Origin of the sequence: Isoptericola jiangsuensis (assembly GCF_048320105.1) — a bacterium.
Classification (GTDB): Bacteria; Actinomycetota; Actinomycetes; order Actinomycetales; family Cellulomonadaceae; genus Isoptericola; species Isoptericola jiangsuensis_A.
Genome location: NZ_CP182942.1, coordinates 512,529 through 624,215, shown reverse-complemented (window position 1 = coordinate 624,215; position 111,687 = coordinate 512,529). Strand labels below are relative to the sequence as shown.

112 protein-coding genes, 1 pseudogene and 1 riboswitch (2 of these 114 running past the window's edge) are annotated in these 111,687 nt (G+C 73.6%); of the genes and pseudogenes, 40 read left to right on the top strand and 73 right to left on the bottom strand.

What is annotated here, in order from left to right:
* Both ACNHYB_RS02955 and ACNHYB_RS02950 read right to left on the bottom strand, forming a co-directional pair.
* Positions 1–327, bottom strand: partial view of a helix-turn-helix transcriptional regulator gene (locus ACNHYB_RS02955; RefSeq protein ID WP_418276886.1) — the beginning only. It extends 1,104 nt beyond the left edge of the window; the window shows 327 of its 1,431 coding nt (coding positions 1–327); the start codon lies at positions 325–327; its stop codon lies off the left edge, out of view.
* A gap of 126 nt (positions 328–453) precedes the next feature.
* Positions 454–1,347, bottom strand: a complete 894-nt coding sequence (locus ACNHYB_RS02950; protein WP_418276885.1) for an alpha/beta hydrolase family protein — start codon at positions 1,345–1,347, stop codon at positions 454–456.
* Positions 1,348–1,495: 148 nt separating this feature from the next.
* Positions 1,496–1,590: riboswitch (TPP riboswitch) on the top strand.
* Here ACNHYB_RS02950 and thiD point away from each other — a divergent pair.
* Positions 1,583–2,509 (top strand): bifunctional hydroxymethylpyrimidine kinase/phosphomethylpyrimidine kinase, encoded by a 927-nt coding sequence (gene thiD / locus ACNHYB_RS02945; RefSeq protein ID WP_418276884.1) that lies wholly within the window; start codon positions 1,583–1,585, stop codon positions 2,507–2,509. Its footprint overlaps the riboswitch before it by 8 nt.
* Before the next feature lie 71 nt (positions 2,510–2,580).
* Here the strand turns inward: thiD and ACNHYB_RS02940 are convergent, their stop codons facing one another.
* Positions 2,581–3,975 carry a hypothetical protein gene (locus ACNHYB_RS02940; RefSeq protein ID WP_418276883.1) on the bottom strand — a complete coding sequence of 465 codons (1,395 nt, stop codon included), beginning with the start codon at positions 3,973–3,975 and terminating at the stop codon, positions 2,581–2,583.
* Positions 3,976–4,090: 115 nt separating this feature from the next.
* Here ACNHYB_RS02940 and ACNHYB_RS02935 point away from each other — a divergent pair, with 115 nt between their 5' ends.
* The 3 genes from ACNHYB_RS02935 (at position 4,091) to ACNHYB_RS02925 (ending at position 8,440) form a co-directional block, all read left to right on the top strand.
* A complete protein-coding gene (locus tag ACNHYB_RS02935; RefSeq protein ID WP_418276882.1) occupies positions 4,091–5,959 on the top strand; it encodes an ABC transporter ATP-binding protein in 1,869 nt (622 codons plus the stop codon).
* Positions 5,956–7,782, top strand: coding sequence for an ABC transporter ATP-binding protein (locus ACNHYB_RS02930; protein ID WP_418276881.1), 1,827 nt, complete (start codon positions 5,956–5,958; stop codon positions 7,780–7,782). The genes ACNHYB_RS02935 and ACNHYB_RS02930 overlap by 4 nt, the downstream gene beginning before the upstream one ends.
* Before the next feature lie 61 nt (positions 7,783–7,843).
* On the top strand, positions 7,844–8,440 hold the full coding sequence (locus ACNHYB_RS02925) for a QsdR family transcriptional regulator (protein WP_418276880.1): 597 nt from the start codon (positions 7,844–7,846) through the stop codon (positions 8,438–8,440).
* Positions 8,441–8,491: 51 nt separating this feature from the next.
* On the opposite strand, the gene ACNHYB_RS02920 is transcribed toward ACNHYB_RS02925, so the two are convergent.
* A complete protein-coding gene (locus tag ACNHYB_RS02920; protein WP_418276879.1) occupies positions 8,492–9,415 on the bottom strand; it encodes a LysR family transcriptional regulator in 924 nt (307 codons plus the stop codon).
* Between the two features lie 91 nt (positions 9,416–9,506).
* Between ACNHYB_RS02920 and ACNHYB_RS02915 the strand changes: the two genes are divergently transcribed.
* From ACNHYB_RS02915 to ACNHYB_RS02905, 3 genes are read left to right on the top strand one after another with little or no spacing between them, the layout of a single operon-like run.
* Positions 9,507–10,490, top strand: a complete 984-nt coding sequence (locus ACNHYB_RS02915) for a threonine ammonia-lyase (RefSeq protein WP_418276877.1) — start codon at positions 9,507–9,509, stop codon at positions 10,488–10,490.
* Positions 10,491–10,494: 4 nt separating this feature from the next.
* On the top strand, positions 10,495–11,115 hold the full coding sequence (locus tag ACNHYB_RS02910) for an L-threonylcarbamoyladenylate synthase (protein WP_418276876.1): 621 nt from the start codon (positions 10,495–10,497) through the stop codon (positions 11,113–11,115).
* Positions 11,116–11,168: 53 nt separating this feature from the next.
* Positions 11,169–12,575, top strand: coding sequence for a UTP--glucose-1-phosphate uridylyltransferase (locus ACNHYB_RS02905; RefSeq protein ID WP_418276875.1), 1,407 nt, complete (start codon positions 11,169–11,171; stop codon positions 12,573–12,575).
* Between the two features lie 16 nt (positions 12,576–12,591).
* Here the strand turns inward: ACNHYB_RS02905 and ACNHYB_RS02900 are convergent, their stop codons facing one another.
* The gene (locus tag ACNHYB_RS02900; RefSeq protein WP_418276874.1) at positions 12,592–13,272 is read right to left on the bottom strand and encodes an IMPACT family protein; all 681 of its coding nucleotides are present in this window, start codon (positions 13,270–13,272) and stop codon (positions 12,592–12,594) included.
* Positions 13,273–13,321: 49 nt separating this feature from the next.
* Here ACNHYB_RS02900 and ACNHYB_RS02895 point away from each other — a divergent pair, with 49 nt between their 5' ends.
* Genes ACNHYB_RS02895 through ACNHYB_RS02885 form a run of 3 tightly spaced genes read left to right on the top strand, consistent with a single transcriptional unit; the run spans position 13,322 to position 15,973 of the window.
* Positions 13,322–13,936, top strand: a complete 615-nt coding sequence (locus ACNHYB_RS02895) for an ArsR/SmtB family transcription factor (RefSeq protein ID WP_418276873.1) — start codon at positions 13,322–13,324, stop codon at positions 13,934–13,936.
* On the top strand, positions 13,933–15,210 hold the full coding sequence (locus ACNHYB_RS02890; RefSeq protein WP_418276872.1) for an MFS transporter: 1,278 nt from the start codon (positions 13,933–13,935) through the stop codon (positions 15,208–15,210). Before ACNHYB_RS02895 ends, ACNHYB_RS02890 begins: the two co-directional genes overlap by 4 nt.
* A 28-nt stretch (positions 15,211–15,238) precedes the next feature.
* The gene (locus ACNHYB_RS02885) at positions 15,239–15,973 is read left to right on the top strand and encodes a hypothetical protein (protein WP_418276871.1); all 735 of its coding nucleotides are present in this window, start codon (positions 15,239–15,241) and stop codon (positions 15,971–15,973) included.
* 59 nt (positions 15,974–16,032) lie between these two features.
* Here ACNHYB_RS02885 and ACNHYB_RS02880 read toward each other — a convergent pair whose 3' ends face one another.
* From ACNHYB_RS02880 to ACNHYB_RS02845, 8 genes are read right to left on the bottom strand one after another with little or no spacing between them, the layout of a single operon-like run.
* A complete protein-coding gene (locus ACNHYB_RS02880) occupies positions 16,033–16,716 on the bottom strand; it encodes a GNAT family N-acetyltransferase (RefSeq protein WP_418276870.1) in 684 nt (227 codons plus the stop codon).
* Positions 16,713–17,090, bottom strand: a complete 378-nt coding sequence (locus ACNHYB_RS02875; RefSeq protein WP_418276868.1) for a hypothetical protein — start codon at positions 17,088–17,090, stop codon at positions 16,713–16,715. The genes ACNHYB_RS02880 and ACNHYB_RS02875 overlap by 4 nt, the downstream gene beginning before the upstream one ends.
* On the bottom strand, positions 17,021–17,278 hold the full coding sequence (locus ACNHYB_RS02870) for a hypothetical protein (RefSeq protein WP_418276867.1): 258 nt from the start codon (positions 17,276–17,278) through the stop codon (positions 17,021–17,023). The genes ACNHYB_RS02875 and ACNHYB_RS02870 overlap by 70 nt, the downstream gene beginning before the upstream one ends.
* The gene (locus tag ACNHYB_RS02865) at positions 17,275–18,672 is read right to left on the bottom strand and encodes a DUF58 domain-containing protein (RefSeq protein WP_418276866.1); all 1,398 of its coding nucleotides are present in this window, start codon (positions 18,670–18,672) and stop codon (positions 17,275–17,277) included. The genes ACNHYB_RS02870 and ACNHYB_RS02865 overlap by 4 nt, the downstream gene beginning before the upstream one ends.
* Positions 18,669–19,655: an AAA family ATPase gene (locus tag ACNHYB_RS02860; RefSeq protein ID WP_418276865.1), complete on the bottom strand. Its 987-nt coding sequence runs from the start codon at positions 19,653–19,655 to the stop codon at positions 18,669–18,671. Before ACNHYB_RS02860 ends, ACNHYB_RS02865 begins: the two co-directional genes overlap by 4 nt.
* Positions 19,652–20,134, bottom strand: a complete 483-nt coding sequence (locus ACNHYB_RS02855) for a hypothetical protein (protein WP_418276864.1) — start codon at positions 20,132–20,134, stop codon at positions 19,652–19,654. Before ACNHYB_RS02855 ends, ACNHYB_RS02860 begins: the two co-directional genes overlap by 4 nt.
* Positions 20,131–20,850 carry a DUF4129 domain-containing protein gene (locus ACNHYB_RS02850; protein ID WP_418276863.1) on the bottom strand — a complete coding sequence of 240 codons (720 nt, stop codon included), beginning with the start codon at positions 20,848–20,850 and terminating at the stop codon, positions 20,131–20,133. Before ACNHYB_RS02850 ends, ACNHYB_RS02855 begins: the two co-directional genes overlap by 4 nt.
* On the bottom strand, positions 20,847–21,989 hold the full coding sequence (locus ACNHYB_RS02845; protein WP_418276862.1) for a DUF3866 family protein: 1,143 nt from the start codon (positions 21,987–21,989) through the stop codon (positions 20,847–20,849). Before ACNHYB_RS02845 ends, ACNHYB_RS02850 begins: the two co-directional genes overlap by 4 nt.
* A gap of 74 nt (positions 21,990–22,063) precedes the next feature.
* Here ACNHYB_RS02845 and ACNHYB_RS02840 point away from each other — a divergent pair, with 74 nt between their 5' ends.
* From ACNHYB_RS02840 to ACNHYB_RS02795, 10 genes are all read left to right on the top strand, one after another.
* A complete protein-coding gene (locus tag ACNHYB_RS02840; protein ID WP_418276861.1) occupies positions 22,064–23,086 on the top strand; it encodes a helix-turn-helix transcriptional regulator in 1,023 nt (340 codons plus the stop codon).
* On the top strand, positions 23,079–24,053 hold the full coding sequence (locus ACNHYB_RS02835) for a helix-turn-helix transcriptional regulator (RefSeq protein ID WP_418276860.1): 975 nt from the start codon (positions 23,079–23,081) through the stop codon (positions 24,051–24,053). The genes ACNHYB_RS02840 and ACNHYB_RS02835 overlap by 8 nt, the downstream gene beginning before the upstream one ends.
* Before the next feature lie 10 nt (positions 24,054–24,063).
* The gene (locus ACNHYB_RS02830) at positions 24,064–24,426 is read left to right on the top strand and encodes a hypothetical protein (protein ID WP_418276859.1); all 363 of its coding nucleotides are present in this window, start codon (positions 24,064–24,066) and stop codon (positions 24,424–24,426) included.
* Between the two features lie 177 nt (positions 24,427–24,603).
* Positions 24,604–24,927 carry a Sec-independent protein translocase subunit TatA gene (gene tatA / locus ACNHYB_RS02825; protein WP_418276858.1) on the top strand — a complete coding sequence of 108 codons (324 nt, stop codon included), beginning with the start codon at positions 24,604–24,606 and terminating at the stop codon, positions 24,925–24,927.
* Between the two features lie 10 nt (positions 24,928–24,937).
* On the top strand, positions 24,938–25,711 hold the full coding sequence (gene tatC / locus ACNHYB_RS02820; protein WP_418276857.1) for a twin-arginine translocase subunit TatC: 774 nt from the start codon (positions 24,938–24,940) through the stop codon (positions 25,709–25,711).
* Between the two features lie 38 nt (positions 25,712–25,749).
* Complete coding sequence (locus ACNHYB_RS02815; RefSeq protein ID WP_418276856.1) at positions 25,750–26,742, top strand: diacylglycerol/lipid kinase family protein; 993 nt, start codon at positions 25,750–25,752, stop codon at positions 26,740–26,742.
* Positions 26,743–26,751: 9 nt separating this feature from the next.
* Positions 26,752–29,607: a DEAD/DEAH box helicase gene (locus ACNHYB_RS02810; protein ID WP_418276855.1), complete on the top strand. Its 2,856-nt coding sequence runs from the start codon at positions 26,752–26,754 to the stop codon at positions 29,605–29,607.
* A gap of 52 nt (positions 29,608–29,659) precedes the next feature.
* Complete coding sequence (locus tag ACNHYB_RS02805) at positions 29,660–31,318, top strand: amidohydrolase (RefSeq protein WP_418276854.1); 1,659 nt, start codon at positions 29,660–29,662, stop codon at positions 31,316–31,318.
* 5 nt (positions 31,319–31,323) lie between these two features.
* Complete coding sequence (gene lnt / locus ACNHYB_RS02800; RefSeq protein WP_418276853.1) at positions 31,324–33,087, top strand: apolipoprotein N-acyltransferase; 1,764 nt, start codon at positions 31,324–31,326, stop codon at positions 33,085–33,087.
* Positions 33,084–33,842, top strand: coding sequence for a polyprenol monophosphomannose synthase (locus tag ACNHYB_RS02795; protein WP_418276852.1), 759 nt, complete (start codon positions 33,084–33,086; stop codon positions 33,840–33,842). The genes lnt and ACNHYB_RS02795 overlap by 4 nt, the downstream gene beginning before the upstream one ends.
* 96 nt (positions 33,843–33,938) lie before the next feature.
* On the opposite strand, the gene ACNHYB_RS02790 is transcribed toward ACNHYB_RS02795, so the two are convergent.
* The gene (locus tag ACNHYB_RS02790) at positions 33,939–34,283 is read right to left on the bottom strand and encodes an RNA polymerase-binding protein RbpA (protein ID WP_418276851.1); all 345 of its coding nucleotides are present in this window, start codon (positions 34,281–34,283) and stop codon (positions 33,939–33,941) included.
* A 349-nt stretch (positions 34,284–34,632) separates the two neighbouring features.
* Here ACNHYB_RS02790 and ACNHYB_RS02785 point away from each other — a divergent pair, with 349 nt between their 5' ends.
* The 3 genes from ACNHYB_RS02785 (at position 34,633) to galE (ending at position 37,528) form a co-directional block, all read left to right on the top strand.
* A complete protein-coding gene (locus ACNHYB_RS02785; RefSeq protein ID WP_418276850.1) occupies positions 34,633–35,790 on the top strand; it encodes an LLM class flavin-dependent oxidoreductase in 1,158 nt (385 codons plus the stop codon).
* Complete coding sequence (locus ACNHYB_RS02780; RefSeq protein ID WP_418276849.1) at positions 35,787–36,404, top strand: FMN reductase; 618 nt, start codon at positions 35,787–35,789, stop codon at positions 36,402–36,404. The genes ACNHYB_RS02785 and ACNHYB_RS02780 overlap by 4 nt, the downstream gene beginning before the upstream one ends.
* A gap of 101 nt (positions 36,405–36,505) precedes the next feature.
* Positions 36,506–37,528 carry a UDP-glucose 4-epimerase GalE gene (galE, locus tag ACNHYB_RS02775; protein WP_418276848.1) on the top strand — a complete coding sequence of 341 codons (1,023 nt, stop codon included), beginning with the start codon at positions 36,506–36,508 and terminating at the stop codon, positions 37,526–37,528.
* A 28-nt stretch (positions 37,529–37,556) separates the two neighbouring features.
* On the opposite strand, the gene ACNHYB_RS02770 is transcribed toward galE, so the two are convergent.
* On the bottom strand, positions 37,557–37,985 hold the full coding sequence (locus tag ACNHYB_RS02770) for a hypothetical protein (RefSeq protein ID WP_418276847.1): 429 nt from the start codon (positions 37,983–37,985) through the stop codon (positions 37,557–37,559).
* Positions 37,986–38,074: 89 nt separating this feature from the next.
* Entirely contained in the window at positions 38,075–39,187 is a 1,113-nt protein-coding gene (ald, locus tag ACNHYB_RS02765) for an alanine dehydrogenase (RefSeq protein WP_418276846.1), read from the bottom strand.
* An 88-nt stretch (positions 39,188–39,275) separates the two neighbouring features.
* Here ald and ACNHYB_RS02760 point away from each other — a divergent pair, with 88 nt between their 5' ends.
* Positions 39,276–39,560 carry an Lrp/AsnC family transcriptional regulator gene (locus ACNHYB_RS02760; protein ID WP_418276845.1) on the top strand — a complete coding sequence of 95 codons (285 nt, stop codon included), beginning with the start codon at positions 39,276–39,278 and terminating at the stop codon, positions 39,558–39,560.
* Between the two features lie 44 nt (positions 39,561–39,604).
* On the opposite strand, the gene ACNHYB_RS02755 is transcribed toward ACNHYB_RS02760, so the two are convergent.
* From ACNHYB_RS02755 to ACNHYB_RS02745, 3 genes are all read right to left on the bottom strand, one after another.
* Complete coding sequence (locus tag ACNHYB_RS02755; RefSeq protein WP_418276844.1) at positions 39,605–40,813, bottom strand: DNA-binding protein; 1,209 nt, start codon at positions 40,811–40,813, stop codon at positions 39,605–39,607.
* A 275-nt stretch (positions 40,814–41,088) separates the two neighbouring features.
* The gene (locus tag ACNHYB_RS02750) at positions 41,089–42,531 is read right to left on the bottom strand and encodes a tyrosine-type recombinase/integrase (RefSeq protein WP_418276843.1); all 1,443 of its coding nucleotides are present in this window, start codon (positions 42,529–42,531) and stop codon (positions 41,089–41,091) included.
* Between the two features lie 20 nt (positions 42,532–42,551).
* Positions 42,552–43,007 (bottom strand): GNAT family N-acetyltransferase, encoded by a 456-nt coding sequence (locus ACNHYB_RS02745; protein ID WP_418277978.1) that lies wholly within the window; start codon positions 43,005–43,007, stop codon positions 42,552–42,554.
* A gap of 194 nt (positions 43,008–43,201) precedes the next feature.
* Between ACNHYB_RS02745 and ACNHYB_RS02740 the strand changes: the two genes are divergently transcribed.
* A complete protein-coding gene (locus ACNHYB_RS02740; RefSeq protein WP_418276842.1) occupies positions 43,202–44,023 on the top strand; it encodes an alpha/beta fold hydrolase in 822 nt (273 codons plus the stop codon).
* A complete protein-coding gene (locus ACNHYB_RS02735) occupies positions 44,005–45,480 on the top strand; it encodes a PP2C family protein-serine/threonine phosphatase (RefSeq protein WP_418276841.1) in 1,476 nt (491 codons plus the stop codon). Before ACNHYB_RS02740 ends, ACNHYB_RS02735 begins: the two co-directional genes overlap by 19 nt.
* Before the next feature lie 68 nt (positions 45,481–45,548).
* Here ACNHYB_RS02735 and ACNHYB_RS02730 read toward each other — a convergent pair whose 3' ends face one another.
* Positions 45,549–46,415, bottom strand: coding sequence for a phosphotransferase (locus ACNHYB_RS02730; RefSeq protein ID WP_418276840.1), 867 nt, complete (start codon positions 46,413–46,415; stop codon positions 45,549–45,551).
* Positions 46,416–46,575: 160 nt separating this feature from the next.
* On the opposite strand from ACNHYB_RS02730, the pseudogene ACNHYB_RS02725 reads away from it, so the two are divergent.
* From ACNHYB_RS02725 to ACNHYB_RS02695, 7 genes and pseudogenes are all read left to right on the top strand, one after another.
* A pseudogene (locus ACNHYB_RS02725) lies at positions 46,576–48,026 on the top strand (NAD-dependent malic enzyme).
* Positions 48,023–48,433, top strand: a complete 411-nt coding sequence (locus tag ACNHYB_RS02720; protein WP_418276839.1) for an META domain-containing protein — start codon at positions 48,023–48,025, stop codon at positions 48,431–48,433. The pseudogene ACNHYB_RS02725 and the gene ACNHYB_RS02720 overlap by 4 nt, the downstream one beginning before the upstream one ends.
* 30 nt (positions 48,434–48,463) lie before the next feature.
* Positions 48,464–49,390: a methylenetetrahydrofolate reductase gene (locus ACNHYB_RS02715; RefSeq protein WP_418276838.1), complete on the top strand. Its 927-nt coding sequence runs from the start codon at positions 48,464–48,466 to the stop codon at positions 49,388–49,390.
* A 138-nt stretch (positions 49,391–49,528) separates the two neighbouring features.
* Positions 49,529–50,557: an alcohol dehydrogenase AdhP gene (adhP, locus tag ACNHYB_RS02710; RefSeq protein ID WP_418276837.1), complete on the top strand. Its 1,029-nt coding sequence runs from the start codon at positions 49,529–49,531 to the stop codon at positions 50,555–50,557.
* A 112-nt stretch (positions 50,558–50,669) separates the two neighbouring features.
* Positions 50,670–51,113 (top strand): helix-turn-helix transcriptional regulator, encoded by a 444-nt coding sequence (locus ACNHYB_RS02705; RefSeq protein ID WP_418276836.1) that lies wholly within the window; start codon positions 50,670–50,672, stop codon positions 51,111–51,113.
* A 10-nt stretch (positions 51,114–51,123) separates the two neighbouring features.
* Positions 51,124–51,534: a VOC family protein gene (locus tag ACNHYB_RS02700; protein WP_418276835.1), complete on the top strand. Its 411-nt coding sequence runs from the start codon at positions 51,124–51,126 to the stop codon at positions 51,532–51,534.
* A 74-nt stretch (positions 51,535–51,608) separates the two neighbouring features.
* Complete coding sequence (locus ACNHYB_RS02695) at positions 51,609–53,981, top strand: ATP-binding cassette domain-containing protein (protein ID WP_418276834.1); 2,373 nt, start codon at positions 51,609–51,611, stop codon at positions 53,979–53,981.
* Here ACNHYB_RS02695 and ACNHYB_RS02690 read toward each other — a convergent pair.
* Both ACNHYB_RS02690 and ACNHYB_RS02685 read right to left on the bottom strand, forming a co-directional pair.
* The gene (locus tag ACNHYB_RS02690; RefSeq protein WP_418276833.1) at positions 53,966–54,679 is read right to left on the bottom strand and encodes an HAD-IA family hydrolase; all 714 of its coding nucleotides are present in this window, start codon (positions 54,677–54,679) and stop codon (positions 53,966–53,968) included. The two genes, ACNHYB_RS02695 and ACNHYB_RS02690, sit on opposite strands and share 16 nt — an antisense overlap.
* Positions 54,680–54,832: 153 nt before the next feature.
* Complete coding sequence (locus tag ACNHYB_RS02685; protein WP_418276832.1) at positions 54,833–55,327, bottom strand: GNAT family N-acetyltransferase; 495 nt, start codon at positions 55,325–55,327, stop codon at positions 54,833–54,835.
* Positions 55,328–55,653: 326 nt separating this feature from the next.
* Here ACNHYB_RS02685 and ACNHYB_RS02680 point away from each other — a divergent pair, with 326 nt between their 5' ends.
* On the top strand, positions 55,654–56,727 hold the full coding sequence (locus ACNHYB_RS02680) for a tyrosine-type recombinase/integrase (RefSeq protein ID WP_418276831.1): 1,074 nt from the start codon (positions 55,654–55,656) through the stop codon (positions 56,725–56,727).
* A gap of 47 nt (positions 56,728–56,774) precedes the next feature.
* On the top strand, positions 56,775–58,058 hold the full coding sequence (locus ACNHYB_RS02675; RefSeq protein WP_418276830.1) for a phospholipase D-like domain-containing protein: 1,284 nt from the start codon (positions 56,775–56,777) through the stop codon (positions 58,056–58,058).
* Between the two features lie 48 nt (positions 58,059–58,106).
* Here the strand turns inward: ACNHYB_RS02675 and ACNHYB_RS02670 are convergent, their stop codons facing one another.
* The 8 genes from ACNHYB_RS02670 to ACNHYB_RS02635 all read right to left on the bottom strand — a co-directional run bounded on the left by ACNHYB_RS02670 (position 58,107) and on the right by ACNHYB_RS02635 (position 64,199).
* Positions 58,107–58,694 (bottom strand): MerR family transcriptional regulator, encoded by a 588-nt coding sequence (locus ACNHYB_RS02670; RefSeq protein ID WP_418276829.1) that lies wholly within the window; start codon positions 58,692–58,694, stop codon positions 58,107–58,109.
* 225 nt (positions 58,695–58,919) lie between these two features.
* Positions 58,920–59,429 carry a bifunctional nuclease family protein gene (locus tag ACNHYB_RS02665; RefSeq protein ID WP_418277977.1) on the bottom strand — a complete coding sequence of 170 codons (510 nt, stop codon included), beginning with the start codon at positions 59,427–59,429 and terminating at the stop codon, positions 58,920–58,922.
* A gap of 88 nt (positions 59,430–59,517) precedes the next feature.
* A complete protein-coding gene (locus tag ACNHYB_RS02660; protein ID WP_418276828.1) occupies positions 59,518–60,258 on the bottom strand; it encodes a MerR family transcriptional regulator in 741 nt (246 codons plus the stop codon).
* A complete protein-coding gene (locus ACNHYB_RS02655; RefSeq protein WP_418276827.1) occupies positions 60,255–60,713 on the bottom strand; it encodes an FHA domain-containing protein in 459 nt (152 codons plus the stop codon). The genes ACNHYB_RS02660 and ACNHYB_RS02655 overlap by 4 nt, the downstream gene beginning before the upstream one ends.
* Before the next feature lie 123 nt (positions 60,714–60,836).
* Entirely contained in the window at positions 60,837–62,408 is a 1,572-nt protein-coding gene (locus tag ACNHYB_RS02650) for a DUF881 domain-containing protein (RefSeq protein ID WP_418276826.1), read from the bottom strand.
* A gap of 2 nt (positions 62,409–62,410) precedes the next feature.
* A complete protein-coding gene (locus tag ACNHYB_RS02645) occupies positions 62,411–62,743 on the bottom strand; it encodes a small basic family protein (RefSeq protein WP_418276825.1) in 333 nt (110 codons plus the stop codon).
* A complete protein-coding gene (locus tag ACNHYB_RS02640) occupies positions 62,740–63,606 on the bottom strand; it encodes a DUF881 domain-containing protein (RefSeq protein WP_418276824.1) in 867 nt (288 codons plus the stop codon). Before ACNHYB_RS02640 ends, ACNHYB_RS02645 begins: the two co-directional genes overlap by 4 nt.
* Positions 63,603–64,199 (bottom strand): CDP-alcohol phosphatidyltransferase family protein, encoded by a 597-nt coding sequence (locus ACNHYB_RS02635; RefSeq protein WP_418277976.1) that lies wholly within the window; start codon positions 64,197–64,199, stop codon positions 63,603–63,605. Before ACNHYB_RS02635 ends, ACNHYB_RS02640 begins: the two co-directional genes overlap by 4 nt.
* 275 nt (positions 64,200–64,474) lie before the next feature.
* Between ACNHYB_RS02635 and ACNHYB_RS02630 the strand changes: the two genes are divergently transcribed.
* Entirely contained in the window at positions 64,475–66,298 is a 1,824-nt protein-coding gene (locus ACNHYB_RS02630) for a DEAD/DEAH box helicase (RefSeq protein WP_418276823.1), read from the top strand.
* 66 nt (positions 66,299–66,364) lie between these two features.
* On the opposite strand, the gene ACNHYB_RS02625 is transcribed toward ACNHYB_RS02630, so the two are convergent.
* From ACNHYB_RS02625 to rpe, 4 genes are all read right to left on the bottom strand, one after another.
* Positions 66,365–66,826: a PH domain-containing protein gene (locus tag ACNHYB_RS02625; protein WP_418276822.1), complete on the bottom strand. Its 462-nt coding sequence runs from the start codon at positions 66,824–66,826 to the stop codon at positions 66,365–66,367.
* A 4-nt stretch (positions 66,827–66,830) separates the two neighbouring features.
* Positions 66,831–67,679 carry an ATP phosphoribosyltransferase gene (gene hisG, locus ACNHYB_RS02620; protein WP_418276821.1) on the bottom strand — a complete coding sequence of 283 codons (849 nt, stop codon included), beginning with the start codon at positions 67,677–67,679 and terminating at the stop codon, positions 66,831–66,833.
* An 87-nt stretch (positions 67,680–67,766) separates the two neighbouring features.
* Entirely contained in the window at positions 67,767–68,030 is a 264-nt protein-coding gene (locus tag ACNHYB_RS02615; RefSeq protein ID WP_418276820.1) for a phosphoribosyl-ATP diphosphatase, read from the bottom strand.
* A gap of 160 nt (positions 68,031–68,190) precedes the next feature.
* Complete coding sequence (gene rpe / locus ACNHYB_RS02610; RefSeq protein WP_418276819.1) at positions 68,191–68,853, bottom strand: ribulose-phosphate 3-epimerase; 663 nt, start codon at positions 68,851–68,853, stop codon at positions 68,191–68,193.
* A 38-nt stretch (positions 68,854–68,891) separates the two neighbouring features.
* On the opposite strand from rpe, the gene ACNHYB_RS02605 reads away from it, so the two are divergent.
* A complete protein-coding gene (locus ACNHYB_RS02605) occupies positions 68,892–69,452 on the top strand; it encodes an N-acetyltransferase family protein (protein ID WP_418276818.1) in 561 nt (186 codons plus the stop codon).
* A gap of 112 nt (positions 69,453–69,564) precedes the next feature.
* On the opposite strand, the gene ACNHYB_RS02600 is transcribed toward ACNHYB_RS02605, so the two are convergent.
* The 28 genes from ACNHYB_RS02600 to ACNHYB_RS02465 all read right to left on the bottom strand — a co-directional run bounded on the left by ACNHYB_RS02600 (position 69,565) and on the right by ACNHYB_RS02465 (position 96,979).
* Positions 69,565–70,707 (bottom strand): HipA domain-containing protein, encoded by a 1,143-nt coding sequence (locus tag ACNHYB_RS02600; RefSeq protein ID WP_418277975.1) that lies wholly within the window; start codon positions 70,705–70,707, stop codon positions 69,565–69,567.
* A gap of 108 nt (positions 70,708–70,815) precedes the next feature.
* Positions 70,816–71,061: a helix-turn-helix domain-containing protein gene (locus ACNHYB_RS02595; protein ID WP_418276817.1), complete on the bottom strand. Its 246-nt coding sequence runs from the start codon at positions 71,059–71,061 to the stop codon at positions 70,816–70,818.
* Positions 71,062–71,201: 140 nt separating this feature from the next.
* Positions 71,202–72,713, bottom strand: coding sequence for an RsmB/NOP family class I SAM-dependent RNA methyltransferase (locus tag ACNHYB_RS02590; protein ID WP_418276816.1), 1,512 nt, complete (start codon positions 72,711–72,713; stop codon positions 71,202–71,204).
* Positions 72,710–73,675 carry a methionyl-tRNA formyltransferase gene (gene fmt / locus ACNHYB_RS02585; RefSeq protein WP_418276815.1) on the bottom strand — a complete coding sequence of 322 codons (966 nt, stop codon included), beginning with the start codon at positions 73,673–73,675 and terminating at the stop codon, positions 72,710–72,712. Before fmt ends, ACNHYB_RS02590 begins: the two co-directional genes overlap by 4 nt.
* A 9-nt stretch (positions 73,676–73,684) precedes the next feature.
* The gene (locus ACNHYB_RS02580) at positions 73,685–74,371 is read right to left on the bottom strand and encodes an HAD family hydrolase (RefSeq protein WP_418276814.1); all 687 of its coding nucleotides are present in this window, start codon (positions 74,369–74,371) and stop codon (positions 73,685–73,687) included.
* The gene (locus tag ACNHYB_RS02575) at positions 74,368–76,479 is read right to left on the bottom strand and encodes a primosomal protein N' (RefSeq protein WP_418276813.1); all 2,112 of its coding nucleotides are present in this window, start codon (positions 76,477–76,479) and stop codon (positions 74,368–74,370) included. Before ACNHYB_RS02575 ends, ACNHYB_RS02580 begins: the two co-directional genes overlap by 4 nt.
* Positions 76,480–76,527: 48 nt before the next feature.
* Positions 76,528–77,733, bottom strand: a complete 1,206-nt coding sequence (gene metK, locus ACNHYB_RS02570; protein ID WP_418276812.1) for a methionine adenosyltransferase — start codon at positions 77,731–77,733, stop codon at positions 76,528–76,530.
* Between the two features lie 75 nt (positions 77,734–77,808).
* Positions 77,809–79,086 carry a bifunctional phosphopantothenoylcysteine decarboxylase/phosphopantothenate synthase gene (locus ACNHYB_RS02565; protein WP_418276811.1) on the bottom strand — a complete coding sequence of 426 codons (1,278 nt, stop codon included), beginning with the start codon at positions 79,084–79,086 and terminating at the stop codon, positions 77,809–77,811.
* 16 nt (positions 79,087–79,102) lie between these two features.
* A complete protein-coding gene (gene rpoZ, locus ACNHYB_RS02560; protein WP_418276810.1) occupies positions 79,103–79,456 on the bottom strand; it encodes a DNA-directed RNA polymerase subunit omega in 354 nt (117 codons plus the stop codon).
* 88 nt (positions 79,457–79,544) lie between these two features.
* A complete protein-coding gene (gmk, locus tag ACNHYB_RS02555; protein ID WP_418276809.1) occupies positions 79,545–80,126 on the bottom strand; it encodes a guanylate kinase in 582 nt (193 codons plus the stop codon).
* Positions 80,127–80,202: 76 nt separating this feature from the next.
* Positions 80,203–80,514: an integration host factor, actinobacterial type gene (gene mihF, locus ACNHYB_RS02550; RefSeq protein WP_418276808.1), complete on the bottom strand. Its 312-nt coding sequence runs from the start codon at positions 80,512–80,514 to the stop codon at positions 80,203–80,205.
* 169 nt (positions 80,515–80,683) lie between these two features.
* Positions 80,684–81,568 (bottom strand): orotidine-5'-phosphate decarboxylase, encoded by an 885-nt coding sequence (gene pyrF / locus ACNHYB_RS02545; protein WP_418276807.1) that lies wholly within the window; start codon positions 81,566–81,568, stop codon positions 80,684–80,686.
* Complete coding sequence (gene carB / locus ACNHYB_RS02540; RefSeq protein WP_418276806.1) at positions 81,565–84,933, bottom strand: carbamoyl-phosphate synthase large subunit; 3,369 nt, start codon at positions 84,931–84,933, stop codon at positions 81,565–81,567. The genes pyrF and carB overlap by 4 nt, the downstream gene beginning before the upstream one ends.
* The gene (gene carA, locus ACNHYB_RS02535) at positions 84,933–86,210 is read right to left on the bottom strand and encodes a glutamine-hydrolyzing carbamoyl-phosphate synthase small subunit (protein WP_418276805.1); all 1,278 of its coding nucleotides are present in this window, start codon (positions 86,208–86,210) and stop codon (positions 84,933–84,935) included. The genes carB and carA overlap by 1 nt, the downstream gene beginning before the upstream one ends.
* Positions 86,207–86,761: a hypothetical protein gene (locus tag ACNHYB_RS02530; RefSeq protein ID WP_418276804.1), complete on the bottom strand. Its 555-nt coding sequence runs from the start codon at positions 86,759–86,761 to the stop codon at positions 86,207–86,209. Before ACNHYB_RS02530 ends, carA begins: the two co-directional genes overlap by 4 nt.
* Positions 86,758–88,083, bottom strand: coding sequence for a dihydroorotase (locus tag ACNHYB_RS02525; RefSeq protein WP_418276802.1), 1,326 nt, complete (start codon positions 88,081–88,083; stop codon positions 86,758–86,760). The genes ACNHYB_RS02530 and ACNHYB_RS02525 overlap by 4 nt, the downstream gene beginning before the upstream one ends.
* Positions 88,080–89,069: an aspartate carbamoyltransferase catalytic subunit gene (locus ACNHYB_RS02520; protein WP_418276801.1), complete on the bottom strand. Its 990-nt coding sequence runs from the start codon at positions 89,067–89,069 to the stop codon at positions 88,080–88,082. Before ACNHYB_RS02520 ends, ACNHYB_RS02525 begins: the two co-directional genes overlap by 4 nt.
* Positions 89,066–89,653: a bifunctional pyr operon transcriptional regulator/uracil phosphoribosyltransferase PyrR gene (gene pyrR, locus ACNHYB_RS02515; protein ID WP_418277974.1), complete on the bottom strand. Its 588-nt coding sequence runs from the start codon at positions 89,651–89,653 to the stop codon at positions 89,066–89,068. Before pyrR ends, ACNHYB_RS02520 begins: the two co-directional genes overlap by 4 nt.
* A gap of 192 nt (positions 89,654–89,845) precedes the next feature.
* Entirely contained in the window at positions 89,846–90,262 is a 417-nt protein-coding gene (nusB, locus tag ACNHYB_RS02510) for a transcription antitermination factor NusB (protein WP_418276800.1), read from the bottom strand.
* Position 90,263: 1 nt separating this feature from the next.
* Entirely contained in the window at positions 90,264–90,827 is a 564-nt protein-coding gene (gene efp, locus ACNHYB_RS02505; RefSeq protein WP_418276799.1) for an elongation factor P, read from the bottom strand.
* A 154-nt stretch (positions 90,828–90,981) separates the two neighbouring features.
* Positions 90,982–91,356, bottom strand: a complete 375-nt coding sequence (locus ACNHYB_RS02500) for a hypothetical protein (RefSeq protein WP_418276797.1) — start codon at positions 91,354–91,356, stop codon at positions 90,982–90,984.
* On the bottom strand, positions 91,353–92,090 hold the full coding sequence (locus tag ACNHYB_RS02495) for a hypothetical protein (protein ID WP_418276796.1): 738 nt from the start codon (positions 92,088–92,090) through the stop codon (positions 91,353–91,355). Before ACNHYB_RS02495 ends, ACNHYB_RS02500 begins: the two co-directional genes overlap by 4 nt.
* Positions 92,091–92,150: 60 nt before the next feature.
* Positions 92,151–92,606 carry a type II 3-dehydroquinate dehydratase gene (locus ACNHYB_RS02490; protein ID WP_418276795.1) on the bottom strand — a complete coding sequence of 152 codons (456 nt, stop codon included), beginning with the start codon at positions 92,604–92,606 and terminating at the stop codon, positions 92,151–92,153.
* Between the two features lie 50 nt (positions 92,607–92,656).
* Positions 92,657–93,013 (bottom strand): iron chaperone, encoded by a 357-nt coding sequence (locus tag ACNHYB_RS02485; protein WP_418276794.1) that lies wholly within the window; start codon positions 93,011–93,013, stop codon positions 92,657–92,659.
* 130 nt (positions 93,014–93,143) lie between these two features.
* Complete coding sequence (locus ACNHYB_RS02480; RefSeq protein WP_418276793.1) at positions 93,144–93,395, bottom strand: hypothetical protein; 252 nt, start codon at positions 93,393–93,395, stop codon at positions 93,144–93,146.
* Positions 93,392–94,582: an inorganic phosphate transporter gene (locus ACNHYB_RS02475; RefSeq protein WP_418276792.1), complete on the bottom strand. Its 1,191-nt coding sequence runs from the start codon at positions 94,580–94,582 to the stop codon at positions 93,392–93,394. Before ACNHYB_RS02475 ends, ACNHYB_RS02480 begins: the two co-directional genes overlap by 4 nt.
* A 59-nt stretch (positions 94,583–94,641) precedes the next feature.
* On the bottom strand, positions 94,642–96,021 hold the full coding sequence (locus ACNHYB_RS02470) for an MFS transporter (protein WP_418276791.1): 1,380 nt from the start codon (positions 96,019–96,021) through the stop codon (positions 94,642–94,644).
* A gap of 58 nt (positions 96,022–96,079) precedes the next feature.
* The gene (locus ACNHYB_RS02465) at positions 96,080–96,979 is read right to left on the bottom strand and encodes an oxygenase MpaB family protein (protein ID WP_418276790.1); all 900 of its coding nucleotides are present in this window, start codon (positions 96,977–96,979) and stop codon (positions 96,080–96,082) included.
* Between the two features lie 107 nt (positions 96,980–97,086).
* Here ACNHYB_RS02465 and ACNHYB_RS02460 point away from each other — a divergent pair, with 107 nt between their 5' ends.
* Both ACNHYB_RS02460 and ACNHYB_RS02455 read left to right on the top strand, forming a co-directional pair.
* Positions 97,087–98,094, top strand: coding sequence for a serine aminopeptidase domain-containing protein (locus tag ACNHYB_RS02460; protein ID WP_418276789.1), 1,008 nt, complete (start codon positions 97,087–97,089; stop codon positions 98,092–98,094).
* Positions 98,091–98,888: a glycerophosphodiester phosphodiesterase family protein gene (locus tag ACNHYB_RS02455; protein ID WP_418276788.1), complete on the top strand. Its 798-nt coding sequence runs from the start codon at positions 98,091–98,093 to the stop codon at positions 98,886–98,888. Before ACNHYB_RS02460 ends, ACNHYB_RS02455 begins: the two co-directional genes overlap by 4 nt.
* 18 nt (positions 98,889–98,906) lie before the next feature.
* On the opposite strand, the gene aroB is transcribed toward ACNHYB_RS02455, so the two are convergent.
* The 11 genes from aroB to ACNHYB_RS02400 all read right to left on the bottom strand — a co-directional run bounded on the left by aroB (position 98,907) and on the right by ACNHYB_RS02400 (position 110,316).
* A complete protein-coding gene (gene aroB, locus ACNHYB_RS02450) occupies positions 98,907–100,049 on the bottom strand; it encodes a 3-dehydroquinate synthase (RefSeq protein WP_418276787.1) in 1,143 nt (380 codons plus the stop codon).
* The gene (locus ACNHYB_RS02445) at positions 100,046–100,573 is read right to left on the bottom strand and encodes a shikimate kinase (protein ID WP_418276785.1); all 528 of its coding nucleotides are present in this window, start codon (positions 100,571–100,573) and stop codon (positions 100,046–100,048) included. The genes aroB and ACNHYB_RS02445 overlap by 4 nt, the downstream gene beginning before the upstream one ends.
* On the bottom strand, positions 100,570–101,787 hold the full coding sequence (gene aroC / locus ACNHYB_RS02440; RefSeq protein ID WP_418276784.1) for a chorismate synthase: 1,218 nt from the start codon (positions 101,785–101,787) through the stop codon (positions 100,570–100,572). The genes ACNHYB_RS02445 and aroC overlap by 4 nt, the downstream gene beginning before the upstream one ends.
* Before the next feature lie 65 nt (positions 101,788–101,852).
* Entirely contained in the window at positions 101,853–102,734 is an 882-nt protein-coding gene (locus ACNHYB_RS02435; protein WP_418276783.1) for a shikimate dehydrogenase, read from the bottom strand.
* The gene (gene mltG / locus ACNHYB_RS02430; protein WP_418276782.1) at positions 102,734–103,891 is read right to left on the bottom strand and encodes an endolytic transglycosylase MltG; all 1,158 of its coding nucleotides are present in this window, start codon (positions 103,889–103,891) and stop codon (positions 102,734–102,736) included. Before mltG ends, ACNHYB_RS02435 begins: the two co-directional genes overlap by 1 nt.
* A gap of 37 nt (positions 103,892–103,928) precedes the next feature.
* Complete coding sequence (ruvX, locus tag ACNHYB_RS02425) at positions 103,929–104,432, bottom strand: Holliday junction resolvase RuvX (protein ID WP_418276781.1); 504 nt, start codon at positions 104,430–104,432, stop codon at positions 103,929–103,931.
* Positions 104,425–107,124, bottom strand: coding sequence for an alanine--tRNA ligase (alaS, locus tag ACNHYB_RS02420; protein ID WP_418276780.1), 2,700 nt, complete (start codon positions 107,122–107,124; stop codon positions 104,425–104,427). Before alaS ends, ruvX begins: the two co-directional genes overlap by 8 nt.
* 115 nt (positions 107,125–107,239) lie before the next feature.
* Entirely contained in the window at positions 107,240–107,602 is a 363-nt protein-coding gene (locus ACNHYB_RS02415; protein ID WP_418276779.1) for a hypothetical protein, read from the bottom strand.
* Positions 107,599–107,979 (bottom strand): DUF948 domain-containing protein, encoded by a 381-nt coding sequence (locus ACNHYB_RS02410; protein WP_418276778.1) that lies wholly within the window; start codon positions 107,977–107,979, stop codon positions 107,599–107,601. Before ACNHYB_RS02410 ends, ACNHYB_RS02415 begins: the two co-directional genes overlap by 4 nt.
* Before the next feature lie 103 nt (positions 107,980–108,082).
* Positions 108,083–108,709, bottom strand: a complete 627-nt coding sequence (rpsD, locus tag ACNHYB_RS02405) for a 30S ribosomal protein S4 (protein WP_418276777.1) — start codon at positions 108,707–108,709, stop codon at positions 108,083–108,085.
* A gap of 215 nt (positions 108,710–108,924) precedes the next feature.
* Positions 108,925–110,316: a replication-associated recombination protein A gene (locus ACNHYB_RS02400; protein ID WP_418276776.1), complete on the bottom strand. Its 1,392-nt coding sequence runs from the start codon at positions 110,314–110,316 to the stop codon at positions 108,925–108,927.
* 164 nt (positions 110,317–110,480) lie between these two features.
* Here ACNHYB_RS02400 and ACNHYB_RS02395 point away from each other — a divergent pair, with 164 nt between their 5' ends.
* A protein-coding gene (locus ACNHYB_RS02395) for an SLC13 family permease (protein ID WP_418276775.1) crosses the window boundary here: on the top strand, positions 110,481–111,687 show its 5' portion. Its footprint extends 569 nt past the window's final position; the window shows 1,207 of its 1,776 coding nt (coding positions 1–1,207); its start codon is at positions 110,481–110,483; its stop codon lies off the right edge, out of view.

The window sequence follows — 111,687 nt, the reverse complement described above, 5'->3', positions numbered from 1 at the left end:
CTCCGCGGCGGCACGCAGGGGGCCGGCGGCGTCGAGGGGGCGTTCGGTGAGCAGCGCGTGCATGCCCTCGAGGTGGTCGCGCACCAGCCCGGTCGGTCCGGCGTCGAGCGCGGCCGACAACGACGTCAGGCACGCGGTCAGGTCGCCGGCGGACCAGGCGACCTCCAGCGAGGCGAGCGCCACCGCGAGGGACTCCTGCGGTCGTCCGGCCAGGGCGTGACCCGCGAGGCCCAGGCTCGCCAGCGCGTCCGAGGTGGGTCCGTGGGCGTGCAGCCGCAGGCCACGTTCGAGGTCGTCGTGCCCCCGCTGGATCGTCGTCGGCTCCATGAGGTGATGCTAGGGACCGCCGCGCGGGGCGCCACCGGCCGGTGTGTCCGGGCACTCGGGGGTCTGTGCGCGGGCACAGGCCGGCGGTGGCCGCCCAGGGCGACCACCGCCGGCCGTCGACCGTGCTCAGAACGGGCAGGTCGCCTCGTACTTCTGCACGTCCAGGTCCCAGGACGAGGGTCCGGGGCAGACGAACTGCGAGTAGCGGGTGTCGTCGTCGACGAACCGCTTGAGCCACGAGATCGAGTACTTCGCGATCGTGGTGTCGGAGGTGTTCGGCGCGAAGTGCGACGCCCCGTTGAGCTCGAGGTACGCCTTGGGCAGGTTCCGCGGCAGCGAGGAGTAGAAAGGCTCCGCGTGCGAGTAGTGCGGCGCGACCGTGTCGTACTCGGCGCCGAAGATCAGCGTCGGTGTCCGCACCTCGCCCCAGGTCTTGTCCGTGTGCCAGGGCGTCAGGGGGATGGCTGCCTTGATGTCCGGGTTGTCGGCCACCGCGCGCAGCGTGCCGCCGCCGCCCATCGAGTGCCCCATCAGGGCGAGACGGTCGGGGTCGATCCGGTCGGCCACGCCGCTCGAGGAGCTCGTGAGGTGGTCGAGGGCCGCCTGGAGCTGGCGTGCCCGCTGGTCCGGCTGGTCGTAGATGGTGTTCGTCGCCATCGTGAGCACGACGAAGCCCTGGGACGCGATCCGCGGGCCGAGCCAGGAGATGCTCGACTCCGTGCCCGTGTACCCCGGCGAGACGACGACGGCGCCGAAGGTGCCGTCGGAGCGGGTCGTCGGATAGTAGATCGTCCCCCCGCCGAAGCCGCTGACGAGGCTCGACACCCGGGACGACGACACCGAGTAGGAGCCGCGCGACGCCTCGATGCTGTTCTCGGTCGGGTTCGGGCCGCGCTCGTACGGGTTGTCGGCCGCCGACGCCGGACCGGCGGCGAGCGCGCCGCCGACGGCGACGGCCAGTCCGGCCAGGATCCCGGTGACGCGGTGGTGCACCCGGCGGGTGCTGGTGGAGTGCTGCACGTGTCGTCCTCTCTGACAGGGCACGCGTCGCCCGGTCGTCGTCGGTGACGCCGGGCCAGCGGCGCGTGCCGTGGCTGCAGGACCACGGTGCACCGCGGTCCGCACCACGGTCATCGGCAGGATCGCCGGTCTCCGCGCGCTACGGTGTGCGCACGGCACGGGGTGCGCCCGTCGGGCGCTGAGATCACACCCGTCGAACCTGATGCAGCTGACACTGACGAAGGGATGTCGCCCCGTGGCACAGGACCACCCGCACCGCACCACCCCTGACCGCGCCGCCCCTGACAGCACCCCGTCCGGCCGCCGGGACCCGTCTCCCCGGGTGCCGCGCGTCCTCGCCGTCGCCGGGTCCGACCCGTCGGGCGGCGCCGGCATCCAGGCCGACCTGAAGGCCGTCGCGGCCTGCGGCGGCTACGGCATGGCGGTCGTGACCGCGCTGACCGCCCAGAACACCCGAGGCGTCACGGGGGTGCACACCCCGCCCGCGGACTTCGTCACGCTCCAGCTCGACACCCTCCAGCGCGACGTCGTGATCGACGCCGTGAAGATCGGCATGCTCGCCACCGCCGACGTCGCCGACCGCGTGGACCGGTGGCTGGGCCAGGTCGATTCCGATCCCCACCGACCCGCCGTGGTGCTCGACCCCGTGATGGTCGCGACCTCGGGCGACCGACTCCTGGATCCGCCCGCCGAGCGGGCCGTGCGCGCCCTGCTGCACCGCGCCGACGTCGTCACCCCGAACCTGCCCGAGCTCGCCGCCCTGCTGGACGAGGACGTCGCCCACGACTGGGAGACCGCGCTGCACCAGGCCTCGGCGCTCGCGGAGCGCTACGACGTCCTGGTCGTCGCCAAGGGCGGGCACCTCGTCGACGACGACGTCCCGGACGCCCTGGTCGGACCGCGTGGTGTGCTCGCCCAGGTCGTCGCGCCCCGTGTGCGGACGACGGCGACCCACGGCACGGGCTGCTCGTTGTCGAGCGCGATCGCGACCCGTCACGCCGTCGTCGACGACTGGGCGCTGGCGCTGGCACAGGCCAAGGAGTGGCTGACGGAGGCGATCCGGCACGGTGCGGCGCTGGGGGTCGGCGGCGGGCACGGACCCGTCGACCACTTCGCCGCGCTGCGTGGGGCGCTGGTCGCACCGTTCCACGCGTCCCGCTGAGAGGTCGGACACCGACCAGGTCGATGCGTCGGACACCGACCCGCCGGGAGCAGTCGGGTACCCGGGGGGCGTCAGTCGAACATGTCCCCGATGTCGTCGAGGATCCCGCCCAGGACCATCCCGCCGAGGACCGCCCCGAAGGCCCCGGACCCGCCGACCCCGCCGCGCGGACGCCCACCGGCGTGCTGGGCGCCCCAGTGCTGGCCGTGGGAGGCGCGGGCGATGTCGCGGTGTGCGAGCGTGGCGGCCTCCGCCGCCAACGAGGCGGCCCGGCGTGCGGTGTCGACCGCCTGCTCCGGCTCGCTCAGCGTGCGGGCCGCGGCGAGCTCGCGCTCCGCCTCGGCCAGCCGGGTCCGCGCGTCCGGCCCCACCGGCGCACGGTAGTCCTCCACCACGGCGCGGGCGGTGGCGATCTGGCGGGCCGCGTCGTCGAGCGCCGGGGTCAGCTGGGCGGCCGCACGGCGGGTGCGGCCGTCGTGCTCGAGCCGACGACGCACGGCGTCGTCGAGCGCGGTGCTGGCCTGACGGACCCGGGTCAGGCTGCCCACGGGGTCGGCCGGTGCGCCCGGCGCCGGCAGGGCGTCCAACGCCTCCTGCAGGGAGTCGACCGCCGCGTCGACGGCGCCCGAGCGCTGGGGCGCCGGCAGCGCCCGCGCCTGGGCGAGCTCGTCGCGGGACTCCGCGACCATCGCACCGAGCGCCGCCTCCGCCGTCAGGGCGTCCGCCTCGAAGTCCCGCACCGCCTTGAGCAGCCCTTCGGCACGCCCGACCGACTCCTCGGCGGCGCGGGCCGTCGCCGAGGCGCGCCCCGGGTCGCCGTCGTCCAGGGTGCGCCGCGCCGACGCCAGCCCACGACCGGCGAAGTCCAGGAGGCGGGCCGCCTGGTCCGGGTTGTCGGCGACGGGACGCAACGCGGCGGGCGTGTACCTGTCGGCGAGCTCGGCCAGGTCGCGACGCGCCGAGGCGACCGCGTCACGCACCCGGTCCGTCTGCGCGGCGATCCGGTCCAGCGCGTCCGGGGTCGCACGTGCCGCCCGGCGGCGCTCCGCGAGCCCCTGCTCCAGGGTGTCCAGCACCGACTCCGCGTCGCGGCACAGGCCGACGATCCTGGCCGACCAGTCCCGTCGCTCGGTGTCCGTGTCCGGCACGTGGTCGTGCAGGAGCTGGTTGAGGTGGAACGCCTCGCGCACCTGCTCCCGCGCGCGCCGCTGGTGGCCGACGAGGTCGGCGACCCCGTCCGTGCCCAGCTCGGCCTCCGCGAACGCCAGCTCGTCCTCCGCCAGGCGGGTGCGCTCGTCGGCCCGCACCAGCGCCGACCCGGCCTGCGTGGCCAACCGGGTCAGCTCCGACTCCGTGTCCGCGGCCAGGCCGCGTCGACGACGCCCCGTCCACGCCACCACGGCCACCAGTGCCGTCACCACCAGCACCGCTCCCGTCACGACCCCCACGACCTGACCTGCGTCCATGGCCCGCATGCTACGGGTTCACCGCCGCAGGACCGAGCAGAGGTCCGGGACCCGGCAGCCCCCGCGACGATGTGCCCGGCAAACCATGTGGGGGAGTGGTGAGAGAATGGCGACGATGCCCACCCAGAAGGACCCCGACAGTCCCACCCGCACCCCGTCCGAACGCCCCACGCCCGCCGGCTCACAGCTGAGCACCCTGGCCTCCGTGCGGCGACTGCTGCCCCACGTCCGCCCGGCGATGTGGCCACTCATCGGCGGGCTCTTCGCCGCCCTGGGCGCCAGCCTCGCCGCCCTGGCCATACCTCGCGTCCTGCAGACCCTCGTCGAAGGACCGCTCGCCGCCGGGATCGCCGACCACGACCGCACGGCGCTCGTGTGGCCCGTCCTGGCCGTCCTCGCCCTCGGGCTCGCCGAGGCCGGACTCATCCTGCTGCGCCGCAACCTCGTCATGTACCCCGGCACCCGCGTCGAGGCCGCCCTGCGCACCACCCTCTTCCGCCACCTCCAGGAGCTCCCGGCCGCGTTCCACGACCGCTGGCCCGGCGGGCAGCTCCTCAGCCGCTCCATGGGCGACCTCGGGCTCCTGCGCCGCTGGATGGTGTTCGGGCTGCTCCAGCTCGTCGTGTCCACCATCACCATCGTCGTCGGCGTCGGCATCCTGCTCGCCACCGCCGGATGGCTCGGCCTCGTCTACCTCGCCGGCGCCATCCCCGTCACCGTCATCGCCTTCCGGTTCTCGCGGCGCTACCGCGTCATCGCGCGCCTGTCCCAGGACCAGTCCGGCGACCTCGCCACCACCGTCGAGGAGTCGGTGCACGGCATCCGCGTCCTGAAGGCCTTCGGCCGCGGCGGCGACGCCCTGCGCAGCTTCACCGGCCAGGCCGAACAGCTGCAGCGCACCGAGATCCGCAAGGCCTCCAACCAGGCGACCGTCACCACCTCCCTGCAGCTCATCCCCGAGCTCACGCTCGGCGTCTGCCTCGTGCTGGGCGTCTGGCTCGCCTCCGAGGAGCAGATCACCGTCGGCGGGCTCGCCGCGTTCTTCCTCACCGCCGCGGTCATCAACGGCCCCGTCGTCGACCTCGGCACGACGCTCTCCATGACGCTCAACGCCCGCACCGCCATCGACCGCTTCTTCGAGGTCATGGAGACCCCCAACACCCTCGCCGACCCCACCGACCCCGTGGACCTGCACCACGTGCGCGGCGAGATCCGCCTGGAGGACGTCACCTTCCGCTACGAGGACGACGACCGACCCGTGCTCGACCACGTCGACCTCACCCTGCCCGCCGGCACCACCACCGCCCTCGTCGGGCTCACCGGCTCGGGCAAGTCCACCCTCGCGATGCTCCTGCCCCGCGTCCACGACGTCACCTCCGGCGCGGTCCTGCTCGACGGCACCGACCTGCGTCACGCCCGACGCAGCGACGTCCGCCGCGCCGTCGCCGTCGCCTTCGAGGACCCCACCCTGTTCTCCGCCTCCGTCCGCGACAACGTCCTGCTCGGCGTCGACGACGACCTGCCCGACCACGTCCGCGAGGAGCGCCTCCTCGAAGCGCTCGACGTCGCCCAGGCCGGCTTCGTCCACGACCTGCCCCACGGTCTCGACACCCGCATCGGCGAGGAAGGCCTCTCCCTGTCCGGCGGACAGCGCCAACGCCTCGCCCTCGCCCGCGCCATCGCCGCCCGGCCACGCGTCCTCGTCCTCGACGACCCGCTCTCCGCCCTGGACGTCAGCACCGAGGAAGCCGTGACCGCCCGCCTGCGCGACGTCCTCGCCGGCACCACCAGCCTCGTCATCGCGCACCGCCCCTCCACCGTGGCGCTCGCGGACCGGGTGGCCGTGCTGGTCGACGGGCGCGTCTCCGTGGTCGGGACGCACCGCGAGCTGCTCGCCACCGACGCCCACTACCGGTACGTGATCGCCTCCCTCGAGGACGACTGGGACCACCACGAGCACGAGACCACGGAGGTGTCCCGATGACGGGCCGCGACCACGGTCGGCGCCCCACCGGTGCCGACGCCGACGACGCGACGAGCCTGGACGCCGCGACCTCCACGGCGGTGCGCCGCCGGTCGCTGGGCCTGCTGGGTCAGCTGCTGCGCCCGCGCTGGAAGGCCCTGGCCTGGGCGGGTCTGCTGGTCGTGGTGAGCACGGCCGGGCAGGTGGCGGGTCCGCTGCTGGTCCAGGCCGCGATCGACACGGCCCTGCCGGCCCTGCGCGACGGGGACCCGGGCCGCCTGGTCGCCGTCGGGGTCGCCTACGTGCTCGCCGCCGTCCTCGGCGGGGTGTGCGCCGGTGCGTACGTGCGCGCCGCGGCACGGGTGGCGCAGAGCGTCCTGCTGGAGCTGCGGCGGCGCGTCTTCCGGCAGACGCAGCGCCTGTCGCTGGAGTTCCACGAGTCCTACACCTCGGGCCGCGTGATCAGCCGGCAGACGTCGGACCTGGAGGCGCTGCGCGAGCTGTTCGACGGCGGCCTGACGGGCGTCGTCTCCTCGATCATGCTCATGCTCTTCACCGGTGCGGCCCTGTTCTGGGTCGACTGGCAGTCCGGCCTGATCCTCGTCGCGGCGCTCGTGCCCGCCTGGTTCCTGACGCGCTGGTTCCAGCGCCGGTCCCAGCTGTACTACCGCGAGCAGCGCACGGCGTCCGCCCGCCTCATCGTGAAGTTCGTCGAGACGATGACGGGGATGCGGGCGGTGCAGGCGTTCCGTCGTGAGCCGACCACCTTGGCCGAGTACTCGCGGCTGGGGGAGGAGTACCGCGACGCGAACCTGCGCATCTTCGGCGTCAACGGCCGCTACCAGCCGGGGCTGATCCTCATCGGGAACGTGACGGTGGCCGTCGCGCTGGCCTGGGGCGGGTGGCGTGTGGTGGGCGGCACGATGGAGGTCGGTTCGCTCATCGCGGTGCTGCTGTACGTCAAGCGGTTCTTCCAGCCGATCCAGCAGCTCGGCATGTTCTACAACGCGCTGCAGTCGGCGGTCGCCGCCCTGGAGAAGGTCTCGGGGCTGCTGGCGGAGGAGCCGACCGTGGTGGAGCCCAAGCACCCGACCCCGCTGCCCCACGCGCGCGGTGAGGTGGTGCTGGACCACGTCAGGTTCGCGTACGGCGACGGTCCGGTGGTCCTGCCCGACCTCCATCTGACGATCCCCGCGGGCCAGACGGTGGCGCTCCTCGGCACGACGGGCGCCGGGAAGTCGACGGTCGCCAAGCTGGTCACGCGCTTCTACGACGCGAGCGACGGCGTGGTCGCGCTGGACGGTGTGGACGTCCGTGACGTCTCGACGAAGGACCTGCGCCGCGCCGTGGTGATGGTGACCCAGGAGGCGTACCTGTTCAGCGGGTCGGTGCGGGAGAACATCGCTCTCGGTCGGCCGGACGCCTCGGACGCCGAGGTCGAGGCCGCGGCGCGCGCGGTGGGCGTGCACGACTTCGTGTCGAGCCTGCCGGACGGCTACGCCACGGACGTGAACAAGCGTGGCGGGCGGATGTCGTCCGGGCAGCGGCAGCTGGTGAGCTTCGCCCGGGCGTTCCTCGCGGATCCGGCGGTGCTGGTCCTGGACGAGGCGACGAGCTCGTTGGACGTGCCGGGGGAGCGGCTGGTGCAGCGCGGTCTGCAGACGCTGCTCGCGGGGCGCACGGCGATCATCATCGCGCACCGCCTCTCGACCGTGGAGATCGCCGACCGGGTGCTCGTGATGGAGCACGGACGGGTCGTCGAGGACGGAGCACCGGGCGACCTGGCTGCCGGGGGCGGACACTACGCGAGGCTCAACGACGCGTGGCAGGCGTCCCTGATCTGAGGAACTAGATTCCAGACCGACCGGCCGGTATGCTGAGGCGGCCGGCGAGAGGAGCGACATCGTGGTCGACGTCCAGCAAGCACCCACGACCCGCGGACGGGTCATCACCTACCCCGTCGCGCTGCGCGCCGCCCGACGACGCTTCATGGGCTCCGGCGCGCTCGCGATGGACCGACTGACCGAGGACCTCTGGGTCAGCCGGGCCACGCTCTACCGTGTGGTGGGCAGCCGGGACCGGCTGCTCGGCGACGTGCTGTGGCAGCTCGCCGGGCGCACCCTGGAGATCGCCCGGCTCGACGCCGACGCGGACGGGCTGCGCGGGGTGGACCGCGTGCTCCGGGTCGCTCGGCGATTCGACGACGAGGTCGGCTCGTTCGAGCCCCTGCAGGCGTACCTGGACGCCGAGCCGGAGGACGCCACGCGGGTCCTGTTCGGGGTGACAGCACGGGTCCATCGGCGCACGGTCGCCGCCTGGACCGACATCCTGACCTCCGAGCTCGACGACGGCACGCTCGATCCCCTGCCCTGCGGGACGCGCCAGGCGGCCTTCGCGCTCGTCCGCATCGGGGAGTCGGTCCTCTTCGGGTCGATGCTCGCCGGGGTGGAGCCCGACCGCGAGCTCGCGGATCGCCTGCGGCGTTCGGTGCTGCAGGCCTGAGCAGCATCCGACGGGCGGGGCTCCCGCGTGGCGGGCCCGGCCGCGGCAGGGTCAGGCGGTGCCCGCCGCCACCAGGTGGTCCACGAGCGCCCGGGCGGGCAGCGACGGCTCGCCGACGGTGAGTGCCAGCACCTGCCGTGACGCGCCCGGCAGCGGGGTGGTGACGACGTCGGGGTGCTGGTGGGCGCGCAGCGCGAGGCCGGGCAGCAGGCTGACCCCGGCCCCGGCGGCGACGAGTGCCTGGACCGCCACGTAGTCGTCCGTCTCGAACGCGATGCGGGGCGCGAACCCGGCGGCGGCGCAGCGGGCGACGAGGTCGGCGCGGCAGCGCTCGCACCCGGCGATCCAGGCGTCGTCCTGGTGGCGGGTCAGGGACGCTGCCGGCGGCTCGGGGGCCGGGGCCGACCGCGCGGTGATGAGGTGGACCGTGTCGTCGAGAACGGGCGTCACCCGGAACGGCGTCAGGTCGTCGACGCTGCGCGAGTGCCGGACGTCGGCGTGCTCGAAGATGAGGGCGACGTCCACCTCGCCGGACCGCAGGGCCGCCACGGCCTCGGGGGGCTCGGCCTCCACGAGGCCGACGCCGACGCCGGGGTGCGCCTCGCGCAGCAGAGTCACCGCGGTCGGGACGATGGTGGCGAGGGCGGACGGGAACGCGGCCAGCCTCGCGCGGCCGGCCCGCAGCCCGGCGAGGGCGTCCAGCTCCCGCTGCGCACCCTCCACACGGGCGATGATCTCCTCGGCGCGGTCGGCGAGGAGGCGTCCGGCCTCCGTCAGTCGCACGCCGCGTCCGGCCCGCTGCAGGAGCGGCAGGCCCGCCTCCGCCTCGAGCCGCGCCAGGTGGTGGCTGACCGAGGGCTGGGCGTAGTGCAGCTCGCGTGCCGCCGCCGTCACGGAGCCGGTCCGGGCCACCGCGGCGAGGACCCGCAGGCGGGTGAGGTCGAGCTGGGCCGGTGGTGGCGGTGCCTCGGTCATGGGACCAGCCTACGACGTATCGACGACAGCGATGGAAGAGTGCGGAACCTGGCATTAGACCTATGCCAGGCGCCGTACCACGCTGGAACCCATGACTGCGCAGCACCCCACGTTCGACGACGTCCTCGCCGCCGAGGCCCGGTTGGAGCACCTGGTGGTGCGGACTCCCGCGACCGTCCACCCCGGGCTCGACCGCCTGGTGGGAGCCGCCACCAGGATCGTCGTCAAGCACGAGAACCTTCAGCACACCGGCGCGTTCAAGGTGCGCGGCGCCCTCAACCTCATGCTGCAGGAGCCGGCCGGCGCCGTCGTCGGCTACTCGACCGGCAACCACGCCCAGGCACTCGCCCACGCCGCACGCCACGTGGGCGCGCACTGCACGATCGTGATGCCGCGCGATCCCAACGAGCTCAAGGAGCGTGCGGTCCGTGCCCTCGACGCCCGGGTGGTGCTGCACGGAGCGGACCTGACGCAGGCAGCGGCGCACGCCGCCGAGATCGCCCGCGACCAGGGCGCCCGGCTGGTCAGCGCCGCGGACGAGCCGGCGCTGGTCGCCGGCGCCGCCACGGCCACCCTCGAGCTCCTGCGGGACGCGCCGGACGTCGAGGTCCTCGTGGTCCCGGTCGGTGGCGGCTCCGGCGCCGCGGCGGCCTCGCTCGTGGTGCAGGCGCTGGCGCCGCACGTCGAGCTGATCGGGGTCCAGACCTCCGGGGCGCGAGCGGCGCACGACTCCTGGCGCAGCGGGGACCTGCTCGCCCGGCCCGTCACCACGCGGGTCGAAGGACTCGCCGTCGGGCGGGGCTTCCGGCTGACGCAGGGGATCCTGCGCCACGGGCTCGACGACTTCCTGCTGGTGGACGACGACGCCGTCGTCCGTGCGCAGCACGCGTACCTCACGGCCGCCGGCACCCTCGCCGAGGGCGCGGGGGCGGCAGCCCTGGCCGCCGTGCTGGAGCACCCGACCCGCTTCGCCGGTCGTCGCGTGGCGGTGATGTGCAGCGGGGGCAACGCCTCCGACGTCGAGCACAGGCGGGCCCTGACCTGCGGCGGCCTGGTCGCGCCGGGCATAGTGTGACCACATGGCACGCCTCGTGGAGATCCATCCCGTCGACCCGCAGCCGCGCGCGGTCGGGCAGGTCGTCGAGCAGCTGACCGCCGGCGCGCTGGTCGCCTACCCGACGGACTCCGGGTACGCGCTCGGGTGTCGCGTCGGCCAGCACGACGGCACCGAACGGATCCGGCAGATCCGCCGTCTCGACGCGCGGCACCACTTCACGCTGATGTGCGCGAGCTTCGCCCACCTGGGCCAGCTCGTGCGGCTCGACAACTCGGCGTTCCGCGCCATCAAGGCGGCGACGCCCGGCCCCTACACGTTCATCCTGCCGGCGACGGCGGAGGTCCCGCGCCGCCTCGCGCACCCGAAGAAGAAGACGGTCGGGGTGCGCATCCCCGACTCGCGCGTCGTGCAGGCGCTGCTGCGCGAGCTCGGCGAGCCGCTGCTCAGCTCGACGCTGATCCTGCCCGACCGGAGCGAACCGATGACGCAGGGCTGGGAGGTCGCCGACACCCTGGAGCACGTCGTCGACGTCGTCGTCGAGTCCGGGGACGTGGTCGCCGAGCCGACCACGGTCGTGGACTTCTCGGCCGGGTACCCGCAGGTCGTCCGCGTCGGAGCGGGTGATCCTGCACCGTTCTCCTGAGCGGACCGGGTCGGTTCACCTGCGCGTCACGGTGCCCGGCTAGGGTGCTGGTCATGAGCGAACGTGGACTTGAGCTGGCCCAGGAGAAGATGCGCTCGGCAGGGGTCGCCCCCGCCGCCGTCGACGTGTTCACCCGGTTCTACGGGTTGTTGGAGGAGGGCGCCTCGGGGTACGTCCGCGAGGACGACGTCGAGCCCCTGACCGACCTCCCGCGAGCTGCCGACCTCGACGTCGACGACGCCGCGGCGGCCGACGCGCTCGGCCGCACGGCGCTGATCAAGCTCAACGGTGGCCTCGGCACCTCGATGGGGATGGATCAGGCGAAGTCGTTGCTGGAGGTGCGCCGCAGCGCCGCCGGCGAGCCGTTGTCCTTCCTGGACGTCATCGTGGGGCAGGTCCGCGCGGCGCGACGGGCGACCGGTGCTCGGCTGCCGCTGGTCCTGATGAACTCGTTCCGCACCCAGGACGACACGCTGGCGGCGCTGTCGGGCTACGACGACCTCGTCGTCGAGGGGCTGCCCCTGGACTTCCTGCAGAACCGCGAGCCGAAGCTGCTCGCCGAGTCCCTCGAACCCGTCGAGTGGCCCGCGGACCCGTCGCTGGAGTGGTGCCCGCCCGGGCACGGGGACCTGTATCCGGCGCTGCACGCCGGGGGCGTGGTGCGTGCCCTGCTCGACGCCGGGTTCCGGTACGCGTGCGTGTCCAACTCGGACAACCTCGGTGCGACGCCCGACGCGCGGATCGCCGCCTGGTTCGCCGGCACGGGCGCCCCGTACGCGGCCGAGATGTGCCTCAAGACCCCGGCGGACGTCAAGGGCGGCCAGCTCGTGGTGCGTCGTTCCGACGGACGCATCATCCAGCGCGAGACCGCCCAGACGCACCCGGACGACGTCGACGTCTCGCTCGACCCTCAGCGCCACCGCTACTTCCACACCAACAACCTCTGGTTCGACCTGGAGGCCTTGGCCGCCGAGCTCGACCGGACCGGCGGGGTGCTCGAGCTGCCCCTGATCCGCAACTCCAAGACGGTCGACCCCACGAACGCCGACTCGCCCGAGGTCGTGCAGATCGAGTCGGCCATGGGTGCCGCCGTGGCGGTCTTCGAGGGGGCGACGGCGATCGAGGTGGACCGAGAGCGGTTCCTGCCGGTCAAGACGACGAACGACCTGCTCCTGCTGCGCTCGGACGTGTACGAGCTCACGGACGACTACCGGCTGGTGGCCCGGGTCGACGCTCCCCTCGTGCAGCTCTCGAAGACCTACAAGACGATCTCCGGCTTCGACGCGCGCTTCCCGGCAGGACCGCCCTCGCTGCGGGGCGCCGCCGGCCTGACGGTCGAGGGGGACTGGACGTTCGGTGCCGACGTCGTCGTGGAGGGCGACGCCGCGCTGTCGGCCCCGGAGCAGGGGACCGGCACGGTGCCCGACGGTGCCAAGGTCACGGCGGACGGGATCGGCTGACCGACCTCGGGGACCGTCACGGGGTGCGGGGCGTCGTCGTGACGACGCGCACCGCGCCGACGTCGACCCTCAGCGTGCCCGCCGACGCGGCGGCCACCTCGGTGCGGAGCTCCTCGAGGTCGCCGGCGTCCACGAGGAGCTCCAGCCGGGCGAGCTCGGCGTAGGTGGTCGGACTTAGCACGGCGTCGTGGCGCGACGCCCACTCGCGCAGGAGGTGCTCCACGCGTCCGGCGTCGGCGTGGGACACGGTCACGCCCACCTCGGTCAGGTGGCGGCGCACACGGAGCAGACCGCGTCCGTCCGCCTCGTCCAACGCCCCCGCGACGGCTCCCGCGTAGGCACGCACGAGCCCTCCCGTCCCCAGCAGGACGCCCCCGAAGTAGCGGGTGACGACGGCGACGACGTCGGTGACGTCACGATGGCGCAGCACGTCCAGCATCGGCGTGCCTGCGGTCCCGGACGGCTCGCCGTCGTCCGAGGACCGCCGGGCCTCACCGTGCGGACCGAGCACCACGGCGACGCAGTGGTGACGGGCGCCCCAGTGCTCGCGGCGCCGCGCGGCGACGACGGCCTCGGCCTCGGCGGACGACCGGGCGGGGACGACCGAGGCGAGGAACCGGGAACGCTTGACGACGATCTCGTGGTCGACCGTGGCGGCGAGAGCGCGGGGCAGGGGGCGTGGGTGGTCGGACGGCACCCGATCATCCTATGTTGAAAGAATTCTTTCGAAAGAGTACTTTCGACGGGTGGAACCTCAGGACGAACCCCGCCTGCCGTGGCCCGTGCGGGAGATCACCGACCCGCGCGAGCTGCGCGCGCTGGCCCACCCCGTGCGCTTCGCGCTGCTGGACCTGCTCGCCGAGGGGCCGCTGACGGCCTCCCAGTGCGCGGCCCGCCTGGGGGAGAGCCCCGCGAACTGCTCCTACCACCTGCGTCAGCTCGCCCGGTACGGGCACGTGCGCCCCGCGCCGGGCGGTCACGGGCGCGAACGCCCGTGGAGGTCGCGCGAGGAGGGCATCTCCTGGGACGAGGAGAGCCCGGCGGCGGCCACGGCCGCGGCCGCCCTCGACGAGGCCGTCGACCGCTACCGCTTCGACGCGTGGCGACGCTTCCGTACCCGCCGCCCGCACGAGAGCCCCGACTGGCGCCGGGCCGCCCTGTCCACCGACGTCGTCGCCTGGCTGACTCCCGCCGAGCTCGAACACGTCACGCAGGGGATCTACGACCTCTTCGCGCCGTTCGAGCCCCGCGGCCGCGACGACGCCGACCGGCCCGAGGCCGCCCGCGCGGTGCGGTTCTTCGCCTACGCCTACCCGGGCCCGCCGGCCCCGCAGCACACCACGTCCGAGGTGGACCGGTGAGCGCTGACGCCGTGCGGTACCGCCGCCGGTTCGTCGCGCTGAGCGCGCTGCGCTGGTTCCCCACGGGTCTTGCGGTGCCGGTCCTGGTCCTCCTGATGCGCGAGCGAGGGCTGGACCTGGCGACGATCGGGGTGGTCGGAGCGGTGTACAGCGTCACGATCCTGGTTCTCGAGCTGCCCAGCGGCGGCCTCGCGGACGTCGTCGGGCGGCGACCCGTGCTGCTGGTGTCGTCCGCGCTGTCGCTGGTGGCGGCTCTCGGGTTCGCCGTCGGGGCGTCCGTGCCCGCGTTGCTGGTGGCCTACGCGGTGTTCGGGGTCGCCCGTGCGCTCGACACCGGCCCGCTGCAGTCCTGGTACGTCGACGCCGTGCTGGCCATCGACCCGCGGACCGACCTGCGCCCGGCGTTGTCGCGGGCCGCGGCCGCCGAGGCGGCCGGCCTGGGCGCGGGGGCGGTCACGGCCGGCCTGCTGGTCGCGGTGTCGCCGTTCCCCGAGCACGACGCGGTCGTGGTGGCGCTGTCGACGCCGTTCCTCGTCGCGGCGGCGGTCGGGGCGGTGCACCTGGCCGCCGTGTGGTGGTGGGTCGACGAGCGGCTCCCGGTCGTCGAGGGGTCCGGCGAGGCTCCCACCAGGCTGCGCGCCGCGGTGGCGGGCGTCCCGGCGACGATCGCCCGGGGACTCGCGCTGGCACTGCGGGGCGGACCGGTGCGACGCGTCGTGCTGTTCACCCTCACCCTCGGGTTCGCGCTGGCGGGGATCGAGCTGCTCGCGCCGATCAGCTTCGCGGAGATGCTCGGTGGCGAGGCTCGCGCGGCGACGGCGTACTCGGTGCTCGTCACCGCCGGGTTCGCCGGGTCGGCAGCCGGGTCGGCGCTGGCTCCTGCCTGCGCACGGCTGCTGCGCAGCTCGCCGCGCGCCGTGCTGTTCGCCTCCCTCGCCGCCGCGCTGGCGCTGGGGGCGGTGGCCGTCCCCGTGCTCGGTGTCGCGGCGGCGGCGTTCGTCGCGTTCTACCTGCTGCTCGGCGTCGCGGGACCGCTGGTCGACGACCTCACGCACCGTGCGGTGACGGCGACCGAGCGGACGACCGTCCTGTCGGTGTCCTCCACGGCGCTGCAGCTCGGGGGAGCCGTCGTGGGCGTCGGCGTGGGTGCGCTGGCGCAGTCGACGTCGGTCGCGACGGGACTGCTCGTGGTGGCGGCGGTCCTGGCGGCCGGCGCGACGGCGATGGTGAGATGGCCCGGCAGGTTGAGACACGCCGACGACGTCGGAGGCTAAATAGTGTGCCAAGCGCCAGAATGAGCCCATGACCGGCCACGACTCCGACCCCAGCCCTGAACCCAGCCGTCGACCCGGCACCGGGCCCACGACCGGACCCGAAGATGTCGCCGAAGATGCACCCGTGGGCCCTGAGGGCCCCGCGGCCCGCTATCCACGCCCCACGGTCACCCTCGACGAGGCCGAGTGGGTGTGGCGCCAGCTCTCGGTGGAGGCGCTGCGCCCGGGTGGCAAGCCGGAGATCGTGCGCCTCGCCGTGATCGCCGGCCTCACGCGGTCCACGGGCGCCCGCTACGGGGACCTCCTGCGGGTCCGTGCGGAGGACCTGGACCTTCCCGCGGACGCGACCAGAGGCCGTGTGGGTGGCGTGCGACCGACGGGGGAGGGGAGCGTCGTGGTGCGGCACGGCAAGCACCGCCAGGTGCGCCGGCATCGCCTCCCCGGGGACGTCGTGGTCGTGCTGCGGCACTGGATGGTGGTGCGCACGGAGCTGGCAGCCGACCTCGAGGGGTCCGTGCCGCGAGCGCTGCTCCTGACGGTGCACCACACCCACGACAACGGCACGACGGTGTCGAGCGGCCTGCCGATCACCCGGCAGGGGCTCGTGCTGTCCTGGCGCCGTTTCACCCTGCGCACGAACGCGAGGTACGGGGCGACGAGGCCGCCACTGCCCACACGGTTCGAGCAGGTGCGCCGAGCCTGGACCGACGCAGGAGTGCCGGATCGCGGCGTCGCCCTCCAGCCGCCGTCAGACAATAAATAGTGTGCCAAGCGCGCACGACACCAAGTTCAACCCCCCAACACGAGCAGAGACCGGAGAGGTCAGCCCGACGTCGGGAGGCCGAGCAGAGGGGCGTCCGGCCGGTGGAACGGCAGCTCGACGAAGCCGAGCCGGTCGTAGAACGCACGCGCACCGGTGTTCGCGGGGTCGTGGCCCAGGTGGACACCGGCGACGCCGCGGTCGGCGAGCGCGGCGCACAGCACGGCCACGAGCCGTCGACCGAGCCCACGTCCCTGGGCGCGGGGGATCAGGTCGATGTGCAGGTGCGCCGGGTACGCCGTGAGCTCCGCCGTCGAGATGCCCCGGAGCATGCGCGTGGGGTCCGCACCGTCGCGCAGGAGGTCGGCCTCCGAGTACGACGGGGCGGCCGGCGTCGGCCCCGGCCGCGGGTGCCGTTCCACGAACCCGGGTGTCCACTCCTGCTGCCACCACCGCACGAACTCGACCGTGTCGGGTGCTGCGAGCACGTACCCGACGGCGAGCCCGTCGTCGACGGCGAGCACCGCGTCCCCGCCGTCGACCGGTGGCGTCGTCGACGGGTCCACGACGACGAACGCGACCTCGGGAGCGTGGTCGACGTAGGGCAGGGCGTAGACGTCCGGCATCAGCGAGTCGTCGGAGTACACGCCGCGGGCGTCACCGCCCGCTGCCGCGGTGCGCACGCACACCTCGCCGACGGCGGCCCGGTCGGAGGGTCGATAGGGGCGGACGACGAGATCGGTCATGAGGGAGATCCTCGCAGCAGGAGTGTCGCGAGCGTCAGCAGGGCCGCGGCCCCGAGGACCACCAGGCCTCCCACGGCGAACCCGCTGGCGAGCCACCCGGCACCGCCGACGGCCAGCGTCACCGCCGTGATGGTCAGGTCCCGGCGGGCGACGTGCCACAGGGCGGCCGTCTCCACCCTGGTGCGTCGACCGACGTGCTCGGCCCACCAGGTGAGGCGCACCGCCATGAGGCCGAGCGGCGCCAGGCCCAGCACGGCGGCGTCGAAGGGCGCGGACGGCGCGCCGATCATCGTCAGGGCCGCGATCAGCACGGCGAGGTGCGGGGCCGCCGGGCCTCGCCGGAGCGCGACCCACAGGGCGAAGGCTGCCGCCACCGCTCCGACCCCCCCGGCATCAGGCCGACGCGCAGCCCTGTCAGCAGGAGCAGGGCTGCGACGGCCGCCGGCGCGAGGAGGCGCAGCACCCATCCGCCCACGACCGGTCCGGCGTCGACCTCGACGACGGGCAGCGGCCGTTCCAGCCGCCGGCGCCGGAGGTCCACGATCTCGGCGACCAGCCTCATCGGTGGGCTCCCGTCGTCCCGGACAACCTGACCGGTGCCGCGTGGTGGCGTTCGTCCGCGCGGACCTTCGCCTCGAACCGGGCGCGGGCCCGGGACCTCTCGGTACCGGTCCACGGCACCACGAGGACTCCCTCCGCCGCCATCTGGGCGATCCTGTCGTCGCGTTCCATCGAGGTGACCCGCCAGGCGATGCGCAGGTGCTCCTCGGCCACGGGACGGACCGCCGGCAGGGTGTCGACCACGACGACCCGGTGCCCCTCCTCGCGCCAGGTCCGCACCAGGTGCAGGGACTCGTCGTCGAGCAGGGTGCTGAACAGGTACACGATCGCGTCGGCCGGCAGCTGGGGTGGTCGCAGCCGGCGTTGCGGGGACCCCAACGGGCTGGTCATCGCGAGGCCGTGCTGCAGCCGCCGCAGCTGCCGGCGCCCGCCCGCCGCCGGCAGCGGACGGCGACGACGGCCGAGGTCCTCCAGGCCGACACGGTCCCCGGCGTCGACGACCGCCTTCGCCACGGAGGCGGCGGCGTGCCGTGCCAGGTCGAGCGAGGTCGGCTCGTCGATCCGCCGGGCGCCGTGGCCCCGCCAGGTCCGCAGGTCCGGGCCGACGTCGTCCCGGGAGTCGAGGACGAGGATCGTCGTCGCCTCGGCCGTGGAGTAGGTGCGTCGGACGTACAGCTCGTCGAGGTCGGGGGAACGGCGTGCGGTGGTCCGCCAGTCGATGCGGCGCAGCCGGTCTCCCGGGGTGAACGGGTGCACGTCCCGCAGGTCTCCGCCGTCGCCGAGGCGGCGTGAGACGTGGGGGCCCGTCAGGCCGCGCAGCCGGGACGGCAGGGGCACACGCCCGAGCGGCATCGTCGCGGGGAGCACGAGGCTCTCCGGCGCACCGACCCGGATCGGGTCCTCGGCGGTGGCGCCTCCCGGACCGTATCCGCGGGCGTCCGCCACGAACGTCGGCTGGGGACCGGTGCGGACCGTCGCCAGCCGCAGGTCCAGCCGGCGGGGTGCGGCCGCCACCACGAGGTCGACCGTCCGGTGCCCCGGAGCCGCCACCCGGACCTGCAGCGTCTCCGCCTCCCCGGGCGGGTCCACCTCCAGGACCGCGGCAAGGGTGCCCGGCACCACCGGCCCGTCGGCGGTGGTGAGCCGCACGGTCGTCTCGCGGGTCGCCACCCGGGCACCGGGTGCACCAGGGCGACCGGTCCACGCCGCGCCCAGCACCAGCGGCACCCCCAGCAGCGCGACGTCCGCCCGCCCGACCAGCAGCCCGACCGCCAGCACGACGACGCCCGTCCCGAGGCCGATCGCGCCCGTGGGGGTGCGCCGCCACACCGGGTCCGTGTCCTGGCGGACCTGGCGGACCTGGGCAGCATCCCTCGGTGTCGTGCCGAACGTCACCGCGCGGTCCCGACGGTCGCCGGGCCCGGGACGGTCGACAGCAGCTCGGTGACGACGTCCTCCGGGCGCACGGCGGACGCCCACGCCGTGGGGGTGAGGGTGAGCCGGTGGGCGAGCACCGCCACGCCCACCCGCTTGACGTCCTCCGGCAGCACGAAACCACGCCCGTCCAGGACGGCGACGGCGCGCGCGAGCAGCAGGAGGTTCTGGGAGCCGCGGGGCGACGCGCCGACCTCGATCGAGGCGTGCTCGCGGGTGGCCGCAGCGAGGTCGACGCAGTAGCGGGCGACGTCGGGGTCCACCTCGACGGCCTCGACCCCCGCCTGCATCGCGAGCACCGTCGGTGCGTCGACGACGGTGCGCACCGGCGCGGCCTCGGCACGCCGGGCCACGCGACGCATCAGCACGTCACGCTCCTGCTCGGCGTCCGGGTAGCCGACGGCGAGCCGCACCATGAACCGGTCCAGCTGCGCCTCGGGCAGCGGGTACGTGCCCTCGTACTCCACCGGGTTCGACGTGGCCACGACGTGGAACGGGCGGGGGAGCGGGCGGGTGACACCCTCCGCGCTGACCTGCCGCTCGGCCATCGCCTCCAGCAGCGCCGACTGCGTCTTGGGTGCGGTGCGGTTGATCTCGTCCGCGAGGAACAGCCCGGTGAACACCGGACCTGGCCGGAACACGAACTCGCGCGTCGTCGGGTCGAACACGCTGGATCCCGTGACATCGCTGGGCAGCAGGTCCGGGGTGCACTGCAGGCGCGCGAAGTCCAGTCCCAGCGCCGTCGCCAGCGACCGGGCCGCCAGGGTCTTGCCCAGCCCGGGCACGTCCTCGAAGAGCACGTGCCCGCCGGCGAGGACCGCCGCGAGCGCCAGCTCGAGGCTCTCGCGCATGCCGACGACGGCGGTGGCGATCTCGTCGAGGACGGTGGTGGCGTGGTGGGCGACGGCGGTGGGGTTCAGCGGTTCGGTGGGGGTGGCGGTCATCGGCGGGGCCTTCCGGTGCGCTGGGTGTCGGGGGTGAGGTGGTCGATGGCGTCGAGCCAGTGGTGCAGGGTGCGCGCGGTGGGTGGTCGGCGGGAGCGGATGCCGTCGAGGACGTCGGCGCCGAGGAGCTGGGCGGCGGCGTGGTGGTGGGTGGGGTCGTCGAGGTGGACGCCGTGCGCGGCGAGGCGGTGGGTGGCGAGGGCGTGGACGCGGCGGGTGACGCGGGTGGAGACGCGGCCGTCGCGGGTGAAGGCGGCCCAGCCGAGGTCGGTGACGTCCTCGCGGGCGCCGTGGCGTTGTTCGGCGGGTGGGGCGGGCCAGCGTGCTTGTCGGCCGTCGTCGAGGGCTTTCCAGGCGTGCCGGCAGGCGAGGAGGGCTGCGGCGAGCGTCAGGGCGTGGACGGGGTCGACGGCGTCGGTGGCGGCGAGGGCGAGGGCGACGAGGAGGGTGAGGGCGGCGGGGAGGTGGCGGCGGGTCATGGGGCTCGGTCCGGTGGGGGTGCGTCGTCGAGGCTGCGGGCGATGGCGACGAGTGCGGTGCGGGCGTGGTCGACGTCGTCGTCGTCGACCCGCTGGTGGGCGAACCGGGCCTGCTGGTAGAGGCGGCGCAGGGTGTCGAGGTGGGTGGGTGGTGCGGGGGTGGTGGTGAGGATGTCGTGGGTGAACTCGGTGGTGGTCTGGGCGGGGTCGCGGTGGGTGCCGTGCTCGGCGGCGGCGTCCTCGAGGGCGATCCAGGCGGCGACGACGCCGTCGGTGGGGGTGCGTGCGTGGTCGAGGTGGGCGAGGGCGCGGGTGACGGCGTCGGCGAGCTCGGGCACGGGGAGGGTGGCGCGGTGCTCGGTGGTGAGTCCTTCGCCGGTGTCGAGCTCGTCGGGGGCGACGGTCTGGTCGGGCACGGCGCGCACGGCGGTGACGATCTTGCGGGCGACGTACCAGAGCAGGGCGGCGACGGCGAGGGCGGCGAGGACGAGCAGGACGGTGGCGAGGGTGGTGCTGTCGGGGGGTTCGGCGGGTTCGGGTGGTGGGGGTGGTGGGGCGGGTTCGGTGGTGGCGAGCTCGTTCTCGGGGGGTGTGCCGCCGAAGGTCCAGGCGGGGAGCTCGACGTGCCAGGTGGTGGCGGTGGCTGCTCCGAGGACGACGAGCAGGAGGGTGGTGGTGAGGACGGCGGGGTGCAGGGTGCGGTCCCGGGTGCTCATGGGTTCCTCTGGGCGTGGATGCCGGCGACGGCGGCGGTGACGAAGGCGGCGGGGTCGTCGTCGAGGCCGCGCCCCATGGTGGACAGGGGTGCGGGGCTGGCGCGCAGGGCGGTGAGGAGGTCGTGGTCGGCGGGGATCTCGACGAGCTGGTGGCGTGCGGGAAGTGTGCGGGCCTGCCGGCGGATGCGGTGGGTGAGGTCGGGGCCCCAGCCGGGCAGGTTCTCGACGTCGGGGGTGGGGACGGCCAGGGGGACGTCGGCGCCGGCGAGCGCCACGCGTCCGTAGGCGGTCAGGGAGTGGTGGGAGATGCCGAGGTGGCGGTCGCGGGCGTCGGCGCCGGAGACGCGCAGGGAGGCGACGGGTCGGCCGTGGAGGGTGGCGGTGGCGTTGAGGGCTTCGCCGGCGGCGACGCCGGAGAAGCCCCAGCGGGTGCCGGTGCCGAGGTTGCCGGGGCCTTGGGCGACGATGACGAGGTCGGCGGCGACGACGTGTCGTGCGGCGAGGAGTCCGGTGTGGACGGTGACGGCTTCGTGGTCGCCGCCGAAGGCTTGTCCGACGGTGATGGTGGCGGTGAGCCAGTCGTGCTCGCGAAGGGTGGCGATGGTGCGGGAGAACGCGGCGGGCAGGGCGCCGCCGTCGGTCATGACGTAGGCGATGCGGGGTGCGGGGCGTCCGGTGAGGGTGGCGGCGTGCCGGGCGCCGGCGACGATGGCGGGCAGGGCGGAGTGGAGGTCGGCGACGACGACGGGGAGCTGGGCGAGGTCGTCGGCGTCCTGGAGCGCGGGGTGGTGGGGGGACTCTTGTTCGTCGACGCCGAGGACGAGGGCTTGCAGGGGTGTGTAGCGGGCCTTGACGAGGTGGCCGGGTCCGGGTGGGGGGTCGGCGGGCAGGGTGGTGGTGTCGAGGGGGGCGACGGCGAGGGCGTAGCCGCCGGTGCCGAGGCCGCGTGCGAGGGCGGAGACGTTGAGGGCGAGGCGGTGGCCGACGTCGGGGTCGGCGAGGAGGCTGGTGTAGGCCAGGGCGCGGACCTCTGTGCGGGCTTCGGGGCCGGGCAGCGGCTGGTCGAGGTGGACGGTGAGCTCGCGGGCACCGTGCCAGGTGCGTCCGCGGGCGGTGACGGTCCCGGTCCGCCAGGTCACGTCGGTGCGGTGTGATGGTGTGCTCGGCCCTGTCGTCACCCGTCAGAGGTTACCGGGCACTACGGTGGGTTCCGATGGCTGGTGGCTTGGAGTCGGGCGGGATCCCGACGCGTCCTGACGAGCGGCTGCTGAATCTTGTCATCGCCCTGGTGAACACGTCGGTGGCGATGACGAAGCAGCAGGTGCGCTCGAGCGTGCACGGGTATGACGCGGCGCCGTCCACCGAGGCGTTCGAGCGGATGTTCGAGCGGGACAAGGACTCGTTGCGGGCGTTGGGCGTGCCGATCGTGACGGTGGAGGGTTCGGGGCACAGCGACGAGGTCGGGTACCGGATCGACAACGACGCGTACGCGTTGGGGCCGGTGGACCTGACGCCGGCGGAGCTGGGTGTGGTGGCGTTGGCGGCGCAGCTGTGGTCGGACAAGACGTTGCGCACGGACATGTCGCGGGCGTTGACGAAGCTGGCGGCGGCGGGTGCCGGGGATGCTGCGGACGACGCTGTCGCGGGGTTGGCGCCGCGGGTGCGCGCGGCGGGCGACGCGTACGGTCCGCTGCTGGAGGCCGTCTCGGAGCGGCGTCGGGTGTCGTTCCGGTACCGGGCGGCGAACTCGGGGCAGGTGCGTGCGCGCACGGTGGAGCCGTGGCGCATCGCGGCGCGCGGGGGCGGCTGGTACGTCGTCGGGCACGACCTGGACCGTGGTGCGGTGCGCATCTTCCGGCTGTCGCGCATCGAGGGACGGGTGCGGCTGGAGGGACCAGGGGGTGCGTACGACATCCCGGACCGGGTGGACGTGGACGCGGCGCTGGGCGCCGGGGTGGGGCGGGAGCGTTCGGCGCACCTCGCCGTCGTCCCGGAGCGGGCGACGGCGCTGCGGGCCCGCGCCCTGGACGTGCGCGAGCCCGGCGCGGACCTGCCGGCCACGCTGGCGGACCGGGACCGTGTCGTGGTGCCGTTCCGGTCGTTGACGTCGATGGCGGACGAGGTCGCCGGCTACGCGGACGCGGTCGTGGTCCTGGCCCCGGCGGAGCTGCGCGCGGAGGTGCTGCGCAGGCTGCGCGCGGCCGCGGCGCTGGACGTCAGGAGCAGCCGTGGCTGAGCGTGCCGACGACCGGCTGGTCCGGCTGCTGGGGATCGTCGCCTACCTCGACGGTGCGGGGCCGGTGGGCGTGGAGGACCTGGCGCGCCGGTTCGCCGTGTCCCCGGCGCGCATCCGCGAGGACATCGACGCCCTGTGGGTGACCGGCACCCCCGGCTACATGCCCGACGACCTCATCGACTTCGACGCCTTCTCCCTGGACGAGGGGCTGGTCAACCTCACCCAGGGTCGCGGCCTGACCCGTCCGCTGCGCCTGGGCACCCGGGAGGCGGTCGCCCTGGTGGCGGCGCTGCGCGCGATGAGCACGACCCCGGCCGTGCAGGCCGACGACGCCCGCGCCGGCGTCGTCGCGTCCGCCCTGAGCAAGCTGAGCGCCGCCACCGGCGAGGCCGCGAGCGCCGTGGACGTGCGTCTCGGTGGCGACGAGGACGCGCGGGTGGTGGGTGAGCTGACGCGGGCGCTGGCCGGGGGGCGGCGCGTGCGGTTGCGGTACGTGGACGCGGCGGACGCCACGAGCGAGCGTGACGTGGACCCGTGGCGGCTGGTCACGCAGTCGGACGCCACCTACCTGGTGGGCTGGTGCCATCGGGCGGGTGGGCGGCGCACGTTCCGCCTGGACCGGGTGCTGCAGGTGACGGTGAGCGACGTGGCGGTGGTGGAGCATCCGGACGGCGACGAGTCGGACGTGTTCGCGCAGGTGGCCTCCCAGGCGTCCCGTTCCCCGCGGGTGGTGACGCTGCGGTTGGCCTCCACGGCGCGCTGGATCGCCGAGGAGGTGCCGGTGGAGCAGGTCGCGGACCTGCCGGACGGGTCCTTCGAGGTGCGGTTGCGGGTGACGAACCCGGCGTGGCTGGCGCGGCTGCTGCTGACGAACGCCCCGGACGTCCTGGCGGTGGACCCCGTGGACGTCGCCGTGGACGTCGCGCAGGCGGCGCGCAGCGCGCTCGACGTCTACGACGCGTCGTAGGCTGGCCGTCGTGTGGGGATGGGTGTGGACGTTGCTGGCGCTGGGTGCGCTGGTGTTCCTGGCGTGGGTCGCCTGGCGGGTGGTGCGCGCCGGCCTGGAGCTGCTGCGCGAGGCGGGCCGTGCCGGGCAGGTGTGGGCGGACGCCTCGCAGCGGTTGAGCGAGGTGCTGGCACGTGCGGAGCAGGAGCGCCGCCCGGTGACCGCGACGATGTTCGACGACCGTGCCGAGCTGCACGCCCGTGTGGCGGGCCTGCGGCACGAACGCTGGCAGCGTCGTGGCCGGCGTCGGGCCGTGCAGGCGGTGCGGTGGCGCGAGTGGGCTGCGACGACCTGGTTGGAGCGCCGGCGCGCCGATCGCTCCCGCACCCCGTGACTTCGGTGGACCATGCGAGCGGACGACCGACGTCCGACGACCTCGCCGACGTCCGACGTCCTGCGTCGTCCTGTCCTGCACGGAATCGTCCGAACTGTTCCGGTCGGCGCCTGCGGCGCCCTACACTGACTGCGAGCGTCCGCACGGGCGTAGCGAACCAGCGTGGAGTTGAAGGCCGTGAGAATCCTCGAGAACCCCGTCGTCCTCGTCGCCCTGATCGTCCTGGTCATCGTCCTGTTCGGGGCGAAGCGCCTGCCGGACGTCGCCCGCAGCGTCGGGTCCTCCTTGAAGATCTTCAAGAAGGAGGTCAAGGACCTCCGCGACGACTCCGACGACACCCCGGCGGCCACGCCGCAGGCTCCCGCCGCACCCACGGCGCAGCAGGCGCCCCCGGCCGCACAGCCCACGACGCAGCAGCCCACCGCACGGCCCGTCCAGGACCCGGGCGCCCCGGCCGGCGACAGCAGCGCCCAGTCGGGCTCGCCCACCTCGACCAGCTGAGGTAGCCGCCATGTCCCGCACCCCCCGGGATCCCGAGGGGCGCATGCCGCTGCGCGAGCACCTGGTCGAGATCCGCAAGCGGGTCGTGCGCATCGCGATCGGCCTGCTGCTCGGGGCGATCCTCGGCTGGATCCTCTACGACCCGCTGCTCGAGGCGCTCGTCGACCCGCTGCAGGCCGCCTCCGAGGAGCGCGGCGCCCTCATCGGGCTGAACTTCGACGGCGTGGCCACCGCCATCGACATCCACTTCAAGGTGGCGCTGTTCCTCAGCGTCATCGTGTCCAGCCCGTGGTGGCTCTACCAGGTCTTCGCGTTCGTCAACCCGGGCCTGACCCGCGACGAACGCAAGTACGTGTACGGGTTCCTCGCCGCAGCGGTGCCGATGTTCCTCTCCGGTGCCGCCCTGGCCTGGTACGTGCTGCCCTACGTGGTGGAGGTCCTCAACTCGTTCGTCCCCGAGGGCAGCTCCAACCTCGTCGGCGCTCAGATGTACCTGAGCTTCGTCATGCGACTCATCCTGGCGTGCGGCATCGCGTTCCTCGTGCCGGTGTTCATGGTGGTCCTCAACCTCATGGGCGTGGTGTCGGCCCGCACCTGGCTGGCGGGCTGGCGCTGGGCCGTGCTCATCTCCTTCGTGTTCGCCGCGATGGTCACCCCGACCCTCGACGTCATGAGCATGTTCGGGCTGGCCGCACCGCTGTGCGTGCTGTACTTCGTCGCCACCGCCCTGTGCTTCTGGCACGACCGGCGAGCGGCCCGGCGTCGCGTCGCCGCCACCGAGTGACCCGCCCGGAGCCAGCAGACCCCGGTGAGGGACATGCGGTGAACGCCACCGGCCGCCTGCACCGCGTCGGGCTGGCCGTCAACCCGACCGCCGGCGGCGGACGCGGCCGGGCTGCCGGAGCCCGGGTCGCGGTCGCGCTGCGCACGGCCGGGCACGACGTCGTCGACCTGTCCGGCGTCGACGCCCCCGACGCGGCCCGGCACCTGGCCGCCGCGACAGGCCTGGACGCGCTCGTCGTCGTCGGCGGCGACGGCATGGTCCACCTGGGCGTCCAGGCCGTCGCCGGCACACCCGTGGCCCTCGGCGTCGTCGCGGTCGGCACCGGCAACGACTTCGCCGCCGCCACCCACCTGCCCCCGAGCGACCGGGACGCCGCCCTGAGAGGCCTGACCAGCGCGCTGCACCGGGCCAGCACCCGCCCCGTGGACGCCATCCGCGTCACCTCGACCAGCGGCGAGGCCCGCTGGGTCGCCGGGGCGGTGTCCGCCGGGCTCGACGCCGCCGTCAACGCCCGCGCCAACACCCTGCGCTGGCGCGGACCCAGCCGCTACACCCTGGCCGCGCTCGCCGAGATCGCCGCGTTCCGCGCCTGGGAGTACACGCTGCGGTTCACCGGCCTGACCGACGACGGCGGCCTGCACCTGACCCGCACCGGCGAGGAGTTCACCTGGACCGGGCGCGCCGCCATGGTCACCGCCGCCAACATCTCCCGCATCGGCGGCGGCATCCGCGTGGCACCCGACGCCGTCGCCGACGACGGCCTCCTCGACGTGCTGGTCGCCCCCGTGCTCACCCGCACCGCAGCGGCCACCATCTTCCCGGCCATGTTCACCGGACGGCACACCCGCCGCCGCGACGTGCACGTGCTGCGCGCCCGCGAGGTCACCGTCGACGGCACCGCCCTGCCCGTCGCGCACGGCGACGGCGAACCCCTGCCCGGCGCACCCCTGACCGCCACCGCCGTGCCCGGCGCCCTGCAGCTGCTGCACCCGCCGGGCCCGGCGGCGTCGAACCCCGCGGGTGCGCCGTAGGCTGACGCCATGACGGCTGAACCCAGCCCGGCCGAGCGCTACGCCGCCGCACGGGCACGAACCACCCGGGCCAAGGCCGACGCCGGAGAGCTCGGCCGGTTCCGCACCCTCCTCGACTTCGAGCTCGACGACTTCCAGGCCGACGCCTGCGCCGCCCTCGCCGACGGCCACGGCGTCCTCGTCGCCGCCCCCACCGGCGCCGGCAAGACCGTCGTGGGGGAGTTCGCCGTCCACCTCGCCCTCGCGCAGGGCGGCAAGGCGTTCTACACCACCCCCATCAAGGCGCTCAGCAACCAGAAGTACCACGACCTGGTGCGCCGCCACGGCGCCGAGAACGTCGGCCTCCTCACCGGCGACACCTCCGTCAACTCCGACGCACCCGTGGTCGTCATGACCACCGAGGTGCTGCGCAACATGCTCTACTCCGGCTCCGGCGCGCTGGACGGACTGGCCTACGTCGTCATGGACGAGGTGCACTACCTCGCCGACCGGTTCCGCGGCCCCGTCTGGGAAGAGGTGATCATCCACCTGCCCGACCACGTCCAGCTCGTCTCGCTGTCCGCGACCGTGTCCAACGCCGAGGAGTTCGGCGACTGGCTGGCCACCGTGCGCGGCGACACCACCGTCGTCGTCAGCGAGCGCCGCCCCGTGCCGCTGTGGCAGCACGTGGTGACCGCGCCGCCGGAGGCGCACGCCGGGCCCCGGCTGTTCGACCTGTACGCCGGGCACGTCGACCCCACCGACCCGGGCCCGAACCCGCCGATCGACCCCGACCTGGCGCGACTGTTCCGCACCCACGGGCGCTCCGGGCAGGGTCGTGGCCCGGACCGGCGGGGGCGGGGTGACCGCGGCCACCGGGGCCGGGGGGCGCGGTCGGGTCCGGGGTCGTCGGCGGTGCCGCAGCGGCGCACGCCGCGCCGGTTCTCCGTGGTGGCGGCCCTCGAGGAGGACGCCCTGCTGCCGGCGATCTACTTCATCTTCTCGCGGGCGGGCTGCGAGGGTGCCGTCGAGCAGTGCGTGCGCTCGGGCCTGCGGTTGACGAACGCCGAGGAGGAGGCTCAGATCCGGCGCGTCATCGAGGAGCGGACCGTCACGGTGCCGCCCGAGGACCTCGACGTGCTCGGCTTCTGGCAGTGGCAGCACGCCCTGTCGCGCGGCATCGCCGCCCACCACGCGGGGCTGCTGCCCGTGTTCAAGGAGACGGTGGAGGAGCTGTTCGCCCGCGGCCTGGTCAAGGTGGTGTTCGCCACCGAGACGCTCGCACTGGGCATCAACATGCCGGCCCGGTCGGTGGTGCTGGAGAAGCTCGTCAAGTGGGACGGCAGCGCCCACCAGCCCGTCACACCGGGGGAGTACACCCAGCTCACCGGACGTGCGGGACGCCGCGGCATCGACGTGGAGGGCCACGCCGTCGTCGTGGACCACGAGGGACTCGACCCGGTCGCCCTCGCCGGTCTGGCGTCGCGGCGCCTGTACCCGCTGCGGTCCAGCTTCCGCCCCACGTACAACATGGCCGTCAACCTCGTCGGTCAGGTGGGGGCGGCGCGCGCCCGGGAGGTGCTGGAGACGTCGTTCGCGCAGTTCCAGGCCGACCGCGGCGTGGTGGGCCTGGCCAAGCAGGCGCAGGCGCACGCCGAGGCGCTCGAGGGATACCAGGAGGCGATGACGTGCGACCGGGGTGACTTCGCCGCGTACGCGGCGATCCGGCGCGCCATCTCCGAACGGGAGAAGGAGCTGTCCAGCTCCGAGCGGGGCGCCCGCCGTGCCGATGCCGTCGCCTCCATGGAGAAGCTGCGCCGTGGGGACGTGGTGGAGGTGCCGTCGGGTCGACGCCGCGGGTACGTCGTCGTGCTGGACCCCGGCACGCACGAGGGCGGGTTCGACGGTCCTCGACCCACCGTGCTCACCCAGGAGAAGCAGGTCAAGAAGCTCACCCTGGCCGACGTGCCGGACGGGGTGCGCACGGTGACGCGGGTCCGCATCCCCAAGTCGTTCAACCCGCGCCGGCCGGACGCGCGCCGGGACCTGGCGTCCTCGATGCGCAACGCGCTGGGTGCCTTCTCCGCCGACGGCGGGTCGGGGCGGGCACCGGGTCGGGGGCGGCGCGGCTCGGACGCGGCGTCCGACCCGCGGCTGGCCGAGCTGCGCGCCGAGCTGCGCGCCCACCCCTGCCACGCCTGCCCCGAACGGGAGGACCACGCCCGCTGGGCGCAGCGCGCCGACACCCTGCGGCGGGAGCACGCCTCGCTGGTGCGCCGTATCGAGGGGCGCACCGGGTCGATCGCGCGCGTCTTCGACCGCACCTGCGAGGTGCTGCTCGAGCTCGGCTACCTGTCCGGACGCGGCGCGAAGGTCACGGTGACCGACTCCGGTCGCCGCCTGGGCCGGCTGTACGCCGAGGACGACCTGCTGCTGGCGGAGTGCCTGCGCCAGGGCGTGTGGGACGACCTGTCGCCTGCCGAGCTCGCCGCCGCGGTGTCCACGGTGGTGTATGCGGCACGCCGGGAGGAGTCGGAGTCGTTCGTTCCCGGCGGGCCCGACGGACGCCTCGCCCGTGCCCTGGACGCCACACAACGGGTGTGGTCCCGGCTGGGCGCCCTGGAGGAGGCGCACGAGCTGCAGGTGACGCGCCCGCTGGACGCCGGCCTGGTGGCACCGGTGCACCGGTGGGCCTCCGGGCGGGGACTGGAGGCCGTGCTGCGCGGCACCGACGTCGCCGCCGGCGACTTCGTGCGCTGGTGCAAGCAGGTCGTGGACGTCCTGGACCAGCTCGCCTCCGCGGCACCACGACCCGCGGTGCGGGCCGCCGCCCGCGCCGCCCAGGACGCCGTGCTGCGCGGCGTCGTGGCGCACTCCAGCCTGTGAGGGCGTCGGCCCGGTTCCGATGCCGCCGCGGTGGTGCTCTAGGCTTTCGGCCGTGACCTCCACGCTCTACCACAACGGCGTCGTCCACACCTCCGCGGACCCGTTCGCCGAGGCGATCCTCGTCGACGACGGCGTGGTGACCTGGGTCGGCGCGCAGGACACCGCCACCGGGCTCGCCGCCCGCGCCGACGACGTCGTCGACCTCGACGGCGCGCTGGTGACCCCCGGGTTCGTCGACGCGCACACCCGCCTGCTGGACACGGGCCTGGCCGAGGAGTCGGTCGACCTCGGTGCGGCCACCGGGCCGGGCGACGCCCTGGACGCCCTCGCGGCCGGCGCCCGCGCCCTGCAGCAGGCCGCAGCGGACCGCCACGACGTGCTCCTCGCGGCCGGCTGGGACGAGTCCCGATGGACCGAACGGCGCCCGCCGCGCCGCGACGAGCTCGACGCCGCCTGCGACGGCAGGCCCGTGTACGCGGTACGCGCCGACGACTCCGGCGCGGTGGTGTCCACGTCCCTGGCCCGCCTCGCCCACCTGGAGCACCTGCCCGGCTGGGACCCGGCCACCGGGCTCGTCACCGGCGAGGCGCACCGCGCGGCCCGCGCCGCCGCCCACGACGTGTCGGCCGAGCGCCGCACCCGCGCCTACCGGACCGCGCTGGACCGGGCTGCGGCTCACGGCGTGGTGTCCGTGCACGAGATGAGCACCCCCGCCTCCGACACCCGCGACGGCCTGCGCGAGCTGTGGTCCCTCACCCAGGACCCCGCCGCGGGCATGCCGCACCTCGTGGCCTACCGCGGCGAGCTCTGCCGCACCGACGACGACGCCCGCGACGTCCTGGCCGACCTGCCCTTCCTGACCGGCATCGGCGGCGCCCTGCCCGTCGACGGCACCCTCGGGGCCCGCACCGCCGCGCTGCGCTCGCCGTACACCGACCTGCCCCCGACGTCCGACCCGCACCCGCCCACCGGCGAGCTCCACCTGAGCGCCGAGGACGTCGCCGCCCACCTGGCCGCCTGCTCGGTCGCCGGCACCCAGGGCAGCTTCGGCGTCACCGGCGACCGCGCCATGGACGAGGCTGTGCGCGCGCTCGGGCTCGTCGCAGAGGCGCACGGGCCCTCCCTGCTGCGCTCGGGCCACCACCGCATCGAGCACGCCCTGTTCGTCGACGCCCCCGCCCTGGCCGCCCTGCTGCTCTACGGCGTGGCCCTGTCCGTGCAGCCCGCGTTCGACTCCACGTTCGGTGGCCGCGGCGGACAGTACGAGACACGGCTCGGCGCGGGACGCGCCTCCGCGCTGTCCCCGTTCGCCGACCTCGCCGGCGCCGGGGTGCCCCTCGCGTTCGGTTCCGCCACGCCCGTCACCCCCGTCGACCCCTGGGCGGCCGTGCGCGCCACCCTCACCCACGACGACACCACCCAGCGCATCTCGGCGCGCGCCGCCTTCCGGGCCCACACCCGCGGCGGATGGCGCCTCGCCGGCCTCGACCACACCGGCGCCGGCGAGCTGCGCGTCGGCGCACCCGCCCACCTGGCCGTCTGGCAGGCCGAGCACCTGGCCGTGCAGTCCGCCGAGGGCCGGCTCTCGCAGTGGAACCCCGAGGCCCGCGCCGGCCAGCCGCTGCTGCCCGACCTCTCACCCGACGCGCCCCGCCCGACGTGCCTGCGCACCGTGCGCGACGGCGTCGTGCTGTTCGACACGATGGCCTGAGCCCGATGGTCACCGAGACCAGCGGAGACCACGAGGTCGCCGGCACCACCGCCCGAGCCGGCACCGACCTGCTGCGCGCCCGACCCGTCACCCTCCTGCTCGCCGTCGCCGCCGGAGCGGCCCTGTGGGCCGCCTTCCCCGACGTCGGGGCCTGGCCGCTCGCCTTCGTCTTCGCGGCGCTGCTGCACACCGCGCTGCGCCGTGAGGGCCGCCGCGCCGCCGGCTGGAACGCCCTCGTCGGCCTCGTCGCCGCGCTGACGTTCTGGCTCCCGCACATCTGGTGGGCGAACTTCGCCACCGACACCGTTCCCTGGGTGGCGCTGGCCGCCGTGGAGTCCGCGTTCCTCGCCGGGTTCGGCGCCCTGTGGACCTGGGCACGGCGCGCCAGGTTCCTGCGCCTCGACACCGCCCGCGGGCCGTGGGGCCGCGCCCGACGCACGATCGCGCACGCCGCCGCCTTCGCGCTGCTCTTCGTCGCCGTGGAGCAGTGGCGCTCCGAGGTGCCGTTCGGCGGGTTCCCGTGGGGCCGCCTCGCCTGGACCATGGTCGACGCCCCCACCGGCCGCGCCGCCTGGCTCGGCGGCACCACCCTGGTCACCTTCCTCGTGGCGTGGGTGGGCGTCCTCGGCGCCCTGCTGGTCACCCACCTGATCACCCGGCTGGTCACCCTGCGACGAGCCGGGCACACCCCCGCACGGCACGCGGCCGGACCCCTGGCCGTCGTCACCGCCACCGCCCTGCTCGCGCTGCTCGGGCCCGCGCTGCTGCCCCTGCCGTCCGGCACCACGCCACCGACGCCCGTGGCCACCGCCGACCTGGACACCACCGTCGTCGACGCCGGCACCAGCACCCACGAGACCGCAGGTGCGCCCCTGCTCGCCGGCGCCGTGCAGGGCAACGTCACCGAACCCGGGCTCGGCTCGTTCGCCAACCGTGCCGAGGTGCTCAACAACCACCTGCGCGGCACCTACGAGCTCGCCGCACGCGACGCGGACCTCGACGTCGTGCTGTGGCCCGAGAACGGCTCCGACCTCGACCCCCAGGAGGCCGACGACGTCGCCGCGGCCCTCGACGACGCCGCGAGCGCCGTGGACGCGCCCATCCTGGTGGGCGCCCAGGAGTACCCGGAGACCGGCGGGCGGTACAACGTGTCGCTGCTGTGGCAGGACGGGCAGGGCGTGATCGACCGGTACGCCAAGCAGCACCCGGCACCCTTCGGGGAGTACATCCCGATCCGGGGGTTCGTGCGGCTGTTCTCCGACCAGGTCGACCGGGTCACCAACGACATGCTCCCCGGCACGGAGCCCGCCGTGGTCGAGCTGCCGCGCACGGACGGTGCGTCGGTGCCGATGGCGACGGTGATCTGCTTCGAGGTGGCGTACGACGAGATCGTGCGCGACGCCGTGCTGCGAGGTGCGCAGGTGCTGGTGGTGCCGACGAACAACGCGTCCTTCGGGAACACGGCGGAGTCGACCCAGCAGCTCGCGATGACCCGCATGCAGGCGATGACCACGGGGCGCGCGGCGGTGCAGATCTCCACGGTGGGCGTCTCGGGCGTCGTGGCCCCCGACGGCTCGCTGGTGGCGCGCACGGACCTGTTCACCGCGGACCAGATCGTCGCGGAGCTGCCGCTGCGCACCAGCCTCACCCCGGCGGTGCGGGCCGGCTACTGGCCCGGCTGGGTGGCGGGAGGTGCGGCGGTGGCGCTGGTCGTGGCAGGGTGCTGGGCAGCCCTGCGCGAGCGTCGCGTCGTCGAGGAGGACGAATGAGCACCCTGGTCGTGATCCCCACCTATGACGAGCGTGAGTCGCTGCCCGTCACCCTGGAGCGGTTGCGTGCCGCCGAGCCCGACGTGGACGTGCTGGTCGTCGACGACGGTTCCCCGGACGGCACGGGCAGGTGGGCCGAGGAGGCGGCGGCGCTCGACGACGCGGTGCACGTGCTGCACCGGGCCGGCAAGGGGGGTCTCGGCGCGGCGTACGTGGCGGGGTTCGCCTGGGGGCTGGAGGCCGGCTACGACGTGCTGTGCGAGATGGACGCCGACGGGTCGCACCGGCCCGAGGAGCTGGGTCGGCTGCTGGAGCGGCTGGCGGGCGGCGACCGGCCGAGCCTGGTGGTCGGGTCGCGCTGGGTGCCGGGCGGCAGGGTCGTGAACTGGCCGTGGCACCGGATGGTGCTGTCCCGGGGTGGCAACACCTACGTGCGGCTCGCGCTGGGGATCGCGGTGCGCGACGCGACCGCCGGGTACCGGGCGTTCCGGGCCTCGACGCTGCGGGCGATCGACCTGGCGGCGGTGGAGTCGCACGGGTACTGCTTCCAGGTCGACATGACGTGGCGGGTGCTGCGCGGTGGCGGGACGGTGGCGGAGGTGCCGATCACGTTCGTGGAGCGGGCTGCGGGCGTGTCGAAGATGTCGCGCTCGATCGTGGTCGAGGCGTTGACGAAGGTGACCCGGTGGGGGGTCGCGCACCGTTGGGGGCAGCTGCGCACGCGCGCCACGGGCGTGCGGGTCGCGCCCCGCTGACCCTGGACGAACGGATGCGGCCCTCCCCGCCAGGGGGAGGGCCGCATCCGTTCGTGCTCGTGCTCGTGCTCGGGCGCCGGGCCCGGGCGTCGCGCGTCAGGCGGAGCGGCGCAGCTTGCCGGCGCGCAGCAGCTCGAGGCGCTCGTCCAGGAGCTCTTCGAGCTCGGAGACGGTCCGACGCTCGAGCAGCATGTCCCAGTGGGTGCGCTGCGGCTTGGACGGCTTGACCTCGGGACGCTCGGCGTCGCGCAGGAGCGCCTCACCACCGCACTGGCACTCCCACAGCGGCGGCACCTCCGCCTCGGTGGAGAACGGCAGGATGATGGTGTGCCCGTTGGGGCAGTCGTAGTGCGCCTGGAAGCGAGGGGCGAAGTCGACGCCCTCGTCGGACTCCATGCTCTTGCTGCCGATGCTCATGCCGCGCAAGGAACGGTCGGGCATGTCGTCCTCCAGGGTTCGTAGGTTTTCGGGGCCAAGGGATCCAACGCGACCCTGACGACGGTTGTTCCGTGCGGGCGTGAAGTTCCGGTGAAGTGTGGACGGGCCCGATCGGGGGCACGCAGGACAAGGCTGGCGACGACGGCGCCGCGACGCAAGTCGAAGGGGCTCGGGGCCGCCGTCGTGTGGGTGACATCACCCGCTCGGCGCCGCGCGGGCGCCGTCGGTCGGGAACAATCGACCGGAGGCCCCGGTTGGGGCGGATACATGCAGATGCATGAACTGCTGGGATCTCGGCGCCGCACCCCGCCGCCGGATCCCGGCCTCGACCGCTCGACCCAGGGAGCCCGCCATGCAGTTCGGCATCTTCTCCGTCTCCGACGTCACCACCGACCCGGTGTCCGGGCACACGCCCGACGACACCGAGCGGGTGCGCGCGATCCTCACCATCGCCCGGCACGCCGACGAGGCGGGCCTGGACGTCTTCGCCACCGGCGAGCACCACAACCCGCCGTTCGTGGCCTCCAGCCCCACCACGCTGCTCGGCTACCTGGCCGGCGTCACCCGGGACATCACCCTGTCGACGGCGACCACGCTCATCACGACCAACGACCCGGTGCGTCTCGCCGAGGAGTACGCGATGCTCCAGGTCGTCGCGGACGGGCGCATGGACCTGATGATGGGGCGCGGCAACACCGGGCCGGTCTACCCCTGGTTCGGGCAGGACATCCGCAACGGCATCCCCCTGGCGATCGAGAACTACGCCCTGCTGCGCCGGCTGTGGACCGAGGACGTCGTGGACTGGGAGGGCAAGTTCCGCACGCCGCTGCAGGGCTTCACCTCCACCCCCCGCCCGCTCGACGGCGTGCCCCCGTTCGTGTGGCACGGTTCGATCCGCTCCCCGGAGATCGCCGAGCAGGCCGCCTACTACGGCGACGGGTTCCTGCACAACAACATCTTCTGGCCCATGCACCACACCCGCCAGATGGTGCGCTACTACCGCCAGCGCTTCGAGCACCACGGTCACGGGCGCGCCGACCAGGCGATCGTCGGCCTCGGCGGCCAGGTGTTCGTGCGCAAGAACTCCCAGGACGCCGTCGACGAGTTCCGGCCCTACTTCGACGTCGCCCCCGTCTACGGCCACGGCCCGTCCCTGGAGGACTTCTCCGCCCAGACGCCCCTGACCGTCGGGTCCCCGCAGCAGGTCGTCGACCGCTACGGCGCCTTCGTGGACGACGTCGGCTACTACCAGCGCCAGCTGTTCCTCGTCGACCACGCCGGCCTGCCGCTCAAGACCGTCCTGGAGCAGATCGACCTCCTCGCGGGCGAGATCGTGCCCGAGCTGCGCAAGATCGTCGAGGCCAAGCGCCCCGCCGACGTCCCCGCGAACCCACCCACCCACGCCGAGCGCGTCGCCGCGGCCACCCGCACCGGCACGCCCGGCAGCACCCACGTGGGTGACGGCACCGACACCGTCACCGGCCGCCGCGCGGAGGAGGCCCGCGCATGAGCACCCGCACCCTGGCGGTGGTGTCCGCCGGACTCTCGCAGCCCTCCTCGACCCGGCTCCTGGCGGACCGGCTCACCGCCGCGACCCGCGACGCCCTCGAGCTCGCCGGGCACGACGTGCACCTCGAGGTCGTCGAGCTGCGCGAGCACGCCCACGCGATCGTCGACGCCATGCTCACCGGGTTCGCGTCCGGGGAGCTGGCGACCGCGCTGGAGAAGATCACCCGCGCCGACGCCCTGCTGCTCGTCACGCCCGTGTTCACCACGACCTACTCGGGGCTGTTCAAGTCGTTCCTGGACATCCTCGACACCGCGGCGCTCACCGGCATGCCCGTGCTGCTCGGCGCCACCGGCGGCACCCCGCGCCACTCCCTGGCGCTGGAGTACTCCGTACGGCCGCTGCTGACCTACCTGCACGCCGACGTCGTGACCACCAGCGTCTTCGCCGCCACCGACGACTGGGCGGGCGACCCCGAGACGACGAGCGCGCTGACCCGGCGGATCCACCGCGCCGGGAGCGAGCTCGCCGACGCCGTCGAACGCTCCCGACGCACCGGACCGGCCGACCCGTTCGCCGCCGCACCCAGCTTCACCGACCTGCTCGGGGAGAGCTGACCACCGACGCCCGCGCCCCGGCCTGCAGCATCCCGGCCGGCCGGCCGAGCGCCGCCGGAGGACCGTGGCCGGCGGGGTCGCGACGTCGATAGGCTGAGCCCATGCGCGTACTGGTCTCCGGCGGTGCCGGTTACATCGGGTCCCACACCGTCGTCTCGCTCGTCGCGGCGGGACACGACGTCGTCGTCGTCGACGACTACTCCAACTCCCGGCCCACCGTGGTAGGTCGCCTCGAGGCGCTCTGCGGCGCGCACGTGCCCGTGCACGCCATCGACCTCACCGACGCCGCCAAGACCGAACGGCTCTTCGACGCCGAGCAGATCGACGCCGTCGTGCACTTCGCCGGCTACAAGGCGGTGGGGGAGTCGGTCGCCAAGCCGCTGGAGTACTACCGCAACAACCTCGACTCCACCCTGTCCCTGCTGGAGGCCATGCGCCGCCACGACGTGCACCGCCTGGTGTTCTCCTCCTCGGCGACCGTCTACGGCGAGCACGCCCCCGTGCCGTACACCGAGGACTACGAGCACCTGTCCTCCTCCTCGCCGTACGGGCAGACGAAGGTGATGATCGAACGCATCATGACCGACGTGGCCGCCGCCGACCCCGCCCTGCGCGTCGCGCTGCTGCGCTACTTCAACCCCGTGGGCGCGCACCCGTCCGGCCAGATCGGCGAGGACCCCCAGGGCATCCCCAACAACCTCATGCCGTTCATCGCCCAGGTCGCCGTCGGACGCCGCGACAAGCTCACCGTGTTCGGCGACGACTACCCGACCGCCGACGGCACCTGCGAACGCGACTACCTGCACGTGGAGGACCTCGCCGCCGGGCACGTCGCCGCCCTGGAGCACCTCGACGACATGGTCACCCCCGTGCGCGCCTTCAACCTCGGCACCGGCACCGGCACCTCCGTGCTGGCGATGCTGCACGCCTTCGAGCAGGCCGTCGGCCACGAGCTGGCCTACGAGGTCGGACCCCGCCGCCCCGGCGACCTGCCCGCGTTCTGGGCCGACCCCACCCGCGCCAACACCGAGCTCGGGTGGCGGGCCGAGAAGTCGATCGAGGACATGTGCGCCGACACCTGGCGCTGGCAGCAGGCCAACCCGCAGGGTTTCCCCGCCGCCTGAGCGCCCGCGCCGGCGCGGGGCCGCCGCATCACCGGTCGGGAACCGGCACCGTCACCGTCCGCCCGCCGAACCCGAACTCCTGGTCGCGGCCCTGGACGACGATGGACCCGACGTCGTCCGGGATCTCGAGCCCGCGCTGGGTGCGGGTGAAGGGCTGCTCGGACGCATGGTCGTGCGTCAGGGTGTGCTCGCCCAGCACCTCACCGTCCGGCGTCGACACCCGCCACCCGTCGGCGTACCGCTGCGCCGTGTCGTACGGCGAGCTGATCGTCACCTCCACGTCGCACGTCTCGCCCTCGCAGGTGACCACGGCGTCCAGCACGTCGGGGTAGCGCTGGTCGGCCGCCGTCGCGCCCGTCGACGGGTCCGCCGCAGGGTCCTGCGGACCGGCGGACTGCTGGCACGCGGCCAGCCCCACCACCGCCAGTCCCACCGCCGCCACGACGACCGTCAGCACGCGCCGCGGTCTCCCCACTTCCCGGCTCCCTGCCCCGTTCGCAGTGCGGCTCCTCGTCCGGACGCGGTCGCCCACGACCTCGTGCCCCGTCACAGCAGCTCGGCGACGGGCACCCGGCCCATCCCGTGGGCGTCGGCGACCGCCGCGTGCACGACCGCGCCGTCGTGGGTGTTCAAGCCCGCCGCGAGCGCCGGGTCGGCACGCAGCGCATCACACCATCCGGCGTCCGCGAGCGCCACCGCGTAGGGCAGGGTCACGTTCGTCAGCGCGTAGGTGGAGGTCCGTGCCACGGCGCCGGGCATGTTCGCCACGCAGTAGAAGACGGTGTCGTGGACGCGGTAGGTGGGTCGGTCGTGCGTGGTGGCGCGGGAGTCCTCGAAGCAGCCGCCCTGGTCGATCGCGATGTCGACGAGCACCGAGCCGGGGCGCATGGTGGCCACGAGGTCGTTGCTCACCAGCACGGGCGCCTTGGCGCCGGGCACGAGGACGGCGCCGACGACGAGGTCGGCGTCGCGCACGGCCTCGGTGACGGTGAGCCGGTTCGAGGTGAGGGTCTGCACCCGGCCGCCGAGCTCGCGGTCGGCGGCGCGCAGCACGTCGACGTCCTTGTCGAGCAGGGTGACGCGGGCTCCCATGCCGGTGGCGATGCGTGCGGCGTTCATCCCGGAGGTGCCGGCGCCGATGACCACGACGTGCGCGGCCCCGACCCCGGGGACGCCGCCGAGCAGCACGCCCCGACCTCCGGCCGCGTTCTGCAGGGTGGCCGCCCCGACCTGCGTGGCCAGTCGACCGGCGACCTCCGACATGGGGGCGAGCAGCGGCAGCGCGCCCGAGGCGGTCTGCACGGTCTCGTAGGCGATCGTGGTGACCCGGCGGGCCAGCAGCTCCTCGGTGAGCGCCTTGTCGGCGGCCAGGTGCAGGTAGGTGAACACCGTCTGCCCGGGGCGCAGGTACCCGTACTCGGAGGCGACCGGCTCCTTGACCTTGAGCACCAGCTCCCCGGCGTCCCAGGTGGCGTCCGCGTCCGGGGTGAGGTGCGCGCCCGCGGCGACGAGGTCGTCGTCGCTGATCCCGGCGCCGAGCCCGGCACCGGCCTGGACGTGCACGCGGTGGCCGTGCACGGTGAGCTCGTGCACGCCGGCCGGGGTGATCGCCACCCGGCCCTCGTGGTTCTTGACTTCGGTGGGGACGCAGACGTCCATCGGTCCGCCTTCGGGTCGGGCTCGGTGCACGAGCAGGTTCGCGCGGCCGGGGTGTGACCGCGATCACGACCAGTGTGAAGCACTCGACGTGGACCCGGCCAGGGCGGGTCGTCCCCTCCAGGCGATCGTCGCGGTGCGGATGCACGGGGCGGCGCGCGCGCACCTGCAGCAGTTCGCGAGCGAGCTGGTGGCGCTGCCCGGCGTGCTGGACGTGTTCCTGCTCGGCGGTGCGCACGACTTCTTCGTGCACGTCGCCGCGCCGGACACCGACGGGCTCGACGAGTTCGTCATCGCGAACCTGTCGGCGAACCCGGGGGTCGCGCTCACGGAGACGAACCTGGTCTTCCAGCACTCGCGGGGCGCCTGGGCCTGAGCGCCCGGGTCCGAGCGCCTCGCCCCGTGCGGGCCGAGGGTCGGTCAGGCGTCGCGCTGCTCGCGCGTGGACAGCACCGCGCGCAGCCCGGCGGCCTCGCCCTCGGCCTGGGCGCGGGCGGCGGCCTGCACGGCCCGGTCCCGTTCTGCCTCGACGGCCTGCTCGCGGGCCTCGCGCAGCCCGTCGCGTAGGGCCTGCACCTCGCCGGCGAGCCGGGCGGCGTCCACGCGGGCGGACTGCGCGTCCCCCTCGGCGAGGGCGCGTTCCTGGCGGGCGCGGGCTGTCTCGTCGCGGGCGTCGTCGAGGCGGGAGCGCAGCTCGTCGGCCGTGCGACGTTCCGCACCGACCTGCTCGTCGGCGCGGGCGTGGTCGCGTTCGGTGGCCGCGCGGGCCTCGTCGGCGACGGCGAGGCGGCGGCGCAGGTCGTCGATCTCGTCGGTGCGCGCGGCGAGGGCGGCGCGCAGCTCGTCGACGGTGGCGGCGGTGCGTGCCGCGGTGGCCTCGGCCGTGCGGCGCTCGGTGGTCTCGTGCGCCAGACGTTCGGCGAGGTCGGCCGCTCGGGTGCGGGCGTCGTGCGTCTCGGTGCGTGCCGCGGCCAGCTCCTCGCGAGTGTCGTCGAGGTCCGCCGCGAGGAGGCGGGTGTCCGCGCGGGCCTGGTCCACCTCGGCCCGCGCCCGGGCCAGGTCCTGCTGGTGCGCGTCCTGTGCCCGGGCGACGGCCTCGCGCCACAGCACCGCGACGCCCCGGTCGACCGCCTGCGCGAGCGCGGCCGGCACCTCGGGGGTGCGGGTCGCGTCGGCCTCGGCGGCCGCCCGGTCGGCGCGCCAGGCCCGCAGGTGCTCGGTGGCCAGCGCGTTGGAGCAGCCCGCCCGGTCGCGCACCGTGGCGACGGTGACCTGGCCGCCCTCGGCGGCCAGGGCGTCGGCCGCGGCGAACACCCGCTCACGCGGTCCGCCACCTCCCCCTCCACCGTGCGTCGTGCGGGCGGCGTCCGACGACGTTCCTGCGGTCGGGGCGGGGCCTTCGAGGTCGCTCGACCCGGCAGGGCCGTCACCGACCTGCGCGCGGGGGAGCGTGGCGAGGGAAGGGGTCGCCGTTCCGGGGTCGGGTTCCAGCGCCGCGTCGTCCATGCCTCCAACGCCTCCAACGCCTCCAGTGCCGGTGGCGTGGTCGGAGGTGTCGGTGGTGCGGACGGGGACGTTCGTCCCGGTCGGCAGGGTGGTCGGCAGGACGGCGGAAGGTTCGACGGGCATCGGTCACCTCGGGGCGTGGTCAGGGGAGCGGGCGGGTGGGTGCAGTGGAACGGGCCCCGGGTGGCGTCCGTGGCCGGGGCGCAGGACGCGTCTGGGACAACGTGTCGATGCCTTCCCGGCCCGTCGCGGCGCCTTCAGTGCGGAAGAGGAGGAGTAGTAGGGCGATCCTACGCATACTTCTCATCCCCATCTGCCGACACCCGCTTTTCCAAAGCGGGTGTCGTGAGTGACGCTCAACATGGCTGGTGTGGGTGTTACTGCAGGTCAGACGGCTGTTATGCGCCGGCGCCCAGGCGCACGGGGAGCCTGGTGACTCCCGCGGTGAGCACATCGTGAGCACCGTCGACCGCGCCGTGCGCCTCGAACTGCGCGGACATGGATTCGCCGAGCCGGTCGAGGTCGTCCTCGAAGAGTCCGGCGTAGGTGCGCAGCGTCAGGACGGGGGACTCGTGACCGAGGAGCCGCTGGACGGCCTTGACGTTCGCGCCGCCCCCGATGGCCAGGGACGCGGCCGTGTGGCGCAGGTCGTGCAGGGTCAGGGGGGCGAAGTCCTGCACGCCGGGACGCAGCGTCACCCGCGACGTCGCCTCGAGGTGGCGGGTGCGGGCGATCCGGGCGCCCCGGTCCGCCCCGGTCCTGCTCGCCCGGTCCGCGGCGACCAGGACCTGCCACGTCTCGGGACCGACCACGCCGGAGGCGTCCAGCCCCGCGTCGTGCTGCAACCGGCGCACCGCGGCCACGGTCGCGGAGTCCACCAGAGCCGTGGGGGCCAGGCCGAGCAGGCCCTGCAGCGTGACCACCGCCGTCCCGGCGACCCGCACGGCCGGGGCGAACGCGTACCGGTCGAAGCTCTCGCGGCGCAGGGGTGCACCGCTGCGCCCCGTGAACAGCAGGTCCCCGGCGCCGCGCGAGGCGACCAGGCCCGCCAGCGCCTCGCCCAGCACCGCCGGCACCGGAACCTCGCGGCGGGCGTGCGTCTTCGTGCCGCCCAGCAGCAGGGTGCCGTCGTCGAGGCGGGTGAAGGCCCGCTCCACGGTGATGCGTCGGCGCAGCAGGTCGACGTCGTCGCCGCGCAGCGCCGACACCTCACCCCACCGCAGACCGGTCAGACCGGCCAGCAGCACCAGGGTGCGCGCGTCGGCGCGGGTGGCGTCCGCGACACGGCGCAGCTGTTCGTGGTTGAGGTAGCGGTGCGCCTTGGTGCGGGGCGCACGCGGCAGGGCGGGCACCCGCCCCGAGGGCGTGCGCGCCGGGTTCGAGGTCAGTCGTCGCGCGTCGACGGCGGCGTCGAGCAGCGCCACCAGCAGCCGCACCGCGTCACGCCGGCGGGCGGCGGAGGCGACCTCCCCCGAGCGTGGCGCCCGCATCGTGGCCGCCCAGCGGGCGACGGCGTCGTGGCTCACCTGACGCAGCGGCACGGAGGCGAACGTCGGCGCCACCAGGGAACGGAACCGCTCCTGCTCCGCCTCGAGCGTGCGTGGCGCGCGGTCCAGGCGTCCCTGCTGCCAGGTAGTGAACCAGTCGGCCACCGTGAGGGTCCCGGCGCGCGGGTCGATCCACTCGCCCCGCTTGCCCGCCTCCTCCGCCCGGCGCGCCTCGGCCAGCGCGTCGCGGCGCGCCCGGAACGCCCGGGTGCTGTGCAGCCTGCCATCGACACGGAACCTGCCCACCCAGGAGGTCGCACCACCCGCCGTCGTACGCTTCTCGGTGTACGCCATGGGCGGACCCTACCTGCGCGCTAGGACACCGTGACCAGCGGCAACGTCATGAACACGCTGTTCGGGTCCGGACCGTAGCCGCCGAACGGCCCGCACTCCTCGAACCCGTGCTGGGCGTACAACCGTCGGGCCGCCTCGAAGTAGGGTTCCGCACCCGTCTCCAGACTCACCCGCACGTACCCGCGCTGCAGCGCGAGCTGCAGCAGCCGACGCAGCACCGCGGTCGCCACACCCCGCCCCCGTGCCGCGAGCGCCGTGCGCATCGCCTTCAGCTCGCCGTGACCGCCCGGCCCGGCCTCCAGCTCACGCAACGCACCGCACCCCAGCAGCGTGCCGTCGTCGTCGCGCGCCGTGACGAACCGGATCGCCGGTACCGCGAGCGCCGACGGCGCCATCGCGTGCACCGACTCCGGGGGAGAGGTGGCGCGCATCTCGTCCAGGTGCTCCTCCAGCAGCGCCCGGACGTCGTCGCGCATCGGCGAGTCCAGAGTGACGTTCACCCCGCCATGATGCGTCGAGAACGTTTCCTGCACGTTGCGAGGGTGTCGGGTTCGCCTGGGCGCACATCGACGCCGCAGCTCGGTCACGTCGCCGTCGCCCGTCACCTCACCGGGGTGTCCCGGCAGGTTCAACCGTGCAGGAGCGGGCCGCAGAAGTCTAGGGTGGGCGCGTGAGTCCACGTGAGCGGCACAACGTGCGCGTCCTCGGCCGACCCGACGGCCCCACGCTCGTGCTGGCGCACGGGCTGGGCTGCGACCAGTCGATGTGGGACCGGGTCGTCCCGGCGCTCGCGGCCGGCCACCGCGTGGTCCTGTTCGACCACGCCGGGTCCGGTTCGGCGCACCCCGAGGCGTTCGACGCCGCACGGCACGCCTCCCTGCAGGGGTACGCCGACGACGTGGTGGACCTGCTGGAGGACCTCGCGCTCGGGCCGGTGGTGCTGGTGGGTCACTCGGTGAGCGCCACGATCGTGCTGCTGGTGGCCGCCGACCGCGGCGACCTGGTGGACCGTCTGGTCCTCGTCGGGCCCAGCCCGCGCTACATCGACACCCCCGACTACCGTGGCGGGTTCAGCGCCGCGGAGATCGACGAGCTGCTCGCCACGATGGAGGCGAACTACCTCGGCTGGTCGACGCTGATGGCACCGGTGATCGTCGGCAACGCGGACCGTCCCGAGCTCGGCCAGGAGCTGACCGCCTCGTTCGTGCGCACCGACCCGCAGGCGGTACGCACCTTCGCGCGCGCCACCTTCCTGTCGGACAACCGCGCGGACCTGGCCCGCGTGCGCACACCCAGCCTGGTGGTCCAGTGCCGTGACGACGCCATCGCGCCGATCGACGTCGGCCGCTACGTCCACGAGCACCTGGAGCGCTCCACCTACGTGCTCATCGACGCCGTCGGCCACTGCCCCCAGCTCAGCGCCCCCGAGGCGCTCGTGACCGCCGTGGTGGACTACCTGCACGCCGAGCACTCGTGCCGCACCCCGACGTGACCCCCGACCCGCGCGACGCGGCTCCCGACCCGTCCCGGGCGCCGGTCGGGCTGCTGTGCCTGGACGGCGACGGCTACGTCACCGCGGTCAACACCACCGTGCAGGCCTGGTCGCTGCGCACCGCCGACGACCCGCACGGCTCCTCACCGGTGGGCCACCGCATCGGCGAGCTGTTCACCGTGGGGGGCCGCATCTACTGGGACACCCACGTCGCCCCCGCCCTGGTGCTCGCCGGACGCGTCGACGCCATCGCCCTGGACCTGCGCACCACCCACGGGCCCCTGCCGGTCCTCATGACCGCCACCACCGACCCCGCCGGCGGCACCGACGTCGCCATGCTCGAGGTGTGTGAGCGCGCCCAGTTCCAGCAGGAGCTGGTCCGCGCCCGCGCCACCGCCGAACGCTGGGCAGACCGCCTGCGCTGGGTGCAGGACGCCACGGCCGCCCTGTCCCGCGCCGTCGGCGTCGCGCAGGTCCGCGACGCCCTCGTCGCCGAGGTGGCACGCCACCCCGCCGTCGCCCACGCCACCCTCACCCGTGCCCGCCCCGAGCTCGGCCCCGCGCACGCCGCCCACCGCGCACCCGACGGTCGGCTCGTCGCCACCGTCGTCGGCACCGCCGGATCCCACGGCGACCTCGTCGTCACCCTGCACGAGCGTGCCGGGGACACCCCCGTCGACCTGGACGCCCTCGACACCATCGCCCAGCAGGGCGCCGTCGCCCTCGACCGCGCCCACCTGCACGAGCACAGCGCGTCCGTGGCCCACGAGCTCCAGCACGCCATGCTCACCGACGACCTGCCACGCCACCGGGGACTGCACGTGCGGGCCCACTACCGCCCCGCCGTGCGCGGCCTCGAGGTCGGGGGCGACTGGTACGACGCCTTCTGGCTCGACCCCACCCACCTGGCCCTCGTCGTCGGTGACGTCGTCGGCCACGGACTGCCCGCCGCGACCGCCATGGGTCAGCTGCGCACCGCCACCCGCGCCCTGGCCGCCCCCGGGCGCACCCCCGCCCACGTCGTGGAGCTCGTCGACCGGTTCGTCACCGACCGGCACGTCGGGTTCGGCTCCACCCTGGTGTACGGCGAGCTCGACCTGACCACCTCCCGCTTCACCTACGCCACCGCCGGACACCTGCCCCCCTTGCACGTGGACGCCCGCGGCGCCTGCACCTACCTGTGGCAGGGACGGGCTACACCCCTCGGCGTGCGCGACGCCGCACCCCGCCCCGGCGGGGAGATCACCCTCGCAGCGGGCGACACCGTCCTGCTCTACACCGACGGCGTCGTCGAACGCCGCGACCGGTCCCTGCCGGACGGCCTGGGCGAGCTGGCGCTCGCGGCCGCGGCACGGCTGACCTCGGGGGAGCCGGTGGCGGCCCTGGTGGAGGACGGCGCCGAGGGTCGTGACGACGCGTGCGTGCTGAGCGTCACCTGGGACGCCGGGGCTCGCTGAACGCCCGAGGCCGGTTCCTGCGCCCGAGTCTCTGCCGGCACCGCGTGCTGCGTGGATGGGTCAGGGGCTCAGGGGGCGTCGTGGGCGTCGTGTGCGGCGAGGACCTCGGCGATCATGCGGTGCCCCTGGGTCTCGAACGCGGCGTCGCCGACGCGGTAGGCCCACACGGCGGTGCCGATCGCCTCGTGCACCGGGGTGCGTTCCCAGCCCTCGTCGTCGCGCAGGTCGTGGCCGTACCCGGCCACGAAGGCCTCGGCGAGGTCGGGGCGTCCGGCGAACGGTCCGGCGGCGAGCCGGGCCAGGTCGGTGCGGGCCGGACGCCAGGCGGCGCGGCCGAGGTCGATGAGCCGCACCACGCCGTCCTCGACGACCCAGTTGCGCGGGTGGAAGTCGCCGTGGGTGGGCACCACGCGCACCGGCGGGGTGGGGTGGGTGGCGAGCAGGGCGCGCAACCGTGCCTCGGTGTCGGCGTCGATGCGGTGCGGGCCGGCGAGGTGGGCCAACGCCTTGGCGCGTTCGGCGGACTCCCAGTCGCCGTCGATGCGGGCGGCCACCGCGTGCAGGCGGGCGAGCAGTACCCCCGCCTGCCGGTAGGTGTCCGCGGCGCCCGCCGCCCGGTGGGTGGCCACGAGTTCTCCCGGCACCCACGAGGTGGCCAGCACCCGTGCCTGGCGGTCGTGGTGCAGCAGCACCGGCGCGTGGCCCGTGGAGGCCAGCCCGGCCAGGAAGTCCTGGTGGCCGCTGATCTCCCGGCCGATGTGGTGGTTGTCCGGGCCGCCGGCCTTGACCACGACGTCCTGGCCTGCGGTGCGCAGCCGCAGCACCACGGTGTCGGTCACGCCCCAGGACAGGTCGTGCACCTGCTCCACGGCACCGAACCAGCGGGTCACCAGTCGGCGTTGGGCGTCGTCCAGGCGGGACAGGTCACAGCTCACCCGTGCACGGTACCGGTCCGCTGAGACGGCGTCGCTCGTCCGGTGAGGAGGCGGTCAGGAGGGGGCGGATCGGTCCGGTCCCCGCCCGGGGCGCGCCATACTGGGTCTCCCGCACCGTCGTCGAGGGGTGGCACCGACGCCACCGAAGGAGGGACCGCCCGTGGCGCTGCCCAGTCCCGGCTACACCATCACCCTGCGCGTCCAGGTGCCCGCCTCCCAGCGGGCCACCAGCACCGTGGTCGCCGCCGTCGCCGACGCGGGGGCAGCCGTCACCGGGGTGGACGTCGCGCACTCCACTCCGGACGGCCTGGTCGTGGACGTCACGTGCGACACGGTGGACACCCAGCACGGCGAGCAGGTCGTGGCGACCCTGGAGGCCCTCGAGGGCGTGCACGTGCTCAAGTGGTCCGACTCGACGTTCCTGCTGCACCTGGGCGGCAAGATCGAGGTGGCGGTCAAGTCCCCGATCCGCAACCGCCGCGACCTGTCGCGCGCCTACACCCCGGGGTGGCGCGCGTGTGCACCGCCATCGCCGACAACCCGGCCGACGCCCGCCGCCTGACCATCAAGCGCAACACCGTCGCGGTGGTCACCGACGGCACGGCCGTGCTCGGCCTGGGCGACATCGGACCCGCCGCGGCGCTGCCCGTCATGGAGGGCAAGGCGGCGCTGTTCAAGCAGTTCGCCGACGTCGACGCCTGGCCGGTGTGCCTGGACACCACCGACACCGAGGAGATCATCGCGGTCGTCAAGGCCATCGCGCCGGTGTACGGGGGAGTGAACCTCGAGGACATCTCCGCGCCGCGCTGCTTCGAGATCGAGGCGCGCCTGCGCGCCGAGCTCGACATCCCCGTGTTCCACGACGACCAGCACGGCACCGCGATCGTCGTGCTCGCCGCCCTCGTCAACGCCCTGAAGGTCGTCGACAAGAAGCTCGCGGACGTGCGCATCGTCGTCTCCGGCGTCGGCGCCGCCGGCACCGCCATCATCCGCCTCCTCATGGCCCAGGGCGCCCGCCACGTCGTCGCCTTCGGGCGCGGCGGAGCCCTGCACCCCGGCACCACGGGCGGCCACGACCCGCACCGTGACTGGATCTGCGCCCACACCAACGCCGACTGCTTCGAGGGGACCCTCGCCGACGGCCTGGTCGGCGCCGACGTCTTTATCGGCGTCTCGGCGGGCAACATCCTCACCGGCGCCGACATCGCCCGCATGGCCGACGACGCCGTCGTGTTCGCCCTGGCCAACCCCACCCCCGAGGTCGACCCGGTGGCCGCCGCCCAGCACGCCGCCGTCGTGGCCACCGGACGCAGCGACCACCCCAACCAGATCAACAACGTCCTGGCCTTCCCCGGCCTGTTCCGCGGCCTGCTCGACGTGGGCGCCACCGAGATCACCGACGAGCTCATGCGCGTCGCGGCCCTCGCCATCGCCGACGTCGTCGCCGACGACGAGCTCAACAGCGCGTTCGTGGTCCCCGGCGTGTTCGACCACCGTGTGGCCGAGAACGTCGCCGCCGCCGTCCGCGCCGTGGCGGGCACGCACCCGACCCCCGACACCACCGGCCGGCACACCGGCCGACCGGCCACGACGCCTAGCATGGCCGGGTGAGACACCAGCGCACCGCCCTCGCCACCGCACTCCTGGCCGCCTGCGCCACCACCACGACCGCCTGCGCCGACACCCCCGACCTCGCCGGGCACACCTACGTCGCCGAGGACGTCACCAACCACGACCTCGTCGACGGCTCACGCCTGGTGCTGGCCTTCACCGAGGACTCCGTCGGCGCCCAGCCCGGCTGCAACAGCATGTCCGCCCCCGCCACCTGGGACGACGACGTCCTGCACCTGACCGGCGAGCTCACCTCCACCCGCATGGCCTGCCCCGAGGACCTCATGGCGCAGGACGACTGGTTCGCCGACCTCCTGTCCAGCGAACCCACCCTCCACCTCGCCGCCGACGACACCCTCCTGCTCGGCTCCGGCGACGTCACCGTCCTCTTCACCCCCGAAGCCTGACCCCGAGCCCCCACCCCCGGAACCGCGACCATGAACCCGGCCGACGCACCCCGCCCCACCCGCCGCCCCTGGCTGCTCTTCTCCGTCACACCCCCACGGGCCACCAGCACCCCCGCCGACGTCGAACGCATCGCCGCACGCACCCGCGAACGCCTCGCCGACCTCCATCTCGACGCCGTCGTCCTCTACGACGTCCACGACGAGGCCGACCGCACCGACACCGAACGCCCCTTCCCCTACCTGCCCACCCTCGACCCCGGCGACTACCACCACCGCCTCACCACCGGGTGGGACGTGCCCGTGGTGGTGTACCGCAGCGTCGGCGAGCACCCCCCGGAGGCGCTCGCGGCCTGGTTCGCCGCGCAGGACGCGACCCGGGTGCGCACCGTGCTGGTCGGGGCGTCCTCGGCCGGGTCCGCGGTGCGCACGAGCCTGCCCGAGGCGCAGCGCCTGTGCCGCGAGCACGCCCCGGGCCTCGAGCTCGGCGCGGTCGCGATCCCGGAACGCCACCTGGGGCGCTCCGACGAGCACGAACGGATGCGCCGCAAGCAGCAGGCCGGCGTGAGCTTCTTCGTCACCCAGGTCGTGTACGACGTCGGCGCGGCCAAGTCGATGGTGTCCGACTACCACTACGCGTGCCGGGACGCGGGGGAGGGCTCGGCACCGGTCGTGTTCACCCTCTCGGTGTGCGGCTCCGCGCGCACCCTGGAATTCCTGCAGTGGCTGGGCGTGCGCGTGCCGGCCTGGGTGCGCAACGACCTGGCGCACACCGACGACCCGCTCGCGGTGAGCCTCGGGCACTGCCTGGCCGTCGCCGAGGACCTGGCCGACTACTGCACGCGGCACGGCATCGACTTCGGCTTCAACGTCGAGTCCGTCTCCAACCGGCGCGCGGAGATCGAGGCGTCGGTGCGCCTGGCACGCACCCTGCAGGACCGGTTCACCGGCGCCGGCTGAGCATCTGGGGCAGAGATCACACCCCTCCCACCTCGTGTGGTCAGACCACACACGCTAGACTGAGGGCATCGCACAGCAGGGGACCGACTCCCGACGGCCGGACCCCACCAGAGACCAGGTCCGACCCAGGAGGTCAGCATGACCATGAAAGCCGCCGTCGTCACCGAGTTCCGCGCCCCTCTCGACGTCACCGACGTCGAGCTCCCCACCCCCGGGCCTGGCCAGGCACTCGTCAAGGTCCTCTACTCCGGCGTCTGCCACACCGACCTGCACGCCGCCCACGGCGACTGGCCCGTCAAGCCCACCCCACCCTTCATCCCCGGCCACGAAGGCGTCGGCGAAGTCGTCGCCATCGGCGACGACGTCACCCGCCTCAGAATCGGCGACACCGTCGGCAACGCCTGGCTCTGGAGCGCCTGCGGCGAGTGCGAGTACTGCCAGACCGGCCGCGAGACCCTCTGCCCGAACCAGGCCAACGGCGGCTACAGCGTCGACGGCTCCTTCGGCCAGTACATGCTCGTCGACGCCCGCTACGCCCCCCTCATCCCCGACGGCGTCGACCTCGCCGCCGCCGCCCCCATCCTCTGCGCCGGCGTCACCGTCTACAAAGGCCTCAAGGAGTCCGAGGTCAAGCCCGGCCAGTGGATCCTCATCTCCGGCATCGGCGGCCTCGGCCACATCGCCGTCCAGTACGCCCGCGCCATGGGCATGCGCGTCCTCGCCGTCGACGTCTCCGAGGACAAGCTCGCCCTCGCCCGCAAGCACGGCGCCGAAGCAACCGTCAACGCCGCCACCGAGAACGACGTCGTCGCCCGCATCCACCAGCTCACCGACGGCGGCACGCACGGCGGCCTCGTCACCGCCGTCAACGGCCACGCCTTCCCCCAGGCCGTCGGCGGACTGCGCCGCGGCGGCACCGTCTCCCTCGTCGGCCTGCCCCCCGAAGAATTCGGCCTCGACATCTTCTCCACCGTGCTCCTCGGACTCACCGTCCGCGGCTCCATCGTCGGCACCCGCAAGGACATGACCGAAGCCCTCGACTTCTTCGCCCGCGGCCAGATCGACCCCACCTACACCGTCCGACCCCTCGCCGACATCAACACCATCTTCGACGAGATGATCGACGGCACCATCGACGGACGCGTCGTCATGGACATGCGCGACTGACACGCGCACACACCGTGCTCCCACCCCCCTCCCCCGGGAGCACACGAACGGCCGGGACCGCACCAGCGGCCCCGGCCGCTCCACACCCCCCACCCATGACACCATCGACACCATGACCCGCACCGCCGCCGACCAGGCGCTGCGCGACCTCGCCACCCTGCGCCGCACCCGCGACCGCATCGACCGCGACCACGCCCAACCCCTCGACGTCCAGGCGCTCGCGGCCGACGCCGGGATGTCGGCCGGGCATCTCAGCAGACGGTTCAGGGCGGTCTACGGCGAGTCTCCCTACAGCTACCTCATGACCAGACGGGTCGAGCGCGCGATGGCGCTGCTGCGTCGCGGCGACCTGTCCGTCACCGAGGTGTGCTTCACCGTCGGGTCGTCGTCACTGGGGACGTTCTCCACCCGGTTCACCGAGCTCGTGGGGATGCCGCCGAGCGAGTACCGGCGTCGTGCCCGCACGGCAGCCGCCCACGAGCTGCCGTCCTGCGTCACCAAGCAGGTCGCCCGACCGGTCAGGAATCGAGAAGCGAACCGCGCACCCGGTGCCTAGCGTGGTCGCCATGGACCTCACCCTGCACACCACGTTCCTGCCGCACACCGACCCCGAGGCGTCCCTGGGCTTCTACCGCGACCTGCTCGGCCTCGAGCTCGTCCAGGACGTCGGTCAGGGCGCCATGCGCTGGCTGACGTTCGTCGCGCCCAGCGGCCCCGACGTCCGCCTCGTCCTGACCCCGCCCGTTCCCGACCCCGGCGTCTCCGACCAGGAGCGCCGCACCGTCGCCGAGCTCATGGCCAAGGGCGTCTACCAGTCGATCATCCTGGCCACCCGGGACCTCGACGCCACCTTCGCCCGCCTCCAGGCCGCGGACGTCGAGATCGTGTCCGAACCGACCGAGCAGCCGTGGGGCGTGCGGGACTGCGCACTGCGCGACCCGGCGGGCACCATGGTCCGCATCGACGAGGTCCGATGACCCCGGCGGCGCTAGCCTGACGTCGGCGCGCCGACGCCCCCCGTCCTGTCGACCCACCCCGAAGGAGCCCACCCATGGCAGCGCCGACGGAGCACCCCGCCGACACCCACGACCTGATCCGCGTCGAAGGGGCGCGCGAGAACAACCTGCGCGACGTGTCGGTCGATCTGCCCAAGCGGCGCCTGACCGTGTTCACCGGCGTCTCCGGGTCGGGCAAGAGCTCCCTGGTGTTCGCCACCATCGCGGCGGAGTCCCGCCGCCTCATCGACGAGACGTACCCGACGTTCCTGCAGGGCTTCATGGCGTCCCTGCCACGCCCCGACGTCGACTCCCTGTCGGGCATCACGACGGCGATCCTCGTGGACCAGGAGCGCCTGGGCGCCAACGTGCGCTCCACCGTCGGCACCGTCACCGACGCCAACGCCATGCTGCGTCATCTGTTCAGCCGGATCAGCGACCCGTACGTCGGACCGCCGCCCGCGTTCTCGTTCAACGTCCCCACGGCGAAGGCCAGCGGTGTCATGAGCACGGAGAAGGCCGGGGGAGGCACGGAGAAGAAGGTCGTGCGCGAGCAGGTGTACCTCGGGGGCATGTGCCCGGAGTGCGAGGGGAGGGGCACGGTCTCCGACCTGGACCTGTCCGTCATCGTCGACGACTCGCTGTCGCTCAACGACGGCGCGATCCTCGTGCCCGGCTACAAGGCCGACGGCTGGATGGTGAAGGCCTTCGCGGAGTCCGGGTTCGTCGACGGCGACAAGCCGATCAAGGACTACACCGAGACCGAGCGGCACGACCTGCTGTTCCGTGACAAGGGCAAGGTCAAGGCCCTGGGGATGAACATGACCTATCAAGGCCTCATCCCGAAGCTGCGCGAGTCGATGTTCTCCAAGGACCCCGAGTCGCTGCAGCCGCACGTGCGGCGCTTCGTGGAGCGGGCGGCCGTGTTCGCGCCGTGCCCGGCGTGCGAGGGCACCCGCCTCAACGCCTCGGCCCGCTCGGCCAAGGTCGCCGGCCGGTCCATCGCCGAGGTCTGCCAGATGCAGATCACCGACGCCGCCCAGTGGGTGCGCAGCATCGACGACGACGCCGTCGCGCCGCTGACCGGGGGACTGGGACGCCTGCTCGACTCCTTCACCGAGATCGGCCTGGGCTACCTGTCGCTCGACCGCCCCTCCGGCACGCTGTCCGGGGGAGAGGCGCAACGCGTCAAGATGATCCGTCATCTCGGCTCCGCGCTGACCGACGTCACCTACGTGTTCGACGAACCCACCATCGGCCTGCACCCCCACGACATCGCCCGGATGAACAACCTCCTGGTGGACCTGCGCGACAAGGGCAACACGGTGCTCGTCGTCGAGCACAAGCCCGAGGCCATCGCGATCGCCGACCACGTCGTCGACCTCGGGCCCGGCGCCGGCACCGACGGCGGCACCATCTGCTTCGAGGGCACCGTCGAGGGCCTGCGCGCCAGCGACACCCTCACCGGACGCCACCTGGACGACCGCGCCCGGACCAAGGACACCGTCCGCCAGCCCACCGGGACGCTCGAGATCCGCGGCGCGCACCAGAACAACCTCAAGGACGTCGACGTCGACGTCCCCACCGGTGTGCTGACCGTCGTCACCGGCGTCGCCGGGTCCGGCAAGAGCTCGCTCGTGCACGGCAACCTCGCCGGGCGCGAGGGAGTCGTCGTCGTGGACCAGGGCGCCATCAAGGGCTCGCGACGCTCCAACCCCGCCACCTACACCGGGATGCTCGAACCCATCCGCAAGGCCTTCGCCAAGGCCAACGACGTCAAGCCCGCCCTGTTCAGCGCCAACTCCGAGGGCGCCTGCCCCACCTGCAAGGGCAACGGGCGCATCTACACCGAGCTCGGCTTCATGGAGACCGTCGAGACACCCTGCGAGGACTGCGGCGGCAAGCGGTTCCAGGCCGCCGTCCTGGAGTACACGCTGGGCGGCAAGAACATCGCCGAGGTGCTCGACCTGTCCGTCGCGCAGGCGCACGACTTCTTCTCCGCCGGGGAGTCGAAGATCCCCGCCGTGCGTACGGTGCTGGGTCACCTGCGCGACGTCGGCCTCGGCTACATCCGCCTCGGCCAGCCCCTCAACACGCTCTCCGGCGGCGAGCGGCAGCGCCTCAAGCTCGCCATGCACATGGGGGACAAGGGCGGCACCTACCTCCTCGACGAGCCCACCACCGGCCTGCACCTCGCCGACGTCGCCAACCTGCTCGCCCTGCTGGACCGGCTCGTCGACGCCGGCAAGACCGTCGTCGTCATCGAGCACCACCAGGCCGTCATGGCTCACGCGGACCACCTGATCGACATCGGCCCCGGCGCCGGGCACGACGGCGGAACCGTCGTGTTCGAGGGCACCCCGGCCGCGCTCGTGGCCGGCCGCTCGACGCTGACGGGGGAGCACCTGGCCGACTACGTCGGCGCCTGAGGAGCCCCAACGGCGGGGGAGAGGGCCTCCTGGAGCCCGGCGGCAGAGCGGTACAGCACCGTCGTCATGCCGAGCTCGGCCGCTGCGGCGATGTTCTCCGCGCGATCGTCGACGAAGAGGCAGCGACTGGCAGGCACACCGGCTCGTCGGGCGGCGATCTCGAAGATGCGACGGTCCGGTTTGGCGACGCCGACGACCGAGCTGTTGACGACGTCGTCCGCGAGGTCACCCAGCCCGAGCGTCTCGAGGTCGTCGCCCAGCCACACCGGCGCATTGCTCACGAGGACGACAGGACAGCGCAGCCGGACCTGGCGAAGGAGCCGCACGACGGTCTCGTCGGTGCGGGACTCTGCGCCGGTGAACGCCTCGGCCAACGCTCGAGCCTCGGCAGGCGAGACGTCGGGGACGAGGGCCCGGACGATCGAGCGGGCCCACTGGGCTCTGGTGATCTTTCCCAGCAGCAACGGCAGATCGTTCTCCGGTGCGAACCCGATGGCTGCCGTGGTACCCACCGGCAGACCGGCACGTTCCTCCAGGTGGGACACCACGTCGGTGTCGTAGAAGCGGATCACTCCGTCGATGTCGCACAGGACGGCGTCGAACGGCATGCCGGGGGCGCCCGCTGGAGGTTTCACACGCCATGGATACCACTGACGAGACGTGAGATCGGCGAAGACACCGGCCGTGCCGGTCACCACGAGCGCACCCGTCCTGCAGCACGCCTACCAGCGTGCCGATAATGCACATTATGTCATTCCATCCGGTCCGTATCGCATCAGATGCGGGTGCACCCCTCCCCGTCGTACGGGCGGTCGCTGTGCTCGGAGAGGCGGCTGAGGAGGTACACCCCTCTACGCGTCGCGCATGACGACCACGGGAATGACGGCGCCGGTCAGGCTCTGCCGGTCCTCGCGGCCGACGATCGTCATCCCCAGGTGCTCGTACATCGCGATGTTGCGCGCCTCGGCCGCGCGAACGCTGCACGACAAGCCGTTCAGTCCCATGGATCGAGCTTCGGCACGCAGCGCCCGCACGAGCCCCGACGCCAGTCCGCGTCCGCGCACCTCCGGCAGGATCGCCAGGCGCCCGAAGGACAACGTGCCGTCGGCGGCGCCCTGGTGCTTGACCATCGCCACGACGGTGCCGTCGATCCGCACGACCGCCAACCGGGTCCCGGCGTCCAGCTCGGCGCGCAGCGAGCTGCTGGTCTCGACCATCGCGCCCGACGGCTCTCCGTGGGCGCCGTACTCCGTGAAGGCGGCGTGCAGGACGACGATCGCCTCGTCGACTCCTCGCGCCCCCGCGTCCAGGTCGATCTCGACCGGGCCGCTCCCATCCGTGCTCACCGACCGGAAGACTACCCGCCTCGTCGTCCCCGACGATCACTCCCCGATCCCCTCCGGGCCGGATCAGCCGGGAATTTCACCGTGGCGGCTTCGTGGCACCTCGTGGCGGACCGCAGCCCGCCGGGGTGCCCTGTGCGCTCCGTGAGGTCGTGCTTCGTGAGGTGTACGCGCCACACCCTGGCGGATGATCGTGCCGGCGGATACGATGAAACGGACATCTGTTCCAAACCATTGTGTATGGCACAACACAGTTGTTTTCCGCGTGTCGGTGGCGCCGCCTAGTGTCGTGATCCAGCATCCGTCCTGGTCACGAAGGGATCCCGCGCGTGGTCGCCCCTCCCCGCCCCCAGCGCCTCACCGTCGCCGAGTGTGCCGAACGCTACCTCGCCGGTGTGCATGTCGAGACGGTCCGCGGCTCCCTCTCCCCCGCCACGGAACGCTCCTACATCCGTGACGTCACCGAGCTGGTCGGTCTGCTCGGCGAGGGCCGCGTGCTCGACGACGTCACCGGTGACGACGTCGACGACGCCCTGATCCGCTACCAGTCGGGGCCCGACGGTCGCTTCAACGAGCCGTCCCGCAAGTCGGGTCCGGGCCGGTCGACCGCGACAGTCAACCGGTTCCGTCAGTCGGTGACCCGCTTCTTCGCCCACGCCACCCGCCAGTGCTGGGTGCAGGCCGACCCGATGCGGTGGGCCTCTCCCCCGGGCAAGGTCCGTGACCTGCTGCGTGCCGAGCGCACGGCGTTGTCGTCCTCGGCCGCCGAGTCCCTCCTGGCGACCGTCGGCGAGTCCGCCGGCTCCACGGCGGGAACGGTGTCCCGGGCGCGCCACGACCAGACGCTCGGCGCGCGCGACCGCCTGGTCGTCGCCCTGCTGCTCGTACTGGGGCCCCGCGTGTCGGAGCTGGTGCGCGCCGACGTCGTCGACCTCGTCCGCGAACCCGGGCGCACGCAGTGGCGCATCGTCGGCAAGGGCGGCACGCGACGCACGGTGGCCCTCAGCGATCCGTTGGCCGACGCCCTGGAGCACTACCTCACCGAGCTGCGCCCGCGGCTCGCGGCCCGCCGCCCGGACGACGCCGACGCCCAACGCGCCCTGCTGCTGTCCTGGCGGGGCCGCCGCCTCGAGGCGCAGGCCGTCCGCGACCTGCTGTCCCGCGCCGTGGCCAGGATGCCGGAGCCGTACCGCCGCCCCACGACCCCGCACGCGCTGCGCCACACCACCGCGACCCTGCTCGTCGCGGACGGCTGGGACGTCAAGGTGGTCGCCGAGCTCCTCGGGCACGCGTCGATCGCCACCACCGGGGTGTACCTCGACCGGATCGACGGCGAGCTCGCCGCCGCGATCCGCTCGCACCCTCTCGCGCAGTCCCTGGGAGCAAGATCACGGGGTGATTGACGTGTTCTCATCAGGCGATTCGACCACACCGTCGCTACGGTGAGCCTGTGCCAGCAGACGGAACCTCGAAGTCCATCGTCCCGATCGACGTCCAGGTCGACTGGCGTCGCGTGAGCAAGATCGTCACCCGGACGGCGGCACTGGCCGCCGCGATCCCGGTGGCGGCGGGCGCGGCGGTCATGGCGCTCGACAAGATCCGCGGCCAGCGGTACCCCCTCGACGCGACCTTCCCGACCGCTCCCCCGGCGACGACACCGATCGACGACACCCAGGCCACGGTCTACACCTACGGCGCGGACCTCTTCGAGGCCATGCTCGAGGCGATCGAGCAGGCGAAGCACACGGTGTTCCTGGAGACGTACATCTGGAAGGGCGACGAGACCGGCGAACGCTTCAAGGAGGCCATCTCCGACGCGGCCCGACGCGGCGTGCAGGTGTACGTCATCTTCGACGGCTTCGCGAACCTCGTCGTGCCGCCGTCGTTCTTCGTCATGCCTCCGCAGGTCCACGTGCTGCGGTTCCCCGTGCTGCGCCCGGGGATCCTCACGCTCAACGTGCGCCACTCCGGACGCGACCACCGCAAGATCCTCGTGGTGGACGACGAGACGGCGTTCGTCGGCGGGTACAACATCGGTGCGCTGTACGCCACCCAGTGGCGCGACACCCACCTGCGCCTGCAGGGCCCGGCCGCCTGGGAGCTGCGCAACGCGTTCGTCGACTTCTGGAACCGGTGGCGCGGGTCCAAGCACCCGGTGCTGCGCGACCAGGGTGCTGAGCACTGGCAGCCCGCCCTGCGCGCCGCCCGCAACGCCCCCAGCGAGCTCGTCTTCCCCATCCGTGGCATCTACCTGGACGCCATCGACCGGGCCACCAGCCACATCTACATCACGCAGGCCTACTTCATCCCGGACCGCGACATCCTCGACGCCCTCCTCGCTGCCGCGCAGCGGGGCGTCGACGTGCGCGTCCTCGTACCCGAACGGTCCAACCATGCGCTCGCGGACTGGCTCGCACGGGGCCGTTACACCAAGCTGCTGCGCGGTGGTGTGCGGATCATGCTCTACCAGGGTGCGATGGTGCACGCGAAGACGGCCACGATCGACGGCCGCTGGTCGACGGTCGGCACGGCGAACATCGACCGGCTCAGCCTGACGGGCAACTACGAGATCAACCTCGAGATCGTGGACGAGGGTCTGGCGGACCAGCTCGAGGACGTGTTCCGCATGGACGAGTCCAACGCGCGTGAGCTCACCTACGAGCAGTGGGCGGGCCGGTCACCGCTGAACAAGGTCGCCGAGCGGCTGCTGGAACCGCTGGAGCCGCTGCTGTAGGTCGTCGCGGGCCCGGCGACGGGCCGGCCGCGGACGGGCGGGGCCGACTCAGACGGCGTCGCGGGCCCGGCGACGGGCCGCGAGCTCGTCACCGGCGTGCAGTGCGGCGTCGTCCGCCTCGTCGAGGGTCTCGGTGGGCATCTGGGAGAGAGTTCCCTCGATCTCGCGCCACACCCGCCCCACGGCGATGCCGAAGACGCCCTGGCCGCCCTGGACGAGGTCGACGACCTCGTCGGGGGACGTGCACTCGTAGACCGAGGCGCCGTCGCTCATGAGGGTGATCTGCGCGAGGTCGTCGACGCCGCGCTCACGCAGATGCGTCACCGCGCTGCGGATCTGCTGCAGGGAGACGCCCGTGTCGAGGAGGCGCTTGACGATCTTCAGCACCAGGACGTCGCGAAAGCTGTAGAGGCGGTGGGTGCCGGACCCTGTCGCCGGGCGGATCGAGGGTTCGACCAGCCCCGTGCGCGCCCAGTAGTCGAGCTGGCGGTAGGTGATGCCCGCGACACGGCAGGCCGTGGTCCCCCGGTATCCGGTGCCGGCGTCCTGCTCGGTCAGGTCCTCGCCGAAGAGCAGCCCTTGCGCGCCGCTGGGCGCTGCGCCGACGTCGGCACTCGCCTCGCTGCTGCTGTCCACTGCTGCCTCCCGGATGTCGCTACCACGCTAGATCGACCTGTCGGCCGTCAACGGTGTCGCGCTCGGTGTGTCGGCGACCGTTGTCGAGCTGTGACGTCCGAACCGTGACGTTCGGGCGTCGCCGTCGTGCTGGGCCCGTCGTGCTGCGGCCCGGCGCGTCGCCCTGAACCCTCGCTGGACGGTTCGGTACCACCGTACCCGGCGAGGGCGGGATAGACCGGGCCGTCAAGGTGGTGTGTCGCCAGGTCCCGGCTCCACGGGCCCCCCGGGGGCCGTGAAGTCCTCCGGGGTGACGTGGTCGAGGAAGTCGCGGAACTTCTCGACCTCACGCTGCTGCGCCATGTCGACGACCTCGACACCCGCGGCGGCCACGATCTCCGCCGAGCAGAGCACGGGGCTGCCGGTGCGCACGGCCAGCGCGATGGCGTCCGACGCCCGTGAGTCGAGACGGGTCCCCGTCGACAGGACCAGCTCGGCGAAGAAGATGCCACCGTCGAGCGCCACGATCTCGACGCGCTCCAGGTCGACGCCCACCGCCCCCAGGAGGTCTCGCAGGAGGTCGTGCGTCATGGGCCGAGGGGTGGCGACACCTGCCTGCGCCATCGCGATCGCCGACGCCTCACGGGCACCGATCACGATCGGGACGGCCAGCTCGGCGGCTTGGTCCAGCAGCACGACCACGATCTCCTGGTCGCGCTGCTGCTGACGCACCCCGAGGACTTCGACCGGCACCATGGGGGCCTGGGCGTCGTCGTTCTCCACCCGCCCACGGTACGACGATGTCGGTCCGCGCGCGTCCAGGCGGAGCACGGGCGCAGGGGCGTCAGGGAAGCTCGGTGGTGCCCTGCCTGATCCAGGAGGTGTGCAGGCGCGCGAGGAGGTCGCCCAGCTCGTCGGCGAGCTCGTGGGCGTGCGCCCGACCCTGTTCGGCCTGCTGGCTGCGGTACGGCGCGACCACCTGGTCGACGAGGTCGACGTGACGGTCCGCGGACGTGCGCAGCGGACGCAGGTGGCGCGGTTCGATGCCGTGCTCGGCGAGGCGCGCGGTGATGCGCACGACGTCCGCGGCGTCCGCACCCAGGGTCCCGGCCGTCTCCCTCAGCAGACCGGCGTCGACGAGGGAGCGCACGAACTCCGGGGACGTGCCGGTCGCCTCGGCCACCAGGTCGACCGTCCACCGTCGTCGCGACGTCGCCGCACCCTGCTGCGGCGCGGGACGCGGCGACGGGACGGGCGCGGGCTCACCGGCGTCCATCGCGGCCAGCCGCTCCTTGATGATCTTCAACGGCAGGTAGGAGTCACGCTGCTCGGCGAGGACGAACCGCAGCCGCTCGACGTCCGCGGGGCTGTACTGGCGGTAGCCCGCCCCGGTACGCACCGGGGTGATGAGTCCCTGCTCCTCGAGGAAGCGGAGCTTGGAGTGCGAGACCGCCGGGAAGTCCCCGCCGAGCTGCGCGAGGACGTCCGAGATGCGCATGGTCGCGTGGCGGGAGATGCCCTGCGGCCAGCGTTCCGGCTCGGCACCCGATCCGGACGCCGAGGACGCTCCGGACGCCGCGATCACGACGCCGGCGCCTGCGGGCTCGCGTGGAACGACATGCGGAACTTGCCGATCTGGACCTCGTCACCGGTGGTGAGCGTGACCACGTCGATGCGCTCGCGGTTGAGGTAGGTGCCGTTGAGGGAGCCGATGTCGCGGACGACGAACCGGTCCCCCTCGCGCACGAACTCGGCGTGCTTGCGCGAGACGGTGACGTCGTCGAGGAAGATGTCGGCACGTTCGCTGCGACCGGCGACGGCGCGGTCCTCGTCGAGCAGGAAGCGTTCGCCGACGGCGCCGGAGCCGTACTGGACCACCAGGAGGGCCGAGTGCCGCGGCAGCGCGGCGACCGCGGCGGCTTCCTCGGGCGTCAGGGGGATGCGGGGGTTCTGCTCCTCGGCGGGCGCTCCGAGCCGGCCCAGATGCGCCGTGGTGTCGACACCGGCATCGTGCGGCGGAAGTGCGCGGGGGTCCGTCATCAGTCCTCCAGGATCGTCCGTCCGACGTGCGCGGCCGTCGTCCGCTCAACCTACATCGTGGCACCGCCGGGCGGAAAGCCGGTGGCAGGGTGCTCCTGCTGCCGGCGTCCTCGACGGGTCGTGCTACTCCTCGGGGCTGCGGGGTGTCGCGTACTGCGGTTCGGCAGGTTCGCGGGTCGCGTTGATCTCGACCTCGTCCTGCTCCACCACCCGGGCGTCGACGTCGTCGCTGCGGAGCTGCGCCAGGGCGCCTCCCGGAATCTCCAGCGCGGGGTTGAGCGTCGCAGGGTCCCCGATGACGGACCACCGGTACGGGGACTCGATCGCCTGCCCGTCGACGGTGACGCCCGCGTCGGTGTCCAGGAACCACGAGGACGTCACGAGCCGGATGCCGTTCAGCTCGACGACCTCGGCGCCGGCGTTGCGCAGCTCCTCGAGGACGTTGAACAGCTTCGCCGCGGGTGTGACGCCCGACGGGTCCCGCACCACGATCTCCAGGCCCGGTCCGACGGCGGGAAGCCGCCCGGACAGGATGCCCTCCGACTGCGCGCGCTGCTCCGCGAGGTCGACGGCGGACTGGGCCTGACCGGTGCCGGAGGCGAGCTCGTCGCGCGTCCGGGTGAGCTCGGCCACCTCGTCGTCGAGCTGTTCCGAGCGCTGGGTGACCTCGTCGAGCAGTCGCACGAGGTCGTCCTGGCGGGCCGAGGACAGGGGGTCCTGCGCCGACTGCTGCACCTGGACGACCAGGGCGAACCCGAGGGCGCCGCACAGCAGCGCCACGAGGCCCTGGGACCGGTTCAGGCGCGGGCGCAGCACCCGGCCCACGGCCCGCCACCCGGACGCCGGCGACGCCGGGGTGACCGCGGTGTCATCGTGGTCCGGTCCCACCTCGTCGTCCGCAGCGTCGTCCGCAGCATCGTCCATAGCGTCGTCCGCTGCGGGGGCCCGGTGCGTACCGGGTCGTGGTCCGGCGCTCTGCACGACCTCGTCGAACGACGGCTCGGTGCGTGAGGCGGAATCCGCGGACCCGACCTCGGGAGACTCCTGCTGCTCAGCGGGCTGCTGCGACTCCCCCGTTGCCGTCCCGGCGTCCAGCACCTCGGACGGCAGCGGCAGTGGTTCGAGGTCGTCCACGGGCACGGAGAGATCCAGCGGGTCGGGGCCCGGCGACCCGGCCGACCTGCCGTCGGCGACCTGCGCTGAGGGCACCTGCGTCGAGGGGACCGGGCCTCCCTGGTCGCCCTGGTCGGCCGGGACCTCGTCGGCGTCGTGGGTCGTGTCCGAGGTCGTGTCCTGGTCCGGGGCGTCCTGCCGCGGGTCCACCAGGGGCTCGAGCATGCTCTCGCCCTGCGGTTCGCTCGGTGCCTCGTCCGGTGCCTCGACCTGCGGTTCGTCGTGCGCCACGGCGTCGAGCCCGTCCTCGGCCTCGTTGTCCTCGGCCTCGTTGTCCTGGACCTGGTCTTCGTGAGCCTGGTCTTCGTGAGCCCGGTCTTCCTCGACCGGGTCCACCTCGACCGTGGGCTCGACCGGCGTGGTCACGGCCAACACGGAACCATCGGTCTCCACCTCGTCCACGGGACCGGCGGCGCTCACGGCCTCGCCAGGCTCGGGCCCGTCCACCTCAGGGGCGTCCGCGCCCGGGGCCAGCTCCTCGCCCTCGCCCTGCGGATCCCGCTCGTCGTCACGGCGCGCCATGGTCACGCCTTGAACACGTGCCGGCGGATCGCGGCAGCGTTGGAGAAGATCCGGATCCCGAGCACCACGACCACCGCCGTCGACAGCTGCGAACCCACGCCGAGCTGATCACCCAGGAACACGATGAACGCCGCCACCAGCACGTTCGACAGGAACGACACCACGAACACCTTGTCGTCGAACAGGCCGTCCAGCTTCGCGCGCAGACCACCGAACAGCGCGTCCAACGCCGCCACGACCGCGATCGGCAGGTACGGCTGCAGACCGACCGGCACGGTCGGCTGCAGCACCAGGCCCGCCACCACACCGATCACCAGACCCACGACCGCGATCATGGACTCTCCTCCTCGTTCGCCCCGACACCCTCGCCGGGCACCGGCTCCGCATTCCTCAACAGCTGGTTGCCCACACTCGGCACGTCCAGGTCCTCAGCCGTGTCCAACGACGTCGTGATCCCCCACTGCGACGACAACAGCTGCGTGTACGACGGACCACCGGCCCGAGCGTACGCGGTCTGCATCTCCTCCGGATCGCCGATCGCACGGATCTCGTACGACGGCCCCGTCAACGGCACCAGGTCCACCAGGATCGCCTCGCCCGCGTGCCGGATCGCCGACAACGACGTCAACCGCTGCCCCCCGACACTGACAGCCTCCGCGCCCGACGCCCACAACGCGTTCACCACCGTCTGCAGATCCACCGCCTGCACCCGCGAGCTCGCCGTCGACCCGTTCTCGTCCAACCGGTCACCGTCCGTCAACGTCACCACCAGCCCAGGACCCGACACCGCCACCGACCCCGTCACCACGCCGTCCCGGCGCAACGTGTCCAGCAGGTCCTGGTCGCTCAGCTCCAGCACGTCCTGCTGCAACGCCGCGACCTCGTCCGACAACGCCGCCGACTCCGCCCGCAACGCATCACCCTGCTCCTGACGCTGCGTGATCTCCTGCATCAACAGCTCACGCGCCGAACCACCCGGCGACGGCGTCCGCAGCTGCACCGCCGCAGCCGCCGTCATCAGACCCAGCAGCAACGCCACCAGCACCAGCAGGTACACCCCCGCACCACGGCGCCGCGGACCACCAGCGGCACGCCGCCGCGCCGCCTCCGCGTACCCCGGGTCCAACGGACTCTCCATGACCTCCACCAGGAGCGTCATCGACTCGTCCGGACGCCGCTTCACCACAGGCCCCGTCACGACACACCCTCCCGGCGCTCGCGGTCCGCCAGCGTCAACCGCCGGGTCTGGGCGACGTACTGCAGACCCGCCCACCAGTACAGGCCGATCCCCCACCAGGTGAACGCCCACCCCGTCACCAGGGCCACGTCGCCCAACGTCCCGGAACGCTCGGCCAGGAGCAGCAGGGGGAACGCGTACAGCAGCGCGAACGTGCCCGCCTTGCCGACGAACGACACCTCCAGCGTCCCGTACCCGAGCCGCGCCAGCGTCGGCATCAGGCACGCCAGCATCACGTCCCGCGCCACGACCGCCACCACCACCCACAACGGCACCACGTCACGCCAGGTCAACCCGATCAACGTCACCAGGATGAACAACCGGTCCGCCGCCGGGTCCAGCATCTGCCCCAGACGCGTCACCTGGTCCAGCCGACGCGCCAGGTACCCGTCCAGCCAGTCGCTCGCCCCCGACACCGCGAGCACCACCAGCGCCCACACGTCCTGGCCGGAGAAGATCAGCACACCGAACACCGGCACGAGCGCGAGACGCACCATGCTCACCACGTTGGGGACGGTCCACACCGCCGATCCCGCCTGCTCAGCCTGCACCATCACCGTCCGCGTCCCCCGAGGTCTCTGCGCCGATCATCCTACGCAGGACCACCCCACGCGCCCCAGTGGGCAAACTCACCACCACCCGGCCTCCCCCTGCGGTGCACCAGCACGTACGATGGGAGCACCCATCCGGAGTTCGTCGTCCTCCCGCGTGTTCTAAGGGCCCCCGCACCAAGCCGCCGGGGCAGTTGTGTGTCCGGGACAGAGCGACCGCCTCGCCACCACGGCGACGCAGGACTCCCCCGCCACCGACTGAAACGGTCACCGCACCCATGAGCACCCCTGACACCACCATGCCCGACGACACCCAGCCGGACTTCTCCTCCCTGGCCCTGCCCGCAGCGCTCCAGGCCGCCGTCGACGACCTCGGGTTCACCACCCCGTCGCCCATCCAGGCCCAGGCCATCCCCCCGCTGCTCGCCGGCCGCGACATCACCGGCGTCGCCCAGACCGGCACCGGCAAGACCGCCGCCTTCGGCATCCCCCTGCTCGCCGCCGTCGACGCCGACGCCAAGGTCGCCCGCGGCCACGTCCAGGCCCTCGTCCTGACCCCCACCCGCGAGCTCGCCATCCAGGTCGCCGACGCCATCGAGTCGTTCGCCAGCCACCTGCCCGGCGTCCGCGTCCTGCCCGTGTACGGCGGCTCGCCCTACCAGCCCCAGCAGCACGCCCTGCGCGACGGCGTCCACGTCGTCGTCGGCACCCCCGGCCGCGTCATGGACCACATGAACCGCTCCGCGCTCGTCCTCGACGACGTCAAGATGCTCGTCCTCGACGAGGCCGACGAGATGCTCCGCATGGGCTTCGCCGAAGACGTCGAGACCATCTTCGGCCAGGCACCCACCCAGCGACAGGTGGCCCTCTTCTCCGCCACCATGCCTCCCGCCATCCGCCGGGTCGCCGACACCCACCTCAACGACCCCGTCCAGGTCACCGTCGCACCCCAGCAGACCACCACCGAGAACGTCGAGCAGTCCTACGCCGTCGTCCCGTTCCGCCACAAGGTCGGAGCCCTCGCCCGCGTCCTGGCCACCTCCGACGCCGACGCCACCATCGTCTTCACCCGCACCCGCGCCTCCGCCGAAGAGGTCGGCTCCGCCCTCATCGAACGCGGCGTCTCCGCCGCCACCATCTCCGGCGACGTCGCCCAGAAGGAACGCGAGAAGATCGTCGAACGCCTCCGCGGCGGCGCCCTCGACGTCCTCGTCGCGACCGACGTCGCCGCCCGAGGCCTCGACGTCGAACGCATCGGCCTCGTCGTCAACTTCGACATCCCCCGCGAGCCCGAGGCCTACGTCCACCGCATCGGCCGCACCGGCCGCGCCGGACGCTCCGGCCGCGCCATCTCCTTCGTCACCCCTCAGGAGCGCGGCAAGCTCAAGCACATCGAGCGCACCATCCGCACCCGCCTCAACGAGACCGAGCTCCCCTCCCCCCGCGACGTCTCCGCACACCGCGCCCGGACCCTGCTCGCCACCGTCCCCGCACGCCTCGAAGCAGGCCGCCTCGACCTGTACACCGAGCTCCTCACCGAGCACCTCGCCCCCCGCGAGGACGGCACCACCCCCGACGCCAAGGACGTGGCCGCCGCACTCGTGGCGCTCGCGGTCGGTGACGACGGCCCCGCGCACCGTGCGGCGCAGGAGGAGCACGAGCGCGAGCGCGCCGCCGTCCTCGGTGGGCGCACCCGCGAGACGCAGCGCGCCGAGCGTGGCGACCGCGACGGTGAGCGCACCGGCCGCCACCCCCGCTCCGAGCGGGGTCGCGACGACCGTGGGCGCGACGACCGTCGGGGGATCCGCCGGCCGGCCGACGGCACGCGCTACCGCATCTCCGTCGGCCACACGCACGGCGCGCAGCCGCGCGGCATCGTCGGTGCGCTGACGAACGAGGGCGGACTGCGGGGTTCGGACATCGGCAAGATCGACATCTTCGGGAACTTCTCCCTGGTCGACATCACCCGGCCGCTGGACGAGCCGACGATGAGCAAGATCGGCCGGGCGAATGTCGCCGGCCGCCAGCTGCGCATCGCCGTCGACAAGGGCGCCCCCGAGCGCCGCGCCCCGCGCACCGAGCGTCCGGCCCGCACGTACTGAGGTCCTCCTCGGACGACCGAGCCTGAACCGCACTGAGCCCCGCACGGATCACGATCCGTGCGGGGCTCAGTGCGGTTCGGCGGCTTCCCCGAGCTCGCGCACGAGGTTCTGCAGGCGGCGCGCCTCGGCCATCCCCCGTTCTCCGTCGGCACGCTGGACGGCCATGACGGGCAGCGTCCCGCCGTCGGCAAGGTCCAGCACCACCCACGAGTCGTCCCGCGTCAGGCGGACCTCGACGATCTCCGGCCAGGCGACACGACGCCGTCGGACGACGTTGCGTACCGTCAGGCCCTCGGCGTCCGGCCTGGCGTGGACTCCGCCGAGCCGCCAGAGCAGCCAGGCGGCGAGCAGGGCGAAGACGACGAAGCTGACCCGGGTGCCGCGGTCGAGCAGCAGGCCGTCCTCGGCGAACAGGCCCACCAGGAGGCTGCCACCGACGACGACGGCTCCGGTCACGCCGACGGCGACCCTCGTCCAGCGGGGTCGGAAGATCCGGAACCGGGGGTCCGGGCCGCCGTCGTGCGTCATGCCGTCACAGGCGCGAGGCGAGGATGGACGTGACGAGGATGCCGCGCGCTCCCACGTCGTAGAGGGCGTCCATCACCTGGTTGGTCTCCGAGCGGCGCACCATCGACCGCACCGCCGCGGACTGGCCGTTGTGCAGCGGTGACACGGTGGGCGACTCGAAGCCGGGCGTGACCGCCACGGCGGCGTCCACGAGGTCGATGGGGATGTCGTAGTCCAGGAGCACGTACTCGCGGGCGGTGATGACGCCCTGGAGGCGGCGCGTGACGACCTCGAGGCCTGCGGGGACGCCTTCGCCCCGGCGCCGGATGAGGACCGCCTCGGACCGCAGGATCGGGTCGCCGAAGACCTCGAGCCCGGCGGCGCGCAGGGTCGTCCCGGTCTCGACGACGTCGGCGATCACGTCCGCGACACCGAGCTGCACCGAGCTCTCCACGGCGCCGTCGAGGTGCACGATCGCCTCGGCCTGGACGCCGTGCTCGGCAAGGTGGGTCGCCACGAGGGTCGTGTACGACGACGCGACGCGTCGCCCGGCGATCTGGGCCACGTCGGTGACGGTGCCCGCCGGCGCCGCGAACCGGAAGGTCGAGCGGGCGAAGCCGAGCGCGAGGTGCTCGACGGCGTCTGCCCCGGAGTCCAGGAGCAGGTCCCGGCCGGTGATCCCGACGTCGACGGTGCCCGACCCGACGTACACGGCGACGTCACGGGGGCGCAGGAAGAAGAACTCGACGTCGTTGTCGACGTCGGTGAGCACGAGCTCACGGGTGTCGCGACGCTGGCGGTAGCCCGCCTCGCGCAGCATGTCGGTGGCCGGCGTGGACAGCGAGCCCTTGTTGGGGACGGCGATTCGGAGCAACGGGACCTCGTTCGGTTCGGGTGGGACGGCTGCTGGACGGATCGGCGGCGCGCTCGACGGTCACGGTCGTGGACCGCGGCCGGGCGCTCACAGATGCGTGTACACGTCCTCCAGCGTGAGGCCCTTCGCCACCATGAGGACCTGCAGGTGGTAGAGCAGCTGGGAGATCTCCTCCGCGGCCGCCTCGTCGGACTCGTGCTCGGCGGCCATCCACACCTCGGCGGCCTCCTCCACGATCTTCTTGCCGATCGCATGGACGCCGGCGTCCAGCTCCGCGACGGTGCCCGAACCGCTGGGGCGGGTCCGGGCCTTCTCGGTGAGCTCGGCGAACAGGGAGTCGAAGGTCTTCACGCCATCAGCCTAGACGGCGGACCCTCCTCGTCCAGGCTCGTCCCGTTGCGCGGGACGGACGTCACAACGTGTCCTGTGCGCTTGGCACACTATTTTCCGGAGAAGAGAACAGGATCGCCCTGCCTCTCCACGCCCGTCCAGATCTCGGCGACCGTGCCCGTCAGTGGACGTGCCGGGAGGCCATCGCCCGCAACGTCTCGATCTCCCCGGCCACGTCGTCCGCCCCGTACACCGCCGAGCCCGCCACGAAGACGTTGGCTCCGGCCTCGGCCGCCCGCTCGATCGTGGAGCGCGACACTCCCCCGTCGACCTGGAGGTGCACGTCGAGCCCGCTCTCCCCGATCGCCCGGCGTGCCCGCCTGATCTTCGCCAGGGTGCCCTCGATGAAGGACTGCCCGCCGAACCCGGGCTCGACCGTCATGACGAGGATCATGTCGACCTCGCTCAGCAGGTCCAGGAACGGCTCCACCGGAGTGGCCGGCCGCAGCGCGACACCCGCCCGCGCCCCGAGCCTGCGCAGCTCGCGCGCCAGCCGCACCGGCGCCTGGGCGGCCTCGGCGTGGAACGTGACGGACGCCGCCCCGGCCTCCGCGTAGGCGGGCGCCCACCGGTCCGGGTCGGCGATCATGAGGTGCCCGTCGACCGGCACCGGCGAGATCTGGGTCAGCCGCTCGAACACGGGGAGACCGAGGGTCAGGTTGGGCACGAAGTGGTTGTCCATGACGTCCACGTGCGCGTAGTCGGCGGTGGAGATCGCCTGGAGGTCGCGCTCGAGGTTCGCGAAGTCGGCCGACAGGATGCTCGGGTTGATCAGCGCTGGCATGCACCCAGCCTAGGCGCCGCGGGGGCTACGCTCCCTCCGTGACCGACCGCCACTCCCCCGCGCACGACCACCCCCCGCGCACCAGCGGCGCCAGCAGCCGGCCGCGCGTCCGTGCGGCGACCCCGGACGATCTCGCGGCCGTCGCGGCGATCTTCGCTCCCTACGCGCGCACGACGGCGGTCACGTTCGACGAGGAGCCACCCACCGTCGAGCAGTGGGCCGCCAGGCTGGCCGACGCCGGGGCCCGGGGGCTGCCGTTCCTGGTGGCCGAGCTCGACGGTGCCGTCGTGGGCTACGCGTACGCCACCGGGTGGCGGGCCAAGGCCGCGTACCGCTTCACCGCGGAGCACTCGATCTACCTCGACCCCCGCGCCCAGGGACGCGGCATCGGCACGCTGCTGCTGTCCGCGCTGCTGGACGCCTGCACGCTCGCCGGCGTGCGGCAGGTGGTCGCGGTGATCGCCGACGATCCTGCCGCCGCGGGGTCGATCCCCCTGCACCGGCGCCTCGGCTTCGCTCCCGCGGGCACCCTGCACGACGTCGGCTTCAAGCACGGGCGCTGGGTGAGCACCGTGCTGATGCAGCGCACGCTGCACTGACCCGCACCGACCTCCGCCGACCTGAAGCCGGCCCGGCCAGACCGGCTCGCCGGAGCACGAGCCGGCCGGGGACGGACCAGAGCCGGACCCGGGCGTCACCCCAGGGACGCCGTCAGCGCGTCCGTGCGCTCCTCCACCGTGCGCCAGGCCTCCGGGGGACTCCCGGGTGGTCGTCACGGTCGACGTCGCCCAGGGCGGCCCGCAGCGCACCCAGCGTGTCGGCCACGACGCGCGCCGCCCGCCGGCGCGGCAGCCCCCAGGAGACGCCCTCGGCGACGAGGTCCGCCCCGGTGATCGCATCCATGTCCCGCTTGCCGGCGACGTCCATCGCGAACACCCGGGAGGCGTGGTCGTGGTGCAGGTGCATCGAGACGTCGTAGGCGGGCGCGAGCGCGACCGTGCCGTTCTCGCGGCGCAGCATCGAGATGTTCTTGGCGTGGGCGTCGGTGTTGCCGACGGCGAGGTTGAGGGTGGTCAGGGCGAGGAGCGGGTCCGGCCGGGCCCCGTCGTCACGCAGGACCTGGGCGATCCGGCCCAGCGACGGCAGGGCGCGTCCGTGCTGGAACTTGCGCTCCGGGTCGCGGGTGTTGATGCCGAGCGCCTGGGCCGCGTCCTCCTGGTGGACGCGGCGCAGCCCGCCGGGGGTGCTCGCGTCGGTGACCCGGTCGTAGCGGGACACGACGATGCAGCGCATGCCGTCGAAGGTCTCCACGTGGGCGTCGACCGTCGTCAGACCGATGCGTCGGGCGAGGTCGAGGGCGGCGGCCTCGGTGTCGACGAGGTCGGCGGTGGGTGAGTCCGCGGCCCGGGCGACCTTGAGGATGTGGGTGGTCGGCCGGTCGTGCGGGGCTCGGACCCACCCCCCGGCGGCGTCGCGGACGAGGCCGAGCTTGGGTTCCATCCCCGGCAGCGAGCTCGTGAGGTGCTCGCTGCGGCCGTGCCCACCCGCCCGGGCGAGCGCCTCGCGCAGGAGCCGGCCCACCCCGACGTCGTCGAGAGCGACGGGTTCGACCGTGCCCTGCCCGGGAGTGGCGCCCGGTGCGACGAGCTGCAGGGCGCCGACCGTGTCGCCGCCGTACGCGCCGAAGAACCCGACGGCGTCCTCCGGGTCGACGCCTGCCTCCATCGCCATGGTGTCGCGGACCCGCCCCTCGGGCATGAGCCCGTCCAGCCAGGCGGTGACCCGCGCCGACGGCGGGGGCGATCCTCGTCGATGGGGAGCAGGTGGGAGATGATCCGGGACCCCCAGCCCCACCGCGCCGAGGCGCCGGCGTCCCACTCGAGCTCGGCGCGGGGCGTCCCGCGCTGCGTGGCGCGACGGGTGAACCGCGCGATCCGGCTCCCGTAGAGCCAGACGTCGACCTCAGCGGCGCTCATCGGTGCCCCGCTCGACGAGGCGGACGTCGACGTCCAGCTCGTCGAAGATCTCGAACAGCCGGGTGATGTAGAGGTTGCCGACGCCGCCCTCGACCTCGGAGACGTACTGCCGGGTCAGGCCGAGCTCGTCCGCGAGCGCCGCCTGGCTGAGGTGGCGGTCCTGGCGGATGCGGCGGACGAAGCGGCCGATGTCGCGGGCGCTGCGGGCGTGGGTCCAGGTGGTGTCGTCCACGGCGCTCCTCGGTGTCGGGTTTTCCTTGCTCGGGTGGGCTGTGTCAGGTTATCCCGACGACGGCGGGTAGGGCAAGGATTTCCTGGCATCGGTGGGGAGGGAGGGGTCGACGCCCCTCCCCGGTGGTCGACGTGGTGCGGTCAGCGGCGGCGCAGCAGGGTCAGGTGCATCGCGTCGGTGCCGTGGACGTGCGGCCAGAGCTGCACGTCGAGACCGTCCGCGCCGGCGTCGTCCGGGCCGAGGTCGATCCGCGCGTCGGGCACGAGCACCTGTCGCACGGCGGCGCGGGCGTCGAGGCGGACGGCGTCGTCGCGGTTGCGCAGCACGTCGTCGACGACGAGGCGGGTCTCGGCCAGGTGCGGGGAGCAGGTCACGTAGGCCACCACTCCCCCGGGGCGCACGGCGTCCAGGGCGGAGGACAGCAGCTCCGTCTGCAGGCGGGTGAGCGCGCCGAGGTCGGCGGGGGTGCGTCGCCAGCGGGACTCGGGGCGGCGGCGCAGGGCTCCCAGGCCGGTGCAGGGGGCGTCGAGCAGGACGCGGTCGTAGGCTGCGGGCTCCTCGGTGCCGGTCTCGCGTCCGTCGCCGGTGCGCACGGCCTCCACGGCGTCGTCGGGCAGGGCGCGCAGCGACTGGCGCACGAGACGTGCGCGGTGGGGTGCCACCTCGTTGGCGACGAGCCGGGCGCCACGTCGGGCGGCGAGCGCCCCCAGGAGCGCGGCCTTGCCGCCGGGGCCGGCGCACAGGTCGAGCCAGCGGGCGTCGGTGCCGTCCAGAGGGGCGTCGGCGAGGGCGAGGGTGACGAGCTGGGAGCCTTCGTCCTGGACGCCGGCGCGGGCGTCGGCGACGGCGTCGAGGTGTGCGGGGTCGGTGCCGGAGGCGAGGACGTGCGCGGTGGGGGCCCAGCGGCCTGGTTCGAGGCGGGCGTCGTCGGCGCCGTGGGTGAGGTCGGCCGGGTCGAGGAGGCCGGGACGGGCGACGAGGGTGACGCGGGGTGCGGTGTTGTCGGCGTCGAGCAGGGCGGCCGTCTCGTCGAGGGGGCGTCCGGCGGAGTGCAGGGCCTCGCGCAGGGCGCGGGTGATCCACACGGGGTGGGAGCCGGTGAGCGCGAGCGCGGTGGTGGTGTCGGGGGCGTCGGCGCGCACCTGGTCGAGCCAGGAGTCGAGGCTGGTGCGTCCGACGGCGCGCAGGACGGCGTTGACCATCTGGGCGGGGCCGGCCCCGACGCGGTCGCGGCAGAGCCCGACCGTCTCGGAGACGGCGGCGTGGGCGGGGACCCGCATGCCGAGGAGCTGGTGGGAGCCGAGGCGCAGCACGTCGAGGACCTCGGGGTCGAGCTCGTCGAGGGGCCGGGAGACGCAGCGGGTGAGGATGGCGTCGTAGCGTCCGCGCAGGCGCAGGGTGCCGTAGGTGAGCTCGGTGGCGAAGGCGGCGTCGCGGCCGGTGACGCCTCGCTCGCGCAGCAGGGGTGGCAGCACGAGGTTGGCGTAGGCGTCGGAGGCGTCGACCTCGCGCAGGACGTCGTAGGCGGCGGTGCGGGCGGGGTCGGTCCGTCGGCGGCGTTCGGCCGGTGCCTGGGAGGTGCGGTGGCGTTCTCCGCGGGACCTGGCGGCGCTGCGCTGGCGGCCTCGGGCGTCGCGGCGGTCGTCGGTCATCGGGTTCCTCCCAGGGTGGCGTTCGCGGAGGCGACGTCGCGTCCGGCACCGCGGGACCAGTCGGCCGCGGACATGGGCTTCTTGCCGGCGGGACGCACGGTGCCGAGCTCGACGGCGTGGGTGGCGGTGCCGACGAGCACGGTGTTCTTGGTGGCGTGCACCTGTCCGGGGGCGAGGTCGGTGACCTCGGGGCGCAGGCGCACGGGTCCGAGGCCGAGCCGTGCGGCGGGGCCGGGTTCGTCGGGCGCGGCCGGCAGGGTGGTGAAGGCTCCGGGCGCGGGGGTGACGGCGCGGATGCGTCGGTCGACCGCGAGCGCCGGGTCGTCCCAGCGCACGAGGGCGTCGTCGCGGGTGATCTTGGGGGCGAGGGTGGCGCCGTGGGCGGGCTGGGGCTGGGGTGCGAGGTCGCCGGCGGCGAGGGCGTCGAGGGTGGCGACGAGGAGATGCGCGCCGGAGCGGGCGAGCCGGTCCAGGAGGTCGCCGGAGGTGTCGGAGGGGCGGACGGTCTCGGTGGTGGTGCCGAGCACGGGTCCGGTGTCCATGCCTTCGTCGAGGAGGAAGGTGGTGGCTCCGGTGACCTCGTCGCCGGCGAGGACTGCGTGCTGGACGGGGGCGGCGCCGCGCCAGGCGGGCAGCACGGAGAAGTGCAGGTTGATCCAGCCGTGGCGGGGCACGGCGAGGACGTCGGGGCGCAGGAGGTGGCCGTAGGCGACGACGGGGGCGGCGTCGACGTCGAGGTCGCGCAGCAGGGCGGTGAAGTCGTCCCCGCGGGGGGTGTCGGTGAGGACGGGCAGGCCGGCTTCCTCGGCGGCGACGCGCACAGGACTGGGTACGAGGCGTCGGCCGCGTCCGGCGGGGGCGTCGGCGCGGGTGAGGACGGCGACGACCTCGTGGTCGGAGTCGAGCAGGGCGTGCAGGGAGGGGACGGCGGGTTCAGGGGTTCCGGCGAAGAGCAGGCGCACCGGGCAAGTCTAGGCAGCCCCGGGCACGCCGAGGCGCGCGAGGGCGCGGCGCAGGGCGGGCGTCCCGGTGAAGAGGACGCCGTGGAACCCTGCGGTGCGTGCGCCGGCGACGTTGGCGTCGACGTCGTCGACGAAGACGGTGCGTGAGGCGTCGACGTCGAACCGGTGTCGGGCGAGGTGGAAGATCTCGGGGTCGGGCTTGGCCAGACCCTCCCGGCCGGAGACGAGGACGTCGGTGAGGCGGGAGATCGCGGGGGCGGCCTCGGCGGCGTGGTGGTAGGTATCGGCGGCCCAGTTGGTGAGCCCGTAGACGCGGGTGCCGGCGGCGAGGAGGTCGTCGACGAGTGCTGCGCTGCCGGGCACGGGGCCGGTGAGGGTGTCGGCGTAGCGGTGCAGGTAGCGGGCTGCGAGGGGCGCGAGGTGCGGCCGGGTGGCCTCCAGGTGCGCGACGGCGTCGGCCCAGGTGCGTCCGGCGTCCTGGGCGTGGTTGAACGCGGCGAAGTCGACCTCGGCCTTCCAGGCGGCGACCTCGTGGGCGTCGAGGCCGGCGAAGGCGCCGTCGGGGTCCCAGCCGACGAGGACGTTGCCGAGGTCGAGGATCACCGTGTCGAGGCCGTCGGTGCCGGTGCCGGTGCCGGTGTCAGGACTCTCGCCCCCGTGAGCGACGGTGGGGGTGACGGGTCTGTCGGGTGTCACAGGAGCTCCTGGGGGTCGAGCTGGACGCGGACGCGTCCGCCCTCGCGGCGTGCGGAACGCACGGCGAGGGAGGCGCGCAGGCGGCGGGCGAGGTCGAGCCCGTCGGCGACGGGCACGCGCAGGACGACCCGGACCTCCGGGTCGAGCCGGGTGCCGTCGGCGGGCAGGTCGACCGGCCCGAGGACGGCTGCCGGGTCGGCGAGCGCCACCCGGTCGACGACGGCGCGCACGGCGGTGGCATGGCCGGTCACGGCCGCGACGCGCACGGCGGGCGGCAGGTCGAGCTCGCGACGCTCGGCGAGCTCGCGGTCCGCCAGCCCGGAGGCGTCGAAGCGCACCAGGGCGCTGGTGGGGGCGGGCGCCGCGTCGCCCACGAGGAGCACCTGCCCCTCGGGGGCGGGGCGCACCAGCGCGGCCGCCGCCAGCCACCGGTGGGCGGCGTCGGTGGCGGTGGCCAGCCCGGTGCCCGCGGTGGCCACGGCGGCGTCGAGCAGCAGCGCTGCCACGTACCCGCCGTCCGGCACGGGCTCGGCGCCGGGGGTGGCCACGACGAGGGCGGGGCGGGAGCCCACCCGGTCCAGCACGCCCCCCGCGGCGGACGAGGTGGACACGCGCACCGGCACGCCCGGGAAGGCGCGGCCGAGCTCCTCGGCGGTCCGCTCGGAGCCGACCCGCACCGCCCGCACGCGCGAGTCACCGCACTCCTCGCAGCGCCAGGTCGCGTCGAGGCGTCCGCACCAGGTGCACTGCGGTGTCGAGGTGGCGCCCCGCAGCCCGAGGGGGCCGTGGCAGTCGCTGCAGCGGGCCGCGGTGCGGCACCGGGCGCACGCCACCACGGGCAGGTAGCCGGCGCGCGGCACCTGGACCAGCACCGGACCGTGCTCGAGGGCCGCCTTGGCCAGGCGCCAGGCCGCGGTCGGCAGCCGCGCCGCCGCCCCGGCGCCGTCCCGCGCCAGCTCCACCGACGTCAGGGCTCGCACCCGCGGGGCACGCGCGCGCAGCACCCCGCGCGGGGCGGCGACGTCGTGCGCCCAGCCGCGCGCCACCAGGGCCTGCGCCTGCACCGTGCGTCCCGGCGAACCGAGGAGGAACGCCGCTCCCTGCAGCTCGCTGCGCAGGGCCAGCACGTCACGGGCGTGCGGGTAGGGCGCGTGGGGCTCCGCGAGGGTCTGCTCCCCGTCGCCCCACAGCACCACCAGGCCCAGGTCGGGCAGCGGCGCGAACATCGCCGCACGCGTGCCGACGACGACCTGGGCGATGCCGTGGCGGGCCTGCAGGAACGCCCGGTAGCGAGGCGCCGGACCGTCGTCCGCCTTCAACCGCACCACCCCTGTGACGCCGGACGCCTGGATCGCGTCCGCCACGAGGGCCACGTCACGGGCGTCCGGCACGACGACCAGCGCCCGTCGTCCGCCGGCGAGGGCGGACCGTACCGCCTGCGCCACCGCCGCCGACCAGTGCGGCACCCGTTCCACGTCGGCGTCAGGAGCCCTCTGCAGGCCCGGCAGCGGCGTCCACACGGCCCGCGGGGCCTGCCCGGCGAGCACTCGCCGGCAGAACGCCTCCCCGCCCGTGTACGGCGCCCACACGTCCTCGAAGCCCGGCCCGGTGGGCACGCACACCTCGGGGGCGCCGTCCGCGAGCGCCGCGAGCACCTCGCCCTCGACGCGGGCGTGCCGCGGGGGGACGGCGAGGCGGAGCACGTCGGTGAGGGTGCCGGCGTACCTCTCGGCGACGGCGCGGGCCAGTGCCAGGGTCTCGGGCGCGAGGACCGGGTCGGCGGACACCACCCGGCGCAGGGGCTGCAGGCGTCCGTCGTGGTCCGACGTCGCCGTCCGGGCCACGACGTAGCCGGCGACCTCCTGCGGGCCGAAGCGGGCGCGCACCCGAGCGCCGGGGACGGCGTCGTCGGCCATGGCGGCGGGCACGAGGTAGTCGTACTCGCGGTCGAGGTGGGCGGGCTGGAGGTCGAGCACGACGCGGGCCACGGGATCGACGGGTGCGAGGGGCTGCGGGGACGCCGGGGTGCGCCGCGCCCGCGTCGTCGAGCCCGGGACGTCGTCGAGCCCGAGCAGCGCGGGCTGCTCGGGCTCGTCGGGTGCACTCACGGGGCTATGCAACCACGGACCACCGACCGTGCCGGTTCACCCGCGGCCTCACACCGCGGAGCGCAGCGCCTCGACGCGGTCGGTGCGCTCCCAGGTGAATCCCTCGACCTCCCGGCCGAAGTGTCCGTAGGCGGCGGTCGCACCGTAGACGGGGCGCAGCAGGTCGAGGTCGGCGATGATCGCCGCGGGACGCAGGTCGAAGACGTCGCGGATGGCCGCCTCGATCCGTGCCGGGTCGACCTGGGCGGTGCCGAACGTCTCGACGTACAGGCCCACCGGGTGGGCCTTGCCGATGGCGTACGCCACCTGCACCTCGCAGCGTCGCGCCAGGCCCGCCGCGACGACGTTCTTGGCGACCCAGCGCATCGCGTACGCCGCCGACCGGTCCACCTTCGAGGGGTCCTTGCCGGAGAACGCCCCACCGCCGTGGCGCGCCATGCCGCCGTAGGTGTCCACGATGATCTTGCGCCCCGTCAGTCCCGCGTCTCCCTGCGGGCCCCCGACGACGAACTTGCCGGTCGGGTTGATGATGAGCTCCACGGCGTCGGTGTCGAGGCCGGCGTCGGCCGCGACCTGGGCCACCACGGGCTCGATGACGTGCCGGGACACCCCGGCCGCCAGGTCTGCCTGCTCGACGTCGGCGTCGTGCTGGGTGGACAGCACCACCGTGTCGAGGCGTACGGGGCGGTCGCCGTCGTAGCCGACGGTGACCTGGGTCTTGCCGTCGGGGCGCAGGCCGGTGACCTCGCCCGAGCGTCGCACCTCGGCGAGGCGCTCGGCCAGACGGTGGGCCAGGAAGATCGGCAGCGGCATCCCGGAGGGCGTCTCGTCCGTGGCGTACCCGAACATCAGGCCCTGGTCGCCGGCGCCCTGGGCGTCCAGGGGGTCGACGTCGGCGGCGGACGAGCGGCGCTCCAGCGCCGTGTCGACGCCCTGGGCGATGTCCGGGGACTGCTGACCGATCGAGACCGACACCCCGCAGGAGTCGCCGTCGAACCCGATCGCCGAGGACGTGTAGCCGATGCCCCGCACGACCTCGCGCACCACCTGGGGGATCTCGACGTACGCCTCGGTGGTGACCTCGCCGGCGACGTGCACCAGCCCGGTGGTCACCATGGTCTCCACGGCGACCCGCGAGCGGGGGTCCTGGGCGAGCATCGCGTCGAGGATGGCGTCCGAGATCTGGTCGCAGACCTTGTCCGGGTGTCCCTCGGTGACCGACTCGGACGTGAAGAGGCGCAGGGCGTGGGTCATGCGCGTCAGCCTACGGCCACCTGGCCCTCGCACCAGCGCCAGGACGCCGAAATCGTCCCGGATCCTGAGAAAATCTCAGATCGTGGACAACAGGGGGGTGATGGCGTCCCACAGGGCGTCCGCGACCTCGCGCTTGGACCCCGCGGCCTTCGCCACCGTCTCGCCGTGGCGGTCCAGGACCGTCACCTCGTTGACGTCCGTGCCGAACCCCAGCTCGTGGCCCACCGCGTTCACGGCGAGCAGGTGCGCACCCTTGCGGCGGGCCTTGGCCCGCCCGTGCTCCAGCACCGAGGTGTCCTCGTCCCCGGTCTCGGCCGCGAAGCCCACCACCACCTGGTCCGGGCCCAGCGGCGAGGAGGCGAGCTCGGCGAGCACGTCCGGGTTCTCCACCAGCTCGATCGGGGCCGGCGCGCGGCCCGCGACCTTCTTGATCTTCGCCGTCGGGGACGCCGCCGGACGGAAGTCCGCCACCGCGGCAGCCATCACCACGACGTCGGCGTCGCGGGCGGCCGTGCGCACCGCGTCGCGCAGCTCCGCCGTGCTGGACACCTCCACGACCGTCACTCCCCCGCCGCGCACGCCGTCCACGACGTCAGGGCCCAGGTTCGCCGCCACCAGCGTCACCGCCGCGCCCCGCGCCCGGGCAGCGGCGGCCAGCGCCACGCCCTGGCGCCCGCTCGAACGGTTGCCGATGAAGCGCACGGGGTCGATCGGCTCGCGCGTCCCGCCCGCCGAGACCACCACGTGACGCCCCTGCAGGTCCTGGGGACGACCAGGCACGGCGGTGGCGGTCGGGTCGGCAGGGTGCGCCGCGTCGCCCGGCACCCCCGCGCCGACCACGCCGAGCGCGTACCGCGCGATCTCCTCGGGCTCGGGCAGCCGGCCGGCACCCGAGTCGGCACCGGTCAGGCGCCCGCTGGCGGGATCGATGACGTGCACCCCGCGTTCGCGCAGCGTGGCCACGTTGGCGCGCGTGGCCGGGTGCTCCCACATCTCGGTGTGCATCGCGGGCGCCATCACCACCGGGCAGCGCGCCGCCAGCAGCGTCGTGGTGAGCAGGTCGTCGGCACGTCCCGTGGCCGCCCGCGACAGCAGGTCCGCCGTCGCCGGGGCGACGACCACGAGGTCCGCACCCTGGCCCAGGGCCACGTGCTGGACGGCGTCGACGTCGTCGAACACCTCGGTGCTCACGGGCTCGCCGGAGAGCGCCTCGAACGTGGGCGCCCCCACGAACCGCAGGGCCGCCACGGTGGGCACCACCCGCACGGCGTGCCCCTGCTCGCGCAGCAGGCGCAGCAGCAGCACCGCCTTGTAGGCGGCGATGCCGCCGCTGACCCCCAGCAGGATCCTCATCGAGGGCCCGGCAGGGTCAGACGATCTCGTCGCCGACGGTGTGCGCCGACGCCGAGGGCTCCTCGCCCGCGGCCTGGTCGGCGGACAGCGCCAGCGGCACGTCCACGGGCTCCGCGGCGGGCTGCGCCGTCAGCAGTCCCTGGTTGATCTCGCGCATCGCGATCGACAGCGGCTTCTCCTGGTTGCGGGTCTCCACGAGCGGACCCACGTTCTCCAGCAGGCCCTCGTTGAGCTGCGCGTAGTACGCGTTGATCTGCCGGGCACGCTTGGCCGCGTACAGCACCAGGCCGTACTTGGAGTCGCTCTGCTCCAGCAGGTCGTCGATGGGCGGGTCGGTGATGCCGATGGGCTGCGGGGTGGTTCCAGCCATGTCAAAGCCTCCATGCAGACGTGCGGACCGGTGGCCGCCGGGCCACCGGGAAAGTCAAGGGTTTCGCGAAAGGACAGTCTACCTGCCGCTACCCGGCGACCCGGGGCAGCGTCGAGGTGGCGCCCGTCTCGCTCACACCGAGCAGGCCCGCCAGCTCGTCCGTGGCGCGCGTGACGTCGTCGTTGACGATCGTCACGTCGAACTCCGGCTCCGCGGCCATCTCCACCTCGGCGGTCCGCAACCGGCGCGCCCGCTCCTCGGCGTCCTCGGTGCCGCGGCCCACGAGCCGGCGCACCAGCTCCTCGAGGCTCGGCGGCGAGAGGAACACGAAACGGGCCGTCGGCATCGAGCTGCGGACCTGCCGCGCACCCTGCAGGTCGATCTCCAGCAGCGTGGGCCGCCCGGCGGCCAGATGGTCCTCGACCGGGCCGCGCGGCGTGCCGTACCGGTGGCGACCGTGCACGACCGCCCACTCGAGCATCTCACCGGCCGCGACCATGCGGTCGAACTCCTCGGGCGAGACGAACAGGTAGTGCACGCCGTGCACCTCGCCCGGGCGGGGCGGGCGGGTCGTCGCCGACACCGACAACCACACCTGCGGGTAGCGGGCCCGGACGTCGGCCGAGACGGTGCCCTTGCCGACAGCCGTGGGGCCGGCCAGCACGGTCAACCGTGCCTGGTCGGCCCCCGGGTCGTCGGAGCGGGTGTCGCGGTCTGCCGGAACGCCGGCGGATGACACAGAAATCTCAGCCAAACCTCTCGATCAGCGCCTTGGCCTGGTGCGGTCCCAGACCGCGGACCCGGCGGGTCTCGGCGATCCCGACCTCTTCCATGATCGCCCGAGCCTTCACCTTACCGACTCCGGGGAGCGACTCGAGCAACGAGACGACCTTGAGCTTGCCGACGACGTCGTCCGACTGGCCCTGCTCGATCACTTCCTTCAGCGAGCCCTGGGAGTACTTCAGACGATTCTTGATCTCGGCGCGCACACGACGCGCCTCGGCCGCCTTCTCAAGGGCCGCCGCACGCTGTTCCGGGGTGAGGGGAGGAAGGGCCACGCAAGTCACCTACTCTATCGAGCCGATATTTGCACTGCTGGTTCGAAAGTAGCCACCACCTGGGGCAGCGGCAATCGGTGAAGGCCCATGTGGGGAAAACCACCCGCAACGACGCCGAACAATCCCGCCGAACCGGCCTGAACCGGTCACCCGACGACGTCGACGCCGGTCAGCGCGCTGCCCGCAGCGCCGAGCGGACGTCGGCCGCGGCCTCGGCGGCCGCCGTCCGCAGGGCGGCCGCGTCCGGACCCGCGGCGAGCACCCCGCGCGACGACGACGCGAGCACCTGGGCGCGCGCCGAGCCGAACACCTGGGCCAGCTCCCGCCGACCCGCGCCCTGCGCCCCGACGCCAGGGGCGAGCAGCGGACCGTTGACCGACTCCAGGTCGGTGCCGGTGTCCCGGGCCGCGCCACCGACCGTCGCCCCGACCACCAGACCCACCGAACCCATCGGGTCGGCCCCGGCGTTGAGCGCCGCCGCCTGCGCGGCGACCGACGCCGCCACGCTGACGCCGTCCGCGCCCACCGCGTGCTGCACCTCACGTCCCTCCGCGTTCGAGGTGAGGCACAGCACGAACACCCCGCGCCCGGTCGCGGTGGCACGCTCCAACGCCGGGGCGAGCGACCCGAAGCCCAGGTACGGCGACACGGTGACCGCGTCCCCGGCCAACGGGGAGGCGTCCGACAGGAACGCGTCGCCGTACCCGGCCATCGTGGACCCGATGTCGCCGCGCTTGGCGTCCACGATCGTCAACGTCCCCGCCGCACGCGCCGCCACCAGGACCTCCTCCAGCACGGCCAGGCCCGCGGACCCGTGCCGCTCGAAGAAGGCCGCCTGCGGCTTGAGCGCCGCCACCCGGCCGCCGAGCGCGTCCACCACCCGCAGCGAGAACTCCCGCAGGCCCGCCACGTCGTCGCCCAGCCCCCACGCCGTCAGCAACGACGCGTGCGGGTCGATCCCCACGCACAGGGGACCCCGGTCGTCCATCGCGGCGGCGAGCCGGGCACCGAACGGCACCACCGGCTGCGCCGCGACCGCACCGGACGCCGTCACGCGCCCGCCTCGCCGCCACGACGCGCCAGCGTGGCCGCCGTGTGCTCCTGCAGGCTGCCGACGTCGAACGGCCCGCCGAGCACCGCCTCGATGCCCTGCACGGCCGCGGCGAGCTGGTCGACCGTGGTCACCATCGCCTTGTCCGCCGCCGTCGTCGCGGCCCGGATCTCGTAGCCGTCCGCGCGCGCTCCCTGACCCGACGGGGAGTTGACCACCAGGTCCACCTCGCCCGCCGTGATCAGGTCCACGATCGTGGGCTCGCCGTCGGTCCCGGCGCCCTGGGAGTACTTGCGCACCGCCGTCGCCGCGATGCCGTTGCGGGCCAGGACCTGCGCCGTCCCGGCCGTGGCCAGGACCCGGAAGCCCAGGTCCGCCAGGCGCTTGACCGGGAACACGATCGAGCGCTTGTCGCGGTCCGCGACCGAGACGAACACCGTGCCCGACGTCGGCAGGCCCCCGAACGCCGCCGCCTGCGACTTGGCGAAGGCGTGCGGGAAGTCCTTGTCGAAGCCCATGACCTCACCGGTCGACCGCATCTCCGGACCGAGGACGGTGTCCACGACCTGACCCTCGGCCGTGCGGAAGCGCTTGAAGGGCAGCACGGCCTCCTTCACCGCGATCGGCGCGCCCAGGTCGAGCGTGCCGCCGTCGCCCGTGGCCGGCAGCACGCCGTCGGCCCGCAGGTCGGCGATCGACTCCCCGACCATCACGCGGGCGGCCGCCTTGGCCAGCGAGGTGCCCGTCGCCTTGGACACGAACGGCACCGTCCGGGACGCACGAGGGTTCGCCTCCAGCACGTACAGCACGTCCGAGACGAGCGCGTACTGCACGTTCAGCAGACCCCGCACGCCCACTCCCGCGGCGATCGCCTCGGTGGACCGCCGGATCCGCTCGATCTCCGCCTCGCTCAGGGACACCGGGGGCAGCACGCACGCCGAGTCCCCGGAGTGGATGCCCGCCTCCTCGATGTGCTCCATCACGCCACCGAGGAACAGCTCGGTGCCGTCGTAGAGGGCGTCGACGTCGATCTCCATCGCGTCGTCCAGGAAGCGGTCGATCAGCAGCGGGGCGGGCAGGGTGCCCGGCGCGCGGGTCGACAGGGCGGCAGCCTCCGCCGCCTCCAGGGCGCGCTCGACGTAGCCGGTGAGCTGCTCGGCGGAGTAGACGATCTCCATGCCGCGCCCGCCCAGCACGTACGAGGGACGCACGAGCACCGGGTAGCCGATCCGCTCCGCGACCTCCGTGGCCTGGCCGAGCGACCGGGCCGTGCCGAACGCCGGGGCCGGCAGACCGGCGTCGGCGAGGACCTGACCGAAGACCCCGCGGTCCTCCGCGGCGTCGATCGCCTCCGGGGACGTCCCGAGGATCGGCAGGCCCGCGTCCGCCAGCCGTTGCGCCAGCGCCAGCGGCGTCTGACCACCGAGCTGGACGATGATGCCCTTGACCGGGCCGGCGGCGAGCTCGGCGGAGTAGACCTCCAGCACGTCCTCGAACGTGAGCGGCTCGAAGTAGAGACGGTCCGAGGTGTCGTAGTCGGTCGAGACCGTCTCCGGGTTGCAGTTGACCATGATGGTCTCGTACGTGTCCTTCAGCGTGAGCGCCGCGTGCACGCACGAGTAGTCGAACTCGATGCCCTGCCCGATCCGGTTCGGCCCGGAACCGAGGATGATCACCGCCTCGCGCTCGCGGGGGGCCACCTCCGACTCCGTGTCGTAGGACGAGTAGTGGTACGGCGTGGTCGCCGCGAACTCGGCGGCGCACGTGTCGACCGTCTTGTACACCGGCCGCACCCCGAACGCGTGCCGCGCCTCGCGCACGGCCGCGCCACCCCCCGGTCCCATGCGGCGCAGGTCGGCGATCTGGGCGTCCGCCAGCCCGTGCCGCTTCGCGCGGCGCAGGACGTCACCCGTGAGCGTCTCCGCGGCGGCCACCTCGCCGGCCACCTCGTTCATCAGCAGGATCTGGTCGAGGAACCACGGGTCGATCTTCGTCGCGTCGAACACGTCCTCGAGCGTCGCGTGGCCCGCCTCGACCGAGCGCAGCGCCTGCTGCACGCCGAGCAGGCGGCCCTCGGTCGGACGCCGGATCTCCTCGAGCAGCGCGGCGAGCTCGGCGCCCCGGGGGGCCTCGCCCTGCCAGTGGAACATCACCCCGCCCTTGTCGATCGAGCGCAGCGCCTTGCCGAGCGCCTCGGTGAAGTTGCGTCCGAGGGCCATCGCCTCGCCGACGGACTTCATCGTGGTGGTCAGGGTGTCGTCCGCCGCGGGGAACTTCTCGAACGCGAAGCGGGGCACCTTGACCACGACGTAGTCGAGCGTGGGCTCGAAGCTCGCCGGGGTGACGCGGGTGATGTCGTTGGGGATCTCGTCCAGCGTGTACCCGACGGCGAGCTTGGCCGCGATCTTCGCGATCGGGAAGCCGGTCGCCTTCGACGCCAGCGCCGAGGAGCGCGACACGCGCGGGTTCATCTCGATGACGATGATGCGCCCGGTGTCGGGGTCGACGGCGAACTGGATGTTGCAGCCACCGGTGTCGACGCCCACCTCACGGATCACGGCGATGCCGATGTCGCGCAGCTTCTGGTACTCGCGGTCCGTCAGCGTCATCGCCGGAGCCACCGTCACCGAGTCGCCCGTGTGCACGCCGACGGGGTCGACGTTCTCGATCGAGCAGACCACGACGACGTTGTCCTGCTTGTCGCGCATCAGCTCCAGCTCGTACTCCTTCCAGCCGAGGATGGACTCCTCCAGGAGCACCTCGGTGGTCGGCGAGTAGTGCAGGCCCTGACCGACGATGCGACGCAGGTCCTTCTCGTCGTAGGCGAAGCCGGAGCCGAGCCCGCCCATCGTGAAGGACGGGCGCACGACCATCGGGTAGCCGAGGTCGTCCGCGGCGGCGACGGCCTCGTCGATCGTGTGGATGATGGCCGAGCGTGCCGACTCGCCGCCGCACTTGGCCACGACGTCCTTGAACTGCTGGCGGTCCTCGCCCTTCTGGATGGCGGGGATGTTCGCACCGATCAGCTCCACGCCGTACTCGGCGAGCACGCCCGCCTCGTCCAGGTCGATGGCCGCGTTGAGGGCCGTCTGGCCGCCGAGGGTCGGCAGCAGGGCGTCCGGGCGCTCCTTGGCGATGATCGAGGTGAGGACCTCGGTGGTGATCGGCTCGACGTAGGTCGCGTCGGCGAACTCCGGGTCGGTCATGATCGTGGCCGGGTTGGAGTTGACCAGGACGACGCGCAGGCCCTCCTCCTTGAGCACCCGGCACGCCTGGGTGCCGGAGTAGTCGAACTCGCAGGCCTGGCCGATGACGATCGGGCCGGAGCCGATGACGAGGACGGACGACAGGTCGGAACGGCGGGGCATCAGTTCTCCTTCTCGCCGGAGCCGGCCGTCTGCGCGCCGAACGTCGCCAGGGCGGCGTCGGGCACGGTCACGGGCTCCCGGGTGGTCATGAGCTCGACGAAACGGTCGAACAGGTAGGCGCTGTCGTGAGGTCCGGCGGCGGCCTCGGGGTGGTACTGCACGGAGAACGCGGGCACGTCCAGGGCGGTCAGGCCCTCGACCACCTGGTCGTTCAGTCCCACGTGGGAGACGATGACCCGCCCGTACGTCACGCCGTCGGTGCGGGCGGCGTCGTGCGGGGCGGTGCTCACCGCGTCGACCGGGGCGTCCACGGCGAAGCCGTGGTTGTGCGCCGTGACCTCGACCTTGTTGGTGGTGCGGTCCATCACGGGCTGGTTGATCCCGCGGTGGCCGTACCCGAGCTTGTAGGTGCCGTAGCCGAGCGCCCGACCCAGCAGCTGGTTGCCGAAGCAGATCCCGAAGAACGGGATCCGGTGGTCCAGCACCTGGCGCAGCAGGTCGACCTCGGCGGTGGCGGCCGAGGGGTCGCCCGGACCGTTCGAGAAGAAGACGCCCGAGGGGCCCTCGGCCGGCAGCAGCGCCGCCACCTCCTCGAAGGAGGCGGACTGGGGCACCACGTGCACGCGCACGCCACGCTCGGCCAGCCGCGCCGGCGTCATCGCCTTGATGCCGAGGTCGACCGCCACGACGGTGGCGACCGGGTCGGCCCCGGCGAACTGCCCGGACGGCTCCACCGTGTACGCCTCGGCCGTGCTGACCTCGCGGGCCAGGTCCGCGCCCGCCATCGCCGGCGCTCCCTTGACCTCCGCGACCAGGTCCTCCACCGTGCGCTCGACGTCGCCGTCGAGCAGGGCCTCGCCCGAGAAGATCCCGCCGCGCATCACGCCGAGCTCACGCAGGTGGCGCGTCAGGAACCGGGTGTCGACGTCGGCGATGCCCACGACGCCCTGGGCGGCCAGGTCGTCGTCGAGCGTGCCCGTGGAGCGCCAGCTCGACGCGCGGCGCGCCGGGTCGCGCAGCACGTAGCCGGCCACCCAGATGCGGCCCGACTCGGGGTCGTCGGCGTTGATGCCGGTGTTGCCCACGTGCGGCGCCGTCATCACGACGATCTGCCGGTGGTAGGAGGGGTCGGTGAGGGTCTCCTGGTAGCCGGTCATCCCGGTGTTGAAGACGATCTCGCCGAGGGTGGCGCCGCGGGCGCCGTAGGCGGTGCCGCGGGCGACGGTGCCGTCCTCGAGGACGAGGACCGCCGGTTCGGTGCTGGTGGTGGTGCTCACTGCGGATCCTTCACGATCGGCGTGGACAGGGAGATCAGGGGCCTGACGGCCTCGAGGATGCGTGCGGAGTCGGCGTGGTGGCGCGGTCGCAGACCGGTGTCGAGCGCCGTGGCCTCGACCTCGCCGTCGGCGGGGACCTGCCAGGTCAGCACGACCAGACCGTCACGGCCGACGAACTTGCCGGCCATGCCGCCCGCCGTACCGACGTCGAGCAGGGTCGCGGCCGGGACGAACACCGGGGCGCCGCCGTCACGGTCGACGACGATCCCCCCGGCATAGACGCAGAGCTCGGCGTTCGAGCGGTCGCCCAGCCCGTGCGCGCCCACCCGGGCGAGCCAGTCGCCGCTGAGCGTGCTGGAGACGTAGACGACCTCCAGCGGGCCCAGGAGGGTCTCGCCGAGGGCGCCGTCGGTCATGGGCAGTGCCGGGGGCACCGGCACGAGGTGCCGGCTGCGCGCGGCGATGCGACGCCGGCCCGTCAGGACCAGGGTGAGCAGGACGACGCCGAGGACGACCCAGATGCCGACGGCGAGCGGGACGGGCATGTTCATCGCCGGACCCCCTCGGCCTCGACCGGCGCGCCGTCCAGGACCGTGGCACGGCCCCGCAGGAACGTCGCCACGACGCGCCCCGGCAGCTCGCGGCCGCGGAACGGGGTGTTCGCGCTGGCCGTCACCTGCGCGCCGCCGTCGACGACCCGCGTCGCGGCCGGGTCCACGAGCGTCAGGTTCGCCGGCTCCCCCACCTCGATCGGCCGCCCGTGGGCGTCGTCGACGAGGCCGATCCTGGCCGGCGCGGTGGACATCACGCGGGCGACGTCCGGCCACGACAGCCGACCGGTGTCCACCATCGTCTGCTGCACGACGGACAGCGCCGTCTCCAGCCCCGTCATGCCGAACGCGGCAGCGCCCCACTCGCAGTCCTTGTCCTCGCGGGTGTGCGGCGCGTGGTCGGTGGCCACGATGTCGATCGTGCCGTCCGCCAGCCCGGCACGCACGGCCTCGACGTCGCGGGCCGTGCGCAGCGGCGGGTTCACCTTGAACGTCGGGTCGTAGTCGCGGGCGAGCTCGTCGGTGAGGATCAGGTGGTGCGGGGTGACCTCCGCCGTCACGTCGATCCCCCGGGACTTGGCCCAGCGCACGATCTCCACCGAGCCGGCCGTCGACAGGTGGCACACGTGCAGCCGTGACCCCACGTGCTCGGCGAGCAGGACGTCGCGGGCGATGATCGCCTCCTCCGCGACGGCGGGCCAACCGGTCAGCCCGATCTCCGCCGAGACGACGCCCTCGTTCATCTGCGCGCCCTCGGTCAGCCGCGGCTCCTGGGCGTGCTGGGCGACGACGCCGCCGAAGGACTTGACGTACTCCAGCGCGCGGCGCATGAGGATCGGGTCGTGGACGCACTTGCCGTCGTCGGAGAACACCCGCACCCGCGCCGCGGAGTCGGCCATGGCACCGAGCTCGGCCAGGCGCTCGCCGGCGAGGCCGACGGTGACCGCGCCGACCGGGTGGACGTCCACCCAGCCGGCCTGGCTGCCGAGGCGCCAGACCTGCTCGACCACGCCGGCGGTGTCGGCCACCGGGGAGGTGTTCGCCATGGCGTGCACGGCGGTGAACCCGCCGGCCGCCGCCGCCCGGGTTCCCGAGGCCACCGTCTCGGCGTCCTCGCGTCCCGGCTCGCGCAGGTGGGTGTGCAGGTCGACCAGCCCGGGCAGCAGGACGTGGTCGGCCGCCTCGACGACGACGGCGCCCTCGGCGGCGACCGCTGCGCCCGCCGCGGTGATCTCGGCGACCGCCCCGTCGGCCAGGACGACGTCGACGGGGTCGCCGCCGAGCGGGCGGACCCCGCGCAGGACGTAACCGGAGGTGCTCACAGGTCGTTCCCTTCCGCCGAGTTGTCCCCGGCCATCAACAGGTAGAGGGCCGCCATCCGCACCGCGACGCCGTTGGCGACCTGCTCCACGATGACGGCCTTGTCGGAGTCGGCCGCCTCGGCGGAGATCTCCAGGCCGCGGTTCATCGGTCCGGGGTGCATGACGATGGCGTGGTCGGCCAGGCGGGCGAGCCGCCGCGCGTCCAGGCCGTAGTACCGGGTGTACTCCAGGGGGCTCGGGAAGAACCCGCCCGCACCCCCGGACATCCGCTCGCGCTGGACCCGCAGCATCATGATCGCGTCGGGCTGCCAGTCGTCGATCGTGGCGTCCAGGTCGTAGGAGACGTGGCACGGCCACGCCTCGACCCCGACGGGTACGAGCGTGGGGGGCGCCACCAGGGTGACCTCCGCACCGAGGGTGCGCAGGAGCGCGACGTTGGCACGGGCGACGCGCGAGTGCAGCACGTCGCCCACGATCGCGACCTTGATGCCCGCGAGGTCGGCCCCGACGCCGTCGCCGCCTCCACCGCGCAGCCCGACGAGGTGGCGGCGGATCGTGTAGGCGTCGAGCAGCGCCTGCGTGGGGTGCTGGTGGGTGCCGTCGCCGGCGTTCAGCACCGCGGCGTCGAGCCAGCCGGCGTGGGCGAGCTGGTAGGGCGCGCCCGAGGCCCAGTGGCGCACCACGACGGCGTCGGCGCCCATGGCGTGCAGCGTCAGCGCGGTGTCCTTCAGCGACTCGCCCTTGGAGACGCTGGAGCCCTTCGCCGAGAAGTTGATGACGTCGGCCGACAGCCGTTTGGCGGCCGTCTCGAACGAGATGCGCGTGCGCGTGGAGTCCTCGAAGAACAGGTTCACCACGGTGCGCCCGCGCAGGGTGGGCAGCTTCTTGATCTCGCGGGACTGCGTGGCGGCCATCTGCGCGGCCGTGTCCAGGAGCAGCACGGCCTCGTCCCGGGACAGGTCGGCCGTGGAGAGCAGGTGCTTCATCGGGCCGCCTCCGTCGCCGGTCCGCGCCCGGCGATGATGACGGCGTCGTCGACGTCGTCCACCTCGGCGAGACGCACGCGCACCCGCTCGTCGGTGGCCGTGGGCAGGTTCTTGCCGACGAAGTCCGGCCGGATGGGCACCTCGCGGTGGCCGCGGTCCACCAGGCAGGCGAGGCGGACCGCCCGGGGACGGCCGAGGTCGCCGAGCGCGTCGAGCGCGGCGCGGATGGTCCGCCCGGAGAAGAGGACGTCGTCGACCAGGACGACGATCCGCCCCTCGATGCCGTCGTCGGGCAGCCGCGTGACACCCACGGCGCGGGTCGGCTGACGGTGCAGGTCGTCGCGGTACATCGTGACGTCCAGCTCGCCCGTGCGTCGTGCGGGGTCGAAGCCGGGATCGATCTCGGCCAGGCGCGCCGCGAGACGGTGGGCGAGGGTGACCCCGCGGGTGGGGATGCCGATCAGGACGACGTCCTCGACCCCGCGGGAGCGCTCGACGATCTCGTGGGCGATGCGGGTCAGGGCGCGGGCGACGTCGCTCGCGCCCAGGACGGTGGTGCCGTCCGGACCAGGGTCTGGGGGCATGGCTGTGCCGGTGCTCAACGTGACTCCTTCTCCGCCTCACGGGACGGTGTTAAAGGTGGTCTGGCCCCGTCAGCCTAACGCGTCCGGAGACGACGACGCAGCCGACGTCCGCGTCGCGGACGTCGGCTGCGTCACAGTGTCCCGGTGCGGCCCGGTGCGGCCCGGTGGGGCCCCGGCGCGGCTGCGGGTCGCTCAGTCGACGAGGGTCGGCTTGATCTCCAGGATCCGGCCCAGCAGACCGTTGACGAACCCCGGGGAGTCGTCCGTGGACAGCTCACGAGCGAGGTCGACGGCCTCGTCCACCGCCACGACGTCCGGGACGTCGTCGTTGTACAGCACCTCGAACACCCCGACACGCAGCAGGGCACGGTCCACGGCGGGCATGCGGGCCAGGGTCCAGTCCCGCGAGTACGTCTCCAGCAGCTCGTCGATGCGTTCGCGGTGCGCGACGACACCCTCGACCAGCTCGACCGTGTACTGCGGCACCGACGCCTCGGTGTGGGGCTCGATCACCCGGTCCTGGAGCAGCACGAGCGGGTCGGTGCTGCGCTGCTCGGACTCGAAGAGGATGTCGGCGGCGCGCTTGCGTGCCTTCGTGCGTGCGCCCACGTCAGTCGTTCACGCGGCCGAGGTACGACCCGTCGCGGGTGTCCACCTTGACCTTCGTGCCCTGCTCGAGGAACAGCGGCACCTGGATCTGCGCGCCGGTCTCCAGCGTGGCGGGCTTGGTGCCACCGGTGGAGCGGTCGCCCTGCAGGCCCGGCTCGGTGTAGGTGATCTCGAGCACGACCGACGACGGGAGCTCGATGTACAGCGGCGTGCCGTCGTTCTGGGCCACCATGACGCTCATGCCCTCGAGCATGTAGTCCTTCGCGTCCCCGACGGTCGCGGCCGAGACGGGGATCTGGTCGTAGGTGTCGGTGTCCATGAAGACGTAGTCCTCGCCGTCCATGTACAGGAACTGGAAGTCGCGGCGGTCCACGTTGGCCGTCTCGATCTTCAGACCGGCGTTGAACGTCTTGTCGACGACCTTGCCCGAGAGCACGTTCTTCATCTTGGTCCGGACGAACGCGCCACCCTTGCCCGGCTTGACGTGCTGGAACTCGAGGATCGTCCACAGCTGGCCGTCGATGCGCAGCACGGTGCCGTTCTTGATGTCGTTGGTGGTAGCCACGTAGTTGTCAGTCCTCGGCAGGTCGGGGTCGATGGAGGTCGTTGCGGCGTCGTGCCGGCTCGCGCCGCCCGGCAGGGATCAGGTTCGGTGAAGGTCCAGACCTGGTGGTTCGCACCCGGGCGACGGTGGTGGCCGACAAACGGCCCGCCACAGTCTACAGCGCGCCGAAGATCGCGTGAGCGCCCAGCCCGACGGCGGCCGCCCAGACGAGCGAGGCCAGGGTCCCGACGACGAACCTCTCCCCCGCCACCGGGTGCTCGCGGAGCTCGGGCAGCCTCCCGAGCGCCTTCACCGCGACGACCACCGCGACACCCTCGGGGTAGCCCGCCAGGATCGTCCCGGTGATCGCGAAGCGCTCCAGCAGCCCGATCCAGGTGCCGTTGCCGAGCACCGCCAGCGCCTCGGCCTGGGCGGGGGCCGCCGTCGACTCGGCGTGCCGCAGCACGAGCGGCACCACCCACGCCCCGCCGGCGACGCTCAGCACGAGCGCCACCACCGAGATGCCCGCCACCGCCACGACCTCGTTCACGCGTCCCCGCTCTCCTCGTCGTGCGCACCCGGGACCTCCGGGGCGTCCTCGCCGTCCTGCCGGTCGTGCTCGTCGTCGGCCGTCGTGGCCGCGTCGGCGGCGCGCAGCAGGCGCGCCGCCAGCGGACGGGCCGCCAGCTCCTCCGACCACGACGCCGAGCGCAGCCGCTGGCTCACGGCCTGCTCGGAGACACCCAGCGCACGCGCCGTGGCTCGCTGCGGGGCGTCGTCACCCTCGTGCAGGGCGAGGGTGTCGACAGCCTCCCACCCCGGTGCCGACCGGCGCGCGACGACGACCCCGACGAGCCGCAGCAGAGCCTGGGCGTCGGCCACGATGGTCGCCGACGGCTCCTGGTCCCCGCCCCGCACGGCGAGCGGCACGGCGCTGCCACGCCGCTTGGCCTCCTCGACGGCGGCCCGGGCGCGCACGAAGGCCCGACCGGAGGCGGCGCGCGACGAGGTCGCCAGGGGCTGGTCGACGGCGCCGACACCGACGCCGACGGCCCAGCCGCCGTCGCGCAGCAGCTCGGCCAGCACCTCGACGGCGAGCGTCGCTCCCTCGTCCGAGGCGTCCAGGACTCCTTGCACCTCGTCCCCGACCGTCCGGTCGAAGGCCAGGACGAGCCCGGCGCCGACCTCGCTGCCGGTGACTCGTGCGCCCACCCGGTCCAGGACGGCCGGGACCAGGTCGCCGCGCGTCGTGCTCGACCGCTGGTCAGCGGTGATGACGATCATGCATCTAGCCTAGGGCCTTCATCGACACTAAACAAGGCCACAAGCTAGATCACTGATGATCTAGTCCTGGAGCCGGTGCGACAGTGCGCTGAGCGCGACGCGGTAGGAGTCGAAACCGAAGCCTGCGACCGTGCCCGTCGCGATGCCCGCCACCACCGAGTAGTGGCGGAACGACTCCCGCGACGCCGGGTTGGAGAGGTGGACCTCCACCAGCAGCAGCCCCGAGGTCGTCACCTGGGCCGCGGCGTCGCGCAACGCATAGCTGTAGTGGGTGAAGGCTGCCGGGTTGAGGACCACGTGCGAGCGGGTGTCCACGGCCTCGTGCAACCAGCCCACGAGCTGCGACTCGTCGTCGGTCTGGCGCACCTCGACCGTCAGGCCGAGCTCCGCTGCCCAGCCGTCCGCCTCCCGTTCGAGGTCCGCCATCGAGGCGTGCCCGTAGATCTCCGGTTCACGGACGCCGAGCCGGCCGAGATTGGGACCGTTGAGGACCAGGACGTGCGCAGTGTCAGCCATGACACCGGAGCCTAGTCACCGGGGCGACCCACCGGTGCCCCGTGGCCGGCTCAGGAGTCCTCGGCCGCGTCGATCTCGTCCCGACGGGCGGTCACCAGCCGGTCGACGACGTCGGCGGGCAGCGCTGCGTCCCGGTCCAGGGACACCGAGCCCTTGGTGGTGCGCAGCCCGGCGAGCGCCTCGGCCTCCGCCGCCAGCACGTCGCTGCTGAAGGGGTACAGCCCCACGTGGTCGGCGCTCGCCCTGGCCGCCACGAGCGGGCGGCCCCGGTAGCGCAGCGCGGGCATCCCGTAGCTGCGCCCCTCCTGGGCATCGGGCACCAGGGCGCGGGCTCGCCCGTACACGCCCTCGACCAGCGCGCGGTCGGCACCGGACAACGACTCGACGTACTCGGACACCTCACCCATGACCACCATGGTGTCGCCTCGGAGCCGGCCTCGCACGCCCACGAGGCGGGCACGGCAGCGAGGCGTGCACGCCCGTGGGCCTGCACCCTCGACCTGCCGATGGGCCTGCCCGCGGACGAGGGCGAGACGGCTACCCGCCGGCGACGATGAGGACGACGCCCCCGACCACGAGCGCTGCCACGACGGCGAAGCACAGGCCGGCCACGACGCGTCCCGTGGGCGTGGCGGGCGTGGCGTAGGCCTCGCCGTCGTCGCTCACCGTGCGCCCGATCCCGAGCGCAGCCATCCCGGCGGCGAACACCACCGGGGCACCGACCCCGAGGACGAGGCCGCCGAGGGTGACGCGCCAGACCGCGTCCAGCGTCTCCAGCAGGAGGTTCACGGCCTTCCTCCCTCCGGGCGGGCGGACGCGGGCGCGAGCTCGCCGTCCCAGTCCTCGTTGACGTTGGCGGGGTCGACCTTGGCGCGCTGCGCGCGAGCCCACACCGCCCCGGACAGCACGACCAGGAGGCCGAAGACGACCAGGACGCCGGCCACGCCCCCGATGGCGGTCATGAGGAGCCAGCACCCTGCCCCGGTGAGCCCTGCGGCCGGCAGGGTGATGATCCAGGCCGCGGCCATGCGGCCCGCCAGCGACCACCTGACCGTGGACCCGCGGGTGCCCAGTCCCGTGCCCATGATGGAACCGGTGGCGACCTGCGTGGTCGACAGGGCCATGCCCAGGTGCGACGAGGTCAGGATGATGGCCGCCGACGACGCCTCGGCCGCCATGCCCTGCGGCGGCGTCAGCTCGACCAGCCCCTTGCCCATGGTGCGGATGACCCGCCACCCACCCAGGTACGTGCCGCTGGCGATCGCGAGCGCGCAGGAGATCTTCACCCACACGGGGATGGCCTCCAGGTCCGTCCAGGACCCGTAGCCGATGAGGGCCAGGGTGATCACGCCCATGGTCTTCTGCGCGTCGTTGGTGCCGTGGGAGAGCGCCACGAGCGAGGCGGTGCCGATCTGACCCCAGCGGAAGCCCTGCTCCCGGGTGCCCCGAGGGACGCTGGCCACGATCCGCAGCACGCACCAGATCGCCGCGGCGGCGACGACCATCGCGACGAAGGGCGCGACGAACGCCGGGATGACGATGTCCTCCACGACGCCGTCCCACTTGACCCCGCTCGTGCCGATCGCGACGAGGGCGGCCCCGATGAGTCCGCCGAACATCGCGTGCGACGAGCTGGACGGGAGCCCGAACAGCCACGTGGCGAGGTTCCACAGGATCGCCCCGACCAGCCCGGCGAGCAGGATCTCCAGGATCGGCACGCCCGCGAGGCCCTCCACCGGGGCGCCGTCGTCGTCCTGGATCCGCAGGATGTCGTTGGTGACCGTGAGGGCGACCTGCACGGACAGGAACGCGCCGACCAGGTTGAGCACGGCCGCGAGCGCCACCGCCGTGCGGGGCTTGAGCGCCTTGGTGGCGATGGAGGTGGCCATGGCGTTGGCGGTGTCGTGGAAGCCGTTGGTGAAGTCGAAGGCGAGGGCGGTCACGACGACCACCAGCAGCAGGACGAGCTCGGTCACCCGTCAGTATCGGCACATCGGTGGGTGGGTCGCGCGTCGGGGCGGGTCCGCGGGGCGTGTCAGCGGGGCGCGGGCCGGGTCACGACGAGCATGAGGACGAGCCCGGCGAGCAGGACGGCGATGATGCCGAGGACTCCCCAGATGGTGGCTCCGGTGAGGGCGATGATCGCGGTCCACAGGGCGGGGGTGAGGAAGGAGACGGCTCGGCCGGTGGTGGCGTAGAGGCCGAAGATCTCGGACTCGCGGCCGGGCGGCGTCATGCGGGCGAGGAAGGATCGGGAGGCGGTCTGGGCGGGGCCGACGAAGAGGGTCAGGGCGAGGCCGGCGGTCCAGAAGACGATCTGCCCGGCGGGCAGGAGGGCGACGACGGCGACGCCGCAGACGACGAGGGCGGCCAGCGACCACAGGATGATGGTGCGGGCTCCGAGGCGGTCGTCGAGGCGTCCGGCGACGATGGTGCTGATGCCGGCGAGGAGGTTGGCGACGATGCCGAAGATCATCACCTGGTCGGCGGTGAAGTCGTAGGAGACGGCGGCGACGATGGCGCCGAAGGTGAACACCCCGGAGAGTCCGTCGCGGTAGACGGCGCTGGCGACGAGGAACCAGAAGGTGGTGCGCGCGGTGCGGTAGAGGTCGGCGATGTCGCGGGCGAGCTCGCGGTAGCCGCGCCAGAAGCCGACGCGGGGGCGGTCGTGGGCGGCGGGGGCTTCGGGGACGTGGCGGAAGAGGGGCCAGGCGAAGGCGAGGGTCCACACGCCGCAGCCGATGGCGATGACGCGGTAGGCCATGCCGTCGGAGGTGTCCATGCCGAAGAAGTCGACGAGGGTGGCGGCGACGATGAGGACGAGGGCGACGATGCCGCCGAGGTAGCCCAGGCCCCAGCCGAGGCCGGAGACGCGGCCGATGGTGCGGGGGGTGGAGACCTGGGTGAGCATCGCGTTGTAGTTGACGCCGGCGATCTCGCTGGCGACGCTGCCGAGGGAGACGAGCGCGGCGCCGAGCACGAAGTAGGCGGGGTCGGCACGGACGAGGCCGAGGGCGAACATGGCGGCGACGAGCACGATGGTGCCGCCGGCGACCCAGGCCTTGCGGCGGCCGGTGACGTCGGCGCGTCGGCCGAGCACGGGGGCGAGGAGGGCCACGAGGATGCCACCGACGGTGATCCAGGCGCCGAGTCCGCTGGTCAGCGCGGCGATGGCGCGGTCGTAGGTGGGGTCGTCGGGGCCGAGGGCGGCGGTGGCGGGGTCGATGAAGACGTCGGTGGTGAGGTAGCTCGCCGTGAACACGAAAGTGAGGATCACGGTGTTGAAGGGTTGGGTGGCCCAGTCCCAGAGCGCCCAGGAGGTCACCCGGCGGCGGCGTTCCCGGGGTGGGAGCGTCTCGAAGTCGTCGGTGGTGACCGGGGTGTCCGACGGCGTCGTCGGCGTGGTGTCGCTCATGTCGCCAGAGTCTGCCGTACGAGGGTGGACGGTGGGTGGACCGGGGGTGTCGTGGCGGTCAGTCGGTGCCGGCAGGTGGGGGTGGTCCGGGGGGCGGGTCGCCCGCGAGCGCCCAGCGGATGGCCCGGGTGGCGATCTGGCCGGCCTGCCGGGCGGGCAGGGGTGGCCGGCGGACGTGCGGTGGCGCGGGGAGCATGCGGCGGGCGTCGGCGGGCAGGGAGCCGTAGGCCGCGGCGGCGAGGAGGGCGTAGGCGCCGCGTGCGGCACGTGGCAGGGGTGGCTCGTGCAGGAGGAAGTGGGTGACGTCGTCCGAGGCGGTGGTGCGGGCGAGGGCGGGTCGGTGGCGGTCGAGGGCGTGGCGCAGGGCGTCGCGATGGGTGGGCGGGTCGGGGGTGCCGAGGCGTCGCGCGACGGTGGCGGTCTGGGCGAGGTAGTCGTCGCAGCCGGGGCCGTCCAGCGGGTGGGCGCCGTGACGTTGGTGGGTGAGCAGGAAGCTGTCGACCTCGGCGGTGTGCACCCAGTGGAGCAGGTCGGGGTCGTCGGCGGTGTAGGGGGTGCCGTCGGGGGCGGTGCCGTGGACGCGGGCGTGCACGGCGCGCACGACGTCGACGGCGCGCTGGGAGTCGGCGGCGGTGGCGAAGGTGGTCTCGGCGAGGAAGGTGCTGGTGCGTCCGAGGCGGCCCCAGGGGTCGGTGCGGTAGTCGGAGTGGTCGGCGATCGCGGCGACAGCCAGGGGGTGCAGGCACTGCAGCAGCAGGGCGCGCAGCCCGCCGACGAACATGGCGGCGTCGCCGTGGACTCGTGCGACGGCGGAGTCGGCGGGGAACCAGCGCGGTCCGGGGGTGGTGTGGATGCGGGTGCGTCGCTCGCGGCCCGCCTGCCCGCCGGAGACCTGCTCGAAGAGCAGGCGGCCGGCGCGTCGTTGCAGGGTGGCGAGGGGTCCGTGCGGGTGGCTCATCGATCCCCCGTGGCGTGGTGGTGTGCGTCCAGCATGCCCGAGGGCGTGCGATGGTGCGACGTGCGCCGGCTGCTGCGGGGAGCGGTCCGACGTCGTACGGTACGCACGTGTCCGTTGCTGCCGCGTCCTCGCCGTCGTCGCCGGGACCTGCGGTGGAACCGGTGCGGGACCCGGTGTGGGAACCGGACGTCCTGCTCGCCGGTCACGAGGCGACGCCCCTCGGCCCGGCGACGCTCGTGCGCCGTGCCGAGCGTCCTGCGGAGCCTCGCGGCGTGGTGCTGCACGTGCACGGCTACAACGACTACTACTTCCAGGAGCACCTGACGGCGGCACTGACCGTGCAGGGCTTCGCCTGCTACGCGGTGGACCTTCGTCGGGCGGGCCGGTCGGTCCTGCGCGAGCCCGAGGGCGCGGGAGGCCTTCCGCCGCACTTCGCGACGTCGTTGGGCGAGTTCGGCGCTGATCTCGACGCGGCGGCCGCCGCGGTCCGGCGCGCCGAGCCGGGGCTGCCGCTCGCGGTGCACGCCCACTCCACCGGCGGGCTGACCGCGTCGGTGTGGGCGAGCGTCACGAGCGGTGCGGGGCCGGACGCTCTCGTGCTGGACTCGCCGTTCCTGGACCTGACGGGGTCGTGGCTGGCACGCCAGGTCAACCTGGGGGTCGTGGGCGTCCTGGGGCGGGTGCGACCGATGAAGGTGGTCAGCGCGCACCCGTCGGTGTACGCCACGTTCCAGCACCGTCTCTACGGTGGTCGGTGGGACTTCGACGTCCGCCTCAAGCGCCCCGACGGGCAGCCGGTGCGAGCGGCGTGGCTGCGCACCGTGCGCCGTGCCCACGTGCGGGTGGCCCGAGGGCTGGGGCTCACCTGTCCCGTGCTGGTGGCGAGGTCCGCGAGGTCCGGGCCGGACAGCCCGGACAACCCGTCCCTCGACGCCCAGGACACCGTGCTGGACACCCGTCTCATCGGCGCCGTGGCTCCCCGGCTCGGCGCCGACGTCCACCAGCTCGTCGTGCCGGACGGGGTCCACGACCTGTGCCTGTCCGCTCCCGGCCCCCGCGAGACGTACCTGGCCGGTGTGGGCGACTTCCTGCGGACGCGGATGGCGCCCCGGTGAGGCGACACGGCGTCCCGGCGCCGCGCCCGTACCTCGACGGTGCCGGCCGAGGGTTCGTCGCGCTCGCGCACCGCGGGTTCTCGGCGGGCGACGGCAACCTGGAGAACTCGATGGCGGCCTTCGAGGCCGCCGTCGACCTGGGGTTCCGGTACGTGGAGACCGACGCGCACGGCACGGCCGACGGCGTGGCGGTCGCCCTGCACGACGAGTCCCTGGACCGCACCACCGACGGGTCGGGGCTCGTGGCCGACCTGCCGTGGGACGTGGTGCGCCGCGCCCGGATCGGAGGGAGGGAGCCCGTCCCGCTCCTGGAGGACCTCCTGGGGAGCTGGCCCCGCCTGCGGGTCAACGTCGACGTCAAGGGCGACTCCGGCGTCGAGCCCGTCGCCGCGGTCATCGAGCGCACCGGCGCGCACGAGCGCGTGTGCGTGACCTCCTTCTCGGCCCGACGCCGCCGCGCCACCCTGGCACGTCTCTCGCGACCTGTGGCCACGAGCGCGGGCCGCGCCGAGGTGGTCGCGTTCCTGCTGTCGGCCCGGCTGCGCCTTCGCGCCGGAGTGCGGCGTGCGCTGCGCGACGTCGACGCCCTGCAGGTGCCCGTCGCCCAGGGCCGGGTGCACGTCGTCGACGCCAGCACCGTCGCCGCCGCGCACGCCGCCGGCAGACAGGTGCACGTGTGGACGATCGACGACCCCGCCGAGATGGACCGGCTGATCGACCTGGGCGTCGACGGGATCGTCACCGACCGTGCGGACCTGCTGCGCGACGTCCTGCGCCGGCGCGGGCTCTGGTAGGCCGCCCGGTAGGCGGCCTCAGAGGCCGAGGGTCACCGGGACCCCCGGACCGCCCGTCGGCGGCTCGGAGGAGATCTCCGCGTAGGCGGCGGCGAGCAGCGTCGGGTCCGGTCCCTCGAGACGCACCGGCTTGGCCACGTCGTCCAGGATGACGAAGCGCAGCAGATCGCCGCGCGACTTCTTGTCACGGCGCATCGCCGCCACGAGCTGGTCCCACCGGTCACCCCGGTAGGTGGTGGGCAGGCCGAGGGACTCCAGGATCCGCCGATGGCGGTCCACGACGGCCTCGTCCAGCTTCCCGGCGAGCCGTGCGAGCTCGGCGACGAACATCATGCCCATCGCGACCGCCGCACCGTGGCGGAGCTGGTAGCGCTCCACGAGCTCGACGGCGTGGCCCAGCGTGTGACCGTAGTTGAGGATCTCCCGCAGTCCCTGCTCGGTGAGGTCCTCCCCCACCACGCGCGCCTTGACCCGCACGGACCGCTCGATCAGCTCGGCGACGACCGACCAGGTCTCCTCGCTCGCGTCCGCGCCGCGCCACTCGCGCAGCTCGTCGGCGTGCTCCTCGACGAGCTCGAGGATCCGTTCGTCGGCGATGAAGCCCGTCTTGACGACCTCGGCCATGCCCGCCACGAGATCCCACCGGTCGAGCGACTCCAGGGCAGCCAGGTCGCACAGCACACCGGCCGGCGGGTGGAACGCGCCCACCAGGTTCTTGCCCTCGGCGGTGTTGATGCCCGTCTTGCCCCCCACGGCCGCGTCGACCATCGCCAGCAGGGTGGTGGGCACGTGCACCACCTTGATGCCCCGCAACCAGGTCGCCGCGACGAACCCGGCGAGGTCCGTCGTCGCGCCGCCACCGACCGAGACGATCGCGTCGGAGCGGGTGAAGTCCGCCTGCCCCAGGACCTGCCAGCAGAACGCCGCGACCTGGGCCGTCTTCTGCTCCTCGGCGTCGGGGAGCTCGACCGCGAAGGCCTCGTACCCCTGGGCGACGAGGTCCTCGCGGACCGTCTCGCCGGTGGCGGCGAGCGACGCCGGGTGCATCACCAGCACCCGGCGCACGCCGTCGCCCAGGAGCCCGGGGACCTCGCCGAGCAGGTGGCGGCCGACCACCACGTCGTAGGGCTGCTCCCCGCTCACGGTGACGCGGACAGTCATGGGTGCACCTCGCTGAAGATCTGGTCGGCGACCTGCCGGGCGGTCCGGTCGTCGGACGTCACGCGCAGGGTCGCCAGTCGGTCGTAGGTGGGCCGGCGCGCCGCCATGAGCTCGGCCCAGCGGGCCCGCGGGTTGCCGACCAGGAGGGGGCGAGCCTGGTTGAACCCGACCCGGGGAGCGGCGCCGGCGAGCGAGACGTCGAGGAACACCACGACCCCGCCGTCGCTCGCATAGCCCGTGAGCGCGTCCTGGGTCAGGGGGTCCATCACGGCGCCCCCGCCGAGGGCGAGGACGCCCCCGTGGGTCGCGAGCGCGGTCGTGACGGCCTCACGCTCCAGCGCTCGGAAGTGCGGCTCGCCGTCGTCCAGGAAGATGTCGGCCACGGGCTTGCCGGCCGACCTCTCGACGTCGGAGTCCGTGTCCCGGAAGGGGACCTGCAGCAGGTCCGCGAGGATCCTGCCCACCGTCGTCTTGCCGCTGCCGGGAGGTCCCGTCAGGACGACCCGGGGAACCGTCGGGCTCATCGCTGCAGCTCGGGGATCGAGGCCAGGTACGCCTCGATGTTGCGGCGGACCTCGTCGACCGAGTCGCCGCCGAACTTCTCCAGCACGGCCTGCGCGAGCTCGAGGGCGACCATCGCCTCGGCGACGACGGCGGCGGGCGGCACCGCGCAGACGTCGGAGCGCTGGTGGTGGGCGGTGACCGGTTCGCCGGTCGCGACGTCGACGGTGTCCAGCGCGCGCGGCACCGTGGAGATGGGCTTCATCGCCGCCGAGACCCGCACGACCTCACCGTTCGTCATGCCGCCCTCGATGCCGCCGGCACGGTTGGAACGACGCCGGATCCGTCCGTCCGCGCCCCGCTCCATCTCGTCGTGGGCCGCGGTGCCGCGGCGCGTCGCCGTCCGGAACCCGTCGCCCACGGCGACACCCTTGATGGCCTGGATGCCCATCAGCGCGGCCGCGAGGCGGGCGTCCAGGCGGCGGTCGGAGTGCACGTAGGTGCCCAGACCGGTCGGCACGCCGTAGGCCAGCACCTCCACCACCCCGCCGAGCGTGTCGCCGGCCTTGCGGCAGTCGTCGATCTCGGCCACCATCGCCGCGCTGGTCGCGGCGTCGAAGCAGCGCACCGGGTCGGCGTCGAGCGCCGCGACGTCGTCCGGGGCGGGCAGGTCGGCACCCTCGGGCACCTCCACCGGACCGATCGACGTGACGTGGCTGACCAGCCGGATGCCCGCAGCCTGCTCGAGGAACTTGGCGGCGGCGGTGCCGAGCGCGACCCGGGTCGCCGTCTCGCGGGCGCTCGCACGCTCCAGCACGGGACGGGCGTCGTCGAAGGCGTACTTGCGCATGCCCACCAGGTCGGCGTGACCCGGGCGCGGACGCGTCAGCGGTCGGTTGCGGGCGATCTCGCGCTCGTCACCGGTGCCCGCGTCGACCAGCAGCGCGTCCGGGTCGACCGGATCGGCGGACATCACGTCGACCCACTTGGGCCACTCCGTGTTGCCGACCTCGATCGCCAGCGGACCACCCTGGGTGACGCCGTGGCGCAACCCGCCCAGGACACGCACCTGGTCCTTCTCGAACTTCATCCGTGCGCCACGGCCGTAGCCGAGCCGCCGACGGGCCAGGGCGTCCTGGATGTCCGAGGTGACGAGCTCGACCCCGGCGGGCAGCCCTTCCATGAGGCCCACCAGGGCTTGACCGTGCGACTCTCCCGAGGTCAACCAGCGCAGCATGGTCCTGATTCTTCCACGGCAGCGCCGAGCAGCGGGACGGGTGGCCGGATGGCGGACGAGTGGTCTCAGGCCGCCTCGGCCGCGAGCACCCCCTGGAGAGCCACGTCCATCGCGGCCACCGGAGCCGTCCGACCGGTCATGAGACGGACCTGCTCGGCCGCCTGGTGCAGCAGCATGCGCTCCCCGCCGACGACGGTGCCACCGACCTTGGCCCACGCCTGCGACAGCGCGGTGGGCCGCGGGTCGTAGACGGCGTCCAGCAGCACGCCGTGGGCCTCGACGCCGCGCCCGAGCAGGGCGTCGGCGACCGGGTCCGCGGCGAACGCCGGCATCGTGGAGACGACGACGTCGGCCGTGGCCAGGACCGCGGGCGCGGCCACGAGGTCCAGCACCTCGTACCGGGGCGTCACACCCATCCGGTCGGCGGCCTCCTGCAGTCCCGCCGTACGGGCCAGGCTGCGCACCAGCACGCGCGGACTCGTGCAGCCGAGCTCACCGAGCGCGGCGAGGGTGGAGGCGGCCGTCGCTCCCCCACCGAGCACGACCGCGTCGTCCACCGGGACGTCGCGGGTGCCGTGCCGGTCCGCGAAGCCCTCACGGACCGCCGTGACCAGCCCGTGGACGTCGGTGTTGGTGCCGGTGAGCGCCACGCCGCACTGCGCGGTGCCGACGAGCACCGTGTTCACGGCGCCCACGGCCCGGGCGAGCGGGTCGACGTGGTCCACGAGGTCCATGACCGCGTGCTTGAGCGGCATCGTCACGCTCAGACCGGCCCAGCCCAGGTCCAGGCCCCGGACGACGTCCGGGAGCTGCTCGACGGTGGTGTCGATCGCGGTGTACCGCCAGCCGTCCAGCCCGAGGGCGTCGTAGGCGGCAGTGTGCAGGACAGGCGACAGCGAGTGCGCGACCGGGTGCCCGAGCACCGCCGCGCGGCGAGGAGCGGCCATCAGTAGCCGTTCTCCGCGGCCCACTCCTGGTACTCGCCGCGGAACTCCAGGAACTCGTTGTAGTCGCCGGTGAACTTCGTCTCGCCGGTCTCGAGGTTCACGGTGACGTACCACCGCCAGTCGCCCTCGGGAGGAGCGGCGACCGCTTCGATGGACGCCGCACCCGGGTTCGCGATGGGCGTCGGCGGGAGGCCGTCGTTCTGCCTCGTGTTGTACGGCAGGCTCGCGTCGTCCCACTCGGAGACCGTGATCTCGTGGGCGGGCTTGCCCAGGCCGTAGGCCAGCGTGGCATCGATGCCCAGGCGCTCGCCCGCCGCGAGACGGTTCTCCAGGACCCGTGCGACCTTGCCGCGGTCCTCGTCGGTCATCGCCTCACGCTCGACCATCGAGGCCTTGTTGAGCGTGTCCTCCCACTCGCTCTTCGGCACCCCGGCGCTCTCGAGCTCGGCGATCGTCTGGGAGACCATCGTCTTCACCAGGTCGACCGCCGTGTCGCCGGGCTGCACGACGTACTGCTTCGGGAACAGCCAGCCCTCGACCTCGCCACCCGCCTGCTTCGGCAGGCCGATCGCGTCGGCGTCGCCCAGCGCCGCCTCGACCTCCTCGCGGGAGAAGTTCGTGACCGAGGTGATCTTGTCGATCACCTGCTCCGCGACGAACCCTTCCGGGATCGTCACCTTGGTCTCGATCTTCTCGTTCGCGACGAGCATCTGCACGGCCTCGGACGCCGGGATCTGCGTCGGCAGCTCGTAGGTGCCCGGTTGGATGCCGGCCGACCCCGGGGTGGTGTCGAACGCCTCGTTGAACGCCGCGACGCTCGCCACGACGTCCGCGTCGGCGAGCACCGAGCCCATCGCCGAGCCCGTGGCGCCCTCGGGGATGACGACCTGCACCGGGTCACCACCCGGGCCCGAGTAGTCCTCCGCCTGCTGCCCGAAGGGCAGCTCGAAGCCCGCGAACGACGACCCGACGCGGTCCAGCAGGTAGTAGCCGCCGACCCCGAGGATGCCGAGGAGCACCAGCAGGATCACGAACGTGCGCTGCTGGCGGCGCCGCTTGCGCTTGCGGGCCGCCCGCTTGCTCGCCGACGAGCGCCCCCGGGACGGCGGTGGTGACGCCGGTCGCTGGGCGAGGGAGGGCTCGAAGAGGTCCGTCACGCCTGGATCATCCTTCGGGTCGGGCGGGCAGTCGGGGTCAGGCCACGTCGACGTGCTCGCCGGCCCGGTCGCCCGAGACCCGCTCCACGTCGAGTGCCTGTTGCAGAATGATAACGGCTGCCGCCTGGTCGATGACAGGCCTGTGCTTGGCGGTTCGCTTACCCGCCGCCCGCAGCTGGGCGTGAGCCGTCACCGTCGTCATCCGTTCGTCCACCAGGTGCACCGGCACCGGGGCCACCGCACGGGCCAGACGACCGGCGAAATCACGGGCGTCCGCCGTCGCCGCGCCCTCGTTGCCCGACAGGTGCCGCGGCAGCCCCACGTACACCACGGCGGCGAACCTCTCGTCGACCTCCGCCGCGATCCGTGCGACGTCGGAGGTCGCCACCGCCGCGCCACCGGACGCCGTCGGGACGTCCAGCACGCGCGCCACCGTCTCGACCGGCGTGGCGATCAGCCCGTCGGGGTCGGAGCCGGCCAGACCGATCCTGGCCTTGCCGACGTCGACACCGAGCCGGGCCCCGCGAGGGAGGTCAGACACCCACGGCCGCCTGGACCTGGGCGGTCACGCCGTCGAGCGCCACGGGCACCGCGGCGACGTCGGACCCGCCACCCTGGGCGAGGTCCGGCTTGCCGCCCCCGCCGCCGCCGAGCGTCGCCGCCGCGGACCGCACGAAGTCACCGGCCCGCAGGCCGGCGTCACGCGCGCCGGCGTTCGTCGCCACCACGATCAGCGGGCGCCCGCCGGCCGAGCCGGCGACCGCGACGACGGCGGCGTCGGACTCGCCGAGACGGCCCCGCACGTCGAGGGCGAGCGTGCGCAGGTCGTCCGCGGAGGACACCTCACCGGCGTCGTGCGTCACGACCCGCACGTCGCCGACGCGCGGCGCGTCGGCCGCCAGCGACGCCGCAGCCGCGAGCAGCTGCCCCTGGCGCAGGGTCGCGAGCTGCTTCTCCGACTCCTTGAGCCGGGCCATCAGCGATCCCACCCGTTCGGTGAGCTCGTCGGGACGCGCGTTGAGCAGCCCCGTCAGCTGGCCGACCAGCGCGTGCTCCTTGGCGTGGAAGCCGTAGGCGCCGTCACCGACCAGCGCGTCGACCCGGCGCACGCCGGAGCCGATGGACGACTCCCCCAGCAGCGCCACGCGGCCGAGCTGACCGGTGGCCTTGACGTGGGTGCCGCCGCAGAGCTCGCGCGACCAGTCGCCGTCGATCGACACGACGCGCACGTTCTCGCCGTACTTCTCACCGAACAGCGCCATCGCACCGAGCTCGCGCGCCCGGTTGATGTTCATGGTCGCGTCGGTGATCTCGAGGTTCTCCGCCAGGCGCGAGTTGACGCGCTCCTCGATCTCGCTCAGCACCGAGCCCGGCACGGCCGCGGGCGAGCGGAAGTCGAAGCGGATGCGCGACGGCGCGTTCTCCGAACCCGCCTGCGTGCGGTCCGACCCGACCAGCTCGTGCAGGGCCTTGTGGATCATGTGGGTGGCCGAGTGGGCGCGGCTGATCGCCACGCGCCGTCCCGTGTCGATCGCGGCGGTCCCCGGGTCACCGAGCGTGACGGTGCCCTCGACCAGACGACCGCGGTGGACGGTGAGCCCGGCGACGGGGCGCTGCACGTCGTCGACCTCGATGGTCGCCCCGCCGTCCAGCACGATCGTGCCCTGGTCGGCGAGCTGGCCGCCTGCCTCGGCGTAGAAGGGGGTGCGGTCCAGCACGACCTCGACGTCCGACGGCGCGGACACCGTGGGGGCCGGCGCACCGGCGACGATCAAGCCCACGACGTTGACCGCCGACTGCGTGTCGGTGTAGCCGAGGAACTCGACCGGCGCCGACAGCTCCTTGTGCAGGTGCTCGTACGCACGCAGGTCGGCGTGCCCCGTCTTCTTGGCCAGCGCGTCGGCGCGGGCCCGCTGCTTCTGCGACGTCATCAGGTCCCGGAACGCCTGCTCGTCGACCTGGACGCCCTGCTCGGCCGCCATCTCGAGGGTGAGGTCGATCGGGAAGCCGTAGGTGTCGTGGAGCGCGAACGCCTGGTCCCCGCCGAGGACCGGGGTCGTCCCCTGGCCGGCCTCCGACTTGGCTCGCGAGACCGCCGTGTCGAGGATCGTCGTGCCCGCCGCGAGCGTGCGCCGGAACGCCTCCTCCTCGCCGTAGGCCACCTGGCTGATCGTGTCGAACTGGGTCTCCAGCTCCGGGTAGGACGCCTTCATGGCGTCCTTCGACACGGGCAGCAGCGACGGCAGCGCCACCTCGTCGACGCCGAGCAGGCGCACCGCGCGCACCGCCCGGCGGATGAGGCGCCGCAGCACGTAGCCGCGCCCCTCGTTGGCGGGACGGACGCCGTCCCCGATGACCATCAGTGCCGAGCGCACGTGGTCGGCGACCACGCGCATGCGCACGTCGTCCTCGCCGTCGGCCCCGTAGCGCCGCCCCGTGAGGTCCTCGACCCGCTCGATGACGGGGTAGACCTCGTCGATCTCGTAGAGGTTCTCCTTGCCCTGCAGCAGGTAGGCGATGCGCTCCAGGCCCGCACCGGTGTCGATGGCCTTCTGGTCCAGCTCGCCCAGCAACGGGTAGTGCTTGCCCTGCCCCTCACCACGGACGAACTGGTCGAACACCAGGTTCCAGATCTCCAGGTAGCGGTCACCGCCCGGGTCGACCGAGCCGCCCTCGGCCTCCGGACCGTAGGCGGGGCCGCGGTCGTAGTGCCACTCGGCGCACGGGCCGGCCGGGCCCGGCTGGCCGGTGTCCCAGAAGTTCTCCTCGCGAGGAAGCCGCACGATGTGCTTCGGGTCGAGCCCGATGCCCTTGGTCAGCGCGTCGTAGGCCTCGTCGTCCTCGTTCCACGTCGTCACCCACAGGCGGTCGCCGTCGAGACCGTACCCGCCCTCGTCCTGGGGTGACGTCAGCAGCTCCCAGGCGAAGTCGATGGCGCCGGCCTTGAAGTAGTCGCCGAACGAGAAGTTGCCGTTCATCTGGAAGAACGTGCCGTGGCGCGTGGTGCGGCCCACGTTCTCGATGTCGTTGGTGCGGATGCACTTCTGCACGCTCGCCACCCGCGGCCACGGCGCCGGCTCGGTACCGAGGATGTACGGGATGAACGGGACCATGCCGGCGATGGTGAACAGGATCGACGGGTCCGGTGACACGAGCGGGACGCTCGGCACGATCGCGTGGTCCTTCGACTCGAAGTAGTCGAGCCAACGCTGGCGGATGTCGGCTGTGCGCATGGTGTCCTTCATCGGGTGCGGAGGAATAGAGGGAATGAGGGTGGAGCGGTGCAGGGTGGATCCGGACGATCAGGGAGCCTATTGTCGCGCGACGCGACAGATCTTTCTCCGCGACTCAGAACGAGTAGCCGAGCTCCGCCTCGTCGGCACGGGTCTGCGCCTCGGGATCAGGGGCCTCCTGGCCGGCCGCGTGGCGCGGGCGCGCCGCACGCTGGGCCCGGACGTCGTCCGGGTGCGGCTGGCCCTCGGCCAGCAGCGCGGCCACCAGCTCCGCCTCCCGGGCGTCGCGCGCCGCGGCGAACTCCCGCCGGAAGGTGGTCACGAAGCTGCCGGACCGGCGGCTCAGGTCGCGGCCGAGCTCCTCCGCGCGGCCGGCGACGGCCTCGGGGGTGTAGCGGGCGACGACGCGACGACCCTTGGTGACGACCACGACGGTGATCGTCACGCCGACGCCGACCCAGAACAGGCGGCGGATCACCGCGGGTCCCCGGCGTCGTCGGACTGCCGGCGCCACGCCCGGGCGAGGCCCTGACGCACGCCGTACGAGAACGAGGCGACCTTCACCAGGGGGCGACCGAACGTCGAGGCGTACAGGCCGGCCAGCGCCGAGACGTTCTCGCTGACCTGGGCGGCCGAGGTGGTGATCGTGTCGACCTTGACGAGCTGGTCGTTGGTCGCGGCGACCGTGCCGGCGGCCTCGTCCAGGATGGGCACGGAGTGCTCCGTCAGCTCCCGGATCGATCGTGACGCCTCGTCGAGCGTCCGGCCGAGCTTCAGCAGCGGGACGGCCAGCAAGCCGACGAGCAGCACGAACGCGATGGCGGCCACCAGGCCTGCCACGTCCCCTACGGACATTCTCATCTCCTCGACTCGGGTGCGTCGCCACCCTATCCAACGACGGACGCCCCGTCCCCTGAGCGGGGACGGGGCGTCGTACGGCGATGCGCGCGGGGCGCGATCAGCGCGCGTAGAACTCCACGACGAGCTGGACCTCGCAGGTCACGGGGACCTCGGCGCGCTTCGGCGCACGGGTCAGCGTGGCCGAGAGCTTCTCGAGGCTGACGTCCAGGTAGCCCGGCAGCTCCGGCAGCACGTCGCGGTGGGCGCCGGCAGCGGCGACCTGGAACGGCGTGGTGGTCTGCGACTTCGGCTTGACCTGGATGGTCTGGCCCGGCTTGACGCGGAACGAGGGGCGGTCGACGATCTTGCCGTCCACCAGGATGTGACGGTGCGTCACGGCCTGGCGGGCCTGCAGGATGGTGCGACCGAAGCCGGCGCGCAGGACCAGGGCGTCGAGACGGGTCTCGAGGTCCTCGACCATGACCTCACCGGTCAGGCCCGGGTGCTTGCGGGCGTTCTCGTAGACCTTGAGGAGCTGCTTCTCGCGCAGCGCGTACTGGGCGCGCAGACGCTGCTTCTCGCGCAGACGGACCGCGTAGTCCGACTCGGTGCGGCGACGCGCACGGCCGTGCTCGCCCGGGGGGTAGGGGCGCTTCTCGAAGTGGCGCACAGCCTTGGGGGTCAGGGCGATGCCGAGCTTGCGGCTCAGGCGCACCTGACGGCGGGACTTGGTGACAGAGGTCACGGTTCTTCCTGTCCTTCGGTGATGGATGAGGTCACACCCGAGGCGTTCCGCAGAGCGAGGACGTCGGGTGCGGGACCAGCCGACGGAGCACCCCACCGCGCGGAGCAGTGGTGGAACGGTGCTCACCGGGCCGAGGTCCCAGGCGGCTGCCGCGAAGGCAACCTGAACATCTTAGCAGTCGACGCACCGGGTCAGGGACGCTCGAGGATCTCGGGTCAGGGACGCTCGAGGATCTCGCGGATCCGGGCGAGCCGTTCACCCACCTGACGCTCGAAGCCCCGGTCCGTCGGCTCGTAGTAGCGCTGCCCGACCAGCTCGTCGGGCAGGTACTGCTGCGCCGCGACGCCCTGCGGCTCGTCGTGCGAGTAGGCGTAACCCTTGCCGTGGCCGAGCTGCTTCGCCCCGGCGTAGTGCGCGTCGCGCAGGTGGGGCGGCACGGCACCGACCCGCCCGGCGGTGACGTCGGCGAGCGCCGCCCCGATGCCGGCGTACGCGCGGTTCGACTTCGGTGCCGTGGCCAGGTGGACCACCGCCTCGGCCAGCACGATGCGGCCCTCCGGCATGCCCACGAGCTGCACGGCCTGCGCGGCGGCGACCGCGGTCTGGAGCGCGGACGGGTCCGCCATCCCGACGTCCTCGGCCGCCGAGATCACGAGCCGACGCGCGATGAACCGCGGGTCCTCCCCCGCGGCGACCATGCGGGCCAGGTAGTGCAGCGCCGCGTCGACGTCGGACCCGCGGATCGACTTGATGAAGGCCGAGACGACGTCGTAGTGCTGGTCGCCGTCACGGTCGTAGCGGACGGCGGCCACGTCCACCGCCCGTTCGACCGTCGCCAGGTCGACGGTGACCGGTCCCGACCCGCCGTCGCGCTCCTCGCGCGCGTCGCTCAGCGCGGCGCCCGCCGCGGCCTCGAGCACGGTGAGCGCCTTGCGGGCGTCCCCCTGGGCCATCCGCACGAGCTGGTCCTCGGCGTCGTCCGCGAGCACCACCGTGGCGCCGAGGCCGCGCTCGTCGGCGACGGCGCGGCGCACGAGGTCGCGGACGTCGTCGGCCCCGAGCGGGCGCAGCGTGAGCAGCAGCGAGCGGGACAGCAGCGGCGAGTTCACCGAGAAGCTCGGGTTCTCCGTGGTCGCGGCCACGAGCGTGACCCACCGGTTCTCCACGCTGGGCAGCAGGGCGTCCTGCTGAGCCTTGGAGAACCGGTGCACCTCGTCGATGAAGAGGACGGTCTCCTCACCTCCGGTGGCGAGACGACGGCGGGCGTCCTCGATCACCTGGCGCACGTCCTTGACGCCTGCCGTCACCGCGGACAGCTCGACGAAGCGCCGCCCCGAACCGGTCGCCACCAGGTAGGCGAGCGTCGTCTTGCCGACGCCCGGCGGACCCCAGAGGATCACCGAGCCCGGGGCCGCCCGGCGTGCGGACTCGTCGGCCGGCCCGACGAGTCGCCGCAGGGGCGACCCGGCGACCAGGAGATGCCCCTGTCCCGTGACCTCGTCGAGGCTCGCGGGCCGCATCCGCACGGCCAACGGCGCGCTCGGCCCCGACCGCGCCGTCACCGGCGTGCCGTGCGTCCCGGTGGTGGCGGTGTCGAACAGGTCCATACGACGAGCCTAGTTCGCGCCTCCGACGCCCCGGCCGGGTCCGCGGACCGCCGGTGAACGGTGACGGGCCCGACCAGGGCTCTGCTGCTACCGTTCCCGACGCAGCACCGCCTGCTCCCGCAGGCCGAAACCCGCCCTCACCGCTCGGAATGACGGGAGCAAGAATGACACTCGACGCCTGGATCACCCTCGGTGCGATCGTGGCGGTCCTGGCCGTGCTCGTGCGCGGTCGCGTCTCACCGGCCGTGACGGTGTTCGGCGGGGCCGTCGTCGTCATGGTCACAGGTGTCGTGACGCCCGAGGAGGCCTTCTCCGGGTTCTCGAACCCCGCTCCCCTGACCGTCGCGGCCCTCTACGTCCTGGCCGCCGGCATCGAGAAGACGGGCGCACTGTCCGCCGTGATGCAGAACACGATGGGTGACAAGGGCACCTACCGTCGCCCCCTGCTGCGCACCCTCGCCCCGACGATGGCCGCCTCCGCGTTCCTCAACAACACGCCCATCGTCGCCATGCTCGTCCCCGAGGTGACCACCTGGGCACGCCGACGCGGCCTGTCGGTGTCCAAGTTCCTCATCCCCGTCTCGTACGCCGCGATCCTGGGCGGCCTGCTCACCGTCATCGGGACCTCGACCAACCTCGTGGTGTCGGGTCAGATGTCGGCGCTCGGACTGAGGGAGATGGGATTCTTCGAGATCGGCAAGGTCGGTCTGCCCATCGCGCTGGTCGGGCTGGGGGCGCTGCTGCTGCTCGCCCCGGTGCTGCTGCCCGGCCGGCGCTCGGTGCGCACCGAGATCGAGGAGGAGGGCCGCCGGTTCTCCGTCGAGATGATCGTCGAGCCCGGCGGACCCGTCGACGGCCGGACGGTCGAGGAGGCGAAGCTGCGCGACCTGTCGGGGTTGTTCCTCGCCTCCGTGGACCGCGGCGACACCGTCATCGCGCCCGTCCGCCCCGAGACGGTGCTGCGCGGCGGGAACCGCCTGCACTTCGTCGGACCGGTCGACAAGATCGTGGACCTGCAGGAGATGCGCGGGCTCCGCTCGGCCGAGATGCACCACGTCATGGACCTCGGCCAGCCCTCGGTCCGCTACTTCGAGGCGGTCGTGGGGTCCCGCTCCCCGCTCGTCGGCCGCACGCTCAAGGACGTCGGGTTCCGGGCCATGTACCAGGCTGCCGTGCTCGGCATCCACCGGTCGGGCCGGCTCGTGGAGGGCAGGCTCGGCACCGAGCGGATCCGTCTCGGTGACACCCTGATCCTCGTCAGCGACCCCGACTTCACGGCACGCTGGCGCGACCGTGCCGACTTCCTGCTGGTCGCGGAGCTCGACGGCAAGGCACCGACCGCGGCCCCGCGCGCGTGGCTGCCCGTCACGC

Excerpts from the sequence above, each read along its gene's own strand:
- ACNHYB_RS02485 (WP_418276794.1), bottom strand. The coding sequence starts at position 93,013 with ATGGGTGAGGTGTCCGAGTACGTCGAGTCGTTGTCCGGTGCCGACCGC.
- ACNHYB_RS02465 (WP_418276790.1), bottom strand. The coding sequence starts at position 96,979 with ATGAGCCACCCGCACGGACCCCTCGCCACCCTGCAACGACGCGCCGGC.
- ACNHYB_RS02645 (WP_418276825.1), bottom strand. The coding sequence starts at position 62,743 with ATGATCGCGGTCGTGGGTCTGGTGATCGGTGTGGTGGCGGGCCTGGTG.
- ACNHYB_RS02935 (WP_418276882.1), top strand. The coding sequence starts at position 4,091 with ATGCCCACCCAGAAGGACCCCGACAGTCCCACCCGCACCCCGTCCGAA.
- ACNHYB_RS02470 (WP_418276791.1), bottom strand. The coding sequence starts at position 96,021 with ATGAGCGACACCACGCCGACGACGCCGTCGGACACCCCGGTCACCACC.
- ACNHYB_RS02410 (WP_418276778.1), bottom strand. The coding sequence starts at position 107,979 with ATGTCCGTAGGGGACGTGGCAGGCCTGGTGGCCGCCATCGCGTTCGTG.
- tatC (WP_418276857.1), top strand. The coding sequence starts at position 24,938 with ATGTCCCGCACCCCCCGGGATCCCGAGGGGCGCATGCCGCTGCGCGAG.
- ACNHYB_RS02625 (WP_418276822.1), bottom strand. The coding sequence starts at position 66,826 with ATGACGCACGACGGCGGCCCGGACCCCCGGTTCCGGATCTTCCGACCC.
- ACNHYB_RS02590 (WP_418276816.1), bottom strand. The coding sequence starts at position 72,713 with ATGACCGACGACCGCCGCGACGCCCGAGGCCGCCAGCGCAGCGCCGCC.
- rpe (WP_418276819.1), bottom strand. The coding sequence starts at position 68,853 with ATGCCAGCGCTGATCAACCCGAGCATCCTGTCGGCCGACTTCGCGAAC.
- ACNHYB_RS02400 (WP_418276776.1), bottom strand. The coding sequence starts at position 110,316 with ATGGACCTGTTCGACACCGCCACCACCGGGACGCACGGCACGCCGGTG.
- ACNHYB_RS02495 (WP_418276796.1), bottom strand. The coding sequence starts at position 92,090 with ATGATCGTCATCACCGCTGACCAGCGGTCGAGCACGACGCGCGGCGAC.
- carB (WP_418276806.1), bottom strand. The coding sequence starts at position 84,933 with ATGCCCCGCCGTTCCGACCTGTCGTCCGTCCTCGTCATCGGCTCCGGC.
- rpoZ (WP_418276810.1), bottom strand. The coding sequence starts at position 79,456 with ATGGCTGGAACCACCCCGCAGCCCATCGGCATCACCGACCCGCCCATC.
- metK (WP_418276812.1), bottom strand. The coding sequence starts at position 77,733 with ATGACCCACGCCCTGCGCCTCTTCACGTCCGAGTCGGTCACCGAGGGA.
- ACNHYB_RS02630 (WP_418276823.1), top strand. The coding sequence starts at position 64,475 with ATGAGCACCCCTGACACCACCATGCCCGACGACACCCAGCCGGACTTC.
- ACNHYB_RS02870 (WP_418276867.1), bottom strand. The coding sequence starts at position 17,278 with ATGAGGCTGGTCGCCGAGATCGTGGACCTCCGGCGCCGGCGGCTGGAA.
- ACNHYB_RS02665 (WP_418277977.1), bottom strand. The coding sequence starts at position 59,429 with ATGGTGCCGGTCGAAGTCCTCGGGGTGCGTCAGCAGCAGCGCGACCAG.
- ACNHYB_RS02715 (WP_418276838.1), top strand. The coding sequence starts at position 48,464 with ATGAACCCGGCCGACGCACCCCGCCCCACCCGCCGCCCCTGGCTGCTC.
- ACNHYB_RS02850 (WP_418276863.1), bottom strand. The coding sequence starts at position 20,850 with ATGAGCACCCGGGACCGCACCCTGCACCCCGCCGTCCTCACCACCACC.
- aroB (WP_418276787.1), bottom strand. The coding sequence starts at position 100,049 with ATGACTGTCCGCGTCACCGTGAGCGGGGAGCAGCCCTACGACGTGGTG.
- ACNHYB_RS02785 (WP_418276850.1), top strand. The coding sequence starts at position 34,633 with ATGCAGTTCGGCATCTTCTCCGTCTCCGACGTCACCACCGACCCGGTG.
- ACNHYB_RS02435 (WP_418276783.1), bottom strand. The coding sequence starts at position 102,734 with ATGGCCGCTCCTCGCCGCGCGGCGGTGCTCGGGCACCCGGTCGCGCAC.
- ACNHYB_RS02530 (WP_418276804.1), bottom strand. The coding sequence starts at position 86,761 with ATGAACATGCCCGTCCCGCTCGCCGTCGGCATCTGGGTCGTCCTCGGC.
- ACNHYB_RS02790 (WP_418276851.1), bottom strand. The coding sequence starts at position 34,283 with ATGCCCGACCGTTCCTTGCGCGGCATGAGCATCGGCAGCAAGAGCATG.
- galE (WP_418276848.1), top strand. The coding sequence starts at position 36,506 with ATGCGCGTACTGGTCTCCGGCGGTGCCGGTTACATCGGGTCCCACACC.
- pyrR (WP_418277974.1), bottom strand. The coding sequence starts at position 89,653 with ATGCCCCCAGACCCTGGTCCGGACGGCACCACCGTCCTGGGCGCGAGC.
- ACNHYB_RS02840 (WP_418276861.1), top strand. The coding sequence starts at position 22,064 with ATGGCTGGTGGCTTGGAGTCGGGCGGGATCCCGACGCGTCCTGACGAG.
- ACNHYB_RS02860 (WP_418276865.1), bottom strand. The coding sequence starts at position 19,655 with ATGACCGCCACCCCCACCGAACCGCTGAACCCCACCGCCGTCGCCCAC.
- ACNHYB_RS02490 (WP_418276795.1), bottom strand. The coding sequence starts at position 92,606 with ATGGCTGACACTGCGCACGTCCTGGTCCTCAACGGTCCCAATCTCGGC.
- ACNHYB_RS02750 (WP_418276843.1), bottom strand. The coding sequence starts at position 42,531 with ATGGCGTACACCGAGAAGCGTACGACGGCGGGTGGTGCGACCTCCTGG.
- ACNHYB_RS02810 (WP_418276855.1), top strand. The coding sequence starts at position 26,752 with ATGACGGCTGAACCCAGCCCGGCCGAGCGCTACGCCGCCGCACGGGCA.
- ACNHYB_RS02880 (WP_418276870.1), bottom strand. The coding sequence starts at position 16,716 with ATGACCGATCTCGTCGTCCGCCCCTATCGACCCTCCGACCGGGCCGCC.
- ACNHYB_RS02705 (WP_418276836.1), top strand. The coding sequence starts at position 50,670 with ATGACCCGCACCGCCGCCGACCAGGCGCTGCGCGACCTCGCCACCCTG.
- ACNHYB_RS02650 (WP_418276826.1), bottom strand. The coding sequence starts at position 62,408 with ATGGCGCGCCGTGACGACGAGCGGGATCCGCAGGGCGAGGGCGAGGAG.
- ACNHYB_RS02655 (WP_418276827.1), bottom strand. The coding sequence starts at position 60,713 with ATGACGGACCCCCGCGCACTTCCGCCGCACGATGCCGGTGTCGACACC.
- ACNHYB_RS02565 (WP_418276811.1), bottom strand. The coding sequence starts at position 79,086 with ATGAGGATCCTGCTGGGGGTCAGCGGCGGCATCGCCGCCTACAAGGCG.
- ACNHYB_RS02930 (WP_418276881.1), top strand. The coding sequence starts at position 5,956 with ATGACGGGCCGCGACCACGGTCGGCGCCCCACCGGTGCCGACGCCGAC.
- ald (WP_418276846.1), bottom strand. The coding sequence starts at position 39,187 with ATGGACGTCTGCGTCCCCACCGAAGTCAAGAACCACGAGGGCCGGGTG.
- ACNHYB_RS02855 (WP_418276864.1), bottom strand. The coding sequence starts at position 20,134 with ATGACCCGCCGCCACCTCCCCGCCGCCCTCACCCTCCTCGTCGCCCTC.
- ACNHYB_RS02920 (WP_418276879.1), bottom strand. The coding sequence starts at position 9,415 with ATGACCGAGGCACCGCCACCACCGGCCCAGCTCGACCTCACCCGCCTG.
- ACNHYB_RS02795 (WP_418276852.1), top strand. The coding sequence starts at position 33,084 with ATGAGCACCCTGGTCGTGATCCCCACCTATGACGAGCGTGAGTCGCTG.
- alaS (WP_418276780.1), bottom strand. The coding sequence starts at position 107,124 with ATGCGCACAGCCGACATCCGCCAGCGTTGGCTCGACTACTTCGAGTCG.
- ACNHYB_RS02635 (WP_418277976.1), bottom strand. The coding sequence starts at position 64,199 with ATGGTGCAGGCTGAGCAGGCGGGATCGGCGGTGTGGACCGTCCCCAAC.
- ACNHYB_RS02905 (WP_418276875.1), top strand. The coding sequence starts at position 11,169 with ATGAGCGAACGTGGACTTGAGCTGGCCCAGGAGAAGATGCGCTCGGCA.
- ACNHYB_RS02780 (WP_418276849.1), top strand. The coding sequence starts at position 35,787 with ATGAGCACCCGCACCCTGGCGGTGGTGTCCGCCGGACTCTCGCAGCCC.
- ACNHYB_RS02695 (WP_418276834.1), top strand. The coding sequence starts at position 51,609 with ATGGCAGCGCCGACGGAGCACCCCGCCGACACCCACGACCTGATCCGC.
- ACNHYB_RS02940 (WP_418276883.1), bottom strand. The coding sequence starts at position 3,975 with ATGGACGCAGGTCAGGTCGTGGGGGTCGTGACGGGAGCGGTGCTGGTG.
- ACNHYB_RS02915 (WP_418276877.1), top strand. The coding sequence starts at position 9,507 with ATGACTGCGCAGCACCCCACGTTCGACGACGTCCTCGCCGCCGAGGCC.
- ACNHYB_RS02700 (WP_418276835.1), top strand. The coding sequence starts at position 51,124 with ATGGACCTCACCCTGCACACCACGTTCCTGCCGCACACCGACCCCGAG.
- ACNHYB_RS02910 (WP_418276876.1), top strand. The coding sequence starts at position 10,495 with ATGGCACGCCTCGTGGAGATCCATCCCGTCGACCCGCAGCCGCGCGCG.
- ACNHYB_RS02520 (WP_418276801.1), bottom strand. The coding sequence starts at position 89,069 with ATGAAGCACCTGCTCTCCACGGCCGACCTGTCCCGGGACGAGGCCGTG.
- lnt (WP_418276853.1), top strand. The coding sequence starts at position 31,324 with ATGGTCACCGAGACCAGCGGAGACCACGAGGTCGCCGGCACCACCGCC.
- ACNHYB_RS02745 (WP_418277978.1), bottom strand. The coding sequence starts at position 43,007 with ATGCGCGACGACGTCCGGGCGCTGCTGGAGGAGCACCTGGACGAGATG.
- adhP (WP_418276837.1), top strand. The coding sequence starts at position 49,529 with ATGACCATGAAAGCCGCCGTCGTCACCGAGTTCCGCGCCCCTCTCGAC.
- ACNHYB_RS02885 (WP_418276871.1), top strand. The coding sequence starts at position 15,239 with ATGACCGGCCACGACTCCGACCCCAGCCCTGAACCCAGCCGTCGACCC.
- aroC (WP_418276784.1), bottom strand. The coding sequence starts at position 101,787 with ATGCTGCGCTGGTTGACCTCGGGAGAGTCGCACGGTCAAGCCCTGGTG.
- ACNHYB_RS02445 (WP_418276785.1), bottom strand. The coding sequence starts at position 100,573 with ATGAGCCCGACGGTTCCCCGGGTCGTCCTGACGGGACCTCCCGGCAGC.
- ACNHYB_RS02755 (WP_418276844.1), bottom strand. The coding sequence starts at position 40,813 with ATGCCCGTCGAACCTTCCGCCGTCCTGCCGACCACCCTGCCGACCGGG.